The organism is Nocardia sp. CA-119907, from assembly GCF_050955995.1.
Lineage (GTDB): Bacteria > Actinomycetota > Actinomycetes > Mycobacteriales > Mycobacteriaceae > Nocardia.
The window spans coordinates 7,517,991-7,629,445 of the sequence record NZ_CP192091.1 but is presented as its reverse complement, the minus strand read 5'-3'; the positions used below and the strand labels follow the sequence as shown (position 1 = coordinate 7,629,445).

120 protein-coding genes and 1 tRNA gene (2 of these 121 cut by a window edge) are annotated in these 111,455 nt (G+C 65.1%); 60 read left to right on the top strand and 61 right to left on the bottom strand.

Translation table 11 applies throughout. The annotated features are described in order from the left end of the window. The 6 genes from ACQP2D_RS34280 to ACQP2D_RS34255 all read left to right on the top strand — a co-directional run. Positions 1-248, top strand: partial view of a helix-turn-helix domain-containing protein gene (locus ACQP2D_RS34280; protein WP_433680072.1) — the final stretch only. The gene continues 628 nt to the left of window position 1, outside the view; the window shows 248 of its 876 coding nt (coding positions 629-876); its start codon lies beyond the left edge, outside the window; its stop codon occupies positions 246-248. Beyond that, positions 245-457, top strand: coding sequence for a DUF397 domain-containing protein (locus ACQP2D_RS34275; protein WP_433680071.1), 213 nt, complete (start codon positions 245-247; stop codon positions 455-457). The genes ACQP2D_RS34280 and ACQP2D_RS34275 overlap by 4 nt, the downstream gene beginning before the upstream one ends. A gap of 426 nt (positions 458-883) precedes the next feature. Beyond that, positions 884-2,809, top strand: coding sequence for a hypothetical protein (locus ACQP2D_RS34270; protein WP_433680070.1), 1,926 nt, complete (start codon positions 884-886; stop codon positions 2,807-2,809). 56 nt (positions 2,810-2,865) lie between these two features. Beyond that, entirely contained in the window at positions 2,866-3,333 is a 468-nt protein-coding gene (locus ACQP2D_RS34265) for a hypothetical protein (RefSeq protein WP_433680069.1), read from the top strand. A gap of 55 nt (positions 3,334-3,388) precedes the next feature. After that, positions 3,389-3,805, top strand: coding sequence for an NUDIX domain-containing protein (locus ACQP2D_RS34260; protein ID WP_433680068.1), 417 nt, complete (start codon positions 3,389-3,391; stop codon positions 3,803-3,805). 386 nt (positions 3,806-4,191) lie between these two features. Next, entirely contained in the window at positions 4,192-4,656 is a 465-nt protein-coding gene (locus tag ACQP2D_RS34255; protein ID WP_433680067.1) for a hypothetical protein, read from the top strand. A 62-nt stretch (positions 4,657-4,718) separates the two neighbouring features. On the opposite strand, the gene ACQP2D_RS34250 is transcribed toward ACQP2D_RS34255, so the two are convergent. Beyond that, positions 4,719-5,348, bottom strand: a complete 630-nt coding sequence (locus ACQP2D_RS34250; RefSeq protein WP_433680066.1) for an antibiotic biosynthesis monooxygenase family protein — start codon at positions 5,346-5,348, stop codon at positions 4,719-4,721. Positions 5,349-5,660: 312 nt separating this feature from the next. Next, the gene (locus tag ACQP2D_RS34245; protein WP_433680065.1) at positions 5,661-6,722 is read right to left on the bottom strand and encodes a M48 family metallopeptidase; all 1,062 of its coding nucleotides are present in this window, start codon (positions 6,720-6,722) and stop codon (positions 5,661-5,663) included. A gap of 106 nt (positions 6,723-6,828) precedes the next feature. On the opposite strand from ACQP2D_RS34245, the gene ACQP2D_RS34240 reads away from it, so the two are divergent. The 9 genes from ACQP2D_RS34240 to ACQP2D_RS34200 all read left to right on the top strand — a co-directional run bounded on the left by ACQP2D_RS34240 (position 6,829) and on the right by ACQP2D_RS34200 (position 16,381). Beyond that, positions 6,829-6,918, top strand: a complete 90-nt coding sequence (locus ACQP2D_RS34240; RefSeq protein WP_309546086.1) for an Ms4533A family Cys-rich leader peptide — start codon at positions 6,829-6,831, stop codon at positions 6,916-6,918. 167 nt (positions 6,919-7,085) lie between these two features. Further along, positions 7,086-8,144, top strand: a complete 1,059-nt coding sequence (locus tag ACQP2D_RS34235) for a sulfate ABC transporter substrate-binding protein (protein WP_433680064.1) — start codon at positions 7,086-7,088, stop codon at positions 8,142-8,144. A 216-nt stretch (positions 8,145-8,360) separates the two neighbouring features. Continuing rightward, positions 8,361-9,161, top strand: coding sequence for a sulfate ABC transporter permease subunit CysT (gene cysT / locus ACQP2D_RS34230; protein ID WP_433685848.1), 801 nt, complete (start codon positions 8,361-8,363; stop codon positions 9,159-9,161). Beyond that, complete coding sequence (gene cysW / locus ACQP2D_RS34225; RefSeq protein ID WP_433680063.1) at positions 9,158-9,964, top strand: sulfate ABC transporter permease subunit CysW; 807 nt, start codon at positions 9,158-9,160, stop codon at positions 9,962-9,964. The genes cysT and cysW overlap by 4 nt, the downstream gene beginning before the upstream one ends. Then, the gene (locus tag ACQP2D_RS34220; RefSeq protein WP_433680062.1) at positions 9,961-10,956 is read left to right on the top strand and encodes a sulfate/molybdate ABC transporter ATP-binding protein; all 996 of its coding nucleotides are present in this window, start codon (positions 9,961-9,963) and stop codon (positions 10,954-10,956) included. Before cysW ends, ACQP2D_RS34220 begins: the two co-directional genes overlap by 4 nt. Positions 10,957-11,261: 305 nt before the next feature. Then, positions 11,262-11,981, top strand: a complete 720-nt coding sequence (locus ACQP2D_RS34215) for a hypothetical protein (RefSeq protein ID WP_433680061.1) — start codon at positions 11,262-11,264, stop codon at positions 11,979-11,981. Positions 11,982-12,470: 489 nt separating this feature from the next. Further along, positions 12,471-13,628, top strand: a complete 1,158-nt coding sequence (locus ACQP2D_RS34210; protein WP_433680060.1) for an Hsp70 family protein — start codon at positions 12,471-12,473, stop codon at positions 13,626-13,628. 127 nt (positions 13,629-13,755) lie between these two features. Then, a complete protein-coding gene (locus tag ACQP2D_RS34205) occupies positions 13,756-14,760 on the top strand; it encodes an AurF N-oxygenase family protein (RefSeq protein ID WP_433680059.1) in 1,005 nt (334 codons plus the stop codon). Position 14,761: 1 nt separating this feature from the next. Continuing rightward, positions 14,762-16,381 (top strand): FAD-dependent oxidoreductase, encoded by a 1,620-nt coding sequence (locus ACQP2D_RS34200; RefSeq protein WP_433680058.1) that lies wholly within the window; start codon positions 14,762-14,764, stop codon positions 16,379-16,381. A 162-nt stretch (positions 16,382-16,543) separates the two neighbouring features. On the opposite strand, the gene ACQP2D_RS34195 is transcribed toward ACQP2D_RS34200, so the two are convergent. Continuing rightward, positions 16,544-17,305: an SDR family NAD(P)-dependent oxidoreductase gene (locus tag ACQP2D_RS34195; RefSeq protein WP_433680057.1), complete on the bottom strand. Its 762-nt coding sequence runs from the start codon at positions 17,303-17,305 to the stop codon at positions 16,544-16,546. A gap of 588 nt (positions 17,306-17,893) precedes the next feature. Between ACQP2D_RS34195 and ACQP2D_RS34190 the strand changes: the two genes are divergently transcribed. Together ACQP2D_RS34190 and ACQP2D_RS34185 are read left to right on the top strand one after the other, a co-directional pair. Continuing rightward, entirely contained in the window at positions 17,894-20,101 is a 2,208-nt protein-coding gene (locus tag ACQP2D_RS34190) for an Hsp70 family protein (protein ID WP_433680055.1), read from the top strand. A gap of 217 nt (positions 20,102-20,318) precedes the next feature. Further along, complete coding sequence (locus ACQP2D_RS34185) at positions 20,319-21,113, top strand: HAD family hydrolase (RefSeq protein WP_433680054.1); 795 nt, start codon at positions 20,319-20,321, stop codon at positions 21,111-21,113. Between the two features lie 57 nt (positions 21,114-21,170). Here ACQP2D_RS34185 and ACQP2D_RS34180 read toward each other — a convergent pair whose 3' ends face one another. Next, entirely contained in the window at positions 21,171-21,578 is a 408-nt protein-coding gene (locus ACQP2D_RS34180; RefSeq protein WP_433680053.1) for a VOC family protein, read from the bottom strand. Between the two features lie 98 nt (positions 21,579-21,676). Here ACQP2D_RS34180 and ACQP2D_RS34175 point away from each other — a divergent pair, with 98 nt between their 5' ends. Then, complete coding sequence (locus tag ACQP2D_RS34175; protein ID WP_433680052.1) at positions 21,677-22,618, top strand: helix-turn-helix transcriptional regulator; 942 nt, start codon at positions 21,677-21,679, stop codon at positions 22,616-22,618. A 179-nt stretch (positions 22,619-22,797) separates the two neighbouring features. After that, the gene (locus ACQP2D_RS34170; protein ID WP_433680051.1) at positions 22,798-23,238 is read left to right on the top strand and encodes a hypothetical protein; all 441 of its coding nucleotides are present in this window, start codon (positions 22,798-22,800) and stop codon (positions 23,236-23,238) included. A gap of 89 nt (positions 23,239-23,327) precedes the next feature. Here the strand turns inward: ACQP2D_RS34170 and ACQP2D_RS34165 are convergent, their stop codons facing one another. Both ACQP2D_RS34165 and ACQP2D_RS34160 read right to left on the bottom strand, forming a co-directional pair. Further along, positions 23,328-24,020 carry an SGNH/GDSL hydrolase family protein gene (locus tag ACQP2D_RS34165; protein WP_433680050.1) on the bottom strand — a complete coding sequence of 231 codons (693 nt, stop codon included), beginning with the start codon at positions 24,018-24,020 and terminating at the stop codon, positions 23,328-23,330. A gap of 8 nt (positions 24,021-24,028) precedes the next feature. Then, positions 24,029-25,453 (bottom strand): MFS transporter, encoded by a 1,425-nt coding sequence (locus tag ACQP2D_RS34160; protein WP_433680049.1) that lies wholly within the window; start codon positions 25,451-25,453, stop codon positions 24,029-24,031. A gap of 107 nt (positions 25,454-25,560) precedes the next feature. Between ACQP2D_RS34160 and ACQP2D_RS34155 the strand changes: the two genes are divergently transcribed. Beyond that, positions 25,561-26,172 (top strand): TetR/AcrR family transcriptional regulator, encoded by a 612-nt coding sequence (locus ACQP2D_RS34155; protein WP_433680048.1) that lies wholly within the window; start codon positions 25,561-25,563, stop codon positions 26,170-26,172. 51 nt (positions 26,173-26,223) lie between these two features. Here ACQP2D_RS34155 and ACQP2D_RS34150 read toward each other — a convergent pair whose 3' ends face one another. Both ACQP2D_RS34150 and ACQP2D_RS34145 read right to left on the bottom strand, forming a co-directional pair. Then, the gene (locus ACQP2D_RS34150) at positions 26,224-26,538 is read right to left on the bottom strand and encodes a helix-turn-helix transcriptional regulator (protein ID WP_433680047.1); all 315 of its coding nucleotides are present in this window, start codon (positions 26,536-26,538) and stop codon (positions 26,224-26,226) included. Continuing rightward, positions 26,484-27,173 (bottom strand): cupin domain-containing protein, encoded by a 690-nt coding sequence (locus ACQP2D_RS34145; RefSeq protein ID WP_433680046.1) that lies wholly within the window; start codon positions 27,171-27,173, stop codon positions 26,484-26,486. The genes ACQP2D_RS34150 and ACQP2D_RS34145 overlap by 55 nt, the downstream gene beginning before the upstream one ends. A 218-nt stretch (positions 27,174-27,391) precedes the next feature. Here ACQP2D_RS34145 and ACQP2D_RS34140 point away from each other — a divergent pair, with 218 nt between their 5' ends. Together ACQP2D_RS34140 and ACQP2D_RS34135 are read left to right on the top strand one after the other, a co-directional pair. Then, entirely contained in the window at positions 27,392-27,796 is a 405-nt protein-coding gene (locus tag ACQP2D_RS34140) for a hypothetical protein (protein WP_433680045.1), read from the top strand. 25 nt (positions 27,797-27,821) lie between these two features. Then, positions 27,822-28,133 carry a hypothetical protein gene (locus ACQP2D_RS34135; RefSeq protein WP_433680044.1) on the top strand — a complete coding sequence of 104 codons (312 nt, stop codon included), beginning with the start codon at positions 27,822-27,824 and terminating at the stop codon, positions 28,131-28,133. Between the two features lie 113 nt (positions 28,134-28,246). On the opposite strand, the gene ACQP2D_RS34130 is transcribed toward ACQP2D_RS34135, so the two are convergent. From ACQP2D_RS34130 to ACQP2D_RS34105, 6 genes are all read right to left on the bottom strand, one after another. Beyond that, complete coding sequence (locus tag ACQP2D_RS34130) at positions 28,247-29,068, bottom strand: sirohydrochlorin chelatase (RefSeq protein WP_433680043.1); 822 nt, start codon at positions 29,066-29,068, stop codon at positions 28,247-28,249. A 55-nt stretch (positions 29,069-29,123) separates the two neighbouring features. Continuing rightward, positions 29,124-30,413, bottom strand: a complete 1,290-nt coding sequence (locus tag ACQP2D_RS34125) for a sulfate adenylyltransferase subunit 1 (protein ID WP_433680042.1) — start codon at positions 30,411-30,413, stop codon at positions 29,124-29,126. Position 30,414: 1 nt separating this feature from the next. Next, positions 30,415-31,344: a sulfate adenylyltransferase subunit CysD gene (gene cysD, locus ACQP2D_RS34120; protein WP_433680041.1), complete on the bottom strand. Its 930-nt coding sequence runs from the start codon at positions 31,342-31,344 to the stop codon at positions 30,415-30,417. After that, entirely contained in the window at positions 31,341-32,126 is a 786-nt protein-coding gene (locus ACQP2D_RS34115) for a phosphoadenylyl-sulfate reductase (protein WP_433680040.1), read from the bottom strand. The genes cysD and ACQP2D_RS34115 overlap by 4 nt, the downstream gene beginning before the upstream one ends. Further along, positions 32,090-33,889: a nitrite/sulfite reductase gene (locus tag ACQP2D_RS34110; RefSeq protein WP_433680039.1), complete on the bottom strand. Its 1,800-nt coding sequence runs from the start codon at positions 33,887-33,889 to the stop codon at positions 32,090-32,092. The genes ACQP2D_RS34115 and ACQP2D_RS34110 overlap by 37 nt, the downstream gene beginning before the upstream one ends. A 137-nt stretch (positions 33,890-34,026) precedes the next feature. Next, positions 34,027-34,119: an Ms4527A family Cys-rich leader peptide gene (locus ACQP2D_RS34105; RefSeq protein ID WP_354952854.1), complete on the bottom strand. Its 93-nt coding sequence runs from the start codon at positions 34,117-34,119 to the stop codon at positions 34,027-34,029. A gap of 212 nt (positions 34,120-34,331) precedes the next feature. Here ACQP2D_RS34105 and ACQP2D_RS34100 point away from each other — a divergent pair, with 212 nt between their 5' ends. The 3 genes from ACQP2D_RS34100 (at position 34,332) to ACQP2D_RS34090 (ending at position 36,515) form a co-directional block, all read left to right on the top strand. Next, positions 34,332-34,730, top strand: coding sequence for an SgcJ/EcaC family oxidoreductase (locus tag ACQP2D_RS34100; protein WP_433680038.1), 399 nt, complete (start codon positions 34,332-34,334; stop codon positions 34,728-34,730). Between the two features lie 100 nt (positions 34,731-34,830). Then, the gene (hemW, locus tag ACQP2D_RS34095) at positions 34,831-36,036 is read left to right on the top strand and encodes a radical SAM family heme chaperone HemW (protein WP_433680037.1); all 1,206 of its coding nucleotides are present in this window, start codon (positions 34,831-34,833) and stop codon (positions 36,034-36,036) included. Positions 36,037-36,296: 260 nt separating this feature from the next. Beyond that, complete coding sequence (locus tag ACQP2D_RS34090; RefSeq protein WP_433680036.1) at positions 36,297-36,515, top strand: hypothetical protein; 219 nt, start codon at positions 36,297-36,299, stop codon at positions 36,513-36,515. Here ACQP2D_RS34090 and ACQP2D_RS34085 read toward each other — a convergent pair. Further along, positions 36,512-36,826, bottom strand: coding sequence for a helix-turn-helix transcriptional regulator (locus ACQP2D_RS34085; RefSeq protein ID WP_433680035.1), 315 nt, complete (start codon positions 36,824-36,826; stop codon positions 36,512-36,514). The genes ACQP2D_RS34090 and ACQP2D_RS34085 overlap by 4 nt on opposite strands. Positions 36,827-36,952: 126 nt before the next feature. On the opposite strand from ACQP2D_RS34085, the gene ACQP2D_RS34080 reads away from it, so the two are divergent. The 4 genes from ACQP2D_RS34080 (at position 36,953) to ACQP2D_RS34065 (ending at position 41,245) form a co-directional block, all read left to right on the top strand. Next, on the top strand, positions 36,953-37,756 hold the full coding sequence (locus ACQP2D_RS34080) for an alpha/beta fold hydrolase (RefSeq protein ID WP_433680034.1): 804 nt from the start codon (positions 36,953-36,955) through the stop codon (positions 37,754-37,756). Positions 37,757-38,177: 421 nt separating this feature from the next. Next, positions 38,178-39,209, top strand: a complete 1,032-nt coding sequence (gene hrcA, locus ACQP2D_RS34075) for a heat-inducible transcriptional repressor HrcA (protein WP_433680033.1) — start codon at positions 38,178-38,180, stop codon at positions 39,207-39,209. A gap of 140 nt (positions 39,210-39,349) precedes the next feature. Beyond that, positions 39,350-40,501, top strand: a complete 1,152-nt coding sequence (gene dnaJ, locus ACQP2D_RS34070; protein ID WP_433680032.1) for a molecular chaperone DnaJ — start codon at positions 39,350-39,352, stop codon at positions 40,499-40,501. A 3-nt stretch (positions 40,502-40,504) separates the two neighbouring features. After that, positions 40,505-41,245: a 16S rRNA (uracil(1498)-N(3))-methyltransferase gene (locus tag ACQP2D_RS34065; protein WP_433680031.1), complete on the top strand. Its 741-nt coding sequence runs from the start codon at positions 40,505-40,507 to the stop codon at positions 41,243-41,245. A gap of 2 nt (positions 41,246-41,247) precedes the next feature. Here the strand turns inward: ACQP2D_RS34065 and ACQP2D_RS34060 are convergent, their stop codons facing one another. Further along, on the bottom strand, positions 41,248-41,862 hold the full coding sequence (locus ACQP2D_RS34060; RefSeq protein ID WP_433680030.1) for a class I SAM-dependent methyltransferase: 615 nt from the start codon (positions 41,860-41,862) through the stop codon (positions 41,248-41,250). An 80-nt stretch (positions 41,863-41,942) separates the two neighbouring features. On the opposite strand from ACQP2D_RS34060, the gene ACQP2D_RS34055 reads away from it, so the two are divergent. Beyond that, positions 41,943-42,398 carry a MerR family transcriptional regulator gene (locus ACQP2D_RS34055; RefSeq protein ID WP_433680029.1) on the top strand — a complete coding sequence of 152 codons (456 nt, stop codon included), beginning with the start codon at positions 41,943-41,945 and terminating at the stop codon, positions 42,396-42,398. Here ACQP2D_RS34055 and ACQP2D_RS34050 read toward each other — a convergent pair. Continuing rightward, on the bottom strand, positions 42,369-43,565 hold the full coding sequence (locus ACQP2D_RS34050) for a hypothetical protein (RefSeq protein WP_433680028.1): 1,197 nt from the start codon (positions 43,563-43,565) through the stop codon (positions 42,369-42,371). The genes ACQP2D_RS34055 and ACQP2D_RS34050 overlap by 30 nt on opposite strands. Then, positions 43,565-44,500: a metal-dependent hydrolase gene (locus ACQP2D_RS34045; RefSeq protein ID WP_433680027.1), complete on the bottom strand. Its 936-nt coding sequence runs from the start codon at positions 44,498-44,500 to the stop codon at positions 43,565-43,567. Before ACQP2D_RS34045 ends, ACQP2D_RS34050 begins: the two co-directional genes overlap by 1 nt. 248 nt (positions 44,501-44,748) lie before the next feature. Here ACQP2D_RS34045 and ACQP2D_RS34040 point away from each other — a divergent pair, with 248 nt between their 5' ends. Continuing rightward, on the top strand, positions 44,749-45,375 hold the full coding sequence (locus ACQP2D_RS34040; RefSeq protein ID WP_433680026.1) for a TetR/AcrR family transcriptional regulator: 627 nt from the start codon (positions 44,749-44,751) through the stop codon (positions 45,373-45,375). 68 nt (positions 45,376-45,443) lie between these two features. On the opposite strand, the gene ACQP2D_RS34035 is transcribed toward ACQP2D_RS34040, so the two are convergent. Beyond that, entirely contained in the window at positions 45,444-45,998 is a 555-nt protein-coding gene (locus ACQP2D_RS34035; RefSeq protein WP_433680025.1) for a hypothetical protein, read from the bottom strand. A 189-nt stretch (positions 45,999-46,187) separates the two neighbouring features. Beyond that, on the bottom strand, positions 46,188-47,450 hold the full coding sequence (locus tag ACQP2D_RS34030; RefSeq protein ID WP_433685847.1) for an MFS transporter: 1,263 nt from the start codon (positions 47,448-47,450) through the stop codon (positions 46,188-46,190). Between the two features lie 80 nt (positions 47,451-47,530). Between ACQP2D_RS34030 and ACQP2D_RS34025 the strand changes: the two genes are divergently transcribed. From ACQP2D_RS34025 to era, 6 genes are all read left to right on the top strand, one after another. Further along, the gene (locus tag ACQP2D_RS34025) at positions 47,531-48,448 is read left to right on the top strand and encodes a LysR family transcriptional regulator (RefSeq protein ID WP_433680024.1); all 918 of its coding nucleotides are present in this window, start codon (positions 47,531-47,533) and stop codon (positions 48,446-48,448) included. Between the two features lie 220 nt (positions 48,449-48,668). Then, positions 48,669-49,757: a PhoH family protein gene (locus tag ACQP2D_RS34020; protein ID WP_433680023.1), complete on the top strand. Its 1,089-nt coding sequence runs from the start codon at positions 48,669-48,671 to the stop codon at positions 49,755-49,757. A 22-nt stretch (positions 49,758-49,779) separates the two neighbouring features. Beyond that, the gene (gene ybeY / locus ACQP2D_RS34015) at positions 49,780-50,334 is read left to right on the top strand and encodes an rRNA maturation RNase YbeY (protein WP_433680022.1); all 555 of its coding nucleotides are present in this window, start codon (positions 49,780-49,782) and stop codon (positions 50,332-50,334) included. Next, on the top strand, positions 50,331-51,683 hold the full coding sequence (locus tag ACQP2D_RS34010) for a hemolysin family protein (protein WP_433680021.1): 1,353 nt from the start codon (positions 50,331-50,333) through the stop codon (positions 51,681-51,683). Before ybeY ends, ACQP2D_RS34010 begins: the two co-directional genes overlap by 4 nt. Next, positions 51,676-52,035 (top strand): cytidine deaminase, encoded by a 360-nt coding sequence (locus tag ACQP2D_RS34005; protein ID WP_433680020.1) that lies wholly within the window; start codon positions 51,676-51,678, stop codon positions 52,033-52,035. Before ACQP2D_RS34010 ends, ACQP2D_RS34005 begins: the two co-directional genes overlap by 8 nt. Continuing rightward, a complete protein-coding gene (era, locus tag ACQP2D_RS34000; protein WP_433680019.1) occupies positions 52,028-52,939 on the top strand; it encodes a GTPase Era in 912 nt (303 codons plus the stop codon). Before ACQP2D_RS34005 ends, era begins: the two co-directional genes overlap by 8 nt. A 111-nt stretch (positions 52,940-53,050) precedes the next feature. Here era and ACQP2D_RS33995 read toward each other — a convergent pair whose 3' ends face one another. Continuing rightward, complete coding sequence (locus ACQP2D_RS33995) at positions 53,051-54,481, bottom strand: amidase (RefSeq protein ID WP_433680018.1); 1,431 nt, start codon at positions 54,479-54,481, stop codon at positions 53,051-53,053. 163 nt (positions 54,482-54,644) lie between these two features. Here ACQP2D_RS33995 and ACQP2D_RS33990 point away from each other — a divergent pair, with 163 nt between their 5' ends. Next, entirely contained in the window at positions 54,645-55,511 is an 867-nt protein-coding gene (locus ACQP2D_RS33990; RefSeq protein WP_433680017.1) for an alpha/beta fold hydrolase, read from the top strand. Further along, positions 55,498-56,097 carry a TetR/AcrR family transcriptional regulator gene (locus ACQP2D_RS33985; RefSeq protein ID WP_433680016.1) on the top strand — a complete coding sequence of 200 codons (600 nt, stop codon included), beginning with the start codon at positions 55,498-55,500 and terminating at the stop codon, positions 56,095-56,097. The genes ACQP2D_RS33990 and ACQP2D_RS33985 overlap by 14 nt, the downstream gene beginning before the upstream one ends. Positions 56,098-56,355: 258 nt before the next feature. On the opposite strand, the gene ACQP2D_RS33980 is transcribed toward ACQP2D_RS33985, so the two are convergent. The 3 genes from ACQP2D_RS33980 to ACQP2D_RS33970 are packed head-to-tail and all read right to left on the bottom strand — an operon-like array spanning position 56,356 to position 59,156. After that, positions 56,356-57,129: a M15 family metallopeptidase gene (locus ACQP2D_RS33980; RefSeq protein WP_433680015.1), complete on the bottom strand. Its 774-nt coding sequence runs from the start codon at positions 57,127-57,129 to the stop codon at positions 56,356-56,358. Between the two features lie 21 nt (positions 57,130-57,150). Beyond that, entirely contained in the window at positions 57,151-57,678 is a 528-nt protein-coding gene (locus tag ACQP2D_RS33975; protein ID WP_433680014.1) for an HIT family protein, read from the bottom strand. Beyond that, positions 57,675-59,156, bottom strand: coding sequence for an AAA family ATPase (locus tag ACQP2D_RS33970; protein ID WP_433680013.1), 1,482 nt, complete (start codon positions 59,154-59,156; stop codon positions 57,675-57,677). Before ACQP2D_RS33970 ends, ACQP2D_RS33975 begins: the two co-directional genes overlap by 4 nt. 216 nt (positions 59,157-59,372) lie before the next feature. Between ACQP2D_RS33970 and recO the strand changes: the two genes are divergently transcribed. From recO to ACQP2D_RS33935, 7 genes are all read left to right on the top strand, one after another. Continuing rightward, positions 59,373-60,158, top strand: coding sequence for a DNA repair protein RecO (recO, locus tag ACQP2D_RS33965; RefSeq protein WP_433680012.1), 786 nt, complete (start codon positions 59,373-59,375; stop codon positions 60,156-60,158). A gap of 43 nt (positions 60,159-60,201) precedes the next feature. Then, positions 60,202-61,026, top strand: coding sequence for an isoprenyl transferase (locus ACQP2D_RS33960; RefSeq protein ID WP_433680011.1), 825 nt, complete (start codon positions 60,202-60,204; stop codon positions 61,024-61,026). 31 nt (positions 61,027-61,057) lie between these two features. Beyond that, the gene (locus tag ACQP2D_RS33955) at positions 61,058-61,468 is read left to right on the top strand and encodes a hypothetical protein (RefSeq protein WP_433680010.1); all 411 of its coding nucleotides are present in this window, start codon (positions 61,058-61,060) and stop codon (positions 61,466-61,468) included. Positions 61,469-61,559: 91 nt separating this feature from the next. Then, positions 61,560-62,522, top strand: a complete 963-nt coding sequence (locus tag ACQP2D_RS33950) for an ABC transporter ATP-binding protein (RefSeq protein WP_433680009.1) — start codon at positions 61,560-61,562, stop codon at positions 62,520-62,522. 1 nt (position 62,523) lies between these two features. After that, positions 62,524-63,303, top strand: coding sequence for an ABC transporter permease (locus ACQP2D_RS33945; RefSeq protein ID WP_433680008.1), 780 nt, complete (start codon positions 62,524-62,526; stop codon positions 63,301-63,303). 433 nt (positions 63,304-63,736) lie between these two features. Continuing rightward, positions 63,737-64,975 (top strand): sensor histidine kinase, encoded by a 1,239-nt coding sequence (locus ACQP2D_RS33940; protein ID WP_433680007.1) that lies wholly within the window; start codon positions 63,737-63,739, stop codon positions 64,973-64,975. A gap of 99 nt (positions 64,976-65,074) precedes the next feature. Next, positions 65,075-65,680 carry a response regulator gene (locus ACQP2D_RS33935; protein ID WP_433680006.1) on the top strand — a complete coding sequence of 202 codons (606 nt, stop codon included), beginning with the start codon at positions 65,075-65,077 and terminating at the stop codon, positions 65,678-65,680. A 120-nt stretch (positions 65,681-65,800) separates the two neighbouring features. Here ACQP2D_RS33935 and ACQP2D_RS33930 read toward each other — a convergent pair whose 3' ends face one another. Next, entirely contained in the window at positions 65,801-66,421 is a 621-nt protein-coding gene (locus ACQP2D_RS33930; RefSeq protein ID WP_433680005.1) for a TetR/AcrR family transcriptional regulator, read from the bottom strand. A 102-nt stretch (positions 66,422-66,523) separates the two neighbouring features. Here ACQP2D_RS33930 and ACQP2D_RS33925 point away from each other — a divergent pair, with 102 nt between their 5' ends. Then, on the top strand, positions 66,524-67,501 hold the full coding sequence (locus ACQP2D_RS33925) for a hypothetical protein (protein WP_433680004.1): 978 nt from the start codon (positions 66,524-66,526) through the stop codon (positions 67,499-67,501). Between the two features lie 84 nt (positions 67,502-67,585). On the opposite strand, the gene ACQP2D_RS33920 is transcribed toward ACQP2D_RS33925, so the two are convergent. The 3 genes from ACQP2D_RS33920 to ACQP2D_RS33910 form a co-directional block, all read right to left on the bottom strand. Beyond that, on the bottom strand, positions 67,586-68,545 hold the full coding sequence (locus ACQP2D_RS33920; protein WP_433680003.1) for a hypothetical protein: 960 nt from the start codon (positions 68,543-68,545) through the stop codon (positions 67,586-67,588). 111 nt (positions 68,546-68,656) lie between these two features. Further along, the gene (locus tag ACQP2D_RS33915; protein ID WP_433680001.1) at positions 68,657-69,091 is read right to left on the bottom strand and encodes a Fur family transcriptional regulator; all 435 of its coding nucleotides are present in this window, start codon (positions 69,089-69,091) and stop codon (positions 68,657-68,659) included. 2 nt (positions 69,092-69,093) lie between these two features. Beyond that, on the bottom strand, positions 69,094-69,444 hold the full coding sequence (locus tag ACQP2D_RS33910; protein ID WP_354955947.1) for an ArsR/SmtB family transcription factor: 351 nt from the start codon (positions 69,442-69,444) through the stop codon (positions 69,094-69,096). Between the two features lie 228 nt (positions 69,445-69,672). Here ACQP2D_RS33910 and ACQP2D_RS33905 point away from each other — a divergent pair, with 228 nt between their 5' ends. Continuing rightward, on the top strand, positions 69,673-71,064 hold the full coding sequence (locus ACQP2D_RS33905) for a glycine--tRNA ligase (protein WP_433680000.1): 1,392 nt from the start codon (positions 69,673-69,675) through the stop codon (positions 71,062-71,064). 170 nt (positions 71,065-71,234) lie between these two features. Here the strand turns inward: ACQP2D_RS33905 and ACQP2D_RS33900 are convergent, their stop codons facing one another. Both ACQP2D_RS33900 and ACQP2D_RS33895 read right to left on the bottom strand, forming a co-directional pair. Further along, on the bottom strand, positions 71,235-71,636 hold the full coding sequence (locus tag ACQP2D_RS33900) for a DUF1707 domain-containing protein (protein WP_433679999.1): 402 nt from the start codon (positions 71,634-71,636) through the stop codon (positions 71,235-71,237). Positions 71,637-71,662: 26 nt separating this feature from the next. Beyond that, positions 71,663-72,388, bottom strand: coding sequence for a DUF899 domain-containing protein (locus ACQP2D_RS33895; RefSeq protein ID WP_433679998.1), 726 nt, complete (start codon positions 72,386-72,388; stop codon positions 71,663-71,665). Between the two features lie 156 nt (positions 72,389-72,544). Between ACQP2D_RS33895 and ACQP2D_RS33890 the strand changes: the two genes are divergently transcribed. Further along, complete coding sequence (locus tag ACQP2D_RS33890; protein ID WP_433679997.1) at positions 72,545-73,465, top strand: NADP-dependent oxidoreductase; 921 nt, start codon at positions 72,545-72,547, stop codon at positions 73,463-73,465. Positions 73,466-73,467: 2 nt separating this feature from the next. Here ACQP2D_RS33890 and ACQP2D_RS33885 read toward each other — a convergent pair whose 3' ends face one another. Continuing rightward, positions 73,468-74,094, bottom strand: coding sequence for a TenA family protein (locus tag ACQP2D_RS33885; RefSeq protein WP_433679996.1), 627 nt, complete (start codon positions 74,092-74,094; stop codon positions 73,468-73,470). Positions 74,095-74,166: 72 nt separating this feature from the next. Here ACQP2D_RS33885 and ACQP2D_RS33880 point away from each other — a divergent pair, with 72 nt between their 5' ends. Then, on the top strand, positions 74,167-75,435 hold the full coding sequence (locus tag ACQP2D_RS33880) for a phthiocerol/phthiodiolone dimycocerosyl transferase family protein (RefSeq protein WP_433679994.1): 1,269 nt from the start codon (positions 74,167-74,169) through the stop codon (positions 75,433-75,435). 22 nt (positions 75,436-75,457) lie between these two features. Here the strand turns inward: ACQP2D_RS33880 and ACQP2D_RS33875 are convergent, their stop codons facing one another. Continuing rightward, the gene (locus ACQP2D_RS33875; RefSeq protein WP_354955961.1) at positions 75,458-75,853 is read right to left on the bottom strand and encodes a PPOX class F420-dependent oxidoreductase; all 396 of its coding nucleotides are present in this window, start codon (positions 75,851-75,853) and stop codon (positions 75,458-75,460) included. A gap of 54 nt (positions 75,854-75,907) precedes the next feature. On the opposite strand from ACQP2D_RS33875, the gene ACQP2D_RS33870 reads away from it, so the two are divergent. Then, positions 75,908-76,324 carry a MarR family winged helix-turn-helix transcriptional regulator gene (locus ACQP2D_RS33870; protein WP_433679993.1) on the top strand — a complete coding sequence of 139 codons (417 nt, stop codon included), beginning with the start codon at positions 75,908-75,910 and terminating at the stop codon, positions 76,322-76,324. A gap of 95 nt (positions 76,325-76,419) precedes the next feature. Continuing rightward, positions 76,420-77,871, top strand: coding sequence for a molybdopterin-dependent oxidoreductase (locus ACQP2D_RS33865; protein WP_433679992.1), 1,452 nt, complete (start codon positions 76,420-76,422; stop codon positions 77,869-77,871). Between the two features lie 281 nt (positions 77,872-78,152). Here the strand turns inward: ACQP2D_RS33865 and ACQP2D_RS33860 are convergent, their stop codons facing one another. Next, on the bottom strand, positions 78,153-78,971 hold the full coding sequence (locus tag ACQP2D_RS33860; protein WP_433679991.1) for a MerR family transcriptional regulator: 819 nt from the start codon (positions 78,969-78,971) through the stop codon (positions 78,153-78,155). Between the two features lie 44 nt (positions 78,972-79,015). Beyond that, entirely contained in the window at positions 79,016-80,998 is a 1,983-nt protein-coding gene (locus ACQP2D_RS33855; protein WP_433679990.1) for a TPM domain-containing protein, read from the bottom strand. Between the two features lie 31 nt (positions 80,999-81,029). Between ACQP2D_RS33855 and ACQP2D_RS33850 the strand changes: the two genes are divergently transcribed. Next, positions 81,030-81,704, top strand: coding sequence for an MBL fold metallo-hydrolase (locus ACQP2D_RS33850; RefSeq protein ID WP_433679989.1), 675 nt, complete (start codon positions 81,030-81,032; stop codon positions 81,702-81,704). Positions 81,705-81,713: 9 nt separating this feature from the next. Here the strand turns inward: ACQP2D_RS33850 and ACQP2D_RS33845 are convergent, their stop codons facing one another. Next, the gene (locus tag ACQP2D_RS33845; RefSeq protein ID WP_433679988.1) at positions 81,714-82,592 is read right to left on the bottom strand and encodes an NAD(P)-dependent oxidoreductase; all 879 of its coding nucleotides are present in this window, start codon (positions 82,590-82,592) and stop codon (positions 81,714-81,716) included. 173 nt (positions 82,593-82,765) lie between these two features. Between ACQP2D_RS33845 and ACQP2D_RS33840 the strand changes: the two genes are divergently transcribed. The 3 genes from ACQP2D_RS33840 (at position 82,766) to dnaG (ending at position 86,711) form a co-directional block, all read left to right on the top strand. Further along, complete coding sequence (locus tag ACQP2D_RS33840) at positions 82,766-83,449, top strand: YdcF family protein (protein WP_433679987.1); 684 nt, start codon at positions 82,766-82,768, stop codon at positions 83,447-83,449. 6 nt (positions 83,450-83,455) lie between these two features. After that, positions 83,456-84,718, top strand: a complete 1,263-nt coding sequence (locus ACQP2D_RS33835; RefSeq protein ID WP_433679986.1) for a deoxyguanosinetriphosphate triphosphohydrolase — start codon at positions 83,456-83,458, stop codon at positions 84,716-84,718. 67 nt (positions 84,719-84,785) lie between these two features. Next, positions 84,786-86,711, top strand: a complete 1,926-nt coding sequence (dnaG, locus tag ACQP2D_RS33830; protein WP_433679985.1) for a DNA primase — start codon at positions 84,786-84,788, stop codon at positions 86,709-86,711. 626 nt (positions 86,712-87,337) lie between these two features. Here the strand turns inward: dnaG and ACQP2D_RS33825 are convergent. Next, entirely contained in the window at positions 87,338-87,583 is a 246-nt protein-coding gene (locus tag ACQP2D_RS33825) for a hypothetical protein (RefSeq protein WP_433679984.1), read from the bottom strand. Between the two features lie 216 nt (positions 87,584-87,799). Here ACQP2D_RS33825 and ACQP2D_RS33820 point away from each other — a divergent pair. After that, positions 87,800-87,872, top strand: a tRNA-Asn gene (locus ACQP2D_RS33820). A 25-nt stretch (positions 87,873-87,897) separates the two neighbouring features. Here the strand turns inward: ACQP2D_RS33820 and ACQP2D_RS33815 are convergent. From ACQP2D_RS33815 to ACQP2D_RS33750, 14 genes are all read right to left on the bottom strand, one after another. Further along, positions 87,898-89,199 carry a site-specific integrase gene (locus ACQP2D_RS33815; protein ID WP_433679983.1) on the bottom strand — a complete coding sequence of 434 codons (1,302 nt, stop codon included), beginning with the start codon at positions 89,197-89,199 and terminating at the stop codon, positions 87,898-87,900. A 382-nt stretch (positions 89,200-89,581) separates the two neighbouring features. After that, on the bottom strand, positions 89,582-91,375 hold the full coding sequence (locus ACQP2D_RS33810) for a replication initiator (RefSeq protein WP_433679982.1): 1,794 nt from the start codon (positions 91,373-91,375) through the stop codon (positions 89,582-89,584). Next, complete coding sequence (locus ACQP2D_RS33805) at positions 91,372-92,001, bottom strand: hypothetical protein (RefSeq protein WP_433679981.1); 630 nt, start codon at positions 91,999-92,001, stop codon at positions 91,372-91,374. The genes ACQP2D_RS33810 and ACQP2D_RS33805 overlap by 4 nt, the downstream gene beginning before the upstream one ends. Further along, a complete protein-coding gene (locus ACQP2D_RS33800; protein WP_433679980.1) occupies positions 91,998-92,678 on the bottom strand; it encodes a DNA methylase in 681 nt (226 codons plus the stop codon). Before ACQP2D_RS33800 ends, ACQP2D_RS33805 begins: the two co-directional genes overlap by 4 nt. Further along, a complete protein-coding gene (locus ACQP2D_RS33795) occupies positions 92,675-92,911 on the bottom strand; it encodes a hypothetical protein (protein WP_433679979.1) in 237 nt (78 codons plus the stop codon). Before ACQP2D_RS33795 ends, ACQP2D_RS33800 begins: the two co-directional genes overlap by 4 nt. Next, positions 92,908-93,129, bottom strand: coding sequence for a hypothetical protein (locus tag ACQP2D_RS33790; protein ID WP_433679978.1), 222 nt, complete (start codon positions 93,127-93,129; stop codon positions 92,908-92,910). The genes ACQP2D_RS33795 and ACQP2D_RS33790 overlap by 4 nt, the downstream gene beginning before the upstream one ends. Then, positions 93,126-93,452 (bottom strand): hypothetical protein, encoded by a 327-nt coding sequence (locus ACQP2D_RS33785; protein WP_433679977.1) that lies wholly within the window; start codon positions 93,450-93,452, stop codon positions 93,126-93,128. Before ACQP2D_RS33785 ends, ACQP2D_RS33790 begins: the two co-directional genes overlap by 4 nt. Continuing rightward, on the bottom strand, positions 93,449-94,747 hold the full coding sequence (locus ACQP2D_RS33780; protein ID WP_433679976.1) for an FtsK/SpoIIIE domain-containing protein: 1,299 nt from the start codon (positions 94,745-94,747) through the stop codon (positions 93,449-93,451). The genes ACQP2D_RS33785 and ACQP2D_RS33780 overlap by 4 nt, the downstream gene beginning before the upstream one ends. After that, positions 94,747-94,938, bottom strand: a complete 192-nt coding sequence (locus tag ACQP2D_RS33775; RefSeq protein WP_433679975.1) for a hypothetical protein — start codon at positions 94,936-94,938, stop codon at positions 94,747-94,749. The genes ACQP2D_RS33780 and ACQP2D_RS33775 overlap by 1 nt, the downstream gene beginning before the upstream one ends. Further along, positions 94,938-95,177, bottom strand: coding sequence for a hypothetical protein (locus ACQP2D_RS33770; RefSeq protein WP_433679974.1), 240 nt, complete (start codon positions 95,175-95,177; stop codon positions 94,938-94,940). Before ACQP2D_RS33770 ends, ACQP2D_RS33775 begins: the two co-directional genes overlap by 1 nt. Further along, positions 95,177-95,548: a hypothetical protein gene (locus tag ACQP2D_RS33765; protein ID WP_433679972.1), complete on the bottom strand. Its 372-nt coding sequence runs from the start codon at positions 95,546-95,548 to the stop codon at positions 95,177-95,179. The genes ACQP2D_RS33770 and ACQP2D_RS33765 overlap by 1 nt, the downstream gene beginning before the upstream one ends. A gap of 71 nt (positions 95,549-95,619) precedes the next feature. After that, a complete protein-coding gene (locus tag ACQP2D_RS33760) occupies positions 95,620-96,231 on the bottom strand; it encodes a DUF2637 domain-containing protein (protein WP_433679971.1) in 612 nt (203 codons plus the stop codon). Beyond that, a complete protein-coding gene (locus ACQP2D_RS33755; protein ID WP_433679970.1) occupies positions 96,231-96,527 on the bottom strand; it encodes a hypothetical protein in 297 nt (98 codons plus the stop codon). Before ACQP2D_RS33755 ends, ACQP2D_RS33760 begins: the two co-directional genes overlap by 1 nt. Continuing rightward, complete coding sequence (locus tag ACQP2D_RS33750) at positions 96,524-96,937, bottom strand: hypothetical protein (protein WP_433679969.1); 414 nt, start codon at positions 96,935-96,937, stop codon at positions 96,524-96,526. The genes ACQP2D_RS33755 and ACQP2D_RS33750 overlap by 4 nt, the downstream gene beginning before the upstream one ends. A gap of 211 nt (positions 96,938-97,148) precedes the next feature. Here ACQP2D_RS33750 and ACQP2D_RS33745 point away from each other — a divergent pair, with 211 nt between their 5' ends. After that, entirely contained in the window at positions 97,149-98,426 is a 1,278-nt protein-coding gene (locus ACQP2D_RS33745; RefSeq protein WP_433679968.1) for a hypothetical protein, read from the top strand. On the opposite strand, the gene ACQP2D_RS33740 is transcribed toward ACQP2D_RS33745, so the two are convergent. From ACQP2D_RS33740 to ACQP2D_RS33700, 9 genes are all read right to left on the bottom strand, one after another. Then, positions 98,412-99,080 carry an HAD family hydrolase gene (locus tag ACQP2D_RS33740; protein WP_433679967.1) on the bottom strand — a complete coding sequence of 223 codons (669 nt, stop codon included), beginning with the start codon at positions 99,078-99,080 and terminating at the stop codon, positions 98,412-98,414. The two genes, ACQP2D_RS33745 and ACQP2D_RS33740, sit on opposite strands and share 15 nt — an antisense overlap. Positions 99,081-99,143: 63 nt before the next feature. Next, positions 99,144-100,073, bottom strand: coding sequence for a hypothetical protein (locus ACQP2D_RS33735; RefSeq protein WP_433679966.1), 930 nt, complete (start codon positions 100,071-100,073; stop codon positions 99,144-99,146). Positions 100,074-100,490: 417 nt separating this feature from the next. Beyond that, positions 100,491-101,204, bottom strand: coding sequence for a hypothetical protein (locus ACQP2D_RS33730; RefSeq protein WP_433679965.1), 714 nt, complete (start codon positions 101,202-101,204; stop codon positions 100,491-100,493). A gap of 302 nt (positions 101,205-101,506) precedes the next feature. Next, complete coding sequence (locus ACQP2D_RS33725) at positions 101,507-101,920, bottom strand: DUF6941 family protein (RefSeq protein WP_433679964.1); 414 nt, start codon at positions 101,918-101,920, stop codon at positions 101,507-101,509. Beyond that, entirely contained in the window at positions 101,917-102,408 is a 492-nt protein-coding gene (locus ACQP2D_RS33720) for a helix-turn-helix transcriptional regulator (protein WP_433679963.1), read from the bottom strand. Before ACQP2D_RS33720 ends, ACQP2D_RS33725 begins: the two co-directional genes overlap by 4 nt. A 99-nt stretch (positions 102,409-102,507) precedes the next feature. Then, positions 102,508-103,008 carry a hypothetical protein gene (locus tag ACQP2D_RS33715; protein WP_433679962.1) on the bottom strand — a complete coding sequence of 167 codons (501 nt, stop codon included), beginning with the start codon at positions 103,006-103,008 and terminating at the stop codon, positions 102,508-102,510. 415 nt (positions 103,009-103,423) lie between these two features. Next, positions 103,424-104,725, bottom strand: coding sequence for an IS256 family transposase (locus ACQP2D_RS33710; protein WP_433678047.1), 1,302 nt, complete (start codon positions 104,723-104,725; stop codon positions 103,424-103,426). A gap of 147 nt (positions 104,726-104,872) precedes the next feature. Then, positions 104,873-106,087, bottom strand: coding sequence for a tyrosine-type recombinase/integrase (locus tag ACQP2D_RS33705; RefSeq protein WP_433679961.1), 1,215 nt, complete (start codon positions 106,085-106,087; stop codon positions 104,873-104,875). A gap of 226 nt (positions 106,088-106,313) precedes the next feature. Further along, positions 106,314-106,577 carry a helix-turn-helix domain-containing protein gene (locus ACQP2D_RS33700; protein ID WP_433685846.1) on the bottom strand — a complete coding sequence of 88 codons (264 nt, stop codon included), beginning with the start codon at positions 106,575-106,577 and terminating at the stop codon, positions 106,314-106,316. A gap of 1,249 nt (positions 106,578-107,826) precedes the next feature. Between ACQP2D_RS33700 and ACQP2D_RS33695 the strand changes: the two genes are divergently transcribed. Then, entirely contained in the window at positions 107,827-108,141 is a 315-nt protein-coding gene (locus tag ACQP2D_RS33695; RefSeq protein ID WP_433679960.1) for a hypothetical protein, read from the top strand. A gap of 141 nt (positions 108,142-108,282) precedes the next feature. On the opposite strand, the gene ACQP2D_RS33690 is transcribed toward ACQP2D_RS33695, so the two are convergent. After that, a complete protein-coding gene (locus tag ACQP2D_RS33690) occupies positions 108,283-109,032 on the bottom strand; it encodes a hypothetical protein (protein ID WP_433679959.1) in 750 nt (249 codons plus the stop codon). A gap of 812 nt (positions 109,033-109,844) precedes the next feature. Here ACQP2D_RS33690 and ACQP2D_RS33685 point away from each other — a divergent pair. Beyond that, positions 109,845-111,020, top strand: a complete 1,176-nt coding sequence (locus ACQP2D_RS33685) for a UDP-N-acetylglucosamine--N-acetylmuramyl-(pentapeptide) pyrophosphoryl-undecaprenol N-acetylglucosamine transferase (RefSeq protein ID WP_433679958.1) — start codon at positions 109,845-109,847, stop codon at positions 111,018-111,020. Here the strand turns inward: ACQP2D_RS33685 and ACQP2D_RS33680 are convergent. Continuing rightward, a protein-coding gene (locus ACQP2D_RS33680; RefSeq protein ID WP_433679957.1) for a DegT/DnrJ/EryC1/StrS family aminotransferase crosses the window boundary here: on the bottom strand, positions 111,006-111,455 show its final stretch. It continues 636 nt past the right edge of the window; only the last 450 of its 1,086 coding nucleotides appear in the window; its start codon lies beyond the right edge, outside the window; its stop codon occupies positions 111,006-111,008. The genes ACQP2D_RS33685 and ACQP2D_RS33680 overlap by 15 nt on opposite strands.

Genomic DNA, 111,455 nt, shown 5'->3' with positions numbered 1-111,455 from the left:
TCCGTGTGCTTCCGTTCACAGCTGGTCTCCCGACCGGGAGCGTGATGCCGCCACACATCTTGCTCGACTTTCCCGACAACGAACCCTCTGTGGTTCACACCGAAGCTGCCATTGGCACAATGACATTCGATGACGCCGAAGATGTGAAGCGCTTTCGCGCACTCCACGAAACTCTCCAACAAGCTTCGCTGGAAGAACAGCCATCTCGGGATCGAATCAGGAAAATAGCAAGGAGATACGAACAGTGATTATCGGTCTAGTCGGCGCACAGTGGTTCAAATCGACGCATAGTGGCGGTCAGCAGGAATGCGTCGAAGTAGCCTGGCTGGAAGCCGGGCACGTCGGCGTCCGAGACTCGAAGAATCCCAACGGCCCAGCGCTGGTGTTCACCCCCAGCGAGTGGGATGCCTTCACGGCAGGCGCGAAAGACGGTGAGTTCACCCGACCCACCGCGTAACGGTTTCCCGGCCTACTACGGGCAACGGCCTCGGTCTGATACGTAATAGACTGGGGCCGTTACCATTTCATTCTCTATGTGTCTGGCGGGCGTCCCTAGCCCCGCCGTCATGTCAAGGGCGCATCCGCAGCGATCGCTCAGCCCCGGTGTGCACCCGGATCTCTGGATTCTCTCTGTGTGCGTACCAGCGCGAACACCAATCGCCGCGGTGCGAGCCACGCTGGTACAACACCTCTCACCCCATCTATTCGTCCGACCCGCAGCCCAACACGCCCCGGCTCGCTGACCTGTATACTCTTCCTCGGAGATCATGAAGGGGGCGGGATCCAATGTCTGTGCGTGCCAACGAGTTCCAGCACGGCCCCGGTGAAGGGGATGTGGTAGTTCGAACTCACGACACTCTGGCTGGAGCACTCCGGAGGCGGCGTGGATAACTTCACAGTTGATGCGACCCGTCTTGCCGGATTCAAGTTGGATCTGCAAGACATGGGAACAAACTTTTCGTCGAACGCTTCCCGCTTGCTGTCCGCGGCGGCCCTTCCCGTCGGCTCGACGGGACTCATCGCAACTCTTGCACCGTCATTCGAGAAGTTTCAGAGCGCGGTCTTCGCAGCGCAAGGGATTGACCTGACCACAATCGGCACTCTTGGCACGAACCTAGCCACTGCGGCGACCACGTATCAAGCGACCGACGATGCAACCTCGAACGCGATTTCGGCCGCATCAACGAATGCCTTCGGGAACTCGGGCGCATTCGCTTCATCGGGCGGTGATCAAGGCGTCAGTCGATTCAGTGGTCTGCAGCTGCCCGGCCTGCCGGAGATTCCGGAGAATTCGTACACGGTCCGTCAGGTGGTCACGGCGGCTATCAACCTGATTTCCTCCTACGACGAACGGTTCAGCGAAGCGGTCGGTGTCAAGCCTGCTGCAGACTACCTTTCTCCGTTGGTAGCGGACTGGGAGGCGTTGCAAGCCATCGGCAAGCGGATCGGCCTGCTCGGAATCAACGACTATGTCACTTCGGAGAACCTCATCAGCGGCACCAGATGGCTGCAAAGTAGCTGGTCCGGGGATGCGTCACAGACATTCGGAGCAAGCGCAAATGCCCTCGCACAATCGGTTGCCGGGCGAAGTGTCGATCTGGACGTGGTGTCTAAGATCGTTGAGAATGCAGGCGCCTGTCTCGAGCGTTTGGTTTACAACCAGGCGATGGGTATCAGTGGCGGAATACTGCAGCCGATATCCTATTTCGAAGGCACCTTCCCGCTTGGTGTGTGGGCACCGTATATAAATAAACCGATCAGAGGAACCATTAGGTCCGAGATTGCCTCGGCAGTCGATACCCTGACGAAGTCGGCGGAGTCTCGGCGGAATGCAATGACGATGATTATCGAAAAGATTTCCCAAGCGCTGGATTACGTTCCCGGTCGCGCGGTGCCATCATGCAATGTAAGCGATTTCGAAATTCCAGACAAGATTGTAGTCGATTTGGGCGTTACAAAGTATGGATTCGGCGACAACATATGGTGGGAGGGTAGCATTGGCTCCGTCATGTGGCCTAACAATTCCGATTGGTCACGCCACTCTTCGATTACATCGCGGCATAACAAAAGAGATCGAAGCAATGGGTACCAGCTTAATGTTCGGAGGGCTCTGATGGCCCCTCAGATCCCGGGAATGCCGACACCGCCACCGACAGACCCCGGGCAGGGGCCGCATGGTTCGCAACCGTGGTATAGCCGCTATGACGACTATAAATTCCTGGATGTAGCGATCGGTGCCGCAGCTGGTGCAGATGCCGCGGGCCTGCCCAACGCAGGCCGTCATCTGAATCACTATCTCGAGAACACCGGAAAAGACCTGCAGCTCGATCCGGATAAGATAATGAATGATGAGCCTGGACTGAAGTACCACGTCGACGGCATTGTGACCGATGTTGTCCGGAAGGTCGCCAGCGACGCAGCCAACTATAGCAAATCGATTTCGTTCCAGTCGGAATGGAAAGATTATACATTTTCTAATCGCGACTGGTATCTGGCAATAGGCTCAGTCGAAGCATGCGCCTGCGGGGTGGTCACTGTTCACTCACCGGACGCTGAAGGTGCGCAGCCGCGTGTCACACTCGATTATCAGAGCCACCTGTTCGACCGCTACAACTGGGATGGCAACAAGAAAACCAAAATCGCTGGTGTAGAATGGACGGATCGCCAACTGGGCGCCTTGCATACGGCTGGATTGGCGTGGGAATTCAATATGCTCGGTTCATCGACGATCAAACACCATGAGGGGGTTCTGTCCGCTAATGCCTTACTTGACCTGCCGACCGGGACCGGGCAGACGCAGCCACGATGACACCGTCACCGATCCGGATCGATGAGGGCCGTTTGATGAGAATTCCACGGTGGGCAGTGCGTCTCCTGATCGTCGGCATACTTGCTGTGGTTTCGCTTGTCGGGACCGGATGCGACAGTGTTATCGACAGCGCTATGGAGCCGGATGTCGAGACATCGACCAGTCCGGAGCTGGTGAAGGAAGCAATCGAATACGGCGGATGGGTGCTCCCTGCGAACGGGAAAATTCTTCTGGTCAAGAGGGAGATCATACGCAACAGAAAGTACCAAATAGCTGTGGAGATGTCGCCCGCTGATTTCAGCTCGATGTTGGAGCAGACTCGATTCGTAGCCGCTTTCGACAAGCTGTACGTGACATCCCTTGTGACAACGATTGCCGGGCCCGATCTGGCGTCGTCGCCGAATGTTCAATCTGCCCAGGACACGTTCCTCTCACCGAAGGGAAAGTCGATGATCCGCGAGGTCGTGGTGGATGAACGTACTGCGGATACTCGAATAGTCCACATCGAGTTCCGCAGCGTCTGAATGCTGCTGGGTAGCAGCTCATGCGGTAGCAGCACCCACCGACATGGAGGATTCGATGAGCGTGGCGACCGAAATCCTTACTCGCGCAATCGTTAGTGACGACAATCGTCTACTTGTCGCCCGCGAGCGCGGCAACAGCTGGGTGTTCCTGCCGGGCGGGCACGTCGAGCCCGGCGAACCGATCGAAGCCGCGCTCGTTCGCGAACTTGCCGAAGAACTCGGCACTACCAGTCGGATCGTTGGCTTCGCCGGAGTTGTCGAGCATCGGTATACCGACAACGGGACCGCCCACCACGAGATCAACTTGATTTTCAACACAGAGCTGGACGGCACTCCCGAGAGTCAGGAAGAACATCTCGAATTCGTCTGGCTACCAATACATCAACTCCACGCAACCGACCTGCGGCCTCGCGCGCTGAAGGATGTCGTCGCCAGCGCCGCTCGGTCCGTCTGGTATCCGTGGAACGGTTGACGGGGGCACTCGTTCGAAGTGTGAACAGCCTCAATAGATCTCCGTGCATACCAGGTCGGTCGTCGAAGTTCATGCTGACGAATCTCAGTGTGGCGCAGGCTCTCCGGTGGATGACGATAGGGGCGCGACGGTGTCCGCGGGCATGACACCCTGTTGACCGGGAACGGCGGGGGCGCGACGATCCAGGGATGGATCCACAGGACGCGGGTGCCGTGCGTGCGCGACTCGAGCGAGCGATCGCTGCCGGGGACACGAAAGGGATGATCAATCCTCTCGCCACGCGATCGAAGCTGTCGCGGGGGAACCGACAGTGGGCACCGAAGCTCGGCGACCGTCTTTTCGTCAGTGAATCTCGGCCGTTCCCAGACAAATGGATCCCGATCGTGATGAGCGCCCTTACCGGGCTGGTCATCGGAATCGCCGCGTTCTCCCGCGGAGATACAACGGCCGGCATCGTCGCGAGCCTCTTCGCGATCCTCGTCGGCGGCGCGGGAACGGGGGCTGTCATCGGGTGGGCTCGTGCTGACTTTCCGGATACCGAAGGCTTCGTACCCGCGCTCTCCAGCCTGGTCCTCGCCCCAGTTCTCGTGGGGATCGGTTCACTCGTCACCGGACACTGGGTCGTCGGTCTGGCCGCAGTCGCGCTCGGTGCCACCATGATTCCACTCGGAGCGGCCCTCATCCGCGGGCAGGTGCTCGCCTTCGGCGTCGGCGGTGTCGCGGCGATCGGCATCGGGATCTGGGTCCTGGTAGGCGGCACCCTGCTCGGCGGCGCGGCGTTGATCGGGATCGGTGGCACGGTCGTATTCGTCGGCGGTGTCATCGGTTTCGTGCGCGGCCGCCGGTGGTGATGAAGTCGCCGCGCTCGTTCAGATCGGCGATGTAGGTCGTGACCGGGTGTTCCGAGCCACACTCAGAACTCGGCGGCAACACGGAAGAGTGCGGGGTTGGCGACGGCGAAGTCGGGGGAGGCGGACAGGCGCTGCTGGAAGCGGGGGTCGCTGCCTGCGGTGTGCCATGCTTCGGGGCTGTCCCAATGCGCGATGTTGACCAGTTGGAAGCGAGCGTCCGGGGCAACCGCACGGTGCAGCCGGTTGTCCCGGAAGCCGGGCGCCTTGCTCATCAGCTCTGCGCGGTCGAGCCAGTGCGGCAGGAATTCATCGATCCGCTCGGCGGGCAGCTCGAAGGTGTTGACGAAAGTGATTCCGGGCTCCTCGCCTGAACCGTTTCCCGCCGTGCGGAATTCGGCCGCCACCTGGTACCAGCCGCCGTGCACGGTGGCATAGCCGGTCGCGGTGGCTGCCGACCCGGTGAACGCGGGATTCGCCAGCGCCTCGTCCCGGGCTTCGATGCTGTCCCAGTGCGCCACATTGACCAGGCCGACCCGGGACTCCGGGGACAGTCTGCGGTGCAGCCGCGCATCCCGGAAACCGGGGGCGGCGTGGATGAGCCCGACGCGTTCCCGCCAGCGTGCGATGAACTCGTCCATCCGATCCTCGGGCAGTTCCCACGCGTCGATCAGGGTGATTCCGTTATCAGTCACCGCACCATCGTGAAACCTCAACCACACTGCAGGTCAAGATGATCCGGACATTGCCGAGCCCGATTCGTAAGACGACCTCGATACAGGAGTGCGCCACGCCAGGTTCGAGCGGGGAATCGAGCGGCGCCCCAGGCGGATCAACGTGCCCGCCTGGGCCGGCGTGCTGTGCTGGCCGAGGGCAAACGTCGCTCGCCGAGCGGCAAAACCACCCCGACCGTGCTGCCGGAGATCGCGCCGAGGTAACGAGGCTCGGTCGCTCGTTCAGCGCCCGGACGCAGGCGCTCGGCGAGGACTAGAGAAAAGCCCAAGGATCTAGGCGGAGGCGTCCTTGTCTCCGCCGAATCCGAAGCGCTTGCCGATCTTGGAGACGGTTTCGCCGACCTCGTGTCCCACCGTGCTCACCGCGGACCCGACATCGCGGCCCAAGTTGCGCACGGTGCGGATCAGCGGGTCTTCGGACTGGTCGAAGTTCTGTCGGTAGGTGCGCGCGGCCTCTTTGATCTCATCACTGATCTTGGTGGTCTTATCGTGTTCGCGGCGCGGGTAGTCGCCGCCGAGCATGCGGTTGTAGTCGCCGGACTGGATCCAGCGGCGCAGTTCCGCGGCCCGCAGCACCGAGAACGGATGGCTCTGCAGTTCCAGATTGAGCAGCTTGAGCACGCCGTCGCGCAGATCGCCGGAGCGCTCGTAGTCGTCGGCCTGCTGCAGGAACGCGCCGTGGTTCATCTCCTTGATCCAGGTGCCGCCCGCGGTCTTCATATGCACCCGCACCGACGCCTCCACATCCTGGCCGCACAGCAGCCCGGCGCGGTCGCCGGAGAGTTCGGACTTGCGGCTCCACTCCATCAGCGCGGCCACGATCGCGCGCAGGGCCCAGCCGCCCACCGGCATCCAGCCCAGATTGGCCGAGATGCGCAGCAGATGCATGAGCATGGTGCGGTACACCGCGTGTCCGGACAGCGCGTGCCCGAGTTCGTGGCCGACGATGAAGCGCAGCTCCTCGGTATCCATCAGATCGATCAGTCCGGTGGTCAGCACGATGAACGGCTGGTCCATGCCGATGGTGAAGGCATTCACCTGCGGGCTCTGCAGCACGAACATCTCGGGTGTGGTGCGCGCGTCCAGGATCTCCATACAGTCCTGACGCAACTGGTGCAGCGAGCGGAACTGGCGCTCGTCCACGCGCACCGCGGTGGCGAGGTAGAGCAGCCGATGCTGGCGTTCCTGAAGCAAACCGGACAGGGTGCGCAGAATGGTGTCGAACCCGGCGAGTGAGCGCAGCGTCACCAGGGCGGTGCGGTCGGCGGGATGCTCCCACGCGCGCGTGCTGATATCCGGGAACCTGGTCCGTACCCGGTCCGGGCTGGTAGTCATGGGATGAAACCCCCCTCTTCCTGGAACTTTGTCGGTTTTTGCGGCCTGCAAGCGGAGAGCTAGCGTTGATTCGAACTGGTGACGTTTCCTCTGCTACAGTCTGCCCGTGTCTTCGAGTGCCGTCCCGCAGGTCCGCCATGAATTGGCGTTGATCGCTGTCGGCAATCTCGCGGTCGCGGACATTCTCTGTCGCTGATCGGCGCCGGGCACTGCTGTGCACCCATTCTCTTTCTAAACTGGCGCGCAAACTTTTCGCAGCAGTGTTCGAACCCCAACGACCCCTCGGTCGGTAGTCGTGCCGCAGTTCGACCGTCGCGACCCCTAGTCCACGTCGTGGCGGAGCACATAGGAAAGGTTCCACCCATGTCACCCAGGTCCTTGTTCTTTGGATCGTCCCGATCGCACCGTCGCCCGGTGGTCGCCGCGCTGACCGCGGTCGCCGCCGTCGTGCTCACCGCGTGCGGTGGCGGAGCCAGTGACACCGTGGGCGGTGGTGGTGCCGACGGCAGCGGTGGCACTCTCAACCTCTACGCCTACGCCGTCCCCAAGCCGGGCTTCGACAAGGTCGTCCCCGAATTCAACAAGACCGATAAGGGCAAGGGCGTCCAGATCAACGGCTCCTACGGCGCGTCGGGCGATCAGTCCCGCAAGGTCAAGGACGGTGCCGAGGCCGATATCGTCAACTTCTCGGTCGAACCCGATATCACCCGCCTCGTCGACGCCGGTCTGGTCGACCCGAGCTGGAATGCCGACGCCACCAAGGGAATTCCGTTCGGCTCGGTGGTCGCGATCGTCGTGCGCAAGGGCAACCCGAAGGGCATCAAGGACTGGGACGATCTGCTCGAGCCGGGCATCCAGGTGGTCACCCCGAACCCGTTCAGCTCCGGCTCGGCCAAGTGGAACCTGCTCGCCCCGTACGCGGCCAAGAGCGATGGCGGCAAGAACCCGCAGGCGGGTCTGGACTACCTTAGCCAGCTCATCTCCAAGGAGCATGTGCAGGTGCAGCCGAAGTCGGGCCGCGAAGCGACCGAGACCTTCCTGCAGGGCACCGGTGACGTGCTGCTGAGCTATGAGAACGAGGCGATCTTCTCCGAGCGCAATGGCGATCAGATCGAGCACATCGTGCCGCCGACCACCTTCAAGATCGAGAACCCGGTCGCGGTGCTGAAGAACAGCAAGCATCTGGAGCTGGCCAGCGCCTTCCGCGACTTCCTGTTCACCACGGCGGGACAGAAGGCCTGGGCCTCGGCCGGATTCCGCCCGGTCGACCCGAAGGTGGCCGCCGACTACGCCAAGGACTTCCCGACTCCGCAGAAGCTGTGGACGATCGCCGACCTCGGTGGCTGGAAGACCGTCGACAAGGAGCTGTTCACCGCGAACACCGGGTCCGTCGCGGTCATCTACGACAAGGCCACCAAGTAATTCGGCGCGCTGAAATACCCCGCGGCGTGCGCGATCGGCCTGGAAGAGGCAGCTTGTGAACCACAAAGGGCCTCGCGCGCGCCGCACATCTACACGGGATACTGGACGACTGTGACAGAAAGCAGCAGCACCGGGATCGGGCACGCGCCCGATCCCGGTGGCTTCGAAGACGCGGGGGAATCCGCGCCCAAACCCACGCGCCGAACCTGGTCGTGGCTGCGGGTGACCGGTTCGGTGGGTCCGCTCGGCATCGCCACCGCGGTGCTGTGGCTCAGCATTATCGTGCTGCTACCGCTGGCCGCGCTCACCGTCACCTCATTCGACAACGGCTGGTCCGGGTTCTGGGATGCCATCACCGCGCCCGCCGCCATCGATTCGCTGCGCATCACCGTTGTCGTCTCGGTGGTGGTCGCGGTCATCAATGTGCTGATGGGCACGCTCATCGCCTGGGTCCTGGTGCGCGACGAGTTCCCGGGCAAGAGCATCGTCAACGCGCTCATCGACCTGCCGTTCGCGCTGCCGACCATCGTCGCCAGCATCGTGCTGCTGTCGCTGTACGGGCCGCAGAGTCCGATCGATATCCACCTCAATGCCACCCAGCCCGGCCTCGTCGTGGCATTGGCGTTCGTCACACTGCCGTTCGTGGTCCGTTCGGTGCAGCCGGTGCTCATCGAGGCCGACCGCGAGGTGGAGCAGGCCGCGCTGTCCCTCGGCGCGGACAACTGGACCACCTTTCGCCGCATCGTCCTGCCGACCCTCGCACCCGCCATCATCAGCGGCGGCGGTCTCGCCTTCGCCCGCGCCATCGGCGAATACGGCTCGGTGGTGCTGATCGGCGGCGCCATCCCGCGCAAGACGGAGATGGCCTCGCAGTACATCCAGAAGCAGATCGAGATCGACCGGCCGGTGAACGCGGCGGCGGTCTCGGTCGCGCTGCTGGCCATCTCGTTCGCGACCCTGCTGGTGCTGCGGCTGTGGGCCGAGCGCACCGCACGCAAGGAGCAGGAGGCGCGATGAATCTGTCCTGGCCGACCCGTATTTCGCTACGCACCGTGGCGCTGGGTTACCTGTTCGTACTGCTGGTGCTGCCGTTGATCATCATCCTGTGGCGCACCTTCGAAAAGGGGATCGGTGCGTTCATCGACTCGATCTCCACACCGGCGGCGATCTCGGCATTCCAGCTGTCGATCCTCATCGTGGCGATCGTGGTCCCGGTGAACGTCATATTCGGCATCGTCACCGCGATCGCCCTGGTGCGCGGCAAGTTCCCGGGCCGCACGCTGGTGCAGGGCATCGTGGATCTGCCCTTCGCCGTCTCGCCGGTGGTGGTCGGTGTCGCGCTGATCCTGCTGTGGGGTGCGGACGGCTGGTTCGGCGGACTGGAAGACGTCGGCTTCAAGGTGATCTTCAACCTGCCCGGCATGGTGATCGCCACCATCTTCGTCACCTTGCCGTTCGTGGTGCGCGAGGTCGAGCCGGTGCTGCACGAGATCGGCGACGATCAGGAGCAGGCCGCGGCCACCCTCGGGGCCTCCCGCTGGCAGACGTTCTGGCGGATCACCCTGCCCGCCATCCGCTGGGGCCTGACCTACGGCGTGGTGCTGACCGTCGCCCGCGCGCTCGGCGAATTCGGCGCGGTGATCATGGTGTCCTCGGCGCTGCCGGGCAAGTCGCAGACGCTGACCCTGCTCGTGCACGGTCGATACATCAACGACCACAACACCTTCGGCGCCTACTCCGCCGCCACCCTGCTGATGGGCCTGGCCCTCGTAGTCCTTCTGTTGATGACCCTCCTCGAACGTAAGCGGGGCACCAAGTGATCACCGTGACCAATGCGAAGAAGAACTACGGTTCCTTCGCCGCCCTCAACGATGTCAGCATCGAGATCCCGTCCGGGGAGCTGACCGCGCTGCTCGGCCCGTCGGGTTCGGGCAAATCGACCCTGCTGCGCTCGATCGCGGGCCTGGAATCGCTGGACTCCGGCATCGTCGCCATCGCGGGCAACGATGTCACGCATGTGCCGCCGCAGAAGCGCGATATCGGCTTCGTATTCCAGCACTACGCCGCGTTCAAGCACATGACCGTGCGCGATAACGTCGCCTTCGGACTCAAGATCCGCAAGCGCCCCAAAAACGAGATCGCCAAGCGCGTCGACGAACTGCTCGGCATCGTCGGCCTCGACGGCTTCCAGCACCGCTATCCGGCCCAACTCTCCGGTGGCCAGCGCCAGCGGATGGCACTGGCGCGCGCCCTCGCCGTCGACCCGCAGGTGCTGCTGCTCGACGAACCCTTCGGCGCCCTCGACGCCAAGGTGCGCGCCGATCTGCGCACCTGGCTGCGCCGGCTGCACGAGGAGGTCCACGTGACCACCGTGCTGGTCACCCACGACCAGGAGGAGGCGCTCGACGTCGCCGACCGGATCGCGGTGATGAACAAGGGCCGCATCGAACAGGTCGGCAGCCCGGAGGATGTCTACGACCGTCCCGCCAACGAATTCGTCATGTCCTTCCTGGGCGATGTGGCGCGGCTCAACGGACATCTGGTGCGTCCGCACGATATTCGCGTGGGCCGCGATTCGAGCATGGCGCTGGCCAAGGACGAGGGCACGGCGGAATCGGCGGGTGTCACCCGCGCCACCGTGGAACGCGTTGTGCACCTGGGTTTCGAGGTGCGTGTGGAACTGCGCAATGCCGCCACCGGCGATCTATTCGCCGCCCAGGTGACCCGCGGCGATGCCGAGGCATTGCAGCTGAGCGACGGGGAAACCGTCTATGCGCGGGCCACTCGCATTCCGGAACTGCCTGCCGGATAAGGGCGAATTAGGTTCCGCTTTATCGGCCGGATTTCCGATATGGGCGAAATCCGTATCCATTTATGGCGTGTCGAAACCGAAATCTGGTTTCGACTTCTCATATCGTGCTGAAAGCGAAACACGCGCTAGTGGGTTCCGGTGGGTTATCGGAACGTAATCCGAAGTGAGCCATTCGCAGTGATCGTCGAACGCGGCCCGGATAAGCGCTATCCGGCCGCCCGATCGCAGCCTGCTCGACCTGCTGTCGGTGGGTCAGGGCCCGCGGCGCAGGTCGTGTGCAGGCGGCGAGGAGTTGATCGATCGCCATGTCAATTCGAAGACAGTTGTTTTCCGCGCTGGCCGCGGCCAGCGCCGCGGTGATCATCCAATCCGGTTGGGCCATGGCCGCACCACCACCCGGAACACCCGCGGTGCGCGCACCGGATGGGCCGGTAATCATCGAGATCCCCATGGACTCGCCCGAAGTGTCCGTGCAGAGCCAGGAATCGGTGGGGAAGCCGATCCCGAACTCCGCTACCGGCCACCCCCTCGGGCAGTTGCTGCGATACGGAATCGTGGGTGATCAACTGCATTTCACGCCGAATCCGGAGCAGTGGGATAACGCGCGAACGATTGTCGGGGTGGTCCAGCGCCGCGGCATGCCCGGCTATGCGGCGGTCGTCGCACTGGCCACCGCGCTACAGGAATCGATGCTGCGCAACCTGACCGAGGCGGTCGATAGCGACTCGCTCGGATTGTTCCAGCAGCGTCCATCCGCGGGTTGGGGTGGGCCCGAACAGCTCACCGATGCGCGCTACGCGACCGCGCGATTCCTGGACGCATTGCTGGTCAACGCGCCGGCCTACCTGGCGATGCCGCTGTGGCAGGCGGCGCAGGCCACGCAGCGTTCCGGCTTTCCGATGGCGTACGCGCGGTGGCAGGAACAGGCCGAGCAGATGGTGCTGCGGTTGCTCGGGCCGGAGCAGGGGCCGGTGCGGCGTGCGGCGTCCGCGGCGAGTGCTCAGGCTGTGCTGCGGTGTTGCTGATCAGTCGCCAATGGCCGCAATGGTTTTGATTTCCCGCACCGGAGTCGGACACGAATTCCGGTGCGGGAAGTCGGAACTCGTGCGAGTGTGCGATCCGATCGCCGCCCCTCGGTCTGCACGGACTGGTCGGTATCGACAAGGCTCGCCAACGGTCTGTGGCTGCTGTTCGGCAACCATCGGTCAGAGGTGCGTCAGAGAAGTGTTCGTGCATGTAGAAACGTGTACCGATGGTCGAGATGGCAGGTTGGCGTCGACTGGCAAACGCTAGGCGGGCATCGTTGAATGTCGGCGCGCCGTAATGGGATCCGACCTTGATCGTTTCGCGCGCGGCAGCGTTGCAGGTGAGACGGGTTCGGCGCTTCGCTGTGCAACCTGTGTCAGTACCGGCGGCATGCGGACAATCGGGTGTCCGGTGGTTGGCAGGCGGGTCGCGGAGTGGTTGCCTGAATATGGTTCGAAGCAAATCGGCTCGGCGATCAGAGGATTGCGATGGCGATTGGTCTCGGTTTGAGCATCGGCACGGTGAACACGGTTTCCGCGCTGGCAGAGGAGGGTTCGGCCAAGGCTCCGCCGGGGCGTCGCTCCGCCGCCGAACGCTCACCCGCCATCACCCGTCGCACCACCCTCACCTTCGACAGCACCGGCATGGCCCGGGTCGGCATGATGCCGCGGCACGGGCGCGCGATCGCCGAATTCGCCGACCTCGGTCAGCCCGACACCATGCGGGCCAGGGTCGGGCACCGGGCACTGACCGCCGCCGATCTGATCGCGGTCGTCGCGGAGTGCCTGATCACCGATGCGCGCCGCGATCGCCGGGCGGTCGATGCCGAGGTCACCCTGACGCATCCGGCGGGCTACTCCGCGGGACAGGTGGGGGAGTTGCGCGCGGCATTGGACGCGATCGGCCTACGACAGGTCGCGCTGGTCGCCGAACCCGTCGCGGCGGCGACCTGGTTCGAGGTCGAACGCGGTCCGCTGATGCCGGGCCTGGCCCTGGTCTATGACCTGGGTGGCGCCAACCTCGATATCACCCTGGTGCGCGTCGGCCCGGGTTGTCCGCGCAATCCGATCGTCGGGGTGCCGATCCGTTCCTCGGAATTCGGTGGCCGCGCCTTCGGTGCGCTGGTCGCCGCGCGGGCCGGGAGTGGTGCCGCCGTGGCCTCGGTCTCCAGTGCGGTCACCGGCAGTACCGCCGATGAGTTGCGCACCATCCACATCCGCTCCTCGCTGAAGTTGGTGTATCGGTGCCTGCGGATGGCCGATGTGACCATGGCCGATGTGGACTGTGTCCTGGTGGTCGGCGGCGCGGCCCGCCCGGTCGAGGTCTCCCAGGTGCTCGCGTGTGAGCTCGCGCGTCCGGTGATCACGGCGCCCGATCCGGAGCGCACCATCGCCGACGGCGCCGCCATCATGGCCCGCCGCGCTGCCGCCGCGGCCGAGGAGGAGGTCGGACGTCACCGCCGGCGCCGCCACCATCGCGCGCACCGCAGAGCGACGGCGCGGGCCCTCCTACTTTCCCGGCGCACCAGGCGCCGCTTGACCCGGGTGGTGATCGCGGCGGGGATGTCGGCCGCTGGGGTGGCGCTCGCGCTGGCGCTGCCCGCCGACACGGTGGTCGCGGGGTTGTCGCAGCTCGGGCTGCGATAGCGGCATCCCCGGCGACGAGCCGCAGCGACGCCGGGGATGCCGATCATCTGCTAGGTTGACGTGACTCCTCGTAAGTGTAACTATGGGATACAGTAAATTGGTCCCACGAGGAGAGGCAGTGACGACGATGTCTACAGCCGTGACGCCCGCAGTCGATCCCGATCTGGCGAAGGCGCAGGAGTATGCCGCCAAGCTGCTGCTGCTCTCCGAAGGTTCGGTGAACAAGCACTTCGACCCCTTCGAGGACATCGACTGGGACAACCCCGACTTTGCCGCCGACGCCGGAGAAGAGCGCTGGGTCCTGCCGGTATCCGGTGATGCGCTCGGTCGCCACCCCTGGTACCGGGCGCTGCCGCTCGACCGCAAGATCGCCATCGGCAAGTACCGCCAGGCCAATGTCGCCAAGGTCGGTCTGCAGTTCGAATCCATCCTGATCAGCGGCATGGTGACGCACAGCTTCGGCCTGCCCAATGGCTCGCCCGAATTCCGCTACTGCTCCCACGAGATGATCGAGGAGCACAACCACACCCTGATGTTCCAGGAGATGGTCAACCGGATCGGGATCGATGTCCCCGGTATGGGCCCGCTGGTGCGCAAGTTCAAATACATCGGCGCGCCGGTGGCCGCGCTGTTCCCGAATCTGTTCTTCATGGCCGTACTCGCGGGCGAGGAGCCGATCGACCACATTCAGAAGGCTATTCTGCGTTCGGGTGAGGACGTGCATCCGATCATGCGTGGCGTAATGGCCATCCATGTCGCCGAGGAGGCGCGCCACATCTCCTTCGCGCACGAATTCCTGAAGCAGCACGTGCCCGATGCGAATGCGTTCAACAAGCTGGTGCTCTCGGTCGTCATGCCGATCGTCATGTGGATCCTCGGCCGCTCCATCTACACCCCGCCCCGGTCGTTCTTCCAGGAGTTCGATATCCCGGATGCGGTGCGCAAGGAGCTGTTCTACGGGTCGAAGCAGGCCAAGCAGGAGTTCAGCGATTTCTTCGGCGATGTGCGCACGCTGGCAAACGACATCGGCCTGATGAACCCCATCGGCAAGGCGGTGTGGAAGCTGCTGAAGATCGACGGCCACACCACCCGCTACCGCTCTGAGCCGTTGCGCATGGCGAAGGCCGGCTGACGTGCCCTACGTCGTCACGCAGTCCTGTTGTAGTGATGCGTCGTGCGTCTACGCCTGCCCGGTCAACTGCATCCATCCCACGCCGGACGAACCTGACTTCCTGACGGCGGAGATGCTGTACGTGGACCCGCAGGCGTGTGTGGACTGCGGTGCCTGCGCCACGGCGTGCCCGGTGGACGCCATCACGTCATCGAAGAAGCTGACCGCTGAGCAGCAGCCGTTCATCGAGATCAACGCCGATTTCTATCGCCAGGCGCGGCCGCGCCCGCTGCTCGCGAAGCCGGTGCCCGCGGCCGAGATCCACACCGAGCGCCACCCGCTGCGGGTGGCGATCATCGGATCGGGGCCGTCGGCCATGTACGCGGCCGATGAATTGCTGACCCAGCCCGATGTCACTGTGACGGTCTTCGACCGACTTCCCGTGCCCCATGGGCTGGCCAGGTACGGCGTCGCGCCGGACCATGCCAAGACCAGGCAGGTCAACAAGCTGTTCGACATCATCTCGGCGCAGCCCGGTTTCGGGTCGTACCTGAATGTCGAAGTGGGCAAGCATATTTCGCATGCGGAGCTGCTCGCGCACTTCCATGCGGTGATCTATGCGGTCGGTGCGTCCTCGGATCGCAGGCTCGACATTCCCGGCGAGGGGTTGGCGGGCAATGTATCCGCCACCGACTTCGTCGCCTGGTACAACGGGCATCCCGATCATGCGGGGCGCACGTTCGATCTGTCGCAGCGCCGGGCGGTCATTGTCGGCAATGGCAATGTGGCCCTCGATGTGGCGCGCATCCTGGCCAGTGATCCGGAAGCGTTGGCGGGCACCGATATCGCACCCCATGCGCTGCAGGCCTTGCGGGAGAGCAAAATCGAGGAAGTGGTCATCCTCGGCCGCCGTGGTCCGGCCGAATCCGCCTTCACCGTCCCGGAATTCGTCGGTCTGCTCGGCGCCGATGTCGATATCGCCATCGACGGTGAGCTGCCGGAGCCGACGGAGGGGCTGCCGTACCAGGTCGAGCAGAAGCTGCGGCTGCTGCGCTTCGTAGCGACTGCTCGCAGGTCGCTCGAAAGGGTCGGCGTTTCCGAGCGGCCGTTCGGTGCGCGCAAGCGGATCGTCTTCCGGTATCTGGCCGCGCCCACCCAGGTTCTCGGCACCGATGCGGTGACCGGTATCGAGGTGAGCCACAATGCCCTCGTCACCGATCCGGACGGTCGCGTCCGTGCCATCGCGACGGGGGAGACCGAACGGCTGGCTGCCGGGTTGGTGCTCACCTCGGTCGGCTATCGCGGTATTGCGTTGCCCGGCTTGCCCTTTGACGAACAGGCAGCCGTTATCCCGAACCTGAACGGCCGTGTGCTCGAGCGGTCCGGCGGTGCGGTGCTGCCGGGTACGTATGTCACCGGTTGGATCAAGCGCGGCCCCACCGGGTTCATCGGTACCAATAAGTCCTGTGCGCAGGAGACGGTTCGGCAGTTGGCCGATGATTTCAACGCCGGGCGGTTGCGTGAACCTGTCGGCGGCGCGACGGACTTCGACCACCTGGTGCGCGGCCGTCGGCCCGCGGTGGTGGCCAGTGGTGCCGTGGTGCGGACCAGTAAGATGCGCCGCCTGCTCACCCGCGCCTGAGCGGTCGCGGCGCATTCGCGCCGATGACCCATTGGTGATGCGTAACAGTTCTTGCCCCCCGCCGACATGACATGTGCGAGGTAGGGTCCGAGGGATGATCGGCACCTCGGCTTTCGGCCATGCGATGAGGGCGTGCGCCGCGCCGAGGTGCCGGTTGGCGAACTATCTGGCGGTGAACCCGCCATCGATCGCGAGCGCCGCACCGGTGATGAAGCTGGCCTCATCGCTGAGCAGGTAGGCGCAGAAGGATGCGATCTCCTCCGGCTTGCTGATCCGGCCGAGTGGATGCAGTGCGGCGATGGCGGCCTCGCCCTCGGGTGTCGCACCCATCGAATTGCGGAATGCCGGGGTGTCGACCGCGCCGGAGACCAGCGCGTTCACCCGCACGCCCTGGTCGGCGGCCTCCAGCGCAACCGCACGGGTCAGCCCGACAACACCGTGCTTGGCCGCCACATACGGCGCCACCGAACCCATGCCGACCACACCCAGGTTCGAGGCGTTGTTGAGAATCGCGCCGCCGCCCGAGGCGACAATGGCCGGAACCTGGTGCCGCAGACCGTAGAACACACTGGTCAGGTTGAGTTCGAGATCGGCGCGCCAACCCGCCTCGTCGATCTGTGCGATCGGGCCGAAGGCATTGACGGCACCCGCGTTGTTGAAGGCCGCATCCAACCGCCCGTATTCGGTGAGTGCCGCCTGCGTCAGCCGGGCCACATCGTCCTCGACGGTGACGTCGGTCGGCACGAAGACCGCCCGGCCTCCCGTCGCGCGGATCTCGGCCGCGAGCTGTTCACCCGCGTCCTTGCCGCGAGCGCCGAGCACCACCGCCGCGCCCTCGCCCGCCGCCCGCAGTGCGACCGCCTTACCGACACCCGAACTCGCCCCGGTGATCAGCACGACCTTCTCCGCGAAACGTGTAGACATCGTCTTCGTTTTCCCTTCTCGTCCTCGCGATTTCATGCTCGATGAAGTGGCGGGGGTCTCGGCTCGGCCGAGCGCTTCCTCATCGCTCGACCCAGTCAAGTCGTTGGCGGATCACGTCGCTGGCGGAAAACAGTCATGGCATTTGACGTGTCATGACTGGGGAAATGGGGTGGTCGTGCACTGAAATACGTAGTGCTGGCAACAATTCGGTTACCGACCAGTTGGTGTGTGTTGTCGCTTCTGCACGATTCGGTGGTCACCCGTTGTGTGCGGCTTTCATTCGGGTTACTGAGTAGTAGCGGAACCTGGCTTGCCGCAGTGGAATCGGACATTCGGGTGCGAAACGCCGATCGTCGAGGGGGCTGAATTGCGTTTATTCGAGTCATCTAGCTGGGAATTTTCATTGCCGTCAACGGAAGTCGAACGTTTCATATCAATTACGCATCCCATTCGATCCGATAACAGCTAACCTGTGGGAGCTGTTTGGGAAGCGACCGCGGCCACATGGATCTCCTATGTGATGGACGTGGTCTCGGTGCGTTGACGGGATAGCGAATGACGACAGGTCTGGGTTTCAGCATCGGTTCAGTGAACACCGTATCCGCCATGATGACCGGTGAGCGATCATGGTCATCGGTGCGGACGCGCCGCACGGCGGTGACCTTCGACAGCGCGGACGGCATCCGGATCGGTGGTATCCCCCAATTCACCATGGCGGTAACGGATTTCGCCGATCTGGCGCGTGATCCGGAGTCGATGATCGTGGGCGGTCGGCTGTGGTCGCCCGCGAATCTGGTCGCCGCGGTGGTGAACGGCCTGGTCGAATCGTTCCCGCCGACCGCGGGCGCGGTAGCGACCTATCCCGCATGCTATTCCGATAAGCAGCTGTCGCTGCTGCGACAGGCGCTGAACCTGGCCGGGGCCGCGGATGTGATGCTGGTACCCGAGCCCGTCGCGGCCGCGGAGTGGCTCGAACACGAGCGTGGGCCGCTGGAGTCGGGTTTCGTGCTGGTCTACGATCTCGGCGGGGCCAGCCTCGACGTCTCGATGGTCCGGGTCGGACCGGACTGGGACGACCATCCGATCGTCGGAAAGTCCGTGCGCTCCTACGATTTCGGCGGCCGCCCGCTCGGTTCGATGATCGCGCGATGCGCGCGGGTCGCCGCGCCCGGCGATAACGGATCGATGCTGCAGATGACCTCGACGGTCGATATCGGGGGCCTACGCACCCAGCACATCCGGGATTCCTTCGACGTGGTCCGCGAGTGTGTGGATTCGACGGGACGCAGCCTGTCCGATGTCGACTGCATCCTGCTGGTCGGCGGCGCGACCCGTCCCGTCGAGGTCGCGCGCACTATCGCCGAACTCGGGCGTCCCGTGGTGATGTCGACCGATCCGGGCCAGACCGTGGCCGTCGGCGCCGCCGGCTATGCCGCCCGCAGCTTCGCCCCCCTGGTGACGGGCGGTCGGCATCGAGCCCCGAAGGTCGCCGTATTCTCCAGCGCCGCAGTGGCATCCGCGGTGGCGGTATCGGCCGTCACGGTATTCGGCGGCCCGACCGTCACGGAGATGCCGTCCCTGATCGATGCCTCCCCGAATGGTCGGCACCCGATGGACAACCTGCTGTACGAGCCCCATATCGAGGCGCTGACCGATGCCGGTTCCGCGGTGTCCAGGGCCGTCGACTGGGTGAGCAATGCCGCGGGCTTCGGCTACTCGGGTCGGCCCGCCTACGGGATCGCGCCGATAGGCCACGTGACAACGATCGGTCCGTCGGTGGCCGAGGCGCACGGGGGCAGTCACCAGAATCCGCGAGGTGGGGCCGGGGGCGGCACCTACGCCGACCCGGCCCAGTTCCTGAACCCGATACCCTTCGTCCAGCCCGCCCCCGCGCCGCCGAGCCTGCCCGCGGCTCCCATGCCCATCCCCCGCGTGAGCATCCCGGGATCTGTTCCCGCCCCGAACAGTTCGATTCCCGCCGCCCCCGCATCACCGCCCACCGGTGGATCCGGTACGGCGACCCCCGGCACCGGAATCCCAGGCACGCACGTCGGCGACACCCCGATCTTCGGCAGTCCCGCAATAGGCCTTCCGCCGGGCGAAACCCCCTCAGGAACAGGGACTTCGGGTGGAACCTCCGCGGAGGGCAGCTGGTCCGGCGCGGGCGATACATCCGGAAGTACCTGGGGCGGTACGCCTTCAGGAGGTACGAGCGGTTCGACATCGGGTGGGTCCACGAACGGTTCGACCAGTGGTACCCCCGGTTCGACCGGCAGCGATGCGTCAGGTGATTCGACGAGTGGAAGCACATCCGATGGCTCCACAAGCGGCACCGGTGGTGGAGTCGGGGGCAGTACCTCGGGCTCGAATGGTGGTCATTCCCCGGGTGGTTCGGATAGTGGTGGTGCCTCGGGTGCTTCGAGTAGTGGTCATTCCCCGGGCGGTTCGGACCATGGTGGTGCCTCGGGTGCTTCGAGTAGTGGTCATTCCCCGGGTGGTTCGGACAGCGGCAGTCCTTTTGGCGGCTCGAATAGCGGTGGTGCCCCGGGTACTTCGAACAGCGGTCATACCCCGGGCGGTTTGAACAGCGGAGGTACCCCAGGCAGTTCGACCAGTGGCGGCGGCATGCCAGGCGGCTCAAACGGGGGTATGTCTCCCGGTAACAGCTCATCCGGCGGCAGGAACCCCGGTGGCAGCTCCTCGGGCGGTGCCCCCTCCGGCGGCTTCGGCGGCGGCGGAGCCCACAGTGGCGGAGGCGGCGGAGCCCACATCGGCGGCGGCGGAGCCCGCAGGTAATTCGCCGCCCGCACCCCCCGCCCCGCGACACCCGTGCCCCGCGCACTCGACCTGGTCACCGCACCTCCATCGCCCTCCACCCCAACGTGGACATGCGATCACCATGCGCTCATGCAGGTAAAAGTCGAGAGCGCAGCTGCACCAGTGCATTCTCGGCTGGGTTCGGAGGGGTTTGGTTTGTATGACACGGAGTGTCATGGGGATGCACAATGGGTTGGTGGTCGATGGGGGTCCTCAGCTCATTGCGTTGGATATTGATGGGACGTTGCTGGTGCCTGGGGCGGCGGTCAGTGCGCGGGTGGTTGATGCTGTGCGGGCCGCGGTGGCGGCGGGGGCGCATGTGGTCGTGACTACGGGGCGGACGTTGATGACGACGCGTCCGGTGCTGGGGGAGTTGGGGTTGGTCGACGGACATGCGTTGTGCTCCAACGGTGCGGTGCATATCGATGTGGCGAAGGGGGAGCCGGTGGCCGTGCAGACTTTCGATCCGGGTCCTGCCGTTGCCGCCTTGCGTGCGCTGTTTCCGGAGATGATCTTCGCGGTGGAGAAGGTCGGTGTCGGCACCTGGGCCACGGGGGTCAGTCCTGGCGAATTCTCCATCGGTGAATACGTTCTCGTCGATGACGGCGCGCTGAGCAGTGAGCCGACCCCGCGACTCAATGGCTGGTGGCCCGAGGGTTCCCTCGAGGAGATGCTGCGCCTGCTCGCCCAACTGCACGTACCGGACGCGAGCTGGGTCCACGGCGAATTCGGCCCGTGGCTCACTGTTTCGCGGCGCGGTGTCTCCAAGGGTTGGGCACTGGAGCGGCTACGCACCGCACTCTGCATCCCCCGCGCCGCCACCCTCGCCATCGGCGACGGCTACAACGACCGCGAAATGCTCCACTGGGCAGGCCATTCCGTAGCAATGGCAAACGCCCCACACGAAGTCCGCGACTGGGCAGACGAAGTAGCCGAAGACGTAACCGACGACGGCGTAGCCAAAATCCTAGAACGCTGGTTCACCCCCTGACCCCACCCCCCCAACCTGGACAGTGCATTTCGCGGCAGTGTGGGTGTTGTGGAGGGGTTAGGCGGAGTGGGTTTTGGTCAAGATGTCGAGGTAGTGGGGGTTTTGCATGATGCCGAGGATGTTGCCGAAGGGGTCTGTTACGGATGCGGTGATGAAGTCTCCGGTGCCGTGGGGGGTGATCGGGGTGTACTCCTTGGCTCCGAGGGCGAGGAGGTGGTCGAAGCTTGCTTCGAGGTTGTCGACGTGCCAGTGCAGGATGGCGCCGCCGGGGTGATTCTGGGCGCCTGCGGGGGCGAATTTGCGGTTGATGATTCCGAGTTCGTGTTGGTAGTCGCCGATGCGGAATTCGTAGTAGGCGCCGGGGACGGCGTAGTAGGGCTCGACGCCGAGTACCTCGGTGTACCAGGTCTTCGCGGCCTCGAGGTCGTCGGCATAGAACGAAACGGTGGCCATTCCTCGCAACATCTCGGTCTCCTCTGATCGGGTCTTGTTTGCCTTGTGCGATCCATCATTGCGTCCAAAGTGCTCAACGAATGAGCACTTTTTTCGGCAGAATTGTTCGCATGCGAGCGGACCGATTGGTGGCGACCCTGTTATTGATGCAGACGCGGGGACGGGTGACGGCCGCCGAGATCGCCGCCGAACTCGAGGTCTCGGTCGCGACCGCGCGCCGCGACCTGGAGGCGCTATCGGCCGCGGGTGTTCCGGTCTATCCGCAGCCGGGGCGAGGTGGTGGCTGGTCGCTGGTCGGTGGCGCGCGCACCGATCTCAGTGGGCTGACCGAACCGGAGGCCCGGGCGCTGTTCCTGCTGGCCGGACCGTCCGCGAGTGCGGTGCCCGAGGTGAAGTCGGCATTGCGAAAGCTGGTGCGGGCCTTGCCGCACACCTTCCGCACCGATGCCGCGGCCGCGGCTGATGCGGTGGTCATCGATCCCGCGCGCTGGGGTGAGCATGATCAGCAGCGGCCGAAACTCGTCGATCTGCTGCAGCGCGCGGTCGTCGAACGGCGCAGGGTGCGTATGGAGTACGAGCGGGCGGGGGAGCGCAGCCAGCGCATCGTCGACCCGTGGGGTCTGGTCGATAAGGATGGCGTCTGGTACCTCGTCGCCGGCACCGATCGCGGTCGTCGCACCTTCCGCGTCGACCGCATCGTCGGTGCCGCGATCATCGATGAAATCGCCCACCGCCCAACGGATTTCGATCTGTCGACCGCATGGGAGGAGGTGGTCGGCGAGGTCGAGCAACGTCGCGCCGCGACCTCCGCCACCGCACTCATCGCGTCACGACTCCTGCCGATTCTGCGCAAGCAGCAGGGCCGACACTGCGAGGTGGACGGTCCGGTCGCCGACGGTCGCGTGCAGGTCCGCGTGACCGCTCCGACGCCGCGCATGATCGCCCAGCAATTGGCGGGCTGGGGCGCCGACATCGAGGTGCTCGCGCCGCGATCGGTCCAGGCGGAGCTCGCCGTTCTCGGGGCGGAACTGGTCGAACGCTATGGCGGGTGACGCGCGACGGATGGAGCCTTGCAGATCGATTCGTGCACGGCGAATGATCACCGTGCGAGCCTCCTTGCTAACACATGAACAGTCCGCTATGAACTGGGATCGGCTGGTTCCCGATGAATCGGCCGGTCGATTCATAGGCCGTTCGAGTGATTCGGGATCAGGGAGGAGTGGGTATACATATGGTCCGTCGGACCTTCGAGAACGCAGGCCGCAAGATGATCGCCGGAATGCTGCCGCTGGCAATGGCGGTCGCACTCGCCGGGGTGGCTTCGGCCGACCCGGGAACCGCCCCTGCGCAACAGGCACCGGCCGCGGTAGTGCGGCTGGTCTCGGAGTCGGCTCCGGTCCTCGAGCCGATCGCGGCGGGGATCCCGCTGAAGGACGTCGCAACCAACCCGGATGCGGAGAACAACGATCCGCTGGCCAACGGAGCCGCCGCGGGCGCGCTCGCGGGCGCCGTCGGTTCGGGAGTTCTCGGTGCTGCCGCTTGCCTGCCCGGAATGTTCATGGTGCTTCCGTGCGGTATCGCCAGTGCGATCGCCGGTGCGCTGTTGGGCACAGTCATCGGCCTCCTAGTCGGTGTCTTCGATCCGGGTGCGGTGCCGCAGATGCTGCCTTGATCGGGGTCGATTAGGGAATTCGGCGATTGCGAACGAACGCTACCGGGCCGCGCACCGAGCACATCTGCTCGGACGCGGCCCGGTGCCTGTCAGCGTGCCGGTTCTCGCGTAGGCAGACGTTCGGCCAAGGCACGGACCATCTCGGTGGCCACCACAGCATGTCCGCTCATGGCGAAGTGAACGAGGTCCTTGCTCATGACCTCGGGGCGCAGTCGCAGCGGGTGGTCCCAGAACTCCACCAGGATCGCGTCATAGCGCGCGGCCAGTTCGCGCACGATGTCATTGAGCGCCGACATCCGTTCCCGCATCGGCCGCATCGGCGCCATCCGTTCCACTTCCCACACATCGGCGAGGGTGAAGGTGCTGATCTGGGCCCCGCTGCGGGCCAGTGCGGCGAACAGCGCGTCGAGATTGGCACGCAACTCGTCGAGGCTGCCGCCCGGTACGAACAGATCGTTTCCGCCGCAGCTCAGATGCACCAGGTCCGGTGCGAATTCGAGGACGAGTGGCAGTTGGTCGGCGAGCACCTGCCCGGACGTCGCGCCGATGCGGCCGGTATTCAGATATGCCAGTTCGGGATTCGTCGCCGTCAGAACGGCGGCGACGCGATCGGCCCACGCGACGGTGTCATAGCCGGGACTCGGGTCGCCGACGCCCTGGGCGATCGAATCCCCCAGCACCGCATAGCGCTGCCATGGGGCATCGGCCAGCAGGTCGCGTGCCGCCGCAGTGGACAGCAGCATCGGATCGTTGGCTTCGGTACGAATATCGTTGTGCGTCAAGATAACTCCTAGGTTTGAGCGGGAACGGCGAGGGGCTGAGCCGGGATGCGCGCCGGAATGGCCATCACCACCGCGGCCACGGCACCGATGCCCGCACAGACGGCGAACAGCGTATGGAAGGCGGTCAGCGCATCGTCGGCATTGGCGGCGAATACCGCGGCAAGTACCGCGACACCGAGCGCGCCGCCCACCTGCCTCGCGGTCAAATTCATTCCGATACCCGCCGCGAAGCGTTGCGGCGGAAGCGAACTCGCGGCCGCCGTACCGAGGACCGTCACGACGATGCCGACGCCACCGCCGCCGAGCAGTCCGGCGGGCACCCAGGCCGACCACAGCGCCGGTGTCGCGCCGAAGGAACCGGTGCTCATCCACACGGTCGTGCCAGTGAACATCAGCGCGCCGAGCACGCCGAACCAGCGCCGGGTGGTCGGTGCCGCGATGCGTCCGGCGACGGTCGCGGTCACCATCGAGGACACCGCCCCCACGGTCAGCGCGGCCGCCGAACCGAGCACCGAATACTGCCAGATCGCATCGAGGAACAGCGGACCGGCGAGCAGCCAGGCGAACATGGTCGCGCCGAAGACGAATGAGGCGGCATTGGCCAGCGCATAGGGCCTGCTCTGCCACAGTTCGACCGCGATGGCCGGATTGTGGTGGCGCGCCGAACGCAGCAGCGCCGCCAGGATCAGCAGCGCACCGACGCCGAGTGCGGCGAGCGTGCCGGGCGCGGTCCAGCCCCACCGCTGGCCCTCGGTCACACCGGCGACGAGACCGCCGAGGCCGAGGGCGATGGCGACGGTCCCGAGCGGGTCGGGCAGCGCACTGCCCGGCTGTCGGGTATCGGGCACCGGAATGCCCAGCCCCGGTGCGATCAGCACGATCGCCACCGGAATATTGATCACGAATACCGCCCGCCAGCCGAACGCCTCGACCAGCGCACCACCGATTGCCGGACCCACTACGGCGGCGAAACCGCCTGCGGCGGACCAGGCTCCGATGGCCGCGCCGATCTTCTCGCGCGGCGTGACGCTGAGCACCAGCCCCAGCGCGGACGGCACCATCAGTGCCGCCGTCGCACCTTGCAGCAGACGACCGGCGATGAGCCAACCCGCCGTGGGGGCGAGCCCGCACAGCAGGGAGGTCAGCGCGAAGCCGGCCAGTGCGATCAGGAACAGTCTGCGCCGTCCGAGGGTGTCGGCGAACCGGCCCGCCGGGGTGAGCAGGGCCGCGAAGGCGATGGCATATCCGCTGACGACCCAGGTGAGCGTGGTCGTCGCGGTATCGGGGAAGTCGCGCGCGATGGAGGGAAAGGCGATATTGACCACGGAGAGGTCGAGAAAGGCGATAAACGCGGCACCGCAGGCGATGACGAGCGTTCGCACGGCGGCTTTCGCGGTCGGCGGACTATCGGTCCGCGTGGACACTTCGGTCATGGGGAGATCCTTCGGCAGGAGCGGCAAAACAAAGCGTACGATCGTTCGTGCAATTAACGTACGACCGTACGTTCGTATTTGCAAGAGTTGAATGGAAGAATGTGGTCATGGCCGAGTCGACGAGCACCCCTGAGCAGGACCAACGCTTGGCGAAGGGTGCGCGATCGCGGGCTTCGATCGCCAGACGCGCCGCCGATCTCGCCTCCGTCGAGGGGCTGACCGGCCTGAGTATCGGCAGGCTGGCCACCGATCTCGGCATCAGCAAGAGCGGCATCGCCACCCTGTTCGGCACCAAGGAGGCGCTACAGGTGGCGGCGGTGAAGTCCGCCCGCGAGGCCTTCATCGAGCGCGTCATCGTTCCCGCCATGGCCGAACCGGGTGGCCTGGTCCGCCTGCGCGCCCTCATGGACCGCTGGTTCGACCACATCACCGACCCGACCTTCCCCGGCGGCTGCTTCCGCGTCGCCACCATTGCCGAGTTCGACAGCAAACCGGGCCCCGTCCGCGACGTCATTGCCGAAGACCATGCCGACTGGCTCACCTTCCTGGCCGGACAGATTCGCCACGCCCAAGACGAGGGGCATCTCAACGGCCGCACCCCCGACGCGGTTGCTTTCGAACTGGACGCCCTGCTCGGTGCCGCGAATACTGCTCAGCAAATGGGCGATGACCGCGGTGTTACCACCGCACGCGCCATCGTCGAAGACCTGCTCACCTGAGGCGCAATAGCATTGCGGTGCAACCGATTACGGCACCTTATCGGGGCCGGGTCAGGATCGACGGATGTCGCGCGGGGTGGCGCCGAAGTGGCGGTGGAAGGCGGTGCTGAAGGAGCTGGCGGAGCCGAATCCGAGTCCAGCGGCGAGGGTGGCGATGGACCAGTGGCGGTCTACCGGATTTCGCAGCCGGGCGTAGGCGATTCGCAGCCGTTCTTCCTTGATGAGTTCGCGCGGTGTGGTGCCGCCGTGTTGCAGCGCGAGTTGGACTTGGCGCAGCGACCAGCCGAGGGCGCGGGCGACGGCGGCCGGGGTCAGTTCGGGATCGTGGGCATGGGTGCGAATGTAGTGGCGGACTCGGGATTCCACATCGGTGAGATGACTGTGTTCGGTGGGTAGTCGCCGACGATATGCATGCACAGCAGCTCGACCAGCCGCTCGGATACCGCGTCGAACTGATGCGGAGTGAGGGTGTCGCGCTCGGCGACCAGGCCGGTGGCGAGGTCGGCGACGACTCGGCCGAGCCCCGAGGTGAGGTCCACCAGCGGTGCGGGTGGAGCGTCCCGGCTGAGGCGGTGGTCGACCGCACCTCTCGGGATGGTCATGGTCAGGCCCTCGGTGCCGTCGACCTGGGTGAATGCGAAGGGTTGATCGATGGTCACCAGGGCGCCGATACCCGGCGGCATGGGCACGTGCTGGTCGTCCTGCCAGATGGTGACGTGTCCGGTCGTCGGCAGCATCAGGCGATAGTCCCCGTCGGCGTCTTCGCGCACATGTCCGGCAGTGCGGTAGTAGGTGACGGCATCGGCGTGCCAGCCGACGATTTGGTAATTGTCCGTGCGGCGCAGCGCCACCCGCCCGTGGAAGTCGCATCGACGAGGGAATGCGTAGCCCACGCGTCGGCGGTGGCACAACTGGATCAGTTCGCTCCAGTAGTCGGTGCGCTCGTGGGGCGCGACGGTGCTGGTGGCTGCGGTCTCGATGAGGTCGATTCCATCTTTCATCGGCATCGTCTCCCGCCCGTCGCGATCCATCGGCGCGCCACATACCGGTTGGTCTGGCGCCTCCATAGAGTTGGCTCGCCCCGCTACGCGCTAAACGTGGTGCAGGACACCGACGACGTTGCGCTCGGCGGCAACTTTGCTGCGCTCACCAGCAATCGGCGCCCGCCGACCGCCCCTAGCATCGTGATCTCACGATCACAGCAATAGAGGAGTTCTGCGTGAGCAACGCACTGAAGATTGTCGCGTCCGGTGTGGCCGCAGCCGGAATTGCCACCGGGGCAGCGTTTTTCGTTCCCGGTACCGCTGCGGCGGCGACGTATGGCAATCAATGCGGTGCCGGATACAGCGTGATCGATACCCACGATCTGCGGGGCGGCACGATCTTCCTCACCTATAACGGCGAGAAGAACTGTGTGGTCACAGTGCGGGACCAGCCCGGTGCCGCGGTGCGCATGGCGGCCGGATTGGAATTGTCCGAGGGCAAGAAGGACGTGACTATCGACGAGGGCCAATTCACCGAATACGCAGGGCCGGTTTATGTTTCGGCGAAGGGCCGCTGCATCGACTGGGGCGGGATCATCGGCGACGACAAGTGGCAGATCTTCAATGTGCACTGCCAGTGAGCCACTGATTTCTGGAAAGGCCACCATGGGCAAAACGAACAGGCTCTTGGCTGGAATCGCCATTGCCGCCGCCTCGATCGGAGGCACCGTCGCGACCGCCGCCACCGCCTCCGCCGAACGCGGCGAAAGCGGTTGCTTCTCTTACTCGTACGAGCCCGGAACCTTCACAACCACCGTCTACTACCACAACCGCTGCGAAGTAACCCGCAAACTCACCATCTACCGCCAAAGCAACTCACCCTGCAACGACGACAAGATCGAGCTCTACGTCGACGGCGGTGCGAAGGGCGATGAGGTGGTCCGCTGCGGCGATATCACCCAAGTGATCGGTGAGTGACCCGACTCCCTCCCCGGAACGCGGGCGGCGTCAGCAGTTCGACGCCGCCCGCGGTCGGCCAACGGCGACCCGCAATAGAATCCGGAACCGGTTTCGAATTCGTCCGCGAGTGCTCAGGCGGACAGCGCCAGGTCGTTCGCGATCGCGGCATCGTAGCGATCCCACACTACGTCGGTGAGCGCCGGATGCGGCCCGATAACGTCCGCGTGGACGAGCTCGGCCGCGGCGGCGATGAGGCGGTCGGTCAGAAGTCCGGGTGCGAGGAACCAGGGCGCGACGAGCACGCGATCGGCCCCGCGCGCGTGCAGTCGACAAATCGCCTGTGTGACAGTCGGTTCGGTGGTTGCAAAGCAGATCTCGGTGCGCCATCCGGTCAAAGCGGCGAGTCGGCGGGCAACCTCGGCCGTGCGCGCGTTTGCCGCCGCGGACGACGACCCCACCGCTGCGACGGCGATCCCGATCCGGTCATTGCGACCGAACGCTTGCCGACCAGGTATGCGATCGGTATCGCCATCGCGCTCGACTATCGCGTCGAGCACGCGATCCCGCAGTGCCTCGATCAGCTGCGGATCCGGCCCGAGCACATCGGCTTGCGTCAGGCGCAGCTGCGGGTGCCGGGCGCGGGCGGCAGCGAGCATTCCGGGCAGGTCTACCCGGGCGTGGAAGGCATTGCCGAGCAGCAGCGGAGCCACCACCGCATGTGTATATCGCTGTGCGGCAACGGCATCCACTACCTGTTCCACTGAGGGCGCATTCAGGTCGAGGAAGGCCGAGCGGACGTCGAGAGCGGGCCTGGCCGCTGCGATGTCCGCGACCACGGCCGACATCGTCTCGGCCGAGCGCGGATCACGACTGCCGTGCGCGACGGCGATCAATACGGGCCGTTCGGCGCCGCGGTCCGGCCCGGACTGGAGCAGTTCGAGCTCCGCCCACATCGATCGAACGCTCGGCAACCGAGCAATCGAAGCGATTCCGCCGGGCGAATTCACCTCAGGCTCCGACCTCGACGGCGGTCAGCACATCGCCGACCAGACCGGCGGCCAGCGTATTGCCACCCGCCGGGTCGATGAGCAGGAAGCTGCCGGTGTGCCGGTTGACGCGGTAGTCATCGGCCGCGATGGGTTCGGCGACACGCACCGAGATCCGGCCGATATCGTTGAGCTCCAACGACTCCGGATTCGGTGCCGCGGTCAGGTTCTGCTCGTCGAACCGCTCGACGAGCGCGCCGACAATGGCCTGCGTGGTGCGCGTGCCGTGCTTGAGCAGCAGGCGCGCGCCGGGACGCAGCGGCTTGTCGCCGAGCCAGCAGACGGTCGCGTCGAACGAGTCGATCGGCTCCGGGGCATCGGTGGGCGAGGCGATGATGTCACCGCGCGAGATGTCCACATCGTCGGCCAGGATCAGCGTGACGCTGCGGCCCACCTGCGCGACGGCGAGCTCACCGTCGGGGGTATCGACGCGCTCGACGGTGGAGCGAATTCCGGAGGGCAGCACCACGATCTCATCGCCGGGCGAAACCGAGCCCGCCGCGATCTGGCCCGCGTAGCCGCGGTAGTCCGGATATTCGGCGGTGCGCGGCCGGATCACATACTGCACCGGAAAGCGCAGGCCGATCGCGTGCGCGCCCGAGGTGTCGGCATCGACGGGCACCGATTCCAGGTGCTCGATCAGCGACGGCCCGTCGTAGTACGGGGTGTTCTCCGAACGCGACGCGATATTGTCGCCGTGCAGCGCGGAGACCGGAATCTCCAGCACATCCTCGCTCGACCAGCCGAGAGTGCTGGTGAGCGTGTTGAATTCGGCCGAGATCTGCGCGAAGACGGTCGCCGGATCGTCCACCAGGTCGATCTTGTTGACCGCGAGCACGAGCTTGGGCACACCGAGCAGTGCGAGCACCGCGGCATGGCGACGGGTCTGCTCGATGACGCCCTTGCGCGCGTCGACGAGCAGGATCACCAGCTGCGCCGTGGACGCACCGGAGACGGTATTGCGGGTGTACTGCACATGCCCGGGGGTGTCCGCGAGCACGAAGGACCGCTTGGGCGTTGCGAAGTAGCGGTAGGCGACGTCGATGGTGATGCCCTGTTCGCGTTCCGCGCGCAGCCCGTCGACGAGCAGCGAAAGATCCGGTGTGGCAAGGCCCTTGTCGACCGAGGCGCGGGTGACGGCGTCGATCTGGTCGGCCAGTACGGATTTCGTGTCGTAGAGCAGCCGTCCGACCAGGGTGGACTTACCGTCGTCGACAGAACCGGCGGTGGCCAGCCTCAATAGGTCGGACATATCAGAAATAACCCTCTCGTTTGCGGTCTTCCATCGCGGCTTCCGACACTCGGTCGTCGCCGCGCGTCGCGCCGCGTTCGGTCAAACGGGACGCGGCCACCTCGGCGAGAATCGCCTCGTTATCGGCCGCGTCGGAAAGAATTGCGCCGGTGGAGGATCCGTCGCCGACGGTGCGATAGCGCACCGAACGGGTCTCCAGCACCTCACCGTCGCGCGGACCGCCCCAGACGCCGGGCGTCATCCACATGCCGTCACGCTGGTACACCGGACGCTCGTGCGAGTAGTAGATGCTCGCCAGGTCGACATCCTCGCGGGCGATGTAGCGCCAGATATCGAGTTCGGTCCAGTTGCTCAGCGGGAAAACCCGCACATGCTCGCCCGGAGCGTGCTTGCCGTTGTACAGGTTCCACAGTTCGGGCCGCTGCCGCTTCGGATCCCACTGCCCGAAGGCGTTGCGCAGCGAGAAGATTCGTTCCTTGGCGCGCGAACGCTCCTCATCGCGGCGGCCGCCGCCGAAGACCGCGTCGAAGCGGTGTTCGGCGATGGCGTCCAGCAGCGGAACGGTCTGCAGCGGATTGCGGATACCGTCCGGGCGCTCGGTCAGGCGACCGTCGGCGAGGTAGTCCTCGACCTTGGCGACATGCAGTCGCAGGCCGTACTTCTCGACCACCTTGTCGCGGAACTCCAGCACCTCGGGCAGATTGTGCCCGGTGTCGACGTGCAACAGCGCGAACGGCAGCGGCGCGGGCCAGAAGGCCTTGAGCGCCAGATGCAGCAGCACCGTGGAATCCTTGCCGCCGGAGAACAGGATCACCGGCCGCTCGAATTCGCCCGCCACCTCACGGAAGATGTGGATCGACTCCGATTCCAGCGCCGCGAGGGTGTCGAAATCGGTGATGCCGAGAGAACGTGTACTGATGGTTTCGGTCATGACTGGTGTAACCCGCATTCGGTCTTGGCGAGGCCAGCCCAGCGGCCGCTTCGCGGATCGGATCCCGGCTCCGGCTTCCGTGTGCACGGAGCGCAGCCGATGGACGGATATCCCTCCTCCACCAGGGGATTGACGAGGATGCCGTGCTGTTCGATATAGGCCTGCATCTCGTCGTCGGACCAGGCGGCGATCGGGTTGATCTTCACCAGTCCGAACGCCTCGTCGAACGAGATGAGCGGGGCGTTGGCCCGGGTCGGGGCCTCCACGCGACGGATGCCGGTGACCCAGGCGTTGTAACCGACGAGCGAGCGCTTCAGCGGCACAACCTTGCGCAACCGGCAGCATTCACCGGCATCACGCGCGAACAAATCCTTGCCGAGCAGCTGATCCTGTTCGGCCACTGTGTTTTCCGGCCGCACATTGATCACATTCACGCCGTATACGGCCTCCACCGCATCGCGGGTGCCGATGGTCTCGGCGAAGTGGTAGCCGGTGTCCAGGAACAGCACGTCCACACCCGAATGCACCTGGGCGGCAAGGTGGACCAGCACGCCATCCTGCATATTCGAGGCGACGATGTAGCCGGTGCCGAAGGTGTCCTCGGTCCATCGCAGCAGCTCCGCTGCCGAAGCATCGGACCCGAGTTCGGCCGCGCCTTTTTCGGCGATCGCCCGCAACTCGTCTTCGGACAGCTTCGCGGGCAGGTCCGCCGTTACTTGATCTGTTGTCACGCTTGGTCTCCCGTTCACCTGAGGTCGGCCTCGTCGGCGCGAACAGCCCATTGAGCGAACCGTTCGCCGTCCTCGCGGTGCTTGATGAAGTTGCGCACCACCCGCTCGATGTAGTCACCGAGTTCGTCGGTGGTCACCTTGTGCTGACGCAGTTTGCGACCGAAGGCGCTGTCGAAGCCGAGGCTGCCACCGAGATGAACCTGAAAACCCTCGACGTGATTCCCGGCGCCGTCATCGATCAGCTGGCCCTTGAAACCGATATCGGCGATCTGCGCACGGGCGCAGGAGTTCGGGCAGCCATTGATATTGATGGTCACCGGAACATCCAGCTGCGCATTGAGATCGGCGAGCCGCTCCTCCAGCTCCGGCACCAGCGCCTGGGACCGCTTGCGGGTCTCGGCGAAGGAGAGCTTGCAGAATTCGATGCCCGAGCAGGCCATCAGGTTCCGGCGCCACAGCGACGGACGTGCCTGTAGGCCAAGGGGTTCCAGCTCGTCGATGAGCGTGTCGACCTTGTCGTCGGCGATATCGAGAATGATCAGCTTCTGATATGGGGTGAACCGGATCCGGTCCGAGCCGTACTTCTCCGCCGCCTCGGCGACCTTGGTCAGCACGGTGCCCGATACGCGGCCCGCGATGGGGGAGAAGCCGACCGCGTTGAGCCCGTTGCGCAGCTTCTGCACGCCGACGTGATCGATCGGCTTCTTCGGCTGCTCCGGCGCCGGACCGTCGATCAGCTTGCGCTTCAGGAACTCGTCCTCGAGCACCTGACGGAACTTCTCGATGCCCCAGTCCTTGATCAGGAACTTCAGCCGCGCCTTGGTGCGCAGGCGACGGTAGCCGTAATCGCGGAACAGCGAGACGACGGCCTCCCACACATCCGGCACCTCGTCCAGCGGCACCCACACGCCGACGCGTTGGGCCAGCATCGGATTCGTCGACAGACCGCCGCCGACCCACAGATCCAGACCGGGACCGTGCTCCGGGTGATTCACCCCGACGAACGCGACGTCATTGATCTCGTGCACCACATCCTGCTGGCCCGAGATCGCGGTCTTGAATTTGCGCGGCAGGTTGGAGTACTCCTTCTTGCCGATGTAGCGGCGCACGATCTCATCGATCGCGGGCGTCGGGTCGATGATCTCGCTCAGCGATTCACCGGCCAGCGGCGAGCCGAGCACCACACGCGGGCAGTCGCCGCACGCCTCGGTGGTCTTCAGGCCGACGCCTTCGATCCGCTTCCAGATCTCGGGGACGTTCTCGACCTCGATCCAGTGGTACTGGACGTTCTCGCGGTCGGACAGGTCGGCGGTATCGCGAGCGAACTCGGTGGATATCTGGCCGAGGGTCTTCAACTGCGCGACATTCAAGGCGCCCGCATCGCAGCGGATGCGCATCATGAAGTACCTGGCCTCGAGAATGTCGATGTTCTCGTCGCCGGTCCAGGTGCCGTCGTAGCCCTGTTCGCGCTGGGTGTAGAGACCCCACCAGCGGAACCGGCCGCGCAGATCGCCCTTGTCGATGCTGTCGAAACCCTGTTTGGAATAGATGTTCTCGATCCGGGCCCGGACATTGAGCGGGTTGTCGTCCTTCTTGGACTGCTCGTTCGGGTTCAGCGGCTCGCGGTAGCCGAGCGCCCACTGGCCCTCGGCCTTGCGGCGCACCGGCTTCCCGGTGCGGACACGCGGGCCGGCCGGCGCCTCGCTGCGGGGACGGTCCGGGCGGACGCGCCGCTCGGAGGCCGGGCGCTGCGGGCGCGCGTGCGGCCCGGAACCGGGCTGATCCGTGTGACCGGCGTCGGTGCTCGACGTCATGGGGTCGCTCCTGCTGGGTGGGGGTACATCCGTGCTGAGGGCGTGGCGCTGGGCTGGCTCACGCCTGCGGTGTCAGCGGGCCGATGTCCGTCGAAATCGGGAGATGACCGGGAAATCCGGGAATGGGCGCCGCTGAGCTACCGGGAGGAACCGGGCAGACAGCAGGCGCTGCATACGCGCTTGTAGTCGACGTGGCGACGTGCCACAAGTCGTACTCCAGATCCGCGCATGCGCCTATTGTGCCACGTCAGGATGGGCGTTCCGACCGCGAGGCCGTATTTCCCGCGAAATCGAGGGAAATTCCCTGGACCATGGGTGCCGATTGTGATGGCAGTCATAGTTAGCGGGCTGAATGCGTCGCATGATTCGCCATGATCACCGTCGGTGACCCGTCTCACGGCACATTGACCTCGAGCTATCTCGAGGTTGCAAGCTCTGTGCCATGAGTACCGCAGCTACCGCCACCGACCTCGACGCCATCCGCGAGGTCGTCGCCACCATTCAGCACTCACAGCAGAACGAACTCGTCGACGAATTCGTCGGCCTGTTCCGCGAAGACGCGATCTGGACCACCGGGGGCGGCAAGCGGCTGTTCGGCCGGGCGGCCATCGCCGAATTCACCGCGCAGGTGCTGCCGGGTGCGATGCGCGACGGCACCGCGACCTACGAGGTCGAACATGTGCTGTTCATCCGCCCGGATGTCGCCGCGGTCAAGGTGGTCCAGCGCTATTTCGACGGTGACGGGCAGCTGTCCGGGCAGGGGTCGCCCATGTACGTCATGTCGAAGGAGGACGGGCGCTGGCTGCTGACGGCCAACCAGAACACCGTGGTCGCCGACTGACCAACGGATATCGCATGTGCCCGCTGCGTTAGCGCCCGGGTTCGTGGCGGAGCGGGTGCCTGGTGACCGGGTGTGCGACAGCGGCGGTCACACTGGAGGGGTGAGTTCCGCCGCTGTTCCGATCGAAGCCGAGAGTTCAGCCCTCGTGCTGCGCGATTTCGGGGGCGGGCCGTTCGGGGTCTATGTCCACGTGCCGTTCTGCGCGACACGCTGCGGATATTGCGATTTCAACACCTACACCGCCGGGGAGTTGGGCACGTCGGCGTCACCGCAATCCTGGCTCGACGCGCTGCGCGGTGAATTGGCGACGGCGGCCGAGCGATTCGCGGCGCTGCCGACCGCGACGCCCGAGGTGGCGACGATCTTCGTCGGCGGTGGCACGCCGTCGCTGCTCGGCGGTGATGGTTTGGCCGCCGTGCTGGACTCGGTGCGCGCGAACTTCACCCTTGCCGCCGATGCCGAGGTGACCACCGAATCCAACCCGGAGTCGACTTCGCCGGAATTCTTCGAGCGGATCCGTGCGGCCGGGTTCACCCGGGTGTCGCTGGGGATGCAGTCCGCCGCCGAGCATGTGCTGAAGGTGCTGGATCGGACGCACACACCGGGGCGGGCGGTCGCCGCGGCGCGGGAAGCGCGCGCCGCCGGATTCGACCATGTGAACTTGGACCTGATCTACGGCACCCCGGGTGAGCGCGACTGCGATCTCGACGCGAGTTTGGACGCGGTGCTGAGCGCTGGCGTGGACCACGTCTCGGCGTACTCGCTCATCGTCGAGGACGGCACCGCCATGGCGCGCCGCGTCCGCCGCGGTGAACTGCCCGCCCCCGATGACGATGTGCTCGCCGCCCGGTACGAGCGCATCGACTCCCGGCTCGGCGCGGCGGGCCTGACCTGGTACGAGGTCTCCAATTGGGCCGCAAGCGATGCCGCCCGCTGCCGCCACAACCTCGGCTACTGGGACGGCGGTGACTGGCTCGGCGCTGGCCCCGGCGCACACAGTCACGTCGGTGGTGTCCGCTGGTGGAACGTCAAACACCCAGCGCGCTATGCCGATACGGTCGCTCGCGGCGGACTGCCCGCGGCAGGCTGGGAAACCCTCACCGCTGACGAACAGCACACCGAACGCGTCATGCTCACCGTCCGCCTGCGCACCGGTCTACCGCTGAACGAACTGGTCCCAGCCGAATCCGCCGCCGTCGACCGAATCATCGCCGACGGCCTGGCAATTCGCTCGTCGGACCGACTGATCCTCACCGACCGCGGCCGCCTACTCGCCGACGGCGTCGTCCGCGACCTCCTGACCTGACCGCATTCCCGTGTGCCACTACCGCTTGCTAGCCGTTGCCGGATTCTTCTCGCATCAGCGGTGGGCACAGGACAGCGGATGGCGGCGATCCGACAGTGCGTGCGGTCGACGAGGTCCCGTTTTCGGTGGTGCGTCCGCTTGCGGGGCATCCGGGCTTTGTGAGTTCTCCGAATGTCTGCGGTAGGCCCACCGAATGATGTCGATTGTACTATCACAGATCGGTAAAGGCGCGTAGGCTGCGCAGCAACCCAAGGAGTCTTATGCCACCGGCACGACACATCACGCTGATCTCCGAACAAGGTGAATTCGCCGAGTCGCGGGCCGCCGAAAAGGCGGAAAACGCACGTCAGAGTGCGATTGCCGCGCGGACCGTCGCCAGCCACGCCGAGAATGCGGCAGACTGTGTGGCCTTATTGGCCATGCTCGGTCTGGACGCGATGGCGGGCAAGATGGCCAAGACAGCACAGGCTCCGCTCTAACCTCCCGCGAGTGCGGTAGCCGGCCGCCATTCGTGCGGCGATATGCCGTATGCCGCGCGGAATCGGCGGGCGAAATGCGATGGGTCGCGCAGGTCCAGCAGCGCGCGATCATTGCGTGGAAGCGATGTCTGCTGTCCGGGCGGACCAGTTCGGCGCGCACCCGGTCCAGTCACCGGCTGATGATCCAGTGCTCGCGGCGGTATTCGGCGTTCGGCGGTTTCACTCGCCGATAGCAGCCGTGCACCGTCGGTCGAGAATCGTGCAAAGTCGGGACTGTTGGCGCGGTCGCTTCTAGGCTTCGAAACAGTCATCGACGCAGGTTGGTTCCACCTGTCCCGCAGAGGTCTCGTGTCCCGACCGCTGATACGGCCGGTTCACGATGCCGCCCTGGATTTCCCGGCGAAGAACGACTCATCAGCGAAAGGGTAGGACTCCGAATGAAGATCACCCGTAGCTTCCGCGCCGCTATCGCGGCGCTGATCCTCGCTTTTACGCCCGTCCTGGCGGCTGCTCCCGCGAGCGCCGCGCCCCTGCCGACGATCGTGCTGGTGCACGGCGCCTTCGCCGACACCACGAGCTGGAACGGCGTCGCCGCGGTGCTGCGCGACCACGGCTATCAGGTGGTTGTTCCCGACAATCCGCTGCGCGGTCCCGCGAACGATGCCGCAGCCGTACAGCGGGCCCTGGACACGATCTCGGGACCCGTTGTGCTGGTCGGGCATTCATACGGCGGCTTCGTCATCAGCAATGTGCACGACCCGAAAGTCCAAGCGCTGGTCTATATCGCGGCCTTCGCCCCGGTGCAGGGTGAAATCGGGCTGCTCGAACTCGACCCGATCCGCTTCCCCGGCAGCCAGCTGCTGCCGCCGGTACTGCAGTTCAGCGTCGTTGACGATCCAAACGGCTTGGCGGGCAGGAATCTCGACAGCTACATCGCACCCGACCACTTCAACGAAGTCTTCGCCCAAGACGTAGGCCCCGACGTCGCGGCCGATCTGATCGCCCACCAACGCTCCCTCGCCGTCGCCGCCAATATCGAACCCTCCGGCGCACCCGCATGGTCTTCGATCCCGAGTCGCTATCTCGTCTCGGCCAACGACCACGTGATTCCTCCTGCCGCCCAACGCTTCATGGCAAACCGAATGGGCGCGACCACCTCCGAAATCGCCTCGTCCCACGCCTCCCTGGTCTCCCACCCCGCCGAGGTAGCCGCCGTGGTGGAGTCCGCCGCCGGTCGGTGACCACTGGCCTCTCGAGTGGTCCGGTCGACAGCTCCCAATGGACGCACCAGCACGTTTCGTGTGGTCTCGGTCGACGGCCTGCGATATCGGACGAGCTTCGCTGCGGGCGTGAATACCCGCGGCGAAGCTCGTCCAGTACTGCGGCCGCAGTGTCGGTCCAGGAACGCGACTACGCGGGCCGAGGCGTCGCCGGATTCCGGAGCCTCGGACCTTGACGGGGATCGGTCGATCCGGCAACAGGTCTCGATGCGCTGCGGCAGGTTTCGAACTGGCCCTGCGGAGTTCGCGGCGCGCCGCGGTAGCGGGTGGGACCTGGATCACAGGGGACCCGGTGGTTTGCGGCCGTGGGAACGGCAATTGTCGGGCTGGCAATTAGACTGGATAAACAGACGTACCCGAGGACGAGCGAGGAGGTGGGGCCATGTCGAGTACCGAGGATCGGCGCTTCGAGGTCCTGCGGGCGATCGTCGCGGACTATGTCGCGACCAAGGAACCGATCGGGTCGAAGACGCTGGTAGAGCGGCACAACCTCGGGGTGTCCAGCGCGACGGTCCGCAACGATATGGCGGTGTTGGAGGCAGAGGGCTATATCACCCAGCCGCACACCAGCTCCGGCCGCATTCCCACGGATAAGGGCTATCGGCAGTTCGTCGACCGCATCTCCGAGGTGAAGCCGCTCTCGCCCGCCGAACGCCGGGCGATCATGGAATTCCTGGAGTCCGGTGTCGATCTGGACGATGTGCTGCGCCGCGGTGTGCGCCTGCTGGCCCAGCTCACCCGGCAGGTCGCGGTCGTGCAGTATCCGACCGTTTCGGCCTCGACGGTCCGCCACATCGAGGTGGTCGCGCTGAATCCGGCGCGGCTGCTGCTGGTGGTGATCACCGATACCGGTCGCGTCGACCAGCGTCTCGTCGAACTCGGCGCGCTCGTCGATGACCAAGATCTCGCCGCGCTGCGTGGCATGCTCGGCGGTGCGATGGACGGCAAGCGACTATCCGAGGCCTCGGCGGCCGTCTCCGAACTACCCGAGCGGGCTCCGGTGCGACTCAAGGACGTGCTGGTGCGCGTTTCGACCGTACTCGTCGAGACCCTGGTCGAGCATCCGGAAGAGCGTCTGGTCCTCGGCGGCACCGCCAACCTGACTCGCAATGCCGCCGACTTCGTCTTCCCCGGTTCGCTGCGGGATGTGCTCGAGGCGCTGGAGGAGCAGGTGATCGTGCTGAAGCTGCTCGCGGCCGCCCAGCATCCCGGCACCGTCACGGTGCGCATCGGCGAGGAGACCCAGGTCGAGCAGATGCGCGGGACCTCGGTGGTGTCGACCGGCTATGGTGCGGCGGGTGCGGTTCTCGGCGGCATGGGTGTGCTCGGCCCGACCCGGATGGACTATCCGGGGACCATCGCATCGGTCGCCGCCGTTGCCCGTTATATCGGTGAGGTGCTCGCGGAGCGCTGAGGGGCGGCGCCCGGCCGTAGCGATTGCTTGCAGGTCGCTCGAAACGGTCAGCCGGTGTCGCTGTTACCCTCGACCTTTCGGCGGATAAAGTTGAGTGCATCCGACTAATGCTGTTGCAAACCAAGGACTAGAGAACTCAAGTGGCACGGGACTACTACGGACTGCTCGGCGTCGCGAAGAACGCGACCGACCAGGAGATCAAGCGCGCCTACCGCAAGCTGGCGCGGGAACTCCACCCCGACGTCAACCCCGACGAGGCGGCGCAGGCCAAGTTCAAGGAAGTGTCGACCGCCTATGAGGTGCTGTCGGACCCGGAGAAGCGGCGCATCGTCGATATGGGCGGTGACCCGCTGGAGTCCGGTGGCGGCGGCGCGGGCTTCTCGGGTGCCGGATTCGGCGGGCTCGGCGATGTCTTCGAGGCGTTCTTCGGCGGTATGGGCGGATCCGGTGGGACGCGCAAGGCGCGCGGCCGGGTGCAGCCCGGTGCGGATTCGCTGCTGCGGACCCGGCTCAGCCTGGCCGAATGCGCGGTCGGTGTCACCAAGCATCTGACCGTCGACACCGCCATCCTGTGTGATATCTGCCACGGCGCCGGCACCAATGGCAAGTCCAAGCCGGTGCGCTGTGAAACCTGTGGGGGCGCCGGTGAAGTCCAGTCCGTGCAGCGTTCCTTCCTCGGTCAGGTGCTGACCTCGCGTCCGTGTCCGACCTGTCGTGGTGCCGGCGAGACCATCCCCGACCCGTGCCACAAATGCGGCGGTGATGGCCGGGTGCGGGCGCGCCGCGAGATCGCCGCGCCGATTCCGGCGGGTGTCGCCAATGGCATGCGGGTGCGGTTGGCCGCGCAGGGTGAGGTCGGTCCCGGCGGCGGGCATGCGGGTGATCTGTACGTGGAGATCGTCGAGCAGCCGCACGATGTCTTCGTCCGCGACGGCGACGATCTGCACTGCACCATTCGGGTGCCGATGGTCGATGCCGCACTCGGCACCACCGTCGTCGTCGACACCATCCTGGACGGCCCGACCGAGCTGACCATCCCGCCGGGCACCCAGCCGGGGGAGATCTCGGTACTGCGCGGCCACGGTATGCCGCGGCTGCGCTCGGGTGCGCGCGGTGATCTGCTCGCGCATCTGGACATCGTGGTGCCGACCAAGCTCGACGCCAAGTCGAGCGACCTGCTGCGCAAGTACAAGGGCATGCGCACCGGTGAGCGCGCCGAGGTGATGTCGGCGCAGTCCGAGCACAACAGCGGCCTGTTCGCCCGGCTGCGGGCGTCGTTCAGCGGGCGATAGCCGTTGGCCGCCACGGTCTTCTACCTCGACGACATACCGGAGCCCGGCGCCATCGCGATCCTCGATGGCCCGGAGGGGCGGCACGCCGCGACGGTGCGCCGCATCCGGGTCGGTGAGGCGATCACGCTGTCCGACGGGAACGGTTTGCTGGCCGAGTCAGAAGTCGTTGCGGCACAGAAGGACCGGCTGGAGTTGACGGTCCTGAACCGGGTGCTGTCCGACCCGCCGCGGCCGCGGGTGACGGTCGTGCAGGCACTGCCGAAGTCCGACCGTTCCGAGTTGGCGGTCGAGCTGATGACCGAGGCGGGTGCCGACGCCATCGTTCCCTGGCAGGCGCACCGCTGCGTCGCGAACTGGGAAGGCAAGGCGCACAAGGCCGTCGAGAAATGGCGTGCCGCCGCCCGTTCCGCCGCCCGGCAATCGCGGCGTGCCTATATCCCCGAGGTGGCCGATCTACATCACACCCGCGACCTGCTCGACACCGTCCGCGAGATCGTCGCAGCGGGCGGAATCGTGGTGGCCCTGCACGAATCCGGCGCCGCCCGCTTCGTCGAACTTCCCTTCGACAAGGCCACCGAGATCATGCTGATCGTCGGCCCCGAAGGCGGACTGGACGATTCGGAACTCGCCGCCTTCGCCGACGCGGGTGCGGACGTGACCTCGCTCGGCCCAACCGTTTTGCGCACCTCGACCGCGGCCGCCGTCGCCCTCGGCGCCCTGGGGGCATTGACCTCCCGTTGGTGAGGTCAGGGCCGGACGGCGCTGACCACCCAGACGGCACCTCGTCCGGTCCCGTGGCTTTCGGTGCGTATGTCGTCGAAGCCGCCCGCGCGGCAGTACGCGGCGAACGATTCGGCTTGCTGTTCGGTCCACCCATGGGTGGCGAGGCCGGTGGCGCCGCGAGGCACCCGGCGCTCGATCGCGAGAAATCGCCCGCCGGACAACAGCACTCGGTGCACTTCGCCAACCCCCGCGGCGACGTCGCGCCAGTGGTGTATCGAGGCCATCGACCAGACAACCGTCGCGGAACCGTCTTGGGCCGGGATGTGCTCGGCAGTGCCTTCGGCCCAGGTAATGCGGGGGTCGCGGGTCAAGTGCCGCGCGAGGCGCAGCATTACCGGCGCCGGATCCACGCCGGTCACGCGCGCGCCGCGGCGGGCGGCCGCCCTGGCCGCGGTGCCGGGGCCGCAACCGATGTCGATGACCTGATCCGCATCCGATACCGCGGCCAGGTCCACTGCCAACCGAGCCTTGGCGCGCCCCATGACCGTCATCACGAGGCCGAAGAACAGTCCGGTGGCCCCGGCGAAACCGGGGTGGTCGGCATGGTGGTTGGCGGCGGTGGCTGGCGAAATGTCCATCGGTCGTTCCTTCCGGTGAAACCTGCTCGTAGGTACCACCGACCTTGCCGCTTCAGGTCGACTTGAAGTCAAATGGCGGCATGGAACTGATTCCGATCGGCGCGGCCGCGGCTCGGCTCGGGCTGAGCCAGTCGGCGCTGCGGTACTACGACGAGCGCGGTTTGGTGCACCCGCGAACGCGGCAGGCGGGCCGTCGCATGTACGGTCTCGATGAACTGCGCCGCTTGGCGTTCATCAAGATCGTGCACCGCCTGGGTCTGCCGCTCGACACCGCTGCCGCCGTCCTCGACGCTCCGGGCACGCAGTGGCGCGAGACCGTCCGTGCGCGGATCGCCGAACTGGATCAGGTCATCGAGCAGGCGCGCAGCGCGCAGGAGTTCCTGAACCACGCGCTGCACTGCCCGGCCGACCATCCCGCCCGCGAATGCGCGACGATGATGGGCGGGCTGGACCGGCTCGTCGAAGGTACGACCTTCGAACAACTGGCCGCCGAACACGGCGGTCGGTCACGATCCGACGAGCCCGCCTCGGGCTGAAATTTCGCCGCCGTCGCCCTCGGCGTCTCGGGTGCGTCGACCTTCCGTTGGTAGCGGGTCGGATGCTTCGTGTGGCACCGTGAAAACGGCGACCACGCACAGGATTGCGACCGTGAAGCACGCCAGCGTGTACCAGAGATTCCCGATGGGATCGCCATTGCTCGTCGAACCGTCCACGGCGTCGAAGTAATCGGGTAGTGCGGTCACCCAGAGCAACGCCATTACGCACAGATACACCACGCTGTAAATTCGCACGAAGCCATTCGTGTAGTGCGGTGTGTCCGAGTCGTTTCGGCGCAGCCGGAGCCATTGGCGAATGAGAATCGGGATCGCGACGATGGTGACGATGACCAGTTCGGCCGCGTAGAGGAATCCTCGCAACGGGGTGTTCCCGACGCCGAACAGCGTTGCCGGGATGGGCAATACGGCCGTCCCCAAAGACCCGAGTATGCCGATAACGGCAGTGCGCCAGACCAATTGTGGCCCGGAGAAGGCGCGACCCTCATCGACGTGGCGACCGACGATCAACTGGACGAAGAACGCCAGCGACATCGGCCACAGCGCGGCGAAAACCACCACGCTCGGCAGCGGTACCGAATCGAACATCGGTTGATTGAGCGGGTTTTCGGTCGACCATTCCCACCAGCGCAGCTGCGGTCCGAGATGGTCGAAGATCTCATAACAGCCGTGGTGGACGAAGCCCACGCAGACGGCACCGACGAGAACACCGTATCGACGGAAAACGCCCAGCATTCTGACGATTTCGAAGGCCAATGTGGCCATCAGTGGGTAGATCGCGACGATATAGAGGGGGAGTCGGCCCCAGAGGAAATCCACGGTGAAAACGTTGTGCGCGAACATGGTGTCGACGTGGGCGTCGATACCGAAGGCCGCGGGAAAGTACAGTGGCGGTTCGATAATGAACAGGTAGGCCGTCGCGCCGAACCAGACCACAAGGTTGGTGGGATCGCCGTGACGGCGCAAGCGCACAATCGCGTAGATCAGCGCGAGTACCGCGCCGAGGACGATGGTGAACTCGAGAACCGGCAGCGTCCAGTTCTCCAATGCGGCAGGGTTTCGCACTTCGACGAGTCCACCGGCCTCCTGACAGGAAAAGCCGAGCGCCTTCGCGAGTTGGTCGAAGGTGGGTGCGCAATGATCGGCCATCAGTCCCCCTGCGGCGCCGCGACGGTATCGGCGGTGTACCAGTGCGATACGTCGTAACCCGCGTTATAGCGCTCGAACCACACATCGGCGAGTGCGGGCAGTTTCTCGTGATCCGGGTTGTGCTTGGGCAATTGACTGCGGACGATCCCTACCAGCGCGATGAGTTGTTCGCCGAGCCGAAGATCATCGAATGCGCGCGACATCGGACCGTTGTCCTCGACGGGCAGCCGCAACCACTTGCGCAGCTTCTGCTTACCCCGGTGCGTCGCGAACATCGCCAGTGCATCGATGCGCCGATCCTCCTGCGGCACATGCTTATTGAAGCCTGCGCACGCCACCCGGATGACCTTCATGACGTGCCGGAAGATCGACGGTGCCATGCGCATCCGGTAGACGTCGCTGCCGACAATGGAATCGAAGATGATCAGCGCGGAACTTCGATGTTCGACTTCCTCGACGAAATGCCAGATGAACAGCGATGCGACACGGTCATCTCCCGGCTGGAACAGCGCCGCGTCGTTATCGAGCATCAGTTTGAACACCGGGGTGAAGGTTGCCTCCAGATCGGCGGTGTAGGCGAGCCGATATTCCAGGGAGGTGTGCACGGTGAGGCGGTCGAATTCCGCGATCACTTCGTTGAGTGTCTCCTGGAGTCCGGGGTATCGCCTGATCAGAGCGTTGGCGTGCTGGCGGTGGGCGGTCGAGTGCTGCCCCTCCTGACGCACGAACGCGTCCGCCTCCTCCGCGATCGCGGGATCGGTGATCCGCGGCATGGCCTCGCGAATCATATTGACGATCATCTTCTCGAAGCCGATCGCCAGGAAGGACACCGCGTTGGCCATGGACGAGAAGGCCGGATTCGTTTCGTTCCACAGGAACGGTACGTCGTAGTCCGCGAATGCGAATCGCATCTTTCGGACTTGCAGATCGGTCACTTGGCTATACCTCGTGTTTCGGAATTGGTCTGGTAGCCGTGTTCGGACGCGCCGAAGCCTCGATGCGGCTGATCATACACAGATCGATTGATGTGTATGATCTAAATCGTATTTACCGGCCCGAACTGGGACAATGGCGCCGGGACGACCCTGTGGTAGCGTCGAGCCCCTGATCCGGACAGTCGGCGGGCATGGCCCGCAGTCGGTTTCGCACGCGACGGACATGTTTCGAGCCGAGGAAGCGAGCAGTGGCAGGAAGGCGCGGGTGGGGCGGGAGTCCACCGACCAGCGACGCGGAAGCGTCCCGTCGAATAGTCACCGCCGCGGTCGAGCTGATCGGACGAACGGGTTCGGAGATCAGCATTGCCGACGTCGCGGAGTCGCTCGGTGTCATCCGTCAGACGGTGTACCGATACTTCCCCAGTGCGGACGCGCTGATGCGGGCAGCGGCGATCGCGTCGGTCGACGGCTTTCTGGACCGGCTGACACGGCAGGTGAGCGGCATCGAGGACCCCGTCGAAGCCATGACCGAGGGCGTGGTCTACACCCTTGCCGAGGTGCGTCGGACGCCGCACCTGGGCATTCTGCTCTCCAGCACATATTCGAATGTGCACCCCGAAAGCCTTACCTCCGAAGAGGCGCAAACCTTCGGAATGACGATGATCAAACGCTTCGACGTCGACTGGGAGCGGTACGGGTACGACGACGCATCTCTGCAGGAACTCGTCGAATACATCCTGCGAACGATGCAGTCGTTCTTCATCGCTCCGGGCAATCCGCCACGCAGCGACGATGAGCTGCGTCGATATCTACGACGCTGGATGGGGGCCGCGATCATCGCGCAACCGAAGCCGGACGGCCGATCCGCGGGCTGACGCGGCTGTCGGCGGCACTGCAAGACGCTGTTCGTCTACGGTCGCGCGACCGTGCGCCGCTCGGGTAGCTACTGCTGCCAGTGATTGTTGGGTGTGCCGGGAGCGGGCTGCTGGTACTGGGCGTTGGGTCCGCCCGGGGCGGGCTGCTGCCAGTGGTTGTTCGGTGTGCCAGGCGCGAACTGCTGCTGGTTATCGGGCGCGCCGGGAGCGGGTTGTTGCCAGTGGTTGGGTCCGCCGGGGGCGGGCTGCTGGGGCCACTGGGCGTTGGGCGCGCCGGGGGCAGGTTGCTGCCACTGGGGGTTGGGCGCACCGGGAACGGGCTGCTGCCGGTTGGCGTTGGGTGCGCCCGGGGCGGGCTGCTGGTTCTGGGCGGTGCCCATGGGCTCGCCGTTGGCACGGGCGAGGAGATCTTGGACCTGTGGTGCGGCGACAGGTGACGACGCACCGCACCACGTGCATTCCAGAGTGTGCTTGGTGCTGATCGGGAACAGTGGGATGAAGAAGAGCGTGAACTTGGTGACGAGTTTGCGCACCGCATGTGCGGCGGGATTGCCGCAGCGGCCGCAGACCAAGGTGATCATGGCGAGCGTGTAGATACGCTTCTGCCAGCCCCAGATGAGCATGAGAAACCCCCAAAGATCGAGAACCTGATGTCGGTCACATAGTAGATCGGTCAGGTGGCTGCTCTAGTTAACAAATGGCCACCTTTGGTGGTCGCCGCATATGGCTAGAATCCAGCGATTCAATCCGGGATTCGGTATCCGTTGGCCTTGCTATCCGATTGCTGGAGATTCGGAGGTGACCGCCGGACATCAAGCCGTCTGCGATGCACACACTCGGGATGCGGCTTCGATTCCGTGGCGAGCGTGAGTCGTCAAATACCACACCAGGACCGCGGCCACGGCGACAAGCGCGCCGACGCACCCGGCCAGGCCGACCCAACCGCCCCGCGTGTAGGCGATGCCCGCGGCGCTGCCGATGACCGCGCTACCGAGGTAATAGGTGAACAGGTACAGCGATGATGCGGCACCACGGTTACCGGGCGCCATCGAGCCGACCCAGGCGCTGGCCACCGCGTGGGCGCCGAAAAACCCTGCGGTACACAGCGATATCCCCACAATGACAGCGATCAGCTGGTCCGGGATGGTGACGAGAACGCCGGCGCCCATCAGCGCGACCGATGTCGCGAGTACCCGGTGTTTGCCGATGCGATCGGCCGTGCGTCCGGCGGCGGCCGAGGCGAACGTGCCGGCCAGATACAGCAGGAACACCGAACCCACGACGGCGGCGGGCAATTCGAAGGGCGGCCGGGCCAGCCGGTAGCCGAGGAAGTTGTAGATCGAGACGAAGCCGCCCATCAGCACGAACGCCAGCGCGAACAGCGCGAGCAGTCCGCGGTGGCGCACCGACGTGCCGAGATCGCCGAGCACGGTACGCATTCCGGCGGGGCGGGCGACGAATCCGCGCGAGGGCGGCAATCCGCGCACGAACCAGATCGTGCAGATGGCCGCCGTGATCGCGATCGCGGCCTGGGCCACACGCCAGGACGTCAGGTCGAGGGCGACGGCCGGAATCAACCGTCCCGCCAGCCCGCCGATCGAGGTGCCCGCGACGTATACCCCCATCGCGGCACCCAATCCGGCGCTGCCGACCTCCTCGGCGAGGTAGGCCATCGCGACGGCGGGTACTCCGGCCAGCGCCACTCCTTGTACGGCCCGGCCCGCGAGCAACACGTCCAGCGACGGGCTCAGCGGCAGCAACAAACCGACCGCCGCCGCGAGCACCGCGGATGCCGTCATGACGGGCGTGCGTCCGAACCGCGAGGACAGTGCGCCCGCCGGGATGATCGCCAAGGCCAGAAATCCGGTGGTCAGGGAGACCGCCAATGCCGCGTGCGCCGGATCGGCGCCGAAGGCCGCCGACAGGCTGGGCAGCAATGCCTGCGCGCTGTACATCGAGGCGAAGGTGGTCAACCCCGCGGCGAACAGCGCGGTGGTGATCCGACGTTCGTGCGATGTGCTCGAAACGCTGGTCGAGCGGGTATCCGTGCTGGTCATGGCACCTCCTGCGTCCAGGATCGGCCGCCGGTTTCAAGAAAGGAAATGAATAGTAATCTGGTATCTAATGCCTCAGACGCATAAGGAGTGGTCCGATCGTGCTGGGTGACGACTTGCTGTGGTTCACGACACTCGCCGAACTGGAGCGCGTCGGCGCGGCCGCCGACCGGCTGCACATTGCCCAGCCGACGCTCTCGCGCATGCTGGCCCGGCTCGAACGCCGCCTCGGCGTCGAACTGTTCGACCGCCATGGAAAGCGCATCGAACTCAATGACTTCGGCCGCATCTACTACGAGCACGCCCGCCGCGCACAGTCCGAACTCGACGCCGCCGCCCAGGCCGTTGCCGACCGCACCGATCCCGCGAAAGGTGTTGTCCGCCTGTCATTTCTGCACAGCTTCGGCCGCTGGCTGGTGCCGCAGCTGATCGGTGGCTTCCGGCGCGGTTCGGCCCGCATCTCGTTCACGCTCTGGCAGGGTGCGTTCGACGCCGTGATCGATCAGATAGTCGATGGCACAGCGGATTTGGCGATCGTGTCGCCCCGGCCGTCGGCCGCCGGATTGGGCTGGCACAAACTGCTGGACCAGCCGCTGGTGCTCGCCGTCCCCGCCGAACACCGGCTGGCCGCGCGCCGGCATATCCGGATCGCCGATCTCGCCGATGCGGAATTCATCACGATGCCAACGGGTTTCGGTATGCGCCGGATACTCGAGGAATTGTGCGCGGCCGCGAATATCCGTCCGCGCATCGCCTTCGAGTCGACCGATCTGGTTACGGTCGCGGGTCTGGTCGCGGCCGGGCTCGGCGTCGCGGTGCTGCCGCTGGAGGATCCGATTCCGGCCACGGGCGCACTGTCGGGCCTGGTGACCGTCCCGCTCGCCGATGCGGGAGCCGTACGCGATGTCGGGCTGATCTGGTCGGCGACCGTCCCGCCATCGGACGCCGTGCGTCGATTTCGTGACTTCACCGAGGATTGGGCCCGGCGGCGCGGGGGAATCCAGATGCCAAGGCGATAGCGAGCGATCCGCAGGCAATCGCCGGCGCCGGACGGCTGGCCGTTTCGAGCGATCCGCACGCGGTCGCGACGGGCGGGGTAGCCGTTTATTCACTGCGTGTTGTCAGTGGGGCGCGTTAAACTTTCATCAACGACGCAGCAATTCGAGACCGGAAAGCAGGCTATAGCCACTTTTGCGAACACAAGGCGAGATCGGCGACCCAACTACACCCGCGGCAGGCATGAGTTCACCCACCTCGGCTTCCACCCCCGGTGGAGCAGACAACGGCTCGGGCCCCGCAGCACGCACCGTGCGTTCCAGCATCGAACTCGCTCCCGAATCCGTGTTCCCGTTCCTCGGTTCGGCCGACCAGAACCTGCGTGAGCTGGAGCAGCTGCTGGATGCGGATATCCACGTCCGCGGCAATTCCGTCACACTCACCGGTAAGGCGCCCGATGTCGCCTTGGCCGAGCGGGTGATCGAACAGCTCGTCGCGCTGACCGGTCGCAATCGAGTGGTAACTCCGGAGGCGGTGCGCCACACCGTATCGATGCTCACCGAGGGTTCCTCGGAATCCCCGGCCGAGGTGCTGAGCCTGGACATCCTGTCCCGGCGCGGCAAGACCATCCGGCCCAAGACGCTCAACCAGAAGCGCTATGTCGACGCGATCGACGCCCACACCATCGTGTTCGGCATCGGCCCCGCTGGCACCGGCAAGACGTATCTGGCGATGGCCAAGGCCGTGCAGGCGCTGCAGACCAAGCAGGTCAACCGGATCATCCTCACCCGTCCCGCGGTCGAGGCGGGCGAGCGGCTCGGCTTCCTGCCCGGCACGCTCAACGAGAAGATCGACCCGTACCTGCGCCCGCTCTACGACGCACTGCACGACATGATGGATCCGGAGGCCATTCCGAAGCTGATGGCGGCCGGTGTCATCGAGGTCGCGCCGCTGGCGTACATGCGCGGTCGCACGCTGAACGATTCGTTCATCATTCTCGACGAGGCGCAGAACACCACGGCCGAGCAGATGAAGATGTTCCTCACCCGGCTCGGATTCGGTTCGAAGATCGTGGTGACCGGTGACGTCACCCAGGTCGACCTACCCAATGGCGCGCGTTCGGGTCTGCGCGTGGCCAGCGAGATCCTCAACGGCATCGATGATATCCATTTCTCCCTGCTGACCAGCAGCGATGTGGTTCGGCACCGGTTGGTCTCGGATATTGTCGACGCCTACGAACGAGCTGAAGCCGAGCGGGTCCCCCAGGTCGGGCCGCACTATCCGGGCAATCGCGCCCAGCGCCGCGCCGCGAGCCGGGGAGATCGGCGCTGACGTCGGCTTATAGGCTGATGCGGTGAGCATCGAGATCGCCAACGAATCGGGTATCGACGTACCCGAAGAAGACCTGGTCAGTGTCGCGCGATTCGTCATCGGCCGGATGGACGTACACCCCGCGGCCGAGCTGTCGATGGTGCTCGTCGATCTCGACACCATGGCCGATCTGCACATGCGCTGGATGGACCTGCCCGGCCCGACCGATGTGATGTCGTTCCCGATGGACGAACTGGAGCCGGGCGGTCGCCCCGACAGCGCCGAACCGGGTCCGTCCATGCTCGGCGATATCGTGCTGTGCCCGGAGTTCGCCGCGGCCCAGGCCCGCAAGGCCGGCCATTCGCTCGATCACGAACTGGCGCTGCTCACCGTGCACGGCGTGCTGCACCTCCTCGGTTACGACCATGCCGAGCCCGAGGAGGAGAAGGAGATGTTCGCACTACAGGCCCGGCTGCTCGAGGAGTGGTACGAGAGCCTGCGCGAGGCGCAGTTGCGGGCCGAATTGGCCGAACGCGATGCCAGGCTGCTGGGGAAGGCGGGCTTCACCACACCGGGTGAGGCGCTGGGCCCCGCGTGAATTCGCTGACCCTCATCCTGCTGGCGGTGCTGCTCGTCCCGGTGGGCGGGGTATTCGCAGGTGTCGATTCGGCGCTGAACACCATCTCACCGGCGCGGCTCGACGATATGGTCCGGGCCGAACGGCCGGGTGCGGTGCGGCTGACCAGAATCGTGGCCGACCGGCCGCGGTATGTGAATCTTCTTGTGCTGCTTCGTATTCTGTGCGAGATCAGTGCGACGGTACTGTTGGCGGCGGCGCTGATCCCGCTCTGGGACGACGATTGGGCGCTGCTGTTCACCGCCGTCGTCATGGTGCTGGTGGACTATGTGGTGATCGGGGTGGGGCCGCGCACGCTCGGCCGCCAGCACGCCTACTCCATCGCACTGGCCTCGGCGCTGCCGCTGCAGTTCATCGGCACGGTGCTCGGTCCGGTCAGCAGGCTGCTGATCCTGATCGGCAATGCGATCACCCCCGGTAAGGGATTTCGCAACGGCCCCTTCGCCTCCGAGATCGAACTGCGCGAAGTGTTCGAGATGGCCAGCGAACGCGGTGTGGTGGCCGATGACGAACGCCGGATGATCCAGTCCGTCTTCGAACTCGGCGACACCCCGGCCCGCGCGGTCATGGTGCCGCGCACCGAGATGGTCTGGATCGAAGCGGATAAGACCGCGGCACAGGCGATGTCGCTCGCGGTGCGCAGTGGGCACTCCCGCATCCCGGTGGTCGGGGAGAACGTCGACGATATTCTCGGCGTGGTGTACCTGAAAGACCTTGTGCCGTATACGGATAAGGGTCGCAAGGTGCAGGTGCGCGATGCGATGCGTCCGGCCGTGTTCATGCCCGACTCCAAACCGCTGGACAGTCTGCTCGACGAAATGCAACGCAGACGAAACCATATGGCGCTGCTGGTCGACGAATACGGCGGCATTGCCGGACTGGTGACCATCGAGGACGTGCTCGAGGAGATCGTCGGTGAGATCGCCGACGAGTACGACACCGACGAGACCCCGCCCATCGAGGATCTCGGCGAGGGCCGCTACCGGGTCTCGGCGCGGCTGTCGGTCGATGATCTGGCCGAGCTGTACGGCCTGGAGATCGAGGAGGAGGACGTCGACACCGTCGGCGGACTGCTCGCACACGCACTGGGCCGGGTGCCGCTGCCCGGCTCCAAAGCCGTTGCGCACGGCTTGGTACTGCGCGGTGAAGGCGGCGCGGACGCGCGCGGGCGGGTGCGGGTGCACACCGTTGTCGTGCGCAAGGCGCCGGAGAAGTCGCATGCCGAGAAATCCAATGGCAGGCGCAAAAGTAACGGGTCAGAACGGGATATCCCGAACGATCGTGATCAGAACGGAGGCAGCGATGACTGAACTGGATGCCGAGGACAACAAGCTACTGGTGCTGGCCAAGGGCGCGCTCGGCCGCACCGGTGGCAGTTCGGGCGCGGCCATCCGCGATACCGACGGCCGCACGTACGCCGCCGGTGAGGTTTCCCTGCAGTCGCTGCGGCTGACCGCACTGCAGGCCGCCGTCGCGGCCGCGATCTCCAGCGGCGCGGAGGGATTCGAGGCGGCCGTGGTCGTCGGGGGCAGGTTGTCGGACGCCGGGGTCTTCGCGGTGCGCGAGGTGGCGGCCGAGGCGCGCATCATCTTCACCGACCGCTCGGGCGCGGTCTTCGAGATCGTCGACGATGCCGAGGGCGCGGAGGTGCAGGGTGGCTGAGGGCACCACCGAATTCCGTTCCGGCTTCGTCTGTTTCGTCGGCCGCCCGAATACCGGCAAGTCGACGCTGACCAATGCTCTGGTCGGCCAGAAGATCGCGATCACCTCCTCGCGACCGCAGACCACCCGCCACACCATCCGTGGCATCGTGCACCGCGACCACGCCCAGCTCATCCTGGTCGATACCCCCGGCCTGCATCGCCCGCGCACCCTGCTCGGCCAGCGCCTGAACGACCTTGTCCGCGATACCTATTCCGAGGTCGACGTGATCGCACTGTGTATCCCGGCCGACGAGAAGATCGGTCCCGGCGATAAGTGGATCCTGCAGCAGATCAAGCAGATGGCACCGAAGACGACGCTGCTCGGTGTGGTCACCAAGATCGATAAGGTGAGCCGCGACCAGGTCGCCGAACAGCTGATGGCGTTGTCGCAGCTGCTCGGTCCGGACCACGATGTGGTGCCGGTCTCCGCCGTCAAGGGGGAGCAGGTCGAGGTTCTCGTCGACGTCATCGCCTCGAAAATGCCAGAGGGCCCGGCCTTCTACCCCGACGGCGAGCTCACCGACGAGCCCGAGGAAACCCTCATGGCCGAGCTCATCCGCGAGGCCGCCCTGGAAGGTGTCCGCGATGAACTTCCGCACTCGCTCGCGGTGGTCATCGAAGAGGTGCTGCCACGCGAAGAGAACGAAGACATGCTCGACGTGCACGCGCTGCTGTATGTCGAACGTCCGTCGCAGAAGGCCATCGTCATCGGCAAGGGCGGTGCCCGCCTCAAGGAGGTCGGCACCAACGCGCGCAAGCAAATCGAACATATCCTCGGTGTCCGCATCTACCTGCATCTGCACGTCAAGGTTGCCAAGGACTGGCAGCGCGACCCGAAACAGCTCGGCAAACTGGGGTTCTGACCCTCGAAGTCATGCCGCTGCCATAAGTCGGCCCGTTTGATGGCTGCCGGTGGCCACTCGCGACGTCGAACCGGCGAATATCTTATTGCGGCCCCGGCCGAACGCTGAAACTCACCACCAGGGCTCGGGGCGATGACGATCCCAGCGGAGTTCCGATTCCAGTTGTGCCGCAACGGAAACCAGTAGTGGTTCCGAGTTCGCGGTCCCCATCAGCTGTGCGCCGACCGGTAGCCCGGCGTCGGTGAAGCCCGCGGGGACATTGACGGCGGGCCAGCCGAGCACATTCCAGGGCCAGGTGTAGGGGCAGGCCGCCGTGATGAGGTCATTGGTGGCGTTGACGCCGATGCCATCGATCTCCTCGGCGCGCGGCGGGGGCGTCGCGGTGGTCGGCGCGAGTACCAGGTCGTAGTCGCGGAAGAACCCGCCGATTCGCTTGTGCAGCAACGGTTCCGCCTGGCGCGCCGCGAACAGTGCCGGTCCGCTGAGGGCTCGGCCGAACCAGACATTGGCGGTCGTGCGCGGATCTACTTGCGCGCCCGGCATTTTGTCGTAGCTGGCCCGGATGCCAGCCATCGAACGCGGCAGGAAGGATGCACCGATCATGATGCCGTAGTGCAGATCGGCAACGGTTACCGAATGGCCGAGGCGGCGCAGGGTGGCGGCGATGTGCTGGACCGCGACCTCGACCTCCGGATGCAGCGCGGTCTTGGTGGCGGTGAACGGAATTCGCAGCGACAATGCGATGCGCAGTCGCCCAGGATCACGCCCGACGGCATCGGAGACGGTGAGTGGTTCGGGAGTGTGCAGATCGCCCGCGTGCGGTCCGGCCGCGGTGTCCAGTAGCAGTGCCGCATCGGCGACGGTGCGCGCCAGCGGTCCGTTCACGGTGAGGCCCTGGAAGGCCTCCGCCTCCGGCCAGGTGGAAATGCGGCCGCGCTGCGGTTTGATGCCGACGAGATTGGTCCACGCGGTCGGAATGCGCACCGAGCCCGCGCCATCGGAACCCAGTGCGGCAGGCACCAATCCGGCCGCGACGGCGGCCGCGGAACCGCCGGACGAACCGCCGGGAGTATGTGCGGCGCCCCAGGGATTGCGGGTGTGTCCGAAGGCGGCGCCGCTGGTGAACGGCAGCTGGCCGAGTTCACAGGTATTGGTCTTGCCGACGATCACCGCACCGGCCGCGCGCAGCCGCCGCACCGATTCGGCGTCTTCGGTCTTCGGCGGCAGATCGCCGCCGCAGCCGAATGCCGTTGGCGCACCGGCGATATCGGTATCGTCCTTGATCGCGATCGGCACGCCGAGCAGCGGGAGTCGTTCGCCAGCGGCCAAGCGCTCGTCGGCTGCGGCCGCCTCGGCCAGAGCCTGCTCGCGCCGGACGACGCGGAAGGCGTTCAGGGTCGGCTGGCTGGCCTCGATCCGGTCCAGCGCGGCGCCGACCGCGGCCACGGAGCTGATCGTGCCCTGCGCGAGTGCCGCGGCGAGGTCGGCGAGTCCGAGTTCGGTGGTTGCGGCCGGGCGCAGGGAGGGGTCGGACACCGTCATGTGAGCTCCGTCTTCCTTTGTTCTTTCGTTGCACGGTAGCGCGGAGCTGGTCAACCGTCCACATCGGCTCGCAAATCTCCACCCCAGGTAGGAGGCCGAACTATGGACATACATACGGTATGTATGTAACAGTGGATGCGCACTGCCAACACATGGAGGAACCATGGGAATCAGTACGTCACTCGGCCGCGCGCACGAGGTAGATCTACCCGGCGGCCGCATCCGGTATCACGACACGGGCGAGGGCGCGCCGGTCGTCTTCGTCCACGGGCTGCTCGTCAACTCCGACCTTTGGCGCAAGGTCGTCCCCACCATCGCGGCGGCGGGCTATCGCTGCCTGAGTCCGGACTTGCCGCTCGGCTCACACGAAATCCCGGTCCCCGCAGCGGATCTCACACCCACCGGGGTCGCCGATCTGATCGCCGACTTCCTGGAGCGACTGGACCTCACCGACGTCACGGTGGTCGCTAATGACACCGGTGGCGCGATCACCCAGGTGTTGCTGACCCGTCGACCGGAACGAATCGGCCGTGTCGTGCTCAGTTCGTGCGACGCCTACGAGGCATTCTTCCCGCCTGCTTTCGCGGCGCTGCCCGTGCTGGCGCGGGTTCCCGGCTCGCTGCGGCCGCTGACCGAATTGATGCGCATCCGTGCACTGCATCGGCTGCCGATCGCCTTCGGTTGGGTGACCAAGCGTCCGGTCCCGCCCGAGATCGCCGACTCCTACCTGCTGCCGAGCCGGAAGTCGGCGGCGATCCGCAAGGATCTGCGCCGGTTCCTGAAGAGCGTGCATCGTCGCTATACGCTCGATGCCGCCACCCGGTTCCCCTCGGTGCGGGTTCCGGTGCTGATCGCCTGGGCGCGCGAGGACAAGCTCTTTGCGGTGAAGTTCGCCGAGCGCCTGGCCGCCGAACTGCCGAATGCCACCCTGAAATTCATCGACGACTCCTACACGTTCATCTCCGAAGACCAGCCCGAGTTGCTCTCCGAAACGATCCTGGAGTTCACTCGGCTGCATGCAACGCCGTAGTCAGGAGGATCGCTCCCGCGCCACCCGAGCCGCGCTCGAGCAGGCCGGTCGCCGGTTGTTCGCCGAGCGCGGGTTCGCGGCGACCTCGGCCGAGGAACTCGTCACCGAGGCGGGAGTCACCCGCGGCGCGCTGCACCACCACTACGGCGATAAGCGCGGTCTGTTCCTCGCGGTGCTCGAACAAATCGAGATCGAGAGCACCAAGGAAATCGAAAATGCCATAGGCGCGGTGAATCCCGATGACATTCTCACCTCGATGGCCATCGGCCTCGGCGTCTTCCTGGAGATCTGTCAGCGTCCGGAGATGATTCGAATCACCCTGTACGACGGTCCAGCCGTGCTCGGCTGGCAGGCTTTTCGCGAATTCGAGGCGCGCCACGGGCTGGGACTGGTCATCGCCGAACTGGAACGGGCCCGCGATGAGGGGCTGATCGCCGACGCGCCGATCCCGGTACTGGCCCAGCTGATCTTCAGCGCGGTCACCGAGGCCGGTCTGATCGTCGCGCACGCCACCGACAAGGAAGCGGCCAGAGCCCAGGCACAGCAGTCGCTGATGCTGCTCATCGGCGGAATTCTGCGAACCTGACGTGTGCGGTTGCGAGGGTGTCGCATAACTAGCGGTCTCGTCACGGTTGCGGAGGCTGTTGCCGAATGCGTCATCGGGCAGTTGTTCCGTCACATCAACGTCACGCGCGGAGGATCAAGTCGCCTCAGGGGGAGCATTATTACGCGCCAGTCGTCGACATAGCGGCATGACCTAGATCACGGCCGAAATCCGCGACAATTCGGCAACAGGCTCCGCGACTTGTGTGAGGAGACGACTAGTTGTGCGAGGTTGGGCATGTCATTGGATGGGGAAGTTGAAGTAGGTGTTGGGGAAGGGCTCGTTCCTCAGGGTGAAGTGCCACCATTCCTCGGGGAGGTTCTTGAAGCCGTGCTCGTCCATGAGGTTCGTCAGTAGCTCGCGGAGGGCGCGCTGGGTACCGCTCGGCGCTGGGTTGGCCGTGTGCGCGAGTGGATCGAAACAGTCGTAGCCGGTACCGAAGTCGAGGCTGTTATCCCGGAATCGCTGATCGGCGGGCAGCGTGCAGGCGCGCAGCGGATCACCGCTGTGGTACTGCTCCTGATCGGCCGCCGGCAGCGCGACGATCGTGAGATCCAAGGTGCTGCCGCGACTGTGCCCGGACTTCTCCGCGATATACCCGTCGCGGAACAGATTCGCCTTCTCCACTGTCGGATAGAACTCCGCCCGCATCTTGGTATCGCCGAGATCCTTTGCCCAACTGACGAATTGGTCCACCGCGCGTTGTGGTCGGTAGCAGTCGTAGGTCTCGAGCCCGAGCCCCATCGGCCGCAATTCTCGCTGAACTTCCGCGAGCGCCGCGGCTGCCTCCTTCGTCAACAGGCACTTGGGCGCTTCATACCCGTCGATCCGCTTGCCGATGAAGTTGTGCTCCTCGAAATACCGCGCATCGACAACGATGGTCGGGTCGAGCTCCGTCACCGACACGAACGCTGTCTCGTCAGCCGCAGGCGAACTCCGCTTGCCCCCGCAACCCACGACTCCGGCAGCCGCGACCACGGCCAAAACCACTGAGCAGAATCGAATTCCGCGCATCCGCAGATCATAACCGCGGAGCTACCTCCCCGAACCGAGTTCTGCCCGCAACCGCTCGCCCAGCTCCGCAGCCTCCGCACCCGACCAAGGAATCACCCCGTTCTCCGCCATCAACGCATGAAACTGCTGACGCTCGTACGGCGTGCCGGGAGTGAGCGGCTGCACATGCCAGTGCACATGCGCGTTCCCCTGCTGGCTGCCGAGCGAGAGGAGATAGGTGCGCTCGGACGGCACGACGGCTTCGACAGCGCGCGCGACCCGATGAACCACCGCCTGCAATCGCAGGTACGCGTCCTGTTCGAAATCCCGAACGACGTGTTCGACATGCGTCTTCGGCGCCACTAGAACATGTCCGTACATCGTCGGATATCTCCCGAGGAACGCGATGTGCACATCGTCATCGAACACAACCTCATGCTCTGACCCGGGCGCACCGGCGACCAGATCGCAGATGAAGCAGGCCCCGGATCGCACCCGCTCTACATACGCCGCCACATCGAACGGCACTCGATGTCCGCGCCCGCGGACTTCCTTGCTGGATGCGTTCATAGTTGGTAGAGGCGATCGAGATCGATCAGCTGGACATCGGGTCGGCGGGTGGCCGTGCGTTCGAGGTCGACGGTGAAGCCGGTGGTGCAGAACAAGGCGAGTATGACGTCAGTGGTGTCGTAGCCGAGGTCGGTCAGCAGTTCCTTGATGCGGACGAGGCGTTCGAGATCGGGTAACCCGCGACGATCGAGGGTCGCCTTGGCCTCTCCGATGACCGTCACGCGCTGGCCGACCATCGCGAGCACGTCGATCTCGTGCCTGCAGCGGCCCGGATTGTCTTGGACGGTGGCGAATCCGACGTCTCCGAATCCAGCCGGGCTGCCGAGTTCGTCAGGCGCGAAGCGGAGTGTCCAGTCCCGGGCGAGTTCCTCGAAGTGGGCACCGAGGATGTTGGAGCGGAAGGTTGGTGCCGCCGCCTGCCAGACTTGTTGGGCGCGACCGAATTCGAGCTGTCCGAGATGAGGTGCTGTGATCAATCGATCGAAGCGAATGACCGGGTCCGAAACAGTGATCGTCGGTTTGCGTGCCCGCAGCATGTCTTGGCTCTTGGTGAGGTAGCCCGCGGATTCGAGAACGCCGATCGGGTAGCGCACGGAGTTGGCGTCGCGGCCGATCGCCGCGCCGATCTTGCTCGGTGTGGTGTTACCCGACGCGACGGCGCTGAGTATGTCGAAATACAAGGCGCGGCTACTGATTCGCGGATCTTCGCGCAGCAGGTAGTCGACCTCGGTGTGGGTGAAGACGCCGATATCCGTGGTCAGCAAGTTGTCGATGACCCATTCATCGAATCCTCCGGTCGAATCCGGCGTGCTGGTGATCAGCGAGCGGTAGCCGGGGATGCCGCCAACACAAGCGTGGACGCGGAGGGCGATCGCCGGATCCGCGATTCCCCACAGCCGCGCGGCTTCGCGGTAGTCCAAGGCGGGTAGCCGCAAATCCATCATCACGCGCCCGCGCAGTGGCTTTGCGCCGGAAAGTAATTCGTGCATGACACTCAACGCCGAACCGCACAGGATCAGTCGTCCGCCGGGGCCCTTGCCGTTCTGCGATGCGTCGTACAGGTGCTGGATCAGCGAAGGCAGCTGAGGCGCGTTGGCAGTTGCGTAGGGAAATTCATCGATGACCACGAGGGGTGGCTGGCCAGTAGGTGCTGTGCGCGCCGCTGTTTCCAGCGCGGATCGCAGCAGTCGCTCCCACGGCTCGGGCTGCCCGAGCGCCGAGGCGGACAGCCCGGCATGCTCGGCAATCGAGCTGGCGAACCGCGCGCGAGCGGCACGATCGCCCTCATCCTGGACGCATACCGTGTATAGGCCGCCGACCTCGTTGCACGCCGCGGCGAGCAATTGCGTCTTGCCGGTTCGGCGTCGACCGGAAACCAAACCGATCCGCAACGGACCCTCGATGCCTCCATCGAAGAGGAATCGCTCGGTGGCCCGCCACTGCCGGTCGCGTCCGACGATGGCTGTCGGCTTGTCCATGGCTCACCTCCGCCGTAAGTCAACCTACTACTGATTAGAGTAAACCGATTTACCTTGATTAGCGCGAACGCTATCTGAGTGGGTGCTGTACTGGCTCGCGTTTCCCCGCGGGCTCGGACGGCAGCGGGGATCGGCTCCAGTCGTCGCGTCGAGTGCGACTTGATTCCAGGCTCGCGCCTGACGGTGGGCGTCGGCCATTCGTGAAAGGATGAGGGCGTGCGTTTGTATCGGGATGAGGCGGTCGTGGTTCGCCAGCACAAGCTGGGTGAGGCGGATCGCATTGTCACGTTGCTGACGCGCCAGCACGGGTTGGTGCGGGCGGTGGCCAAGGGGGTGCGGCGGACGAAGTCGCGGTTCGGGGCGCGGCTGGAGCCGTTCGCCTATGTGGACGTGCAGCTGCATCCCGGGCGCAATCTCGACACGGTCACCCAGGTGCACACCATGGAGGCGTTCGCCGCCGATATCGTCGACGACTACGGGCGCTACACCACGGCCTGCGCGGTGCTGGAGACCGCGGAACGGCTGGCCGGTGAGGAGCGCGCACCCGCACCGAGGCTGCACGCGCTGACCGCGAGCGCACTGCGGGCGATCGCCGCCAAACAACGTCCGCACGAGTTGATCCTCGATGCGTACCTGTTGCGCGCCATGGGTTTTGCGGGTTGGGCCCCCGCGCTGGACGAATGCGCTCGCTGCGCCACCCCCGGCCCGCACCGCGCGTTCCACGTCGCCGCCGGTGGCGCTGTTTGCGTGCATTGCCGCCCGCCCGGCTCCGCCACCCCGGCCCCCGGCGTCCTCGATCTGCTGATCGCTCTGCTGAAAGGCGAATGGGAGTACGTCGAGCAGGTCCCCGAACAGGTCCGCAGACAGGCCAGCGGCTTGGTCGCGGCACATCTGCAGTGGCATCTCGAGCGTCAGCTGCGCACCCTGCCGCTGATCGAGCGGTCGCACCCGACCGATGGCCCGACCGTTTTGGCGTCCTCGACGGCGGGACAAGCAGGCTGACCTGCACACAAGTTCTCCACAACCATCAGGCAGGATAGGTGCCGTGATCCTCCGTCGAGACTCCGCCGCGCCGACCAGATCGACCAGCGCACGGTCGGGTGCCGAACGCGCCATCCGTCCGCCGTCGCCGCACCCGTCGGGGGCGACGCCGCCGGAACTGCCGCCGGAGTTGGTGCCCAAGCATGTGGCGCTGGTGATGGACGGCAATGGGCGCTGGGCGCAGGAGCGCGGGCTGCCGCGCACCGCGGGCCACGAGCGCGGCGAGGCGGTTTTGATGGACACCGTCGAGGGGTGCATCGAGATCGGGGTGAAGTGGCTCTCGGCCTACGCCTTCTCCACCGAGAACTGGCGGCGCAGCCCGGAGGAGGTGCGCTTCCTCATGGGATTCAACCGGGATGTCATCCGCCGCCGCCGCGACGAAATGAACGAGATGGGTGTGCGGGTGCGCTGGGCGGGGCGGCGACCGCGGCTGTGGCGCAGCGTCATCAACGAACTGGAGACGGCGCAGGAGCTGACCAAGGACAACACGGTGATGACCCTCACCATGTGCGTCAACTACGGCGGTCGAGCCGAAATCGCCGATGCCGCAAGGGAAATCGCGCGTCGGGTGGCGGCGGGCGAGATCGATCCGGAGAAGGTGAACGAGGCGACGGTCGCCAAGTTCCTGGACGAGCCGGATATGCCGGACGTCGATCTGTTCCTGCGCCCCTCCGGCGAATTCCGCAGTTCGAACTTCCTCATCTGGCAGTCCGCCTACGCCGAATACGTCTACCAGGACACCCTGTTTCCCGATTTCGACAGGCGCAACCTGTGGGAGGCCTGTCTCCAGTACGCTTCGCGTGACCGTCGCTTCGGGGGGACCAAGTGAGCGGCGGCAGCAGATGAACGGCGGCACCGATATGGACGCAGCAGTGACCCCCGAACAGGAGCTACAGGCCAGGGCGGGTGCCTGTCTGTCGCTCTACGACGTCGCCGTGCGGGTCGACGCCGAGGGTTCGCTCGGTTTCGAATACGAGGGCGCACTGTGCTCGCTGCGCGCGGTGACCCTGGCGCCCGGCCTGGATGTGCTGACGCTGACCTGCGTGCTGGCCTGGGACCGCCCGCTGAAGCCGCAGCTGCACAAGCGGGTCGCCGAGCGCAATGGCGCGATCCAGTTCGGCTCGATCACGCTGATCAGTCGGGGCAGCCAGGCCGATGTCATCCTGCGCTACACCTTCCCGGCCGCGGGCCTGGACGATCAGGCGCTGGCCACCATGCTGCTGCTGGTGCTCTCCGGCGCGGGTAGGGCCAGGCAGGGTCTGCTGCCCTGAGCCGCGCGGCGTCGACGCCATGACAGATGTCATGGGAGGTTCGTGACACTCGTGCGAGGTGCCGGGCGGCCGATTGCGTGACCGTTGAGTCATGACATCGGCACTGACATCCACGGCCATCTTCGCCGCGGCAGGGGGCTCGGGCAGGCATCGGGCGTCGTCCGCGATCGAACTGCGCGATCTGCACAAGAGCTTCCGGCTCCCGGGCGGCGGCGAGGTGCGCGCCGTCGACGGACTCGACCTGGTGGTCGCGCCGGGGGAGATCGTCGCCTTCCTCGGACCCAATGGCGCGGGTAAGACCACCACCATCGATATGCTGCTCGGCCTGGCGGCACCGGACTCCGGCAGTGTGCGCGTTTTCGGCGGCACACCGGCCGAAGCCCTTGCGGCAGGCCGGATTTCGGCGGTCCTGCAATCCGGTGGGCTACTGCCCGATCTGACCGTCGCCGAGACCGTGCAACTGGTGGCCACGCTGCACGCGCAGCCGCGCTCGGTCGAGGAGGTGTTGGCCCGCGCGGGTATCGCCGATATCGGCGCTCGCCTGGTCGGCAAGTGTTCGGGCGGGCAGCGGCAGCGTCTGCGATTCGCGCTGGCCCTGCTGCCGAATCCGGATCTCATCGTCCTCGACGAGCCGACCACCGGTATGGATGTAGAGGGGCGGCGCGAGTTCTGGAATGCCATGCGCGAGGACTCCGACCGCGGCCGAACCGTACTGTTCGCCACCCACTACCTCGACGAGGCCGATGCCTACGCCGACCGGATCGTGCTGGTGCGCGCCGGCCGGGTGGTCGCCGACGGCAGCGCCGCCGAGATCAAGAACCTGGCCGCGGGTCGTGCGGTGAGCGCCACCTTGCCCGGCGCGGATCCCGCCCGGCTCTCGGCGATCCCCGGCGTCGACGATATCGAGCTGCGCGGCGACCGAATCATCCTGCACACCAAGGACTCCGATGCGATCGCCCGCCATCTGCTGACCGAGACCGCCGCAGTAGATCTCGAAATCACCTCGCACAATCTCGAATCCGCATTCCTGGCGCTCACCACGGGAGACAACTGATATGACCACCCTCGCCCCACGAGCGGTTTCGGCGCGCGTCCCACTCGGCGGTTTCAGCCTCGGCTTCCTGCGGCTGGAATTGCGCCGCATGCTGCGCAACCGGCGCACCATGATCTTCACGCTGATCATGCCGCCGCTGTTCTTCGTCATCTTCGGGCTGCAATCCGACTACCGGACACAGTCTTTCGGCTCGGGCAACGTCACCGGCTACGTCATGGTGTCGATGGCGGTGTACGGCGCGATGCTGGCTACCACGAGCGGCGGTGCCATGGTCGCGATCGAACGCGCGCAGGGCTGGAGTCGCCAATTGCGACTCACCCCACTGCGTCCGGTCGCGTATATCGCCACCAAGGTCGCCGTCGCGATGGCGCTCGGCCTGGCCGCGGTCGCCGCGGTCTTCGTCGTCGGCGCGATCTTCGGCGCGCATCTGACGGCCGCCGCCTGGGTGAGCTGCTTCCTGCTCGCCTGGATCTGCTCGCTGGTCTTCGCCGCCTTCGGCCTGTTCGTCGGCTACCTGCTGCCCTCGGAGAATGTCATGCAGCTGCTCGGTCCGGTCCTCGCGGGTCTGTCCTTCGCGGGCGGTCTGTTCATGCCGCTGCACGGCTGGTTCGAGACGGTCTCCAAGATCTTCCCGACCAATGGCGTCGCCACCCTGGCCCGCATGCCCTTCGGCGACACCAGCGCGGCGCCGATCGTCCTGGCCATCCTCAACGTCCTCGTCTGGGCCACGATCTTCGTCGGCGGCGCGGCCATCCTGTTCCGTCGTGACACTGCCCGCTGAACGACCCGGCACCGGCCGCCTGCCCCGCCAGGGTGGGCGGCGATGCCGTGCCTGGAGACCGTGCGGCGCACGCTGGCGCGGATCGATCGCACAATGCACGCGAGCGGGCTGGTTCAACCATGCCGTGTCGGCGGACCATAGGCCGTTGGGTGCCCGTGGTGTGGCGGTTCGCTGCGGGTCGGCTATGCGATGTGAGCAGGTGGGTTGGGGCGGAGATGCTGTGTTGGCGGCCCATGGGGTGTTGGGTGCCTGTGGTGTGGCGGTTCGGTGCGGGTCGGCTATGCGATGTGAGCGGGTGGGCTGGGGCGACGATGCCGTGCCCGGGGGTCGCAGGATGCCGGGCGGCTGTGCAGCGCATGCGAGCCATGTGGTGCGGGTGGGGCCAGGAGTTTCGGCCACACCGAGCCGTGCCGGTTCGGTAGCGTCGGTGCTCGTGATCAGCCATCGTGCGCGCGACCGATACTGGGGTTTTCGGGTGCGCGGCGGCGGGCCGGGGGCGACGATGGGGCTGAAGTCCGCGCTCGATTCGCTGCGGGGTGGCTCGGCATCGGAGCTGCTGGACCGGGTTGTTCGGGACGGCGGATTGGGCGCGGACGGGAAGCGGCGCGGGTGGTTCGGCGGGCTCATGTCGGTGGCGTGGCTGTCGTACATGGTCGGACCGGTGATCCAGAGTTGGGTGGACGGCGACCAGCCGACGGCGGGTCTGGCGATGGCGGCACTGCTCGTCTATGCGGCGTTGATCGTCGGATCCTTCATTGTTTTCCGGCGGCCCAGTCGCAGTGACCCGTTGGTGGAGCGTCCGGTCGACCTGCGGGTGTGGCCGGTGCTCGCGGCCATGACGACGTGCACCGCGGCGTTGATCGCGCTGCTCGGTCCGGTCGCACTGCCGACGTTGATCTTTGTCGGCGTTATCGCCATTTTCCACATGCCGTCTCGCGAATCGGGCTACGTGGCTTTCGCGGTCATGCTCGCGATGCTGCTCGTGCCGGTGGCGCTGCCGAGCCTGTCCGGTGTGCCGTTTTACGTGTCGTTCGTGCCCGTCGTGATCTGGGCGGCCCGGCAGCTGGGGTTGCGTGGTGAGCGGTTGGCCGAGCTGACCCGACGGCAGCAGGCCGAACTCGCGATTGTCGAGGAACGCAACCGCGTCGCGCGCGACGTACACGATATCCTCGGCCATTCGCTGACCGTGAAAACCGAACTGGCGCAACGCCTCATCGATGTGGATCTGATGCGGGCCAAGGCCGAGATGGCCGATGTCGAGCGGTTGGCGCGGGAGGCGCTGGCCGGGGTGCGCGACACAGTCGGTGGTCTGCGCGAAGTATCGCTGCGCGGTGAATTGGCCAATGCGCGAACGGCGTTGGCGGCCGCCGATATCGACGCGGCGCTCCCGGATGCCGCGCAACTGCCCGATATCCGCGATAGTGAATTGTTCGGCTGGGTACTGCGCGAGGCGGTGACAAATGTGATCCGACACAGCGCTGCCCGGCATTGCACGGTCACCGTGACCAGCACCAGCATCGAAGTGGTCGACGACGGTCGCGGGCTCGGTGACCCCGAGTCCGGGTCGGGGCTTTCGGGCCTGCGCGAACGGGTGCGGGCCGCCGGGGGAACATTGACGCTGTCATCGCCCGAAGGAGGTGGAGTTCGTGTGCGTGCCACGGTGCCCGAGTGATCCGGAAATGATTCTGAGCGTGCACTTTTCGCGCCCTCGCGGCAATTCGGCCGAAAGCGCACGCACCAACCCGTTCCTGTCGCCGAAGGGCCACACCGCATGATCCGACTCTTGCTCGCCGACGACCAAGCGCTCGTCCGCGGCGCGCTCGCCGCACTCCTCGGCCTGGAGACCGACCTCGAGGTGGTCGCGGAGGTCGGTCGCGGTGACGAAGTCCTGGACGCGGTCGCACGCACTACACCCGATGTGGCGCTGCTGGATGTGGAAATGCCGGGTATGGACGGCATCGCGGTCGCCGCGCAGCTGCACGCCGCCCATCCCGATATCCGCATCCTCATGGTCACGACCTTCGGCCGCCCCGGCTATCTGCGGCGCGCAATCGATGCGGGCGCAAGCGGATTCGTCGTGAAGGACACCCCGGCCCGCGAACTCGCGGATGCGGTGCGCCGAGTCCACCTGGGCCTACGCGTTGTCGATCCCGCCCTGGCCACCGAAACCCTGACCGTCGGCACCTCGCCGCTGACCATCCGCGAACGCGAGGTCCTCGCCGCCGCAGCCGAAGGCGCCACCGCAGGCGCCATTGCCAAACAGCTGCACCTCTCGGAAGGCACTGTCCGCAACCACCTTTCGTCCGCCATCGGCAAAACCGGAACCAGCACCCGCGCCGAAGCCGCTCGCACCGCCGAACGCCTCGGCTGGCTCTGACCACGTCAACGTCCCCCTGCAGCCCGCACTCGTTCGCGCAGGCCGGTCAGTCCGCGCAGTCAGTGACTACCTCGCACAAGGGGTGTGGCTTATGCGAGGCAGTCACTGGATATGCGACACCTAGGTTTCGACCGGCTGGGCGGCGGGCTCGCCGTAGGGCATGAGGGTTGCTACGCCACGAGCGAGGGTTTCCGGATCCAGGTCGCCGATGATCAAGTGCTGCAACATGAATCCTGGCACCAGGCCGATGATCGCCGTCGCGACCGCGCGGATGTCGGTATCCGGGGGTAACCAGCCGACCTCCACCATGCGCTCGGTGTACTCGTACCAACTTTCGCGCATCGCGAGCACGGCGGTCTTGACGTATTCGGCCGCCTCCGGGTGTACCAGCGCCAGCGCCCACGCCTGTGGTGCGAGCCGGATCCGACCATCCGGACCGCTGTGCTCGACCACATGCTCGGCGATGACTCGGAGGACCTGACCCGGGGCCGGCAGCGGATCGGACCGAATCGCCCTGATCAGCGCGGCGCGTACCTCGACGGTTGCCTCGGTGGCCAGTGCGGCGGTGATGTCGTCCTTGCTCTTGAAATACCGGTAGACCGCCCCGGCCGAGAGGCCCGATTCGGCGAAGATGTCCTGCATCGAGGTCTCGTAGAACCCCTTGCGGGCATAGCAGAGCTGTGCCGCGTCGAGGATCTGCTGTCTGCGGCGTTCCAGGTGTTCATCGCTGACTCGGGGCATATCCTCAAAATAAAACGAATGCTCGTTCTTGACAAGCGTGAAGGCGAGTGCGACGGTATCCACATCGAAAGAGAACGAGCATTCGATTTTCGGGAGAACGTCATGAACACCACCCAGCGGGCGCTCGCCGTAGGCGTCGGCGCGGCCCTGCTCCAGGCATTGATGCTGATCGCCTTCGCCTGGCCAGCGGCCCATATCGCGCCACGCGATCTGCCCATCGCCATCAGCGGCCCACAAGCCGCGATGGTCGCCGACAAGTTGGCCCAGCATTGTCCGGGAGCCTTCGAAATCACCAACCCGGCCGACGAAGCGGCGGCCCGCGATGCGATCGAGAACCGCGATGTCTACGGCGCCGTCATCACCGGCGGTGGCACCCCGCGGGTATTGGTCGCCTCCGGCGCGAGTCCGGTAGTGGCCCAACAACTCACCGGGATCGCCCAGATGTTGTCCGGGGAGCAGGCCGCGCCGGTCGAGGATGTGGTCGCCGCCGATCCCGACGATCCGCGTGGTACCGCCTTCGGTGCGATGGTGTTGCCGCTGGTTATGTCCGGTATTGCGGCGGGTGTCCTACTCAGCCTGTTGATTCCGGCGGTCGGCGGTAGGACGATCGGCCTGATCACCTTTGGTATCGCGGGCGGGCTGCTGAGCATAGTGATCATCCAGACCTGGATGTCGGTGGTGCCCGGTCCCTACCTGACCCTGGCCGCGGTCGCCGGCCTGGTGTCGTTCGCGGTCTCCGGCGCTGTTGTCGGGCTCGCCACCGCGGTCGGCCGCGCGGGCATCGGCATCGCCGCGCTGACCATGCTCCTGGTCGGCAACCCGTTCTCGGCCGCCACCTCGGCCCCGGAAGAGCTGCCGCAGCCGTGGGGAACGGTCGGTCAGCTGCTGCCGCCCGGCGCCGTCGCCTCGTTGCTGCGCTCGGTTGCTTTCTTCGACGGTGCCGCTGCTACCAAACCCCTTGTGGTGCTGATTATTTGGTCCATCGCAGCCCTCGTCCTGCTCGGCATCGGGGTACTGCGCGGACGCCGCCCGGCCGCGGGTCCAGCGCCGGTCCGGTCCAGCGATCCGGTCGCCGTCTGATCCGAACCAGCGCCTCGAAAACGACCGCAGGCCACCGCTACCGGATAACCCGGCAGCCGGTGGCCTGTGATCGATTGTGTGTTCTCAGTTGACAGTGAAGGAGAAGGTCGGGGCGGCGGCCTCGCCCTTCTTGGCGTCGTAGCTCACCACGTAGCTGCCGGTCGCCGGGGACGGAACCACGAAGACGACGTAATTCTTTGCGTTGTCGATGGTTTCGTTGGTGTTGAGCAACTCGTTGATCGGCCCGCGAATATCGGCCGGAAGGCTTTGGCCGTCCGGGGTTTTCACAGTGAAGTAGTCGTAGAAGACGTTCAGTCCGCCCGCGGAGATCTCCGGCCCACCGATGATCTTGATGCGCAGCGAGAGATCCATTTTGCCGCGCTCGTTCTTGGTGTAGCTCGGTGCGAGTGTGCCACCGGTGATTTCGATCGTCGTCTGATCCTGCACCAATTTGCCGGTGACATTCAGCGTTTTCGGCGCGACGCCCTCGACCTGGGCGGAGGCCTTCAGCGGAATCTTGGTCTGATTGTCCGAAGCCTGCCCGTAGACCACCGTCATGGTGTCGAGCAGGTGCTCGGCATCATGCAGTGTCTTGACCGATGTGGTGACTTTGCCGGTGGCCGAACCCTTTCCGGGCACGGTGGGGGAGTCGAAGCTCGCTCCGGCGTCGATCTCCTTGTCGACCTGCAGGTAGGTGTTATTGCTGATCGTCTTGTTGTCGGGGGTGGTGTTCTTGTAGGTGATGTCGATCAGCACCTTGGCCCCGCCGAATTCGTCGGGCACCACGGTCGCCTTGTCCACCGTGATGTCGAAACCCTCGTACCAGCCGGACTTGCCGACGGTCCGAATGGTCGACCGGCCGTTCTGTGCCCCTGGTTGTCCTTGGCCGACAGTGCTTTCCGCGGCGGCCGTCGTGGCCGGTCCCGCTTTGGTGTCCTTGTCATTGCACGCCGTCATGAGCACGGCGGAGCTGCCGATGAGTACGGCCGCCCCAATTGTGGTGAAATACCGCCGTTTACCGGACGGAGAAACCGATGATCGCACGCTGCCTCCCAGAAGATATGCCATCTCAGTGCGCGACGCCCGGAACCTCCGGGCGCTGTCTGCGCAGGGAAATCTTCCTCGCGGGCGGTGGCGTTAACTAGGTGATCGGCATCACATCTTGGTGCGGTTCGCCTTCACGCATTCGCAGCAGGTGCCGAAGATCTCCATGGTGTGGCTGACCTCGGTGAATCCGTACTCGCCCGCAATGGTTTCGGCCCAGGCCTCCACCGTGGGGCCCTCCACTTCCACCGTGCGTCCGCAGTGTCGGCACACCAGATGGTGATGGTGTCCGGTGGAGCACTGTCGATAGACGGACTCTCCGGTGTCGGTGCGCAGCACATCGACGAGTCCGGCATCGGCCAGCGACTGCAGGGTGCGGTAGACCGTGGTCAATCCGATGCCCTCGCCGCGGCGGCGCAATTCGTCGTGCAACTCCTGCGCGGAGCGGAACTCCTCGATATCGCGCAATAGTGCGGCGATCGCACTGCGCTGTCGGGTGCTGCGGATGCCGACCGGCTTATCCGGCAAGACCGTTTTATCTGGCACGTTCACCCTTCCTCGGCATGCGCCACGGCGTCGACAACTATATGCGCCAAGTGGTCGTCGACGAGTTCGTACAGCACCTCGCGGCCGGAACGTTCTCCGTGCACGACGCCCGCGGACTTCAGAATCCGCAAGTGCTGGCTGACCAGCGGTTGGGTGACGCCGAGGACATCGACCAGTTCGTGCACGCAGCGCGGCGATTCGCGCAACTGCAGCACAATGGCGATGCGCACCGGGGCGGCGAGGGCGCGTAACAGCTCGCCCGCGTCCTCCAGGACGGTCCGCGAGGGCACCGGCGCCGGTGCGGGGGACCGGTACGGGTTGTGCGGATGGGCGGTAGCGGTCTCGGCGGTCATCGAACCAACTCCTTAATGGAAAGCATTCCCATTTTGATATGCACAGGTGCGCATGTCAAACGCGCGCCATGGAGTGTCGATTCGAGTGGTGCGTCGGACACCGGGGGCCGGTAGGCGTGTGCGGTGCAAAACCGATTGGCGGGTGCCGATAGGCTGGAGGGCATCTTTAGTGCAGTGTATTGACTGCGCTATACCCAACCCGATTCGTAGTGGATGGAGAATTCTCGAGTGGCACCCAAGTCGAAGGTGGACACCGTTGCCAACCTCGCCAAGCGCCGGGGTCTGGTGTACCCGTGTGGTGAGATCTACGGAGGCACCAAATCGGCGTGGGACTACGGTCCGCTGGGTGTCGAACTCAAGGAGAACATCAAGAAGCAGTGGTGGCGGTCGATGGTCACCAGCCGCGAGGATGTCGTCGGCCTCGACTCGTCGGTGATCCTGCCACGTCAGGTGTGGGTCGCCTCGGGCCACGTCGGCGTATTCAACGACCCGCTGGTCGAATGCCTGAACTGTCACCATCGGCACCGGCAGGACCACCTGCAGGAGGCCTACGCGCTCAAGCACAAGATCGACGACCCGGACTCCGTCTCGATGGAGCTGGTGGCGTGCCCCGACTGCGGCACCGTCGGCCGCTGGACCGAGCCGCGCGATTTCAACATGATGCTCAAGACCTACCTCGGCCCGATCGAAGCCGAAGAAGGTCTGCACTACCTGCGTCCCGAGACCGCGCAGGGCATCTTCGTCAACTTCGCCAATGTGATGACCACCGCGCGCAAGAAGCCGCCGTTCGGTATCGCGCAGATCGGCAAGAGCTTCCGCAACGAGATCACCCCGGGCAACTTCATCTTCCGCACCCGCGAGTTCGAGCAGATGGAGATGGAGTACTTCGTCAAGCCGGGCGAGGATGCGGAGTGGTACAAGTACTGGATCGACACTCGGCTGTCCTGGTACACCGACCTCGGCATCGATCCGGAGAACCTGCGGCTGTTCGAGCACCCGAAGGACAAGCTGTCGCACTACTCGGCGGGCACCACCGATATCGAGTACCGCTTCGGCTTCCAGGGCAATGAGTGGGGTGAGCTGGAGGGCATCGCCAACCGCACCGACTTCGATCTGAAGACGCATTCGGAGCACTCCGGCACCGACCTGACCTACTTCGACCAGACCACCAATGAGCGCTACACCCCATATGTCATCGAACCCGCGGCCGGTCTGACCCGCTCGCTGATGGCATTCCTGGTCGACGCGTACACCGTCGATCAGGCGCCCAATGCCAAGGGTGTGATGGAGGAGCGGATCAGCCTGCGGCTGGATCGCCGGCTCGCGCCGGTGAAGGCGGCCGTACTGCCGCTGTCGCGCAATGCGGATCTGACGCCGAAGGCGAAGGATCTCGCCGCGCAGTTGCGTAAGAACTGGAATGTCGAATTCGATGATGCGGGCGCCATCGGCCGTCGCTATCGCCGTCAGGACGAGATCGGCACGCCGTTCTGCATCACCGTCGACTTCGACACCCTCGAGGATCAGGCGGTCACCGTCCGCGAGCGCGATTCCATGGCGCAGGAGCGGATCGCGCTGGACAAGGTGGAGGGCTACCTGGCGCAACATCTCATCGGCGCCTGAGTTAGGTAAACGATTAACGCCCGGTCGCGCTGCGGCCGGGCGTTTTCGCAGGTCAATGACCCCGGGGGCCGAATCCATGATCATTCAGTGGATTTCGAGCACAACCGGCTGACGGCGTCCGAGGCGTATGCGGTGATCGGCCCGCCGGACTACCTGCGCCGCAAGTGAATTCAGCGACTATCGGGCTTCCGTTGACTCGACTGGACGATCATCCCGATCGCGGTCGGGATCAGCAGCGCGCATCCCCACGGCACCGCCACCCAGAACGGCCAGAAGTACCCCGCGCCGGTCGCCACCCAGATCGTGAGGCACAGCGCATTCACCGCGGCCCACGGAATCCACATGATGATGACCCACTGCGGCACCCGCTGTGTCACCGTCGCCGGTTTCCGTGGCACGGGCAGATCCGATAGCAGCGGACTCAGCTCGCCATAGGTCTTCGCGGCGTAGACCTGTTTCAGTCGATCGTCGTATTCGTGCAGCGACAACCGGCCGTCGTTCATCGCCATCCGCAATTGTTCGGCGATTTTCTCGCGGTCTGCGTCCGATGCCCGCAGCCTTTCCTCACCCACGGGTGTCAGCTTAGGGCCTGATGCCTTCAGTGGCAGTGCGATTCGGGGCTGTCGTAGCGATCATGGTGCACCGCCTCGCCGACATGCTTCTGCCTGCCCAGCGGGGTGAGGTCCAGGAAATTGTGGGTGCCGATATGGATGTCGCCGCCCCGGGCATAGGACGAATAGGTGTGGAATACCGAACCATCGTCATCGCGCCAGAACACGCTGGTGCCCGGCTGTTCGCCGTCGGTGAAGTAGCTCTGGCCCGCCGCCTCGAGTTCGGCCTTGGTGCGGTAGTTGTATTCCACGGGTGTGACGGATTCGTCCTGGGTGACGTGGAAGTCGTAATTGAAGTCGCCGCCGAACGAGGAGTACGTCGGGAACGTCCACCCCATGCGTTCCCGGTACCGGTTCAGCGTCTCCCACGGCCCGCGGGAGACCACCGCGAAACTGGTGTCCTGGGCGTGCAGATGGGCCAGATGCCCTACGTTGTCGAGGAACATGGCGCAGCTCGGACAGCCCGCGTCCAGATCCCAGCGCCACATCATGTGGTAGACGATCAGCTGGCGGCGCTTCTCGAACAGGTCGGCCAACTCGACCTCGCCCGCCGGACCCTCGAAGACGTACTTCTTTTCGATCGCAACCATCGGCAGCGCGCGGCGCTTCTCGGCCAGCGCGTCCATGCGATGGGTGAGCTCCTTCTCCTCGGCCAGCAGGCTCTTGCGGGCGGTCAACCATTCCTCGCGGGAAACAACGGCCGGACGATTCATGATCATCTCCTAGTTTCGGTGAGACCGTTCCACGTAGGTAGACCGGGCGGCCGCGCGGAAATCATCGGTCCGGTGCGAAGGGCATGGAATTTTCTCCTGCGGTTACTCCGTTGACGGTCGATGTGCCGTATGTCACCTACTAGGCGGGAGCCGGACATGGCTAGAGCTGTGAAGTTCGATCATTATGGCGGAATCGAAGAACTCCAGGTAGTCGAGGTACCGACGCCGAAGGCGGGCCCGGGACGGGTGGTCGTCGAGGTCGTCGCAGCGGGGATCAATCCAGGGGAGGCCCTTATCCGGTCGGGCGCGCTGCACGAGCGCTGGCCCGCGACATTTCCGTCCGGAGAGGGTACCGATTTCGCGGGTCGCGTCGTAGATATCGGGTCCGGTGTCGGCGGGGTCACGATCGGCGACGAGGTGCTCGGTTTCACCGACGAGCGGGCCAGCCACGCCACCCACGTGGTGGTGCCCGCCGAGCAGGTCACGCCGAAACCCGCGGGGCTGGACTGGGATGTCGCGGGCGCGCTCTATGTCGCTGGCACAACGGCTTTCGCCGCGGTGCGCGCGGTGGCCGCGGGACAGGGCGATACGGTCGTGGTCGCCGGCGCCGCGGGCGGTGTCGGCTCGATCGCGGTGCAACTCCTGCGGGTCAGGGGCGCAACGGCTCTCGGCATCGCGAGCGAGGCCAACCACGACTGGTTGCGCAAGGTCGGGGCGATCCCCGTGGCCTATGGCCCAGGGCTGATCGACCGGATCCGCGCGGCCGCCCCCGATGGCGTCGACGCGTTCATCGACACCTTCGGAGCCGACTATGTCGAGCTAGCAGTCGAACTCGGCGTGCCGGTCGAACGCATCGACACCATCATCAACTTTGCGGCCGCCGAGAAGTACGGGGTGAAGACCGAGGGCAATGCCGCGGCGGGCACCATCGATGTGCTGGCCGAACTCGCCGAGTTGGCGGCCGCGGGCACGGTCGAGGTGCCCATTGCCGCCGTCTACCCGCTCGACAAGGTCCAAGAGGCCTATCGCGAGCTGGAGCAGCGGCACACCCGCGGCAAGATCGTGTTGCACCCCTGACGTCACAGCGGTACGTCCCAGAAGTCGTATTCGTGGCGCATCCCCTGTAGGAAGAGTTGCTCCGCGCGCGCTGGATCGCCGCCCGCCTCATCGAGCATCTGCCCGCAGCGGCGGGTCAGCGCGGCGAAACCCGGATCGGCGTAGGTGTCGACCCAGCGCCGGTACCGGGGTTCCGACGGCGGGTTCTCGGCGAGAATGGCGCCGAGCGTCGAGTATCCCCACATGCACGGGTACAGCGCGGCGAGTCCGTCGGCATAGGACGCGGCCGACTCCAGCAGGAACGCGGTGTAGGCCGCGCACGGCGCACCCTTCGTCGCACCGTCGAGGTCCGCGCCGAATTCGGCGGCCAGCGAGCGGTGCAGCGACAGCTCCTCGTGGTAGGTGGCGTGCGCGAGGTCCACCAGATCGCCGAGGTGGTGCGCGGGCGCTTGCCAGGCCAGGCGGGCGAACACCCGGACGTAGTCCAGCAGGAACAGATAGTCCTGTTCGAGCCAGGATCGGAACACCGGCTCGGGCAGCCGGCCGGTGGCGATGCCCACCACTGTCGGGTGCTGCAGCTGACTTTCCACCAGCGGAAAGCCCAGCTCCTGCAGATGTGCCGTAAGACTGATGTGTGCCGCGGGACTCATGTGGGCAGTCTCTCTCAGTCGGAGTGAGTTCTGGTTTGCGCCCCGGTCTGCTGTTGTCGCACGCTGGGCGATGTGTCGCGGGATGAGGAGGAATTGGTGCGGGTGTTGGGTGCCTCGGAACAACGTTTCGTGCGCGCGGGGACCTACACGGGACGATCCGTCACGGTTGTCGGTGATCTCGATACGACAGTGTTGGGGGCGGCCTTCACCGCGCTACAGCGCGCCTATCCGGTGGTGACCTGCCGGATCTCGGAGGACAGCACGGGCCGGGGCTATCTGCTGCGGCCGGGCGAACGGCCGGTGGTCGGTATGACGGCGAGTCTGGGCGATCCGGATGTGGTCCGGATTCCGGATTCGATCGATCCGGCCGGACAGCTCGCGTACCTGGATGTCGTGCTCTCCGAGCGGGGCCGGTCGCGCGTCACGTTATTCGTCCACCACAGCATCGCCGATGCGGGCCACTGCGTCGAATTGCTCTCTCGGCTATGGGACTTCTACACCGATTACGTCGAATTCGGTACGACGACGGTCGTGCCGCACGACTACCCGCAATCGCTGGAATGGCATGTGGCCGCGCGCGGCATCGCCCGCGGTTCGGTCTCCGGATTCGAGGATGTGACCCGGCCACTGGAGGTCGCGGTCGTACCGCCCGCGCCCGCCATCCCCGCGCCGGCATCGATGGTCCGACCCCGGCGCATCATCCTGGACGAACAGGCGACCGCGCGCATCATCGGCCGCGGGCGGGTTCCGGGGGTGACGGTCAACGGATTGGTCACCGCGGCCCTGCTGCGTGCCTTCGCCTCGGAAAAGGCCGGGGCCACCGGGGATCCGGTTCCGCTCGGCTGCCTGTATCCGGTCGACCTGCGCACCCGCCTCGAGCCACCGGTCCCGCGCGCCGAGGGCACCAATATGGCGGGCCTGGCGTCCTTCGCCGCCCAGGTCGACCGCTCCGCCGACATTCTCGAACTGGCCGAGCGCATTTCGTACCGGCTGCGACGCGACCTGGCCGAGGGCATCGTCCAACAGTCGGTCCTGCACTTCCCCAATTACTACGGCTCCACCAGGATCCACTCCCTCGCCGGGCACGTCGCCGTCACCAATACCGGTGCCGTCCCCACCTTCCGGACCCCGGCGACCATCGCGCTGACCGATTACGAGATCGTCTACGTCTCGGCGCATCCGCGTCCTTCCGCGGGGGCTGCCGCGGCGGTCACCTTTCTCGTCTACACCTTCGAAGGCCGACTCACCGTCGGCGTCCTCGGCGGCGGTGATGGTGACCGGCTCGTGACCGCGGTGCGCGACGAGTTGACCGCGCTCGCGGAGCAAGCCGTCAACTCCTGAGGGCGCGGCGGCTTTCGCCGCGCTATTGGAAGGTGGCGTGCGTCGGTCGCATCACCATCACGACACGGCGCTGGTGGTCGGCGACGGGGCGCTCATAGGGCAGGTCGTAGCGGCGGGCGAGCACATCGAAGAATTCGCCGTTCGGATCGGGCTCGATGGCCTCGATGACACCGCGGACCTCGAGGTAGCGATAGGGCTTGTCCGGGTCGTTGATGCTCACCGCGACATCGGGATTCTGCTTGGTATTGACGGCCTTACGCCGATCGATGGTGGTGGTGAAGCGCAGCCGCCCGCCGTCCCAGACCTGCCACACCGGAGTCACCTGTGGGGTGCCGTCGGGGTTGAGCGTGGCGAGGTGGGCGAACAGCGGCCGCGATAGTAGATCGGCGTGGCTCTCGGGAATCACGGGATTGTCCATACCTTTAATATTATCAAAGCTTTGATAGATGTCCTATCATTGACACTCATGGAAATGCCCGCGCACGAGCGGCTCGGTCTGGACGTCAAGCGTGCCGAACAGGAGCTGATGGCCGTCAAACATGAGGCGGTCAAACCGCTTACGGTCCCGCAGTACGCCGCACTCTATGCATTATCGGACAATCCGGGCGTCTCCGCGGCCGCGTTGGCGCGCGCGTGTCTGGTTACGCCGCAAGCGATGACGGTTGTGCTCAAGAATTTGCAGGAGCGCGGACTGGTGGAGCGGACGCCGCATCCCTGGCACCGCGGTGTGCTGGAAACCAGGCTGACTCCGGCGGGCCGCAAGGCCTTCGCCAAGGCGGATGCGAAGGCCGCGGCCATCGAACGCCGAGTAGCGGATGCGTTCACCGCCAAGGAGCGCGAACAGTTGCGGAAGTTGTTGACCCGCTTCACCGAGGCACTGCAGCAGTAATGCCGGTCGGCATAGGAATGCGCACGCCGGATCGGTAGGTTCGTAGGGAATGCTGATGGCGCGGCTGGTGATCGACGAAAGCGGGTGTTCGGACGGTGCGGACCAACGGAGACCGGGAACGCGGGGGTGGGCTCGCGGCCGCGGCGATCGGTATCGCGGCGCTGGGAGTCGGCGAGTTGATCGCCGCGACTCGCGGCGATTCGCTGATCGATGCCATCGGCCGGCTCATGACCGATACCGCGCCCGTGCCGGTGGTCGAGACAACGGTCGCGCTATCGGGTAAGCACGACAAGGTCGTGACGCGGATCGGCGTCGGGGCCGGTGCGGTTGCCGCGACGGTCGGGCTCGGGGCGCTGTCGGATCGCGCGCGTACGCCCGCGGTCGCCGCCTTCGGTGCCACTGCTGCCGCACTGGGTTTGCGTCGACCGACCCGATCGCCCGCCACGGTCGCGGGTGCGGCGGCGGCCGCCGGTGTGCTCGGCATCGGGCTGCGCGGGCGGTCCCGTGGGCTGTTCGGGACGCTGGTGTCGGCGGGGGCCGGTGCCGGACTATTGGCGGCGGCGCGGGCGCTGAATCGCGATTACGACCGTAGGCAGCACGAAGCAATCAATCGCGTCGGCCCGATGGGTGGCATCTCGGTGGTGCCGCAGGACGGGTTGGAGGATGAGCCCGGACTGTCGTCGCTGATCACCGCGAACCGGAGTTTCTATGTCGCCGATGTCAATCTGAGTCCGCCGCGCATCGATCCGGCCCGCTGGCGGCTGGCGGTCACCGGTAAGGTCGCGCATCCACTGCGGCTGTCGCTGTCCGAATTGGCCGCGGACGCGGTCGAATTCGACGCCGTCATGGTGTGCGTGCACAACCGTCCCGGCGACCGTCGCGCGGGCAATGGCCGCTGGTACGGGGTGCCACTGGCGAAGGTGCTCGAACATGCCATCCCGGAAACCGGGGCGACCCGACTGGTCACCAGGGCCGTCGACGGTTACACCATCTCGCTGCCGGTCGAACCGCTGCGCTCCGGCGAGTGGCCCGGATATGTGGTGATCGGGGTGAACGGTGCGCCGCTCGCCCCAGAGCACGGCTTCCCGGCCCGCGTCTCCGTGCCCGGCCTCTACGGCCAGTACACCGGCGCGAAATGGCTTGCGGAACTGGAACTCACCGATGACAGCCACATCGACTACTGGTGGAAGCGTGGCTGGCCATCGGAGCCGATGTGGGTGACGCCACAGGCGCGCATCGACGTGACCGCACCCGGCCGCGCGGCGGCGGGCACCACCAGCGTCGCCGGTGTCGCCTGGGCGCCACCGCACGGCGTCGACGGCGTGGAACTGCGCATCGACGAGGGCGACTGGCGCCCGGTCGACCTCGGCACCGAAACCGCCCCCGCCGCATGGCGTCGCTGGCGCACCACGGTCGACCTGCCCGCAGGCGAACACACCTTGCAGGCCCGCGCCATCAGCCGCTCGGGCGAGGTTCAGGACGGCACTGCACGCTCACCCTTCCCCGCCGGCCCCTCCGGCTTCCACACTGTCACCATCAAGATCTGACCGCCCGAGCGTCCTCGCCGCGCTGCCGCGGCGCTGTGCTGGACCGCGGCCGTATTGGACCAGCCTCTCGTTGAATCGCGCGGCGTTGGGCTGTCGCAATCGTGTTGCGCCGGTGCCCCGCGTTGGCCTGCCAGGCCGTGTCGGACTGCGGCGCTGTGTTGGACCGACGCGCGGCTCGGATCGCGGCGCTGCGCTGGATCGCGCCGTATCCGCACACGGGGTGGGCACCCGCACCTGTGTCGAGATCACATGCTGGCATAGGGTGCGCGAGTGCGGGCTGGTCAGGCGGTGTGGATGGGCTCCTGGAGTTCGGTGACCCAGCCGCTCGGGTCCTCGGTGAACTCGAGGGTCACCTCGCGTGCGGGGCCGGCGGAGCGGTATCCGTTGGCGTCGATCCATTTGCCGAGGGACTGCCACGGTTCCAGGACCTCGTCCATGCTGCCGCGGTGCACCACCGTCGCTGCCTGCGACACCGCGGGCAGGTCGACGATCGTGAATTCGTGGCCGGCGGCGGGTTCGACATTGACCGGCATGGCGGCGTGCACGTTCACCGAACCGTCCGGCTGCTCCTCGTAGTAGGCGATCCCGGGACCGACGATATCGATGCTCGCCTGTGCCAGCCGGGCGCACAGCTGCTCGAACAATGGCCCGACCACCGGGCCGATCGTCTGCGGCTCGAAATCGCTGGCGACACAGGTCAATTCGGCGACCCGCACGGCCGGAATGGACTTGATGACCACATCATTGGCGGGCATGGCGCCCTCCTTCTCGATAATGCGGAGCCTCGTCTCGACCTGGACCAGCCGGGCGCGGTCGCCGGTGATCCGCTGCTCCAGCTCCGCGCGGCGCAGCGCGAGCATGCCGCGCAGTTCCGCGGTGCCGACCCTGTCGTCGAGGATCCGGCCCACCTGTTCCAGGGTGAAGCCCAGATCCTTCAGCGCGACAATGCGATTGAGCCGAGCGAGCTGGCCGCCCTGGTAGTAGCGATAACCGGTGGCGGCGTCGACGCGGTCGGGCCGCAGTAGCCCGATCGCGTCGTAGTGACGCAGCATCCGCACCGATACCCGTCCGTGTCTGGCGAAGTCTCCGATACTGAACATGACGGCTCCCGGTCTATGGCCTCACACGGTGTCAGGGTCAAGGCTCAGAAGCGACCACCCCGGCTGATACGGCGGGATCCGCTGGAGCCGCCGTACGACCCCGGGGTGTAGCCGCTGCCGGACCGTTGCCGGGCGGCGGCACCCGCGCCCCGGAGCAGTCCCTCGATCAGGATTCCGCCGAGTACCGCACCCGCCTGCGCCGTCCCCGACGGCGGCTGGCTGCTCTCCCAGGCCCGCACGCTGGACTGCGCTTCCCGTAGTGCGCGACCGCCCAGATCCGCGGCGGCTTGGGCGCTGGCCAGGGCCCGGGTCGGATCCGTGGCGGAAAGCTGCTGTGCCGCATCGAGGTTGCGCTGTGCCTCGGACAATCGGGTGCGCGCCTGCGCGTCGATGCCGCCGCGTCGGGTGGTGATGTAGTCGAATGCCGCGCCGATCCGCGCGCTGGCATCGGCGAGCGCCCGGTCGAGTCTGCGCCGCAGCTCCTCGGCGGCGAGTTTGCGGTCGGTGGCCGCCGCATTGGCGAGGTCGAGTGCGTTATCGGCTGCCACCGCGGTGTGGAAGGCGTCGAGCGGATCACTCGTCGCGGTCGCGGTGGCGCTGGTCAGGGCCGCCTCCGCCGCGGTGATGGCCGCTTGCAGATCGGCTCCGCCATAGCCCGCGAGCGCCTTCGCGCCGACGATATCCGCGCGCAGTTCCGCCAGTGCGGCGGGCAGCCCATCGGTCGCCTGCTGGATATTCGTCGCCGCATTGTCGACGGCGTCCAACAACGTACGCGCCTGTCCGATCGCACCTTCCGCGGCCCGGATCGCCGCAACCGCACCGCCCTGCTTGCCGACCGGTTGGCCAACGGCATCGCGGCCCGCATCGATATTCTGTTCCGCGAAGGCGATTCGCTCCCGCGCCATGGTCACGTTATCCCGCACGGGCGCGAGCACACTGGCCGGATAAGCGGTGGTGAGCCGGGTGAGCTCGGTCTCCGAATTCGGCACGCGACCGGTCAACTCGACCAGATCCCTGGTCAGCCCGTCCAATCGAGTGGCCGCATTGATGAGCAGATCCCGCATCGCATCGAATTCGGCCACTCGACTGTCGAGTTCCCGATCGGCCCGCCCGACCGTACCGATCAAGTCGACCAGCATGGTGCGCTGCTGATCCGGTGTCTCGGGAATATCGTCATCCAGCTGCTGCCGGATCGAGAATGCCCTGGCGGCAGCGGTTTTCGCAGTCGCAAGGGCGGTGCTGAACGGGGTGACCGCGGTCGCGCCGAATTCGCCGGTGGCCAGCTCCAACTCCTCGGCACTGGTCCGCACCGCATTGTCGATCTCCACCAGCACCTCCTTCGATCTGGCCTGGAGCGCCTCCAGTGATAAGGCTGCGAGCGCGGTGGAATTGTCCGGGTCCAGCTGCCGTGCCGCCGCCAATTCGGCACGTCTGCGGTCGCCGCGCCGCTTGCGCGAGTACAGCACCAGGCCACCGACGACGACCCCGATCACCACCGCGACGATCAGCAGTGTCCATCCACTGATGCGACCGCTGCGCATCGCCGAATCCAACCCATCCGCCATCGCGACCCCGGCGTCCGCCCATCGGCCGTCGCGTAGCGCGGGCTCCACATCGCGCGTCAGTACCGCGTCCAGCTCGGAATCGCTGACACCGCTCGGCAATTCGCCATGGAACGAATACGCCCGATCCTGCGTCGCGACCGCCAGCAACACATCACGTGCGCCGAATCCGGACAGCGTCGCCGTGCGGTCGGCCCATTCCGGCGGCCTCATCCCATTGAAATCGCGCACATAGACAACCCAGAGCCGCAGCTGATGATCGGCGTACAGGTCATCGACCGCCGCCGACACCCGATCGAGCTGTCCCGGATCGAGCACCTCGGCCGAGTCGAGAACATACGGCCCCATCCGCAGCGGCGGATCCGCGCCGACCGGGCCCGCGACCAGCGCGACCCACAGGAACGCCACGCTCATTACCACCGAGGCGGCCCGGCGGATCGGACGAATCGGCGCTAACAACGGCATGGGATGAATCTAGCTGGCTAGCATCGATCCCGTGATCACGATCGACCTGCCGTACACCGGTCACGTGTCCCCTGGATCGAATCCGCAACAGCGGGACGTCACCGGTGCCCGCATCATCAAAATGTCCGTCGGTGGAATGGACAACAATTGTTATCTAGTGCAGTGCGGTGCGACCGGGGCCGCACTGCTCATCGACGCCGCCAATGAACCCGACCGCATTATCGAACTCATCAACCAGGAAACGCCGGACCGCGTCGCCCTGGTCGTCACCACCCACCAGCATCGGGATCACTGGTGGGCCCTGGAAAAGGTCACCGCGGCCACCGGCGCGCCGACCGCCGCACATCCGCTCGACGCCGAACCTCTCCCGGTGCGCCCCGACCGATTGCTCGCCGACGGCGATCTGATCGAGATCGGCGAGCTGGCCTTCGAGGTGATCCACTTGCGCGGACACACTCCCGGCTCGGTCGCCCTCGCACTCGTCGACGGCCCGGGCGTGCACCTGTTCACCGGTGACTCGCTGTTTCCGGGCGGAGTCGGCCGCACCACCAACCCGGAGGATTTCACCTCGCTCTACACCGATGTCACGACGAAGATCTTCGACCGCTATCCCGACGACGCCATCGTCTATCCGGGTCACGGTGACGACACCACGCTCGGCACCGAACGTCCGCACCTGGACGAGTGGCGGGAACGCGGCTGGTAGGCCGAGGCCTCAGGCCGCCCGGTCACCGCGCGGATGCAGGCTCTCGAACATCCGCTCGCTGCTCTGCGCGCCGTATCCGTCGGCGACCTGGCGATCGACGAGATTCTTGATCGCGCCGATGACGTCCAGGTCGACGCCCGCGTCGCGACTGGCCGAAACGATGGCGTCCAGGGCGGCCTTGGTGAAATCCAAGGGCTGGAACGGTTTCGAGTAGTCGCCGGAGTCGATGGTGGCTCCGGCCCTCGGCAACGATCCGGTCATCGCGGCCAGCCAGCCCGATGCCCGGTGCCCGAAGTCCTCGGCCGACATGCCGATCGTGCGGACCATGGCGGCGCCGTGGTAGAAGCCCGCGAACATGGTGTACATCCCGGCGAGCAGGGCGAAGTCGACGAGTGCGGCCTGCCCGGCATCCGCGCCGAAATACTCGGCGCTGCCCAGTGATTCGAGAGTGGCGCGGTGGGTGTCGAAGACCGATCGTGAGCCGCTGTACAGCAGCGACGAGCCGGGCTGCCCGATCATCGGCGGGGTGGCCATGATGCCGCCATCGAGGAAGTCGATGCCGTGACTCGCGGCCCATTCGGCCAGTTCGCGCGAGCCGCGTGGATCGGTGCTGGTCAGATTCAGCAGTGCACGGTCGGCCAGGATGTCGGCCACCGGACCCAGCACCTCGTGCACGGAGCGGTGGTCGAGCAGGCACACCACCACGAGGTCGCTCGCGGCCACCGCTTCGGCGACGGTCCGCAGCGACTTCGCCCCTGCCGCAACCAGTTCCGCGTCCCGGCCCGCGCTGCGATTCCAGACCGTTGTCGGATGTCCGGCGCGTACGAAAGCTGTCGCAAGCGCCTGTCCCATCGCGCCGAGCCCGAGGACGGTCACCGATGTCGTCATCTATTCACTCCTGAACGTTTTCGAAGGGTCCGGCGCCGGAATCCATTCTCGACTCGCACTGTACAAAGGACAAGTACTTACAAATAGATCCAGTACTTACCAAAAGGTAAGCGCGGACAGTCGGTATCTGTCGGTGACGTACTCGCGGCTGATGACCTGGCAAACTTGGTGAGGTGAATTCGGCGTCCCTGGCCTCGGCTCCTGGATCCGCCCCGCCGCGCGCTGCCGGAGGCGGACTACTGCGCTGGGCTCGACGGCTGGTCACGGGCGCGATCTTGATGGGCGCGGTGCTGGTCGGCGGCACCGCATTCCGGGTGTGGCAGGTGGCGCGCATCGACGACTACGCCAAGGCCGATGCGATCGTGGTACTCGGCGCCGCGCAATACTCCGGCACACCGTCAACGGTTTTCGAGGCGCGACTCGACCAGGCCTACAAACTGTTCAAGGCCGGTGTCGCGCCCACGGTGATCACGGTGGGCGGTAAGCAGCAGGGTGATCTGTACACCGAGGCCGCCTCCGGCAAGAACTATTTGGAGGAGCGGGGGATACCCGCCGACCGGATTCTCGCGGTCGAAACGGGTTCGGACACACTGCGCAGCATCGAGGCGGTCGCGACGGCCATGAGCGCCCGAGAGATGTCGTCGGCGGTGCTGGTCAGCGATCCATGGCATTCGCTGCGCACCAGAACCATGGCCCGCGACGCCGGACTGGACGCATGGACCGCACCCACGCGCACCGGTCCCGCCGTCTACACCAGGGAGTCGCAGGCACACGGAATCGCCAGGGAGACCGGCGCTTTGCTCTGGTATCAACTCACCCACTTCTCGTCGGACTTCAAATACTCAGCGGGGCAGTGAGATCAGATGGGTCATCGCTATACGGAGCACGACCGCGAGCGCATGGTGGTCGAGGGCGCCAAGACCGCCGGACTCGGCCCGCCGCGCAGTGAATTCGAAACCGGTCACCGCACCGAATTCGCCCGCGACCGCGCTCGGGTGCTGCATTCCGCGGCCCTGCGCAGACTCGCCGACAAAACCCAGGTCATGGGGCCACGCGACGGTGACACCCCGCGCACCCGCCTGACCCATTCGATCGAAGTGGCGCAGATCGGGCGCAGTATCGCCGACGGTCTCGGCTGCGATCCGGATCTGGTCGATCTGGCCGGATTGGCGCACGATATCGGCCACCCGCCCTATGGCCACAATGGTGAGAAGGCCCTCGACAACTTCGCCGACGCGTTCGGCGGATTCGAGGGCAATGCGCAGAATCTGCGCATCCTCACCCGGCTGGAACCGAAGGTTGTGGATGCGGACGGGACCAGCGCGGGTTTGAATCTGACCCGCGCCGCTCTCGACGCGGCCATCAAATACCCTTGGGGCAGAACAGGTTCGGGCACCAAGTTCGGTGCCTACGATATCGACCTGGACCGCCTGGAATGGGTGCGCAAGAATGCGCCGGACGGGCGTAAGAGTCTCGAATGCCAGATCATGGACTGGTCCGACGATGTCGCGTATTCGGTGCACGATGTCGAGGACGGTGTGATCGCGGGGCGCATCGAATTGCGGGCCCTCGCCGATCCCGCGGAACAGACTGCCCTCGCCGAGCTCGGACACGGTCAGCACCCGTCGCTTTCGGTGGACGACCTCGTCGGCGCCGCCCAGCGGCTCTCCGAACTGCCGGTGGTATCCCAAGCCGCGTCGTATGACGGAACCCTCGCCAGTTCGGTTGCGTTGAAGCACCTCACGAGTGAACTGGTCGGCCGCTTCGCCACCGCCGCGATCATGGCGACCCGGGCGGTCGCCGGGGTACGCGCACTGTCCCGATATGCCGCCGACCTGGAGATTCCGCCGATCGTCGCCGCCGAGGTGGCGATGCTCAAGACGGTCGCGCTCCGCTATGTCATGTCCGATTCGGATCACAAACAGCGCCAAGCGGTGCAGCGCGAGCGGATTCTGATGGTCGCGAACCGGCTGCTGGCGACGGCACCGCACGGTGTGGATCCGCTGCTGCTGCCGTGGTGGCATGCCGCGACCGACGACACCGCGCGGGTCCGGGTGATCGTCGACCAGATCGCGTCGTATACCGAGAGTCGGCTCGAACGCATATCGCGGTCGCTGGCCGAATAGCCCGCTGGTTCAGACGCGTGACCAGCCGCTGGGCGTGTCGAGGCCGGACTAGCCTAGACTGACCGCCGTGGCCGGACGACTCCCTGATCGCGATATCGCGGCAATACGCGAACGCGTCCGGATCGAGGATGTGGTGGGGGAGTACGTCGCCCTGAAGCGCGCGGGCGCGGACTCCATGCGGGGCCTGTGCCCGTTCCACGACGAGAAGTCGCCGTCGTTCCATGTGCGGCCCAACCACGGCCTGTACCACTGCTTCGGCTGCGGTGAGGGCGGCGATGTCTTCGCCTTCCTGCAGAAGGTCGAGCACATCGGCTTCGTCGAGGCCGTCGAGCAGCTGGCCGACCGGATCGGCTATCAGATCAACTACGAGGGCGGCGGCACCTCGGTGCAGCGCGATCGTGGCACCCGGGCCAGGCTGGTCGCCGCCAACGCCGCCGCGCACGAGTTCTACATGGCCAAACTGCGCGAGCCCGAGGCCGAGGTGGCGCGCAAGTATCTGACCGACCGCAACTTCGACGGCAATGCCGCCCAGCAGTTCGGCTGCGGCTACGCCCCCGCGGGCTGGGATACGCTCACCAAACATCTGCTGCGCAAGGGTTTCGACGTCAAGGAGCTGGAGGCGGCCGGGCTGTCGAAGCAGGGCCAGCGCGGCCCGATCGACCGGTTCCATCGGCGGCTGCTCTGGCCGATCCGCAATCTCGGCGGCGACGTCATCGGCTTCGGCGCACGCAAACTCTTCGACGACGACACCATGCCCGGCAAATACATCAATACGCCGGAAACGTTGCTGTACAAGAAGTCTCAGGTGCTCTTCGGCCTGGACCACGCCAAGCGCGAGATCGCCAGGGGCCACCAGGCGGTGGTGGTCGAGGGCTACACCGACGTGATGGCCATGCACCTGGCCGGGGTGAAGACCGCCGTCGCCTCCTGCGGCACCGCCTTCGGCGACGAGCACCTCGCACTGCTGCGCCGCCTGCTCATGGACGACAACTTCTGGCGCGGCGAAATCATCTACACCTTCGACGGTGACGCGGCCGGACAGGCGGCGGCCCTGAAAGCCTTTGCGGGCGACCAGAAACTGGCCGGACAGACCTACATCGCCATCGCCCCCGATGGTCAGGACCCGTGCGAACTGCGCCAGCGTTCCGGCGACGGCGCGGTGCGCGATCTGGTGGCCCGGCGAACTCCGTTGTACGAGTTCGTGATCCGCGGCCTGCTCGCCGACCACAACCTGGATACCGCCGAGGGGCAGGTGGAAGCCCTGCGCCGGGCCGTACCGGTGGTCGCCCAGATCAAGGACAACGCACTGCGCAAGGCATACGCGACGAAACTGTCCGGATGGGTCGGCTGGGACGACATCCAGACCGTGGTGCGCCGGGTCGGCGAGGAAGCCAAACGCCACCGCAATGGTGGGCGTCCGGGCGGTCGTGGCTCGGTTGCCAGCGCGGCACAACCCAGTGCGGTCGTCGCCGAACACCCCGCCGCCCGTCCCAACCCGAACGACCCGACGCTGCTGCCGCAACGGCAGGCACTCGGCGCGGCACTGCAATACCCGGCAATGGCGGGCGCGGTCTTCGACTCGATCGAAACCGAGGCCTTCACCCATCCGGCCTACGCGGCCGTCCGCGCCTTGATCGCCGACGCAGGTGGCACCGCGTCCGGACTCGGCGGTGCGGAGTGGGTCAACGCCGTTTCCGACGGCACCGATGACCTGACCATGCGCGCGCTGGTCTCCGAACTGTCCGGCGAACAGATGCCGGTCAAGTCCGCCAACGACATTCCCCGTTTCGTCACCGGCGTCCTGGCCCGCGTCCAGGAAGCCTGGGTCGGCCGTCAGATCGCCGAACTGAAGTCGAAGCTGCAGCGGGTGTCCTCAACTGAGCAGGCCGAGGCCTACATGGCGCTGTTCGGTGATCTCGTTGCGCTGGAGCAGTACCGGAAAAGTCTCCTGACCCAGGCGATGGGCAATCACGACGATTTCGCGGCTGGCTGAGTAACTACTGCTGTGCGGTACCAGCGCTGGTGCGGCGTTTGGTTGACCTGGTGGCGGTTCGTTGACCCGGTCCTACCGCTGTTGCGGCGATCTCGTTACTGACCTTGGGTGTTTTCGGCGGATTCGGGTTTGTGTCGTGGCAATGTCCGGCTCGCAGATGCTGCGGCAGCCGAATCCACCGAATCGGCGGTGACGAGTGCGCGCCCAATGTCTGCCCGAGCATTCGGGCGAATCCGGCGCTCGACCGGTACCGCGCGAGCACCTGCGGTTGTCGACTGGTCTCGGGGCCGAAACCCAGTACCCGGCCAACGTTGATTCGGCAACCGCGCCGGAATTCGTCAGGTAGGCCACAGCGACCCAGCAGCACTGTGAGGGACTGACCTGGCGGTATGGCGGGTGTGGCATGAACTCAGTGGCGGCAGTGATCGGGCGATACGGGGATACGGGGGATGTCGCGGTGTAACACGGACCGGCGGTGTGGCAGTGACCGGGCGATACGGGGGATATCGCGGTGTGGCACGGACCGGCAGTGTGGCAGGACTTAGATGCACGCCACCGACGTCCATGCTGATCGTCCACGACAGCCGACGGCTGATCGGCAGGTGTTCCGGTCCGACTACGCGAACTCAGCGACGCAGCTGATCCTGCGGCACCAGAATCGTGGTCCGCTCATCCAACGGCACCATCGGCTCCAACTTCGCCCGGGTGCTGAGCTTGTCCGACAGCTTCTGCCTGCCGACGAGCACCAGCTTGCGTGTCACCGGACTCCCGGTCACCGCACGGGTAGCGGCACTGATCTGCTCATAGCGACCCCGCCCGGCCTTCGTCCCGAGCACGTAACCGGCCGCAACGCCGATGATCAACCGCAGCATCTCGTAGAGCTCCTCCCGAAGTACCTGTGCGCGCGGCTACCATCCTGCCCGACGCCCGGTACGCCTGTCGATCCGGATCCACCCCACCGCGCGCCACCCCCAGACACGCCGACACCCTCACATGTCTCCAGGTAGAGACGCGATTTGGGAACCCGCCAGCCGATACGCTAAAGTTTCTCCTCGGCCCGCCCAGTACGGACGAGCCACCCAGGATAATCCCCTATAGCTCAATTGGCAGAGCAGCCGACTGTTAATCGGCAGGTTTCTGGTTCGAGTCCAGATGGGGGAGCATTAAACGGCCCCTGACCAGCAGCTCAGTTTGCACGGTCGGGGGCCGCACTCGTATTCAACCCCCGAAACTCGCCAGAAAGTCTCCCAAAAGTCGGAGTCGGTCCTTCGGCCTCCTGCTCTTGCTCGGTGTGACCAAACCCGCCCATCACCGCATTGTGGATAACAGCCGCGGCCCCATGGTGCACACGGCCACGCGCCATGTACTTGCGCTGCGTCATCGCCGGATCAGCATGTTGCAGGACATCGGCGGTCACCCTGGCCGAAAGCCCTTCATCATCGAGGAGAACAGCGACCAGCTTCCGAAACGCGTACGGGCTGACATCGTCGGGAAGCCCCAAGGCCTCACGGACCCGCTGCCACTGGTGATTGACGTTCACCGGATCACGCAACGTCCAATCGAACGACGGAAAGATCAAATCCACGTCGTAGTCCTCGGGCGGAGGATTCTCGTGCTTGCGCAGCTGCATCTGTTCCCACCGCCGATCGAGTACCTCAACAGCAAAATCCGGTAGAGCGATCGTGCCCTGTGGATTCTTCGGGTCGTTGTCCTTGACCACCCGCACCAACCCCCGGCCCTGGACGCGGATCACTTTGCCGACCGTCTGAATAGTGCGCCGCTTGCGATCGTAGAACGGCCACGCGAAGCCCAATACCTGACTCGGACGCTGACCAACCGCACCCATGACCGCGATCAAGTCCGCGAGATCAGCACCCTCGCAGTACTCGGCCACGGTAGGCGGTGTGTAGGAACGGATTCCGCGCTTCTGCTCAGCCTTGGTCAACTTGCGTGGGCACGGCACCGTAGACCAATAGACCGACGCCAGAATGAAACACAGGTCTTCAATCCCGATGTACGCGGCACCGCCCGTACGGCCCTTCGCCTCCACGTTCTCCGGTATCTCGGCTTCCCGCACCGGGTTCACGCTCAGTGGCCCCCGCCGCACCGCGAAGCGGAACATCCCCGACAGCATCGACCGAGCGTTCAACATCGAACCGCGGCCATGGTTCGCTGCCACCCAATCCAGGAACGACTCTGCGGTACCCGTCGTGAACTCCTCCGGCCCGATACGCCGAAATCCATACTTGGCGACCAGCATTGCCGACCACCGGTCATACAGGCGCAATGTGTTCTCGGCGCGACCCTTCTTCACCAGGTAGGCCCGATACGCCGTCCACAGCTCCGCCACCGTTGTTCGAGCAGTTACTTCACCGCTGCCCTGATCAGGGGCAAGGATCGATGCAGCAGCACGGACAGCCGCCTCCGCACGACTCCCATCCTTGTCAGGTACTCGCCGCCCACGGCTGTCGAAGCGATCCGGAGACACCCGACTTACCCGACGCCGGCGGCCACTACGGTCACGAACCCACGTATCAGCCTCCCAATGCCCGGGACGTAACTCGGTCAACCTCACCGCACCCGGTACACCCAGCTCACGAGGGGGCCGCCCCGTTCTCGCCATGGCCGCTACTCATCCCCACCATCGGCCGGAATCGACTCCATCGCCAGGTGCAACGCCTGCACATCCCAAATGAATTGGCGGCCACGGCGTTTCGGCCTAGGCAACGCGAAGGGTGCCGAGCCTTCACGGTTCCACCGACGAAGAACCTCCGGATGGCACCGCACGATTTGGGCAGCCTCCTCCGTGGTCGCCCAACGCTGGCCATGACTCAGCGATTCCGCTTGAACTCTCATCGTCCCCACCTTCCCTATGCCGCTTCCTGGATTGCCGAAAGTTCTTGTGTCCCTGGCGGGTCCGTTATCAGGGCCTTCGCGGCGAGGTATTCCGGTTGCCAGATCGAGCGTTGAGCGACCGCGGACATGATCAGCTGTTCACGCCGAGGGACATCGGGATCGGTCGATTCGGTCAGGCGCACCACCCAGCGGCTGGCCTGTTCGGACTTGGCGACACCGACCGCGGCCAGGACTTGCCGAACGAATTCGATGCGATCGGCCTTGTGGTCGGGAAGTGTCTTGTTGCTCCACCGACGCGACACCAGCACCCGCCGACCGCGTAGGCCGAGGGTGTCTCGGCGGTGGGCTTTGCTCTTGCAGCGGCCCGGTTGAGTCTTGGCCTTCGCATTACGTGGGGCGATGCCGTAGCGCAGCCACACCGCACACGTGGGTGAGCATGGGGTGCGCTGCAACTCGTGATGCAGGCGCTCGTAGTGGCGACGGGTGCGTTCGTTCGGGGGATCGAGTACTTCGCCGATGGACTTGGTGAGGTACTTGGTCAGGTAGCCGATCAGCTTGCCCGCCTGCTGTCCAGCGAGCACCCCCTTGCCTTTGCCCGGGCGTACCGGGGCATGCTCCCCGTCGGCATCGAGGGTGGTGCCGTCATCGTCGTCGCTGATGTCCTTGGTGTCGGCTTGCACGCCCCAGCGGATCACGTGTGCGGGTTCGACATCGTCCATCTCATCCATCAGCGCGAGTGCGTCATCGAAACTCGGGAGCAGGTGCCCGGTATCGGGATCGGCGAAGGCGCCTGCCTGGTGATCCCAGATCGGCATGTGGTCGTCGGTGTAGACCTCGTGGTCGAAGTGCGGCCACCACACCTGGTGATAGGTCGCGGCCAACACCTGATTCATCAACTCGTGCGGATCGGTACCGCGGGCAGCGATATGGATGTGCGGGGCACCGCGACGCTGTGGTTCCACGACCGCGAAGTACTGCACATCACGGCCGGTCGCACGTCGCCAGTTCTGGACGTGCCGGTCGTAGAGCATCGGGAAGAACATCGCATCGCGGGCAGCGCGCCGGTAGTCGTAGGTCTCCGGATCGATCGGCGAACCGTCCCCGCACACTTCGCCCTTGCGGTTGACTGCGCCGTCTCGGTGGCAGCGACCATAGGACGGCAGCGTGTAGGTCCGGAACGTCGAGGGACGATGCTTACCGGCGAATTGCCGACCGATCGTGGCCTTGTCGACCTTCTTGCGTGGCAGGTTCGGCACATCCTGACGCCGCTTGGTCGAACGGGACCGGCGAGGCTTCGCCGCAGCGTCGATACCCGGAATCCTGCCCTGTATGCCCGACTCGCGCAGTTCCCGATCCAGATCGGCGATCACCTCCCGGAAGCCCTGCGCGGCATCCTCGTCGTCGGATTCGCGGGCAGCCTTATATTCGGCAAGCAGATCGGCACGAGCGGTCAGCAACGCTTTCTGATGGTCGGTCGGGGGCCGACGGTCGCTAACCGGTTCGTCTTCCATGTGCCAGCCCTCGCGGCATTGGGTGACCCGCAGAGCACGGGCCTTGGCCGCACATGCCGGGCAGTCCGATGCTCGGGTTGATTTGCATGCTGCGGCAACATATTTCGACTCACCAGTGTCGGGGTTGAACGCACGCATCGGGATCGGTTGCTTACACACACCCCACTTCTCGGCCGCCGCTTGGGCGATATCGACCAGGTTCGGCATGGCCCGCCGTTCCGCCGCGGTGACTCGTTCGAGAGCCGAGTCGGCCGCTATGTCGTTGGTGGGTTCTTCGGTGATGGTCTCGGTGCTCATGCTGCTTTCCCCTTACCCCAGCGGGCATCGTCGGCATGCAGTGCGATGACGTCGGCAGATGGATCCTGGTGGCGGAAAACGAGTCCCACGGTTCCAGGACCGACGATGGAGGCGTAGCAGTGTTCGGCGCCGAAGGCATGCGCCAGGCGAGTCGTGCGGTTCTCGTAGTCGGCGGGGCATTGACCGGCCAGCATCCGCACCTGTACACGGTCCCGGGTGTCGCCGATATCCACCGCAGCCAGGCGGGGCACCATGGTGCCATCGTCGTAGGTGACACTGAGCCCGCAGGCGGTGACGAATCTGGTCCAGTGGCGTCGGTAGCGCCACCAGATCAGGAACCGGACACGTGCCCGTCGAGATACCCACCGCTCGAAGGTCTCCGGATGCTTCGCACGCCAAAGCACCATCCCCGCGATGGACACCCCGACCACCACGACACCCACCGGCCAGCCCGTCACCACACCGAGGACCACGGCCAACATGAGCGGGATCGAGATCATCGGGAACAGCAGCGCCCACCACACCGTTACACCGACCGCGGCTATCAGGTACCAGACGGTGTTCAACACAGCCAGCCCGATCACGTCGAACGGATCATGTTGCGTCGTCTTTGTTTTCGTGTTCATGCCGCCACCTCGAACAGGGTCAGCTGACCGGTCGGACCGGTCAGATACGTGAGCAGTTGATGACCGATGTGCTCGGTATATGCGGGCGGAATCGCCTGCGATAGTTCGTCACCGTTCATCCAGTCGATTCCCATGGCCTCGGGGCCGCAGTAGGTGCCGATGTGCCCGGTCACCGAGACGTTCCAGCCTTGCTCCCACCGCTCCCGCCTCCTGGTCGTCGCCGTACGGACCACATGCGGAGAATGAGACGGAGCACGCAAGGCGACGTTGCTTTCGAATCGGCGATGCCGGTAGGTGCGCAGCCCGAACATGTTGCCGCACAGCGTGATCGAACGCGCCAAGTCCAGTGGTGCGGGCATCACGTTCTCGATGACGAACGGCAACCCCAGTCGCACCAGCGCCGTCCTGGTCGCCGCCACGAGGTCTGGATAGTCGCGGTCGGGATACAGCGCCGCCAACGGGCTGTATTTCTGGCACGGCGGGGAAGCGTGGACCGCGTCGAACTCATGGCCATGCTCGGCCACGAACGCCAACGCGTCCGCCCGATGGAACTCGAACGGGTACCGCGGTTGCGCCGCGATGTCCACTCCCACCACTTCGAAACCCGCCCGGTGATACCCCATCGCGCCACCACCGGCACAGCAGCACAGATCCAGCAGCCGCGGCCTCGTCGTCATCGCTTCACCGCTTGGTCGAACAGCGCGAGCTGGGTGGGCACCGGTGCCTTATCGATCCAGCGACGCCACATGTTGTCATCTGAATGCCGGTACACCACAGGCGTTTTCGCACCCTGAGGGGTCGTGAGCTTGGAGGCGTAGAGAGTGGCATCGGTGACATTGCGAGCCTTCGGAAGCGAGCGCACGGTTTCGCCGATCAGCACGCCCCACTGCACAGGCTTGCGGGCACTCATGCCGCCCACCCCCAACCAGGGTCGTCGTCGTCGATGTCGATGGCGTCATCCCAGCCGGGCGCGTCTCCAGTTTCCGCCAGCAGGCGCACCGCCACCGTGACCGAGTCCAAGCCACGGCGTTCGAGGTGGCAACGACGTGCCGAGCGCAGGTGAACAACAGCGTCGATGTCGTCGTCGCGGTCGAACCGGTCGATGTCGTCGATACGGCGAATGGTCATGGCAGAGCCTCGATTTCAGGGACGCCGCACACGGTGCAGGTGCGCGAACGAGTGGAGATGCCCAGCAGCCGTTTCGTGGTCTGCCCGGACTCCGGAAAGGTGTGGCCGCGGTCGGCGCAGATGGCGGTGGCCAGGCAGCCATCACAAAGCACCTTGTCGCCGTCGTAGAGCCAACCGACACCAGCGGAGTGAGCATTGATGTAGTGCACGGCCTGATTGACCGAGTCGAAGCAGATCGACTCACCCGCGTTCTCGGCGTAGATATCGCCGCAGCCGTCGCAGTAGATGACGACGTGGCATTCGGTGACGAACCCGCGTTTCATGCCGCCACCGGTCCTTCGTCGCCGAGGTCATCGGGATCGAAACCGCTGTAATCCTCCACAGGACCAGTGATTTTCGGTGCTGGAGAGTAGAGCTCGACAATGCGGTCGATCGCGTCATCAGAGACCCAGAACGCACGCACCCGCACGAACTCGGCGGTGCCGTCCTCACCGACGTAGCCGACACCGGGAGTGTGTTCGCTGATCCGGTCGCAGCGGGCACCACGATCACGCGCGCCCTGACCATGCACCATCGTCGTTTGTGTCGGCTCATCCAGACGCAACCCGACCCGGACCGGGAACAACTGCCGATTGGGCATCGTCTCCTTGGACGGGTCCTGAAGCGCGGCAACGACGCTGACCGCAGCAGCACGGCCCTGTGACAGCAGCAGGCCGGTCAGGCGCCGGAATTCCTGCTGTTCGTCACGCTCGGCATACGACGACAGGGACGCGGCCTCGTCAATGATGATCAGAATCAATGGCTCATCCACACTCGGTATGAGCTTGCGGATACCTGCGGATCGCATCCGGGCCAGCCGTTCACGCATCTCATCGACGGCTTCACGCAGCATCGTCAGGATGGTGGCGGTGTCGGTGGCGAACCTGGTGAACAGCCGATCTTCCCCAGCGCCGAATTCCGCGCCGCCCTTGGGATCTGCCAGCCGCACATCCACCAGGCCATCACGGATCGCGGGACCGATACCGGCGAGAATCGACCACAGCACCGAGCCCTTACCCGAGCCCGTGGCCCCAGCGAGCAGGATGTGCCCGTAGAGGACCCGCAGCCGCCAGACATCGAACGACTCGGTTACCCCGACCGGGACCGCCTCCAGGTCCACACCGTTGTGAACCACCTCCGACACCGTTGTCGGCGCGGCGAGGGTGTCGAACACCCGCACCTGGAGACGGACCCAGCTGGGTTCGGGTGACACCGCTGTCACCCTGGGAACACGCAGATAGGTGGCGAACTGGTCGAGTACCTCATCGTTGTTCCAGTCGGCCAGGGACTGGCCACCCAGCATCAGCACGTCCACGTCAAGGCCGTGATCGGTGTAGTAGTAGCTCTCGATGTAGGGGAATCCGCCCTCGATCGAACCGAGGCCCAGCGCGGCGAGCATCATGTTCGTCTGCGGCGGATCAGCCAGAATCGATACGGCTGTATCCAATCCGGGCGGTGCCTGCGCAGCGATATCAGCCGCGGTGACCCGACGAGGGCCAGCGCCGAGTGAGCGCATCCACAGCAGACCACCCGCCGCAGCGAACGCGCTACCCGACACCAGCAATGCAGTCGCCGACATCACCGAACCCCCTGTCCCGCAAAAGAATCCGTGCAGAACATGACGCACCCATCCGAACGCGGCGCAGGCGAAGGGATCGGCGCGGCCGGTTCACGACCCACTGTCAGCAGCAACGCCGTCGGCAGCACGAACAGCGTGGCGACCATGAGGATTCCCGCGAGCATCGGCCGCAGGAACAAGGTCTCGAACATCACGCCACCGCCTGACCGGGATGCTTGCCCAACTCACAGAACAGGCGGCAACCATTCGAGTCCGCCGGCGGTTGCGGTTGCTCGCAGAAAATCACGCAGTCGCCGTTGCGGCGTGGAGCAGGTTCGTCGCAGAACATCACGCACTCGGACGGGTCAACGGCGGCCGTAGCCATTGGAGCCGTCGACGTGATCGCCGCAACGAACACCACTCCCATAGGCAGCATCAATGCCTTCGACATCACGCCACCCCCGTCCGCAATTCGCGATCGAGCTTGACGACCCAGGCTTGAGCGACCGCGGCAACCTGGATCAACTCCATCCGCAACGCGATCGGGTCATCCTCGGCGAAGGCTTCGGCGATCTCTTCCATCAGAATGTGGCGGAAGGTGACCCGACCAGCGGCAGCAGCGGTAGCGCAGTGCCAACGCATCAGATCGGCGTACTCGGTGGCAGTGAGCTTGCCTCCCAAACCACCGAACTCGTCACGCGCCCACGCCGGACCCGTGCCATCAGGATGGTTCTGTTCACCCCAGCGCGCATCCTGGTTGGCGCGTTCGGTGAGGACTTCCGCCGAAATCCGGCGATCCTCGAGACTGATCAAGACAGACATTGCCCCTCCTATGGGCACATCCAATGAGTGAAATAGGCTGAACCACAACGCTTTTAGGAAGCCGCCCACGATCAGGCGGGCAGCCCTTCCAGCGGCAGCGTCTCGGATTGCAACGGCCACGGCGCACGACTGCGAGGTGCCGGACGCACCGGCAACGCATCCCGGACAGGTGCAATCGGTTCAGGTGCGGACTCGATCACCGGTTCCACGGCCACCGCCTCATACACCGGCTCCGATGACTCGATGACTGGTTCAGCAGCGACCGCAGGCGCCAGGCTTCGTTGTGCTGCACGGAACAGCACCGCCAAACCGTGGGTGTCCACCAGCAGCGAAATCGGGGCGATAGCCGCCACCACCGCGCACAACCACGCAGGAAGCGGATTGCCGCCAGCGACAGCGTGAATGCTGTTGCCCGCCACCGACACCAACGCACCCACCGCCAGAACCCGGGTGAAGAACTTGCGTTCCGGTGACTTCGCCAGCACCAACGCACCCGCTGTTGCCTGGACGATCGTGCCGTCGATGATCAGCGGGAACAGCCACGCATCCGAGGCCGGAATATGGGCCAGCTTGGCGAGATCTCGCAGGGTGGTGAAGGAAAGGCGGAACGCGGCAGCGCCGACGCCCACGATCACCAGGACCGCGAACACCCGCGCTGCCAACATCCCCTTGTGCGTGGACATCACGCAGCCGCCTGCCCGGACTGCTCGGCCGAATCGGTGTTCTCGCTATCGACTGCCATCTCGGCGGCAAGCCGTTCTGCCGCGTCGTGCAGCATGAGAAGCCGCGGCAGCCTCTCAGCCAAGATGCGAGCATGCTCGATGGACAACGCCAGATGAGCCCGACCGCGACCGCCCTCCAGGTCGACCCACACCACCGCAGGAAGAGTCATGCCACCGCTCTGGCGAACCGACTTGTACTCCACCGAGATCTCATCGTGGCCACTGCTCATCACGTCCATGTACGACATGGCGATCACGCAGCCTTCTCGTCACGCGGACGCGCAGCACCGACATTGTTCGCAGGCTGTTTGGCACCTGAGTTGTCGCCCACGATGCCGGTCGCGAAGTACGAGTAGATGAGCTTCGGGAACTGACCCGCCAGCGTCGCGCGAGGCTGAACCATCAGGTTCTCCAGCACCACCGGACGAAGGCCCGGCATCACCTCATCGCTCTGCGGAACCGGGCGCACCGGGGCCAGGAAGATCAGGTCGATACCCATCTCGGCGCCGCGGATACCCTCCGACAGGTCCATGATCTTGCCCTTCCACTTGGGAAGGTGCGTCTCGTCGTCGATGTCCTGCTTGTCCTTGTAAGCCTTTTTCCGATCGTCGTACTCCATCACCGGTGTGATCTCACCGATCAGCGCAGCACCCTTCTCGAACGCCACATCGAACGGGATCGGGAACCGCTGAAACTTCCTCACTGCCATGGTTCAAACTCCTTGTGTCGGTTGGGAATTCGTCTAATCGACTGACCGCTGTGGTACTCGACACATCCAGAATGACCCCCTGGGGAGGCCTATAAAAGGCCATAAATGCGGCCATGGAGAGGACATTCTTTGTCTCAATCGGTGCATAATGTCCTGATAAAGGACTAGAATGGTCAATATGACGACATCCGGGAACGCCGCACTTCGGGCGGCTCGGCAGTCTTTGGGGTACCGCTCCCAGGCTGCGCTAGCCGACGCTCTCACCAAGACCGCACGAACGATCGGCCTTCGGGTCGCCGTAACAGCACGCACGGTTCGTCGGTGGGAGTCCGCAGAACCGCCCTGGCCGCAAACCGAGCATGCCGCCGCGCTCGAGGCTCTCTTCAAACGCCCAATCGCCGAGTTGGGTTTCATCCCACCCTGGTCGGACGAATCAACACCCACGCGGCCAACGGTGCGGACTGCTGCCGATCTCCAGACTGCCCAACGCCACTTTCCGGGCGCAGCGGCAGCACTCCCGGCATCGGTTGCGACGGACTACGTGGCGATCACAGTCTCATACCGCCACCTCTACTGGTCGTTGCCAGCAACACGTCTTCACCGCTCGGTCGCTGAGCATGCACAGCTCGGCATTGACCTACTTCAACAAGTGCCCGACCCCGCGAAAGCTGCTCTCGCCAAGGCGGTTTCGGAATCCAGCCTCCTAGCTGGCCGCTTGGAATTCTTCGACCTTCAGCAACCCGAGCTGTCGCAGCCGAGTTTCGTCCTCGCGCTTCAGGCAGCACATGAAGGTGATGACGTCTTACTCGCCTCGGCCATCCTGGCGCACATGGCTTTCGCTCCCGCGTTCTCTGGCGACGCATCGCGCGCCGAGGAAGCTCGCGACCGCCTTCGTGCTGCACGCGCATTCGCTCGGCGGGGCAACGCCAGCGCGGAGATGATTGCATGGCTTGACGCCGTCGAAGCCGAAGTAGAGACCCGTTTCGGAGACACCCGACGCGCCCTCAGCCTCATTCATCATGCCGAAGAGACATACGAGGAGTACGACAGCGATACGAATCCATCGCCGACATGGCTGGATTGGTTCTCGCCTACGCGGCTTGCCGGATTTAAAGGCAACACCCTGATCATTGCGGGCCGTGGTCGAGAGGCGCGGGAAACCTTGGAACGAGTCATTGTGGACTTGCCCGAGGATGCCGTGAAACAAAAGTCGATCTACCTCGCTGATCTCGCCGCTGCCGCAGTGCTCGAAAAGAACCCGGAGGAGGCGTGCACGCATCTGGAGTCCGCGCTCGACCAACTGGGCCGCACCTGGTACGCAACCGCGATGGATCGGATCAAGGCGGTTCGCCAGTCCTTGCGACAGTGGGACTCGTTGCCAGCCGTACGCGCCCTAGACGATCGCCTCTACGACTGGCATACGACCGTCAATTCACTCGTTGGCTGAAGCCGAATTATTTTCTGCCACAACAATATCCGGCAGTTCAGTGAGGTCGCGGATCATCCAATCGGACATATCCGCGACCTCTTGCTTATCTCGATGAATCCAGCCCCACGGACCCCGCTTGACGTACGCCGTCCGCATGCCAGCCTTCTTCGCTGGCGCAACATCGTTGTCTATGCGATCGCCCACGTACACAATTTGATCCGCCTCGCACGGCGCTACCTCGATCACCTTCGCGAAGAACTCCGCCGAAGGCTTCTCCACTCCCCAATCATCCGAGGTGGCAATGAAATCCGTAGGTAGGTCCAAGCTCCGCAAGATCTTTCCGGAACGAACGGTCTGATTGCCCACAATTCCCACCCATACGCCCAACTCGCGGAGCCGTGATAAAGCGGGTCGAACATCGGGGTACAAGTCGTCTTCCCCATACCACTCCGGCAACCCGGCATCCGCCCGCGCCTGACGCTCCTTCGTGAGGTCGAAACCCGGGCGGAAGACCTGGAATGTCTCTCGGTAGTCTTGCCCGGTTGCGATCACAGCGCCAAAGACCGCCGCGAACGTATGCCGAGGAACGCCGAGCCAATCGGCCCACGTCCCGTATTCGCGAGTCTCATCGACCAGCGTCTCACCAACGTCAAACACTACGGCGGCAATCACGGCTTCCAACCCTACCGTGCACCACCGACACAGCCGGAATGTCGGTCCCGCGGCCGCACCCGCTTACGATTCTTCAGGCCGCCAAGCATCGGTTACCGTCGGTCCGGAAGCCCCCGTAGGCGGCGCCACCTTGTAGCTGGTTTCGATCACTCCGTCTTCTTTCCGACCTCGCACAGCCGGTTGCCACCAATACGTGCCGACATGCTTACCCATCAACGGCGCCTCATCCGTGAATGTCTTGAAGTGCCCACGCACTAGATGCCACGGTGCTGGGCCACCAGCCGCTAACCGCGCCTCGGCCGATGTCCTTGGCCGACTGATGCCTGGAAGCGTAATGACGTGATGCCGCAACGGCTTCGGGGATTTGTACTTGCCCGACCGCTGTCTACGTTGAGAGCGATCTCGGTCGCGACACTCGCTCACATCGACGTTCCGACAATTCATGAGTCCAACCGCAAGCAGTCCCGGTAACACCATGGCCTGAAACGCTTCTCGATCCTCACTACTGACGTTGCCACTGGTCTCCATGCCCAGACAGCTGCCGTGCTCGTCAACGAAAACCAGCGCCATCACTGGCGCATAGACCAGGACACCCTTCCACGCCTCGCCAAAGTTTATGCACGTCAACATCTGAACTGTTCCCGGAGGTGCCCACTCCGGCGGTTCCTCGCTCGCAATCCACACTGCCACGGCCAAACCTGCACTTGGAGCTGGCTCAGCATCACGCTCCGGCATAACCCATTCGATCCACATCGAATCGAACGGCAAGCGCAGCGGCCCACAAGTCGTCGCAAGGTCCCATCGCGGCCCCACTCGAAACTCGTTCACGGACTCAAACCACATCACGCACTCGTCCGCAACGACGCGGACAGATTGCCGCACAATCTCACGCAAAACCGAAGCGGTGATTGGCTTGTCCGTGGGCAACGGCTGTGCAACACGGGCAAGTTCCAGTTGGACTTCTCGACGATTGATCCGATCGAACAGCCGCACGCCGGGCCCCCTCTGTCGACAACGTCACACTCACGGTAACCGCCATCACCGACAACCGCCTACGACGAAGCAGACAGAACCGACCGACATATGGGCGGGCTTCGAAACTCGCATCGGGTGTCGCATCGGGTCATTGCCGAATTTCGCTATACAGACTCAAGAGCGCCTGCGGCGGCGCAGAGCGCCGCCGCCGCGCTACGACACGCAGCGCGCTCCCTGAACAGCGGTCGCACGGCGCGTCGACCGCGTCGGCACCGCTCCGCGCCATCCAAAGGGCTTCGGTCCTATTCGCCTGTAACGGCATCCGCTTTGGCGACGTGGCAGCACGCAGACTCCCCAGAGCTGGCCGCTTTTTCGTTCACCGAGCAGTGCTGGGCACGCCGTGAGCCGTCCCCGACTTGCTCTTCCGCAACCCGCTCACGAATCGGCCGGCATCGTTCGTGGGGCCTGGCCGTCGTCGCCCTGGTCTTCGAGATCTTCAGCACCGGAATGCAGCTCCGTGAATCTACTCGAACGACGCTTGACGCCGTGCTTTCGAGCCAGGGCATCGAGCATCACGACTGGGTCCCAATCCACAAACCCCTCTGACGGCCGATTGCGAAGGTTGTTCCACGAGTAGCGGACACGCGCGCCCTCCTGAGTCGCTGCCTCGATCTCCTCGCCCAACTCTCGCATCTGGTCTGCAAGCAATTCAATATCGACGACGGCTACCTGACGCACGCTGGCGTCACGGCGCAATCTGCTGCGGGCAACGAAGAACACCCGATTATCCGCCGGACTGTTGCGGGGCCGCGGTTCATAGTCGTCCCGGTACTGCAACCGCCAGTCACCGTGAACGAGGTGATTGCGGTGTTCGTTGAGTGCCTTTGCTCTCCCAAGGGCAGCCTGGAACCGCTCGATGTTCTGGAGATTGAATTCATCGGCACCGTCCAGCTCACCCAACATCGCCTTCCCGGACTGGATCAGCCAGTCGACCGATTGGCCCGCGAAGAGGATCCAGGCGTCGTCACTCAGTGCCAGCCAATGGACGAAGTTTCGAAGGCACCCTTCCATGAAGCTGCTGTTGACAACCAGCCTGCCCAACGCAGGGTAGAGATCATCGAACTCTGAAGAGTTCGCCGCAAAATTCATGGATGCAACCATGCACCATGACGACCGGTGTGCGCAGCCAAATATTCGGCGTTCCACCTACATCCCGGCTTGGGCTCCCGCCTCCTCATGGCCCCATGATCTGACTTCAGTCCGGGTGAGTAAAAGGCGCACCTTCGGCGCGTCGCTACGCGATGGCCAAAGGCCACCCTTGACTAACCCTCCCTCAGCACAGGACGGCCAGTATGAGGAAGCAGGGGGAGTAGGTGCCGGAATGGATCGGCTATCCGCAGCCCAACATCCGCTGCAGCAGAGGTACGAGCGTCAAGCATTGACGCGCAGAGCTATGCCTTGTCCTCTGACTGGAGCTCAATGGCGGTGAAGTATACGTGCTGAGCGATTTCGCCGACGCGGGCCTCCACCACATAACTTCCAGGTGCAGGAACTGGCGCGGGGCGGAGATCTACAACGAAGGCATTCCCGTACGGCAACCGCTCCACGCCTTCTTTCAGGCCCGCGACAATCTCGGCATCGATTCGGAAGATTGATTCCTCGCCATTGACGGCGTGCATTGATAGCGTGAAATTTATTGGCTTATTGATAGATTCGGCAGGGACAGTGATGGCCGCCGCGAGCATTGCCCCAAGAGGAGCGGGAAACGCAGGGCGAGCAATGTTATTCAAACAGCCCCCGTTGACGTACAGTAAACCGTCAGCGACCGTCGCGTGGTCTGCCAGCATCAGCACGCTGAAATTCATTGACTGATTCCTGTCATATGAAGCACCCTAAGTCCTCCGGAGCCACTGAAGTCTGCACGGCGCAATTGAATAGGTGACGGTTCGGAAATGGCGGAGACCTCAAACCCAATGCCGCGGTGAACCGCAATATGCACCGGAACGGACGCCGCGATAGGAATGGGAGGGTTGAATACTACTTCGTTGAGTAGCCGCATCAGGTGGGTCATTCGCTCGTCAGGCTGCGGCTCAGGAAACGGCACAACATCGTGCTTGACGAGGCATCCAACCGCGTAGGCGTAGTTCCGGATCATGGAGAGTGTCGGGTTGGAGTCCAGTCGCTCGAATCGCGAAATTGTGCTCTTGTCGACGCCTATCATCTGGGCGATATCGACCTGCTCAAGGTCTGCGGCTTTCCGCGCTTCGACAAGCTTGTCCTTGAGTCGGAACTCCTGGTCAGCGAGCGCGTCGGCCAGCTTGCGCATGGTGGCTTTGTTGCGCCCAGCGGTCACTCTGGCAAGCCTGTTACCGGCGGCCTGCGCGCTTTTTCGTCCTCGAACCCTCATGCCCCCAGCCTCTCATTAGTTGCATGTGCCGCAACTGTAGCAACGTCATCGCAGCTTGCGACAGGTATGCCCTTCCTTGTTACACCATCGTTGGAGCGCATCCATAGCCTTGGTGATGTGGCTGTTCTGCCGCACAAGATCCGCCGCGGATCGTCGCCGCTTGGACCCAATCAGGCACGCGACCAGGGATACCTGATCGATGGGAGCCTCGCCCCAGTACAGGCGTATGTCTAGCTTGTCTGCTGAGTCAACGGTCTTGAACTCGGCGATCCACGGCTTGTTCTTGCGTGGAAGCCTCAGGCCCATTGGCGCATCGTATTCCTCCTCGCCGAGCCCAGCACCCTCTGCTCGCTTCATCAGCCGCCGGTAATAGCCCGCCGCGACCGGCTCAGTCTCATCAAGTCGAGCCATCTCAAGCTGGAAGGGTTGCAGCTCGACCCAGCTACACCCTCCCCCGCACGCCTTCGACTGGCTGTCCTGCCGCCCCATCGAGCCCCAATCTTCCGAAACTGGCTGCTGCCGCCCAATACTCGCCAGACTGATCATGCATTGTCGATCGCCCTCTCGGCTCGGAAATCCGAACGGTCGACTGTATGGCGACCAATGGTAGCGAGTGGTAGTCCCTCCATCACGCGGTGATCAAACACCACCCGCACCCAATCGCCACGACCACTGGCCGCGCCCACGCCTGGCAGTGTGGTGAATTTCCCTCGCGCGCTTCATCGGAATCGAACTACTCGCCAGGAAGTCTCCATTATGTGGCGCGCCGTCGTGGTTGCGTGCAGTTGTCCCGGGTTGCTCAAGACAGTTCGTCGTGCATGTAACCCCTTGAGCAACAACCGCTTTGACGTAGTCCAGGCTTGTCTCGAGTCGCCTGTGGTAGCCCACCATTCTGCTAGTCGGCAGGTTTCTGGTTCGAGTCGGGTCTGTCCAGTGAACGGTGTAACTCGGTTTGATTTGGTTACTTTCGTCCAGCGGACAGGCGTCCGTCGAAGGTGATGTCGAAGGCGTTCAACGCTGCTTTCCATCGGGTGACCCAGCGTTTCTGTCCGGCGCCGGTGGGGTCGAGGGCCATGATCGCCAGGTAGACGCATTTCAGGGCGGCTTGCTCGTTGGGGAAGTGGCCGCGAGCGCGCACGGCGCGGCGGATGCGGGCGTTGACGCTTTCGATGGCGTTGGTCGAGCACACGACTCGGCGGATCTCGGTGTCGAAGGCCAGGAACGGCACGAACTCCGACCAGGAGTTCTCCCACAGTTTCACGATGGCCGGGTATTTCGTGCCCCAGGTCTCGCTGAACTCGTAGAACCGTTCCAACGCCGCGGATTCGGTGGGGGCGGTGTAGATCGGTTTCAACGCTTTGGCGATGGCGTCCCAGTGCTGGCGGGCCGCGTAGCGGAACGAGGCCCGCAGCAGATGCACCACGCAGGTCTGCACGACTGCGGCCGGCCAGACCTGCTCGATGGCCTCGGGCAAGCCTTTGAGGCCGTCGCAGACGAGCATGCACACATCTCCGGCACCACGATTACGCAGCTCGGTGAGGATCTGCAGCCAAAACTTCGCGCCCTCACCACCGTCTCCGGCCCACAACCCGAGGATGTCACGGGTGCCATCGACCGTGACCGCCAACGCAACGTAGATGGGTCGGTTGGCGACCTTGCCGTCGCGGATCTTCACATGGATCGCATCGAGGAAGATCACCGGATACACCGCATCCAGGGGACGGTTCTGCCATTCGGCCATCCCGTCGAGCACCTTGTCGGTGATTACCGAGATCGTCTGCTTGGAGACCTCGGCGCCATAGACCTCCCGCAGGTGCGCCGAGATCTCCCCATGCGTGAGCCCTTTTGCCGACAACGACAGCACCATGTTCTCCACACCGTTCAACCGGCGCTGGCGTTTACGCACGATCTGCGGCTCGAAGCTGGCATCCCGGTCACGAGGGACGTCGATCTCGACTGGACCAACGTCGGTGACCACCGTTTTCGAGCGAGTTCCATTGCGAGAGTTCGGTGTTCCACGTCCAGCCGGGTCGCCGTGGTCATAGCCCAGATGATCGGTGATCTCACCGTCGAGGGCCGACTCGACCACCATCTTCGTCAGCTGCGCCAGCAGCCCACCCTCACCAGTCAACTGCAGACCGTTGGCCCGAGCCGACGCCACCAACTGACCGACCAACTCGGCATCCACCGCCGAGGCCTTCGCGTCCTTACGCTTCGCCACCGCAGCAGTATCGACCACATCGGCCGCCACCACATCAGACATCAAGTGCCACTCCTTAATTGGGAGTTACACCGTTGTATTTACAGTCCCTTCGAGTCCAGATGGGGGAGCTGTGACCAGGGCGAACGTACCAGTTCGACCCTGGTTTTGTCCGTTTCGGGGGTCGAACGACACGGAAACGACACGCTTTCAGCCCGCGATGCGTCCCAGGGCCGCCGTGAAGTCGGGTGCTTCGGTCGGTTGGTCGATGTAGTGACGCTTGGTGACCGAGTCGTTGGCGTGGCCGAGTTGCTGTGCTGCGGCCTGCGGGCCGTACTGGTCGGCGATGAGGGACGCGACGGTCTTGCGGAAGGTCTTGGGCGTGACCCAGGCGAACTTCTCGCCGCGGGCTTGGCGCCACAGCCGGTTGAAGTTGTGCGGGTCCCAGATGCCGCCGTCGCGGTTGGGGAAGACCAAGTCCAGGTCATTGTCGACCGCTTCGGCTTTGAGTCGCCGGAGGGTGTCGACGACGAACTCGGGCAGGACCACAGTGCGATAGCCCGAGTCGCTCTTGGTCCATTCCTGGCGGATAAGTCCTTTGCCTTTGATTCTGATGATTGTGCCGGAGAAGGTGATTCGCGCCGGTGTGTTGTCGAGGTCGACATCGGCCCAGCGCAACGCGAGTGCTTCGCCGGGGCGTGGGCCGGTTCCGAGTTCGATGTCGGCGACGTCGAGGACCCGCGGGTTGCGTTTGGGGCCGTGGGTGTAGGCGGGCGCGCCATCGAATGGCTTTCCCGCCACCCACGCCTTCAGTTGCGCGCGCAGCTCTGTGAGGGTCTCTATGTCGGCTGCACGCGGCTTCTGGCGCTTGCGAGGTAGGTCCGCGACCTCGCGGACCGGGTTGCGGTCTATGGCGTCATGGCGGACGGCCATGCTCATCATCTCCGACAGGATGACCCGCTGGCGCCGCGCTTTCTCCCGGTGACCGTCGAGCACGATCCGCTTCAGATGCGCGTCGATGCGGGAAGTGGTGGCCTCCCACAGGCGTAGGCCGCCGAGCGCTGATTTGATTTTGACGGTTCTCTCGCTCGCCCGGTGGTCGGTGGAAACCTCGATCTCCCGCCGGTACAGGTCCAGCGTCTGCTCGGTAATGCCTTCTTGCAGAATCTTTTCCGCCAGCCACAGGTCGGCCAGCTCGGTAAGTTTCGTGTCCCGCGTGATCAGTCGTCCCCGGGCTGCGGTGCGCTGGGTCAGGGACTCACGGAGGGTGTCTTCGGCTCGGCCTTTAGTGGGGCCGAATTTGTGCGCGGTGCGGGTGATGCCGTCGTCGTCTCGGTAGCGTGTGGTTGCACGCCAGCTTCCGTTCGGCTGCCGCTTGGAGGTGATCCGGCCGTAGGTGCCGATCGGAAGCGATTGCCTGGGCAACGTTTGTCCTTCCTGCGGTGGAGTGGTGGTGAGGCGGCGGTGGCCTCGATCGGGACCACTGGCTTCGGTGTGTGCGCGAGGAGTTTGCGAAGCGTGCGAGTGCGCCGAGTGTGTGATCGAGCCTGTCCGGTTTCGATGGTTGAGCCACCGCACAAACTGCTAGATCTCAGTAGTGCAGACAAGGGCTGATTGATTGCCGAAAGATAGCTACAGCGATTGGCTGCGGTTACCGGTCCCGGCGGTGGCTGCGGTCGTCCTTCGTCGGTGGCCGACGTCGAGAGTGCTGTGCGCGATCGGTCGACGCATCGGGATCGGACCGTCCACTCTTGTCGAGTTGTTCCTGCTCCCACGCGAGCAGATCGCTCAACCGATAACGTCGATATCGCCCAATACGCGCATATCTGGGCCCCCGCCCAGCAGAAGCCCAGACCGCGAGCGTCTTCGCCGGAATCTTGAGCCGTGCGGCTAGTTCGTCCGTGCTGAGCCACACGTCATCGGAGTTCAACGGAGCCCCTCGAGGAAACTGAATCTCTGTCTCGTGTCGGACAGGCCGACGGCAGTCGGGACAGAGATGGCAGCGAGCAGGCGTCGTGAGTCAGCTTGTCTCGGACGAGGAATGATGGCAGGCGTCGGGGCGAGAACCGTGCGCCCGAGGCCGCGGTGATGATGATTGGGAGTCCGCCTCAACGGAGTTCCCTCCTTCTCAGGTGTCCGCCGCGCACGTGTCTGCGGCAGCTTGTGCTGAAAGACGTCCTGAGAAGCTAATTTCCTTGGTACCACGGTCATTCGGGTCCAGCAAGATCGGACAGTCGTCGGAACCCTCAGCCGTTCGGCAACATAGCCGGCAGCGAGCCAGACCTGGTCGCCGTTCACCATCTTTCCCGAATGAAACACCATGTCCCAGTTGGCCCTCGACATGCTTGTCGCCAGGCCGGCGGCGGTCTGAACCTGAGAGCGCCTCGGGCTGGGCTGTTCTCGCGAGCACACAGGGGAGTCAAGCCTTCGGCACGAGCCAGTGCCAAGCTGTGCGCGTGGGGCTGCGGCGATGAATGGCGGCCGAGCGGCGCTGGGCAGACCATTGCGGAACGAATACATGCATAACTCATTTCTGAGCCGGTCCGCAGATTCATCCCCAAAGTCCATGAAACCCCAAATCCCAGATCTACGCCACCGGCCGCGGATTCGCGCGCGAATGCTGCATGCTGAGCGGCGTCGACCCAGTGCTGTTCGTGGGGACTGGGCGACAGCCGACAGACAGGCAGTGCTGCGCCCACGATGCGATGAGTGTCGTGTGCGTCGTGCTCTTGCCGAATGGGCCAAGAGCGGCGGCGCAGAGCGCCGCCGCCGTCGCGACGCGCAACGCGGCGGAAAGGGCGCCGCCCGTCGGCGCGTCGACGGCAACCCTCCAGGCCGAGCCGCCCAGTTTCTGAATCGCCCACGTCTGCAATAGCCTTGCAGTGCCGGGCACGAGACGGCCCTGCCCGACTCGGCCTCCCGCAGTCGACTTCGGCCCGTCGAGTTCACGCCTAGTCGACTGGCTGTGGTCCGGTCCGACCGATCCAGCCTCACCAACCGCTCGCACTTCCCGAGGCGGCCTCAACCGGCCTTGGCACTCTCCGCCTTCCTTATGGCCCAATCGTCTCGCTCCAGCCGAACGAGTCAAGGACCACCTACGGTGTCCGCTACGCGGTGCCTACGTCATCCCTTGACACGCTCGCCTTCCGCTGAGGGCGGCCAGTATGAGGAAGGTGGGGAGGAATAGTCAGGGGCGGATAGACAATCTATCCGCAGTCGTTACCTTGTTCTTCGTCTCCGGAGTGCTGTTCTGCCGCAATGGAGATCGTGGTGGTAGGCATCCACAACGCTGGGCTGGGAAGGACTTTCATAAAGTCGGTGATCGCTTGCAGCCCATCGAGTCCATGATCACGGAGCATACGGAGAGCCGTCCGAAGGTAGACGACGAGCATCGCGACGCCGAGGCCAACAAGAACGATCAGGGTGACGCATACGCAGACAACCGCAATCACGGTTCACTCTCCAGCAATGGCGAATGATCCGGCTCGGCTGACCAGGCACTACCGGCCGACAGCGAACTTATGGCCGCCTAGAGATGATGGTCTCCTCCGCACTTGGCGGCACCTCCTATTGCTAGGAGCTCGCTCAGCGACGACAGCAGACAGGGAAAGGGTCTCCGTTCATTGGTGCTTTGGGTAGTAATCCTCGATATAACGGCCGATGACGTCGCGGGTCCAACGCAGCCAGGTCACGCGTTCGCCGTGGGAAAGTGGCTGGCTCTCGCCATGTCGCCGTGCTGTCGCTAGTTGTGTCAAAGGCTCCATCGCCGCCTTGGAAGTACCCAGGGCGGCATGCATGCGTTCCCACGACGGTGCCGTTTTGTCTCTGTCCTCAGCACGGACAAACTCTTGTCTCAGGCACTCGATCGCTCGGAAGCAGTAGAAGGCTGTGTCGATCGTTAGCCGAAGCGCCATCCGCATATCAGCGAGTGCGTGGCGTACGTTGGCATTCCCGTTCACAGCAGCCAAATATTTGCCGAGAGTATCGGGATCGACACGATTGCCCTGAACGCGGGCGAATGCCGGCATCGAGGACAGCCCGCCGACGATGGCATTTGTGTCGGCCCGTCCGGTTGTCATCTCCAGTTCCAGTGGTGCCGCTAGGACGAACCCCAACGAGTCAAGTACTGCCCGCACCGCTGCCTCTACCTCATACCAGATTGGGTTGATCCAGACGGCATCGTCTTCCTCGCCATGCCCGAGCTGGTGGTTGTCGCTGAAGGTGACGCGCACGTTGAACGCTGAGTCCCGAAAAAAGACCTCAATCGTGCGGTCACCCTCGGTCATCTTGACCGGGCGATCGAGATGCCAGTAGCCGGCCCGTGGATGGATGAGGCCTGTAAAGAACAAGTCGTGTTGATGGCTCGTCATGGCCGCATCTCCTCACCAATTTTCGTTTAACGCGCGTGCACCCCACGCGCACTTAGCCCCTGTTCGCGGCGGCCAATAGCGGTCAACGATGAGCCGATGCCCACGCAGGGTATGAAACCAAAAATCCTCCCGACCAGGTGATATGCCGAGGGATTTGGTGGCCAGGGCGGGGATCGAACCGGCGACCTTCCGCTTTTCAGCCAGATAGCCCGAACTACCTGCTAGCCCTTCGAAGCTCGTTACGTCTGGTCTGGACCAGGGCCCCTGCAATACCGTAGAAGACGTTCTTCGCGGCGGTCCATGATTTATCGATCATGCTGCCTCCTTTCGGGGTCTCCTTGCTGCTGGACAGTCGGTTCATGACGCCGCTGATTTTCGTTTCCAGGAAGGGGATTACCACGATTGACGCAAGAACGCTGCACACCGCTACGGCACCGTGCACCGAGTCGAACGGCGCACCAGACCCAAGCCGCACGCAACGAGCTAACTCGGTACCGTCTCACACTCCTAATGGGTGATGATCAAGCTGAAGTTGGACCCCTGCAGGGTGTGCCCCTGAGGGGTGCCAGAACTCTACACGGGCCAACTTGACCCATCAACCTTTAGGCTGGCGGCTCGCTTCGCGCCTTAACTGCACCTGCCGATCAGATAACCCTCGATGTCACCTGGTTTGAGCGTGTCGGCAGTGACTGACTACTGTCGTCGGATCGATCTCTGAAATGTGTAGGGCTGGTGGGTTTCTATCGTGGTATGGACGAGTCCGGGTCTTTCTTCGGTCGGTCTTTCGTCCTAGCCCCACTAGGCTTCCTGGCATGACAAACGCAGTTCCGTTTGCCACTGAGCGGGCGGTTATCCGTTTGATAGTTGCTGGTGGTGGCACGGGCGGGCACACCTTCCCGGCGTTGACGACGGTCAATACCCTGCGTGACCAGTTGACAGTCCGGGGCATCGAGCTGGAGGTCTTGTGGATCGGGAAGGCCGACAGCCTTGAAGCGCGGGTCGCCGCCGACAACGACATTGCGTTCGCTGTGGTGGCTACTGGCAAGATCCGTCGGGATCGCAATCCGCTGAAGATGATCTCGCGTGCGAACCTGTCCGACATGTGCCGGGTGCCGGTCGGTGTCGGGCAGGCTTGGCGGGCGGTGGGTCGGTTCGCGCCGGATGTGGTGCTTGCGACTGGCGGCTATGTTGCTGTGCCGGTCGGGTTGGCCGCGTGGTTGCGGCGTCGGCCGTTGGTGATTCATGAGCAGACGACCCGGGTGGGGTTGGCTAATAGGGTGTTGGCCAGAGTCGCGGATGTGGTGGCGCTCAGTTCGGAATCGAGCGTTGCGTTGCTCCCGAGGTCGACGCGGACGGTGGTCACGGGCAATCCGGTTCGTCCGGAAATCTTTGCGGGCCAACGAGATAAGGCGCTCGCCGGGCTCGGTTTGGCCGGGTTCGATCCTGCGTTGCCGACGGTGTACGTTACCGGCGGCGCGCAGGGCGCAGTGCAGATCAACACCGTGGTGCGGGAGCTGCTGCCGTGGCTTCTCGTGCGTGCAAACGTCATTCATCAGTGCGGGAAGTCCGGTATCGCAGGGCTGCGGGAGAACGCGAGCGGTCTGGATCCTGATGTGGTGGACCGGTATTGGCTTACCGAGTTCGTCGGTGCGGAGTTGCCCGATGTGCTGGCGTTGGCGGATGTGGTGATCTCCCGCAGCGGGGCGGGCACGATCGCTGAAGTTACCGCGCTGGGTAAGGCTGCGGTGCTGATTCCGCTGGCGTCCTCTGCTGGTGGGGAGCAGGCGCACAACGCGCGTGTGCTCGCCGGGCAGGGGGCAGCGGTGGCGTTGCTGGGTGAGGTGTCTGCTGAAAGCCTTCGCGCCGCTCTCGAGCCGCTGCTGGCTGATCCTGAGCGTCGTAGTTCCGTCGCGCAGCAGGCTCGGTTGTGTGGCCGGCCTGATGCTGCGGATTGTCTTGCGCGGGTTGTGTTGTCAGCGGCGGGATGACGGGATGGAATTGCTTCGGGAGTCGGTAAGGGCTGTCCGTAGTTCCGATACGACGTGGGTTATGTCGTGCTCGGTCATGGCTGGGTGAAAGGGCAGGCTGACTATCTGCCGGGCCGTTGTCTCGGTGACCGGTAGCGGGCGGTGCCACTGCCGGAATGCTGGTTGGGTGTGGTTGGGCGGGTAGTGCACCCCGACCCCGATGCCTCGGTTGCGTAAGGTCTCGAATACTTTGTCGCGGTCCGCGAGTACGCGCACAACGCAGTTGAACGGGACAGTGTGCTCGATATCGAGGTCGATGAGCGCGACGCGTTCCAGGTCCGCTAATTCGCGGGCGTAAGCACGCCAGAGGCGCTGCCGGGTTGTTTCGATACTGGCGAAACCTGCGAGTTGGACGCGACCGATCGCGGCGTGCACAGCCGAGAGGTGATAGCGCCA

Excerpts from the sequence above, each read along its gene's own strand:
- ACQP2D_RS34260 (WP_433680068.1), top strand. The coding sequence starts at position 3,389 with ATGAGCGTGGCGACCGAAATCCTTACTCGCGCAATCGTTAGTGACGAC.
- ACQP2D_RS34255 (WP_433680067.1), top strand. The coding sequence starts at position 4,192 with ATGAGCGCCCTTACCGGGCTGGTCATCGGAATCGCCGCGTTCTCCCGC.
- ACQP2D_RS34245 (WP_433680065.1), bottom strand. The coding sequence starts at position 6,722 with ATGACTACCAGCCCGGACCGGGTACGGACCAGGTTCCCGGATATCAGC.
- ACQP2D_RS34235 (WP_433680064.1), top strand. The coding sequence starts at position 7,086 with ATGTCACCCAGGTCCTTGTTCTTTGGATCGTCCCGATCGCACCGTCGC.
- cysW (WP_433680063.1), top strand. The coding sequence starts at position 9,158 with ATGAATCTGTCCTGGCCGACCCGTATTTCGCTACGCACCGTGGCGCTG.
- ACQP2D_RS34215 (WP_433680061.1), top strand. The coding sequence starts at position 11,262 with ATGTCAATTCGAAGACAGTTGTTTTCCGCGCTGGCCGCGGCCAGCGCC.
- ACQP2D_RS34210 (WP_433680060.1), top strand. The coding sequence starts at position 12,471 with ATGGCGATTGGTCTCGGTTTGAGCATCGGCACGGTGAACACGGTTTCC.
- ACQP2D_RS34205 (WP_433680059.1), top strand. The coding sequence starts at position 13,756 with ATGTCTACAGCCGTGACGCCCGCAGTCGATCCCGATCTGGCGAAGGCG.
- ACQP2D_RS34195 (WP_433680057.1), bottom strand. The coding sequence starts at position 17,305 with ATGTCTACACGTTTCGCGGAGAAGGTCGTGCTGATCACCGGGGCGAGT.
- ACQP2D_RS34180 (WP_433680053.1), bottom strand. The coding sequence starts at position 21,578 with ATGTTGCGAGGAATGGCCACCGTTTCGTTCTATGCCGACGACCTCGAG.
- ACQP2D_RS34175 (WP_433680052.1), top strand. The coding sequence starts at position 21,677 with ATGCGAGCGGACCGATTGGTGGCGACCCTGTTATTGATGCAGACGCGG.
- ACQP2D_RS34170 (WP_433680051.1), top strand. The coding sequence starts at position 22,798 with ATGGTCCGTCGGACCTTCGAGAACGCAGGCCGCAAGATGATCGCCGGA.
- ACQP2D_RS34160 (WP_433680049.1), bottom strand. The coding sequence starts at position 25,453 with ATGACCGAAGTGTCCACGCGGACCGATAGTCCGCCGACCGCGAAAGCC.
- ACQP2D_RS34155 (WP_433680048.1), top strand. The coding sequence starts at position 25,561 with ATGGCCGAGTCGACGAGCACCCCTGAGCAGGACCAACGCTTGGCGAAG.
- ACQP2D_RS34145 (WP_433680046.1), bottom strand. The coding sequence starts at position 27,173 with ATGAAAGATGGAATCGACCTCATCGAGACCGCAGCCACCAGCACCGTC.
- ACQP2D_RS34135 (WP_433680044.1), top strand. The coding sequence starts at position 27,822 with ATGGGCAAAACGAACAGGCTCTTGGCTGGAATCGCCATTGCCGCCGCC.
- ACQP2D_RS34130 (WP_433680043.1), bottom strand. The coding sequence starts at position 29,068 with ATGTGGGCGGAGCTCGAACTGCTCCAGTCCGGGCCGGACCGCGGCGCC.
- ACQP2D_RS34125 (WP_433680042.1), bottom strand. The coding sequence starts at position 30,413 with ATGTCCGACCTATTGAGGCTGGCCACCGCCGGTTCTGTCGACGACGGT.
- cysD (WP_433680041.1), bottom strand. The coding sequence starts at position 31,344 with ATGACCGAAACCATCAGTACACGTTCTCTCGGCATCACCGATTTCGAC.
- ACQP2D_RS34115 (WP_433680040.1), bottom strand. The coding sequence starts at position 32,126 with ATGGGCTGTTCGCGCCGACGAGGCCGACCTCAGGTGAACGGGAGACCA.
- ACQP2D_RS34110 (WP_433680039.1), bottom strand. The coding sequence starts at position 33,889 with ATGACGTCGAGCACCGACGCCGGTCACACGGATCAGCCCGGTTCCGGG.
- ACQP2D_RS34105 (WP_354952854.1), bottom strand. The coding sequence starts at position 34,119 with ATGCGCGGATCTGGAGTACGACTTGTGGCACGTCGCCACGTCGACTAC.
- ACQP2D_RS34100 (WP_433680038.1), top strand. The coding sequence starts at position 34,332 with ATGAGTACCGCAGCTACCGCCACCGACCTCGACGCCATCCGCGAGGTC.
- ACQP2D_RS34090 (WP_433680036.1), top strand. The coding sequence starts at position 36,297 with ATGCCACCGGCACGACACATCACGCTGATCTCCGAACAAGGTGAATTC.
- ACQP2D_RS34085 (WP_433680035.1), bottom strand. The coding sequence starts at position 36,826 with ATGACTGTTTCGAAGCCTAGAAGCGACCGCGCCAACAGTCCCGACTTT.
- ACQP2D_RS34080 (WP_433680034.1), top strand. The coding sequence starts at position 36,953 with ATGAAGATCACCCGTAGCTTCCGCGCCGCTATCGCGGCGCTGATCCTC.
- hrcA (WP_433680033.1), top strand. The coding sequence starts at position 38,178 with ATGTCGAGTACCGAGGATCGGCGCTTCGAGGTCCTGCGGGCGATCGTC.
- ACQP2D_RS34060 (WP_433680030.1), bottom strand. The coding sequence starts at position 41,862 with ATGGACATTTCGCCAGCCACCGCCGCCAACCACCATGCCGACCACCCC.
- ACQP2D_RS34055 (WP_433680029.1), top strand. The coding sequence starts at position 41,943 with ATGGAACTGATTCCGATCGGCGCGGCCGCGGCTCGGCTCGGGCTGAGC.
- ACQP2D_RS34050 (WP_433680028.1), bottom strand. The coding sequence starts at position 43,565 with ATGGCCGATCATTGCGCACCCACCTTCGACCAACTCGCGAAGGCGCTC.
- ACQP2D_RS34035 (WP_433680025.1), bottom strand. The coding sequence starts at position 45,998 with ATGCTCATCTGGGGCTGGCAGAAGCGTATCTACACGCTCGCCATGATC.
- ACQP2D_RS34020 (WP_433680023.1), top strand. The coding sequence starts at position 48,669 with ATGAGTTCACCCACCTCGGCTTCCACCCCCGGTGGAGCAGACAACGGC.
- ACQP2D_RS34005 (WP_433680020.1), top strand. The coding sequence starts at position 51,676 with ATGACTGAACTGGATGCCGAGGACAACAAGCTACTGGTGCTGGCCAAG.
- ACQP2D_RS33995 (WP_433680018.1), bottom strand. The coding sequence starts at position 54,481 with ATGACGGTGTCCGACCCCTCCCTGCGCCCGGCCGCAACCACCGAACTC.
- ACQP2D_RS33990 (WP_433680017.1), top strand. The coding sequence starts at position 54,645 with ATGGGAATCAGTACGTCACTCGGCCGCGCGCACGAGGTAGATCTACCC.
- ACQP2D_RS33985 (WP_433680016.1), top strand. The coding sequence starts at position 55,498 with ATGCAACGCCGTAGTCAGGAGGATCGCTCCCGCGCCACCCGAGCCGCG.
- ACQP2D_RS33980 (WP_433680015.1), bottom strand. The coding sequence starts at position 57,129 with ATGCGCGGAATTCGATTCTGCTCAGTGGTTTTGGCCGTGGTCGCGGCT.
- ACQP2D_RS33975 (WP_433680014.1), bottom strand. The coding sequence starts at position 57,678 with ATGAACGCATCCAGCAAGGAAGTCCGCGGGCGCGGACATCGAGTGCCG.
- ACQP2D_RS33970 (WP_433680013.1), bottom strand. The coding sequence starts at position 59,156 with ATGGACAAGCCGACAGCCATCGTCGGACGCGACCGGCAGTGGCGGGCC.
- ACQP2D_RS33955 (WP_433680010.1), top strand. The coding sequence starts at position 61,058 with ATGGACGCAGCAGTGACCCCCGAACAGGAGCTACAGGCCAGGGCGGGT.
- ACQP2D_RS33950 (WP_433680009.1), top strand. The coding sequence starts at position 61,560 with ATGACATCGGCACTGACATCCACGGCCATCTTCGCCGCGGCAGGGGGC.
- ACQP2D_RS33945 (WP_433680008.1), top strand. The coding sequence starts at position 62,524 with ATGACCACCCTCGCCCCACGAGCGGTTTCGGCGCGCGTCCCACTCGGC.
- ACQP2D_RS33935 (WP_433680006.1), top strand. The coding sequence starts at position 65,075 with ATGATCCGACTCTTGCTCGCCGACGACCAAGCGCTCGTCCGCGGCGCG.
- ACQP2D_RS33930 (WP_433680005.1), bottom strand. The coding sequence starts at position 66,421 with ATGCCCCGAGTCAGCGATGAACACCTGGAACGCCGCAGACAGCAGATC.
- ACQP2D_RS33925 (WP_433680004.1), top strand. The coding sequence starts at position 66,524 with ATGAACACCACCCAGCGGGCGCTCGCCGTAGGCGTCGGCGCGGCCCTG.
- ACQP2D_RS33910 (WP_354955947.1), bottom strand. The coding sequence starts at position 69,444 with ATGACCGCCGAGACCGCTACCGCCCATCCGCACAACCCGTACCGGTCC.
- ACQP2D_RS33895 (WP_433679998.1), bottom strand. The coding sequence starts at position 72,388 with ATGAATCGTCCGGCCGTTGTTTCCCGCGAGGAATGGTTGACCGCCCGC.
- ACQP2D_RS33890 (WP_433679997.1), top strand. The coding sequence starts at position 72,545 with ATGGCTAGAGCTGTGAAGTTCGATCATTATGGCGGAATCGAAGAACTC.
- ACQP2D_RS33885 (WP_433679996.1), bottom strand. The coding sequence starts at position 74,094 with ATGAGTCCCGCGGCACACATCAGTCTTACGGCACATCTGCAGGAGCTG.
- ACQP2D_RS33875 (WP_354955961.1), bottom strand. The coding sequence starts at position 75,853 with ATGGACAATCCCGTGATTCCCGAGAGCCACGCCGATCTACTATCGCGG.
- ACQP2D_RS33870 (WP_433679993.1), top strand. The coding sequence starts at position 75,908 with ATGCCCGCGCACGAGCGGCTCGGTCTGGACGTCAAGCGTGCCGAACAG.
- ACQP2D_RS33860 (WP_433679991.1), bottom strand. The coding sequence starts at position 78,971 with ATGTTCAGTATCGGAGACTTCGCCAGACACGGACGGGTATCGGTGCGG.
- ACQP2D_RS33855 (WP_433679990.1), bottom strand. The coding sequence starts at position 80,998 with ATGCCGTTGTTAGCGCCGATTCGTCCGATCCGCCGGGCCGCCTCGGTG.
- ACQP2D_RS33845 (WP_433679988.1), bottom strand. The coding sequence starts at position 82,592 with ATGACGACATCGGTGACCGTCCTCGGGCTCGGCGCGATGGGACAGGCG.
- ACQP2D_RS33835 (WP_433679986.1), top strand. The coding sequence starts at position 83,456 with ATGGGTCATCGCTATACGGAGCACGACCGCGAGCGCATGGTGGTCGAG.
- ACQP2D_RS33825 (WP_433679984.1), bottom strand. The coding sequence starts at position 87,583 with ATGCTGCGGTTGATCATCGGCGTTGCGGCCGGTTACGTGCTCGGGACG.
- ACQP2D_RS33810 (WP_433679982.1), bottom strand. The coding sequence starts at position 91,375 with ATGAGCACCGAGACCATCACCGAAGAACCCACCAACGACATAGCGGCC.
- ACQP2D_RS33805 (WP_433679981.1), bottom strand. The coding sequence starts at position 92,001 with ATGAACACGAAAACAAAGACGACGCAACATGATCCGTTCGACGTGATC.
- ACQP2D_RS33800 (WP_433679980.1), bottom strand. The coding sequence starts at position 92,678 with ATGACGACGAGGCCGCGGCTGCTGGATCTGTGCTGCTGTGCCGGTGGT.
- ACQP2D_RS33795 (WP_433679979.1), bottom strand. The coding sequence starts at position 92,911 with ATGAGTGCCCGCAAGCCTGTGCAGTGGGGCGTGCTGATCGGCGAAACC.
- ACQP2D_RS33790 (WP_433679978.1), bottom strand. The coding sequence starts at position 93,129 with ATGACCATTCGCCGTATCGACGACATCGACCGGTTCGACCGCGACGAC.
- ACQP2D_RS33785 (WP_433679977.1), bottom strand. The coding sequence starts at position 93,452 with ATGAAACGCGGGTTCGTCACCGAATGCCACGTCGTCATCTACTGCGAC.
- ACQP2D_RS33780 (WP_433679976.1), bottom strand. The coding sequence starts at position 94,747 with ATGTCGGCGACTGCATTGCTGGTGTCGGGTAGCGCGTTCGCTGCGGCG.
- ACQP2D_RS33775 (WP_433679975.1), bottom strand. The coding sequence starts at position 94,938 with ATGTTCGAGACCTTGTTCCTGCGGCCGATGCTCGCGGGAATCCTCATG.
- ACQP2D_RS33770 (WP_433679974.1), bottom strand. The coding sequence starts at position 95,177 with ATGTCGAAGGCATTGATGCTGCCTATGGGAGTGGTGTTCGTTGCGGCG.
- ACQP2D_RS33765 (WP_433679972.1), bottom strand. The coding sequence starts at position 95,548 with ATGTCTGTCTTGATCAGTCTCGAGGATCGCCGGATTTCGGCGGAAGTC.
- ACQP2D_RS33760 (WP_433679971.1), bottom strand. The coding sequence starts at position 96,231 with ATGTCCACGCACAAGGGGATGTTGGCAGCGCGGGTGTTCGCGGTCCTG.
- ACQP2D_RS33745 (WP_433679968.1), top strand. The coding sequence starts at position 97,149 with ATGGTCAATATGACGACATCCGGGAACGCCGCACTTCGGGCGGCTCGG.
- ACQP2D_RS33730 (WP_433679965.1), bottom strand. The coding sequence starts at position 101,204 with ATGAATTTTGCGGCGAACTCTTCAGAGTTCGATGATCTCTACCCTGCG.
- ACQP2D_RS33725 (WP_433679964.1), bottom strand. The coding sequence starts at position 101,920 with ATGAATTTCAGCGTGCTGATGCTGGCAGACCACGCGACGGTCGCTGAC.
- ACQP2D_RS33715 (WP_433679962.1), bottom strand. The coding sequence starts at position 103,008 with ATGATCAGTCTGGCGAGTATTGGGCGGCAGCAGCCAGTTTCGGAAGAT.
- ACQP2D_RS33710 (WP_433678047.1), bottom strand. The coding sequence starts at position 104,725 with ATGTCTGATGTGGTGGCGGCCGATGTGGTCGATACTGCTGCGGTGGCG.
- ACQP2D_RS33695 (WP_433679960.1), top strand. The coding sequence starts at position 107,827 with ATGAGGAAGGTGGGGAGGAATAGTCAGGGGCGGATAGACAATCTATCC.
- ACQP2D_RS33690 (WP_433679959.1), bottom strand. The coding sequence starts at position 109,032 with ATGACGAGCCATCAACACGACTTGTTCTTTACAGGCCTCATCCATCCA.
- ACQP2D_RS33685 (WP_433679958.1), top strand. The coding sequence starts at position 109,845 with ATGACAAACGCAGTTCCGTTTGCCACTGAGCGGGCGGTTATCCGTTTG.